Below are 111,263 nucleotides of genomic sequence, written 5' to 3'. Positions count from 1 at the left end.
ACTGGTGGCCCCGCTGCTCCTTGCGGCCACGGTCGCGACCGCACTGAGACGGCCGGCCGGCGGCGTCTTCGTGACGGAGACCAGAGCCGGCCTCGGCGGCCACCCCTTCACGCTCCGCCACCTCCGCACGCGCCGCTTCGGGCTGCACGTGCTGTCCCGGCTGCCCCACGTCGTACGCGGCGAGATGTCGCTCGTCGGCCCGGCGCCCCTGCCGCCCGGCGACCCGGCCGCCCACGCCCCGTGGCGCCGCAGCGTCAGGCCGGGACTGACCGGCCTGGCCCAGGTCCGGCGCGCTTCCACGCTCCCCTGGGACGAGCCGCTGCTGCTCGACCAGCACTACGTGGAGCACCGGTGGATCGGCCTGGACCTCGCACTCCTGCTACGGACGTTGCCCAGGCCGTGGAGGGTGGCGGGTCAGGCTCACCTGAGCGACGCAGATCACCGCGTGCGCGGCTACAGTGCGGCGGAATAAGTGGGTACGCTCAGCACGAACTGAATAAGTTACCGCTTAGTAGTAGTGCCCACGTTCTCCCACCCTCGCAGGCCCGAGGAGCCTCCATGCAACTCGCCGCGATCATTGTGTCGCTGACCCTGACCGTGGTCGGCGTTGCGCTGCTCGCCCGCGCCATCGGCCAGTTCGTCCGCCACTTCAAGCTGGGCCAGCCGGTCCCCGCCGGCACCCGGACCGACAACCCCTACCAGCGCAGTGTCACGCTGGTCCGGGAGTTCCTCGGTCACACGCGGATGAACCGATGGGGCATCGTCGGCATCGCCCACTGGTTCGTGGCGGTCGGCTTCCTGACGCTGCCGCCGACCCTCGCCCAGGCGTACGGCCAGCTCTTCCAGGCCGACTGGGTGCTGCCGGTCATCGGCGGCTTCCTGCCGTTCGAGCTGTACATCGAGTTCATCGGCGTGATGACCGTCCTGGGCATCGCCGTCCTGATGGTGATCCGCCTGCTGAGCCTGCCCTCCCGGGCCGGCCGCAAGTCCCGCTTCGCGGGCTCCAAGGCGTGGCAGGCGTACTTCGTCGAGTACGTGATCCTCACCATCGGCCTGGCGATCTACGTGCTGCGCGGCCTGGAGGGTGCCCTGCACCACGTGGACCACTACGAGGCCGCCTACTTCGCGTCGTACCCGCTGGTCCTGGCCTTCGAGGGCCTGTCGGTCGGCGCACTGCAGAACCTGGTCTACCTCGTCGCGATGATCAAGATCGGCGTATCGCTGATCTGGATGATCACGGTCTCGCTCAACACCAACATGGGTGTGGCCTGGCACCGCTTCCTGGCGTTCCCCAACATCTGGTTCAAGCGCAACGCAGACGGCTCGACCGCGCTCGGCGCGCTCCAGCCCATGACCTCCGGCGGGAAGCCGATCGACTTCGAGGACCCGGGCGACGACGACGTCTACGGCGTCTCCCAGGTCGAGCACTTCTCCTGGAAGGGCCTGCTCGACTTCTCCACCTGCACCGAGTGCGGCCGCTGCCAGTCGCAGTGCCCCGCCTGGAACACGGGCAAGCCGCTCTCCCCGAAGCTGCTCATCATGTCGCTGCGCGACCACGCGCACGCCAAGGCGCCGTACCTGCTGGCGGGCGGCGGCAAGACGATGGAGGGCGAGGAGAAGGCGTCCGAGGAGGCCCTCAAGGACGTCCCCGCCTCCGCCCTCGCCGAGGCCGAGCGGCCGCTGATCGGCACGCTGGAGGAGAACGGCGTCATCGACCCGGACGTGCTGTGGTCCTGCACCACCTGCGGTGCGTGCGTGGAGCAGTGCCCGGTCGACATCGAGCACGTCGACCACATCGTCGACATGCGCCGCTACCAGGTGATGATCGAGTCCGCCTTCCCGTCCGAGGCGGGCACGATGCTCAAGAACCTGGAGAAGAAGGGCAACCCCTGGGGCCTGGCCAAGAAGCAGCGCGTGGAGTGGACCAAGGAGGTCGACTTCGAGGTCCCGATCGTCGGCAAGGACATCGAGGACCTGTCCGAGGTCGACTACCTGTACTGGGTCGGCTGCGCGGGCGCCCTGGAGGACCGGGCCAAGAAGACCACCAAGGCCTTCGCGGAGCTGCTGCACATGGCGGGCGTCAAGTTCGCGATCATGGGCGGCGACGAGAAGTGCACGGGTGACTCCGCCCGCCGCCTGGGCAACGAGCCGCTGTTCCAGCAGCTCGGCCAGGAGAACGTGGCGATGCTGAACATGGCGTTCGGCGAGGACGACGAGGACGAGTCGACCAAGAAGCCCAAGTCGGCGAAGAAGATCGTCGCGACCTGCCCGCACTGCTTCAACACGATCGCGAACGAGTACCCGCAGTTGGGCGGCGAGTTCGAGGTCATCCACCACACGCAGTTGCTCCAGCACCTCATCGACGAGGGCAAGCTGATCCCGGTCACGCCGGTCGACGGCCTGATCACGTACCACGACCCGTGCTACCTGGGCCGCCACAACAAGGTCTACACGCCGCCGCGCGAGATCATGTCGGCCGTCCCGGGCCTGCGCCAGCAGGAGATGCACCGCCACAAGGAGCGCGGCTTCTGCTGCGGCGCCGGTGGCGCGCGGATGTGGATGGAGGAGCGGATCGGCAAGCGCATCAACACCGAGCGCGTCGACGAGGCCCTGTCCCTGAACCCGGACATCGTCTCCACCGCCTGCCCCTTCTGCCTCGTGATGCTCACGGACTCCGTGAACGGCAAGAAGAACGACGGCAAGGCGAAGGAGAACCTCCAGGTCGTGGACGTGGCCCAGCTCCTGCTGGAGTCCGTCAAGAAGCCGCTGGAGGAGTCCCCGGCGGAGGACACGGACGCGGACACGGAGCCGGAGCCGGTGAAGTAGCCCGCCGTACGAGTGTGAACGGCCGGACCTGCCCGGAGGGGCGGGTCCGGCCGGTTCTCATTTCTGGACGCTGTACCGCTCGATCAGTTGGCCCTGGAAGCTGTAGACCCAGCTACTGCCGCCGTGCCTGCCGTCGATGACGACGAACTTGTAGCGCCCCTTGAAGCCCTTGCCACCGTTGACGATCTTGTAGGTCCAGCCGTCGTTGAGGGCGGAGGGGTGCTTGAGGGTGAGCGTGCCGAGGCGGTTGCCGTTGGGCATGGAGATGTCGGCACGGGGCCCGTGCTTGCTCTCGCCGAGCGCGGCGATGCGTCCGTCGGGCATGTGGACGCGTACGGGCTTGTTCTGCCGCTGCTGCTTCGTACCGCTCTCCACCCAAGAAGTGACGGACCCGTCGGGCTGAAGGACGACATGGAGGCCGTTGTTCTGCCCATACGCCGGGGCGCCGGTGGTGCGGAGGGTGTCGAGCCTGTCGCCGCCGGCCCATATCTCGGCCTCGTAGTGGTTCTCGCCGAGCTGGTAGACCCGGGCGGTGGACCCGTCGGCGAGCCGGACGGACTTCACGAGGTCCCGCACGACACTGACCTGCTCCTGGCTGACCTGCTCCTGACTGACCTGCTCCTGACTGACCTGCCCCTGCTCCGGTCCCGGTACGTCGTCGGCGGCGAAGGCAGCCGTGGCCGGGAGGGTGAGGGCGGCGACCAGGCCGGTCGCGATGGCGGCGGTACGGAGGGTGGTGCTACGCATGGGCATCCTTCGTCATTCGTGCGAAAACCGACACCCACGAAGCTAGAGGCCCCTCGTGTGACCTACGCCTCAGTACGGTAACGAACAGCCATAGCCATCAGCACAACCTCATGAATAGGTCAATCCTGGACGAATCCAACCCCTAGGGGATGTCACAGCTCAGCAGCAAACGACCCCCCGTTCCCGGGCCCGTCCACCCGACACGGCCGGACCGGGTACGTTCGGTGACGTGGCTGGATTCAGGATCGGACGCGGCCGGGACAACCGCACCCCGCAACAACAACCGCAGCAGGCGCCGTACGGCAGCGCGGCAGCGCCGCCCCCGTACACGGGCCCGCAGCAGCAGTGGCCCCAGGGGCAGCAGCAGTACGGCGAGCCGGAGTACTTCGGCGACCCGTACCAGCAGCAGCCCCCCGCCGCCCCGCACGACCCGTACGCGGCGAACAACCCGGGCCACACCCGGGCGTTCAGCATCCACGACGAGGCGTACGCCGCCGGGCCCGACACGTACGGCGACGGCGCCACGTACCAGGCCGGCGCCGCCCCCGCCCCGGCAGGCCCGCGCCTGCACTGGAAGCAGTTGCTCAGCGGCATCGTGCTGCGCCCGGGCCCGACGTTCTGGCAGATGCGCGACCACGCCGTGTGGGGCCCCGCGCTGGTCGTGACGTTCCTCTACGGCCTGCTGGCCCTCTTCGGGTTCGACCAGGCCCGCGAGGAGGCGATCAACGCCACGCTGTCGACGGCGATCCCGTACGTCCTCGTCACCGGCGTCATGTTCGTCGTCGGCGGTCTGATCATGGGTGCCGTCACCCACACCCTGGCGCGCCAGCTCGGCGGCGACGGCGCCTGGCAGCCGACGGTCGGCCTCTCGATGCTGATCATGGCGATGACGGACGCGCCGCGCCTGCTGTTCGCCCTGTTCCTGGGCGGCGAGAACACCCTCGTACAGGTCGTGGGCTGGCTGTCCTGGCTGGCGGCGGGAGCGCTGTTCACGTCGATGGTGAGCAAGTCGCACGACCTGCCGTGGCCGAAGGCGCTGGGCGCGTCGGCGATCCAGCTCGTGGCGCTGCTGTCGCTGATCAAGCTGGGCACGATCTGAGCGGCGTACGTACGACGAAGGCCCCCGCCAAGGCGGGGGCCTTTCACGTACCGGTGTCCGTCAGGCGTCGAGGACCTGGCCCTCACGCTTCACGACGGGCGGCTCGACGCTCCACGGGAAGTTGATCCACTCGTCGGTCTTCTTCCACACGTACTCGCACTTCACGAGGGAGTGCGACTTCTCGTAGATGACCGCGCTGCGCACCTCGGCGACCGCGCCGAGGCAGAAGTCGTGGACGAGCTTCAGCGTCTTGCCGGTGTCGGCGACGTCGTCGGCGATCAGCACCTTCTTGTCGCTGAAGTCGATCACGTTGGGCACCGGCGCGAGCATCACCGGCATCTCCAAGGTCGTCCCGACCCCGGTGTAGAACTCCACATTGACCAGGTGGATGTTCTTGCAGTCCAGGGCGTACGCGAGCCCACCGGCGACGAAGACGCCGCCGCGGGCGATGCTCAGCACGATGTCGGGCTCGTACCCGTCGTCCGCGATGCTCTGCGCCAGCTCGCGGATCGCGGTCCCGAACTTCTCGTAGGTCAGGTTCTCCCGTACGTCACTCATGCTCACACCTGCGTCCGATGGAAGTTCTGGAAGGACCGCGAGGCGGTCGGCCCCCGCTGCCCCTGGTACCGCGACCCGTAGCGCTCACTGCCGTACGGGAACTCCGCCGGCGAGCTGAGGCGGAACATGCAGAGCTGCCCGATCTTCATGCCCGGCCAGAGCTTGATCGGCAGCGTGGCGAGGTTCGACAGCTCGAGCGTCACGTGCCCGGAGAAGCCGGGGTCGATGAACCCGGCGGTCGAGTGGGTCACCAGCCCGAGCCGCCCGAGTGAACTCTTCCCTTCGAGCCGCGAAGCGAGATCATCAGGCAGGCTGATCACCTCGTACGTCGACGCGAGCACGAACTCGCCCGGGTGCAGGATGAACGCCTCGTCCCCCTCCGGCTCGACCAGCCGCGTGAGGTCCGCCTGCTCGACGGCCGGATCGATGTGGGGGTAGCGGTGGTTCTCGAACACCCGGAAGTAGCGGTCCAGCCGCACGTCGATGCTCGAGGGCTGCACCATGGAGTCGTCGTACGGGTCGATACGTACCCGCCCGGCGTCGATCTCGGCCCGGATGTCCTTGTCTGAGAGAAGCACTCCCCGAGGATACGCAGAGCGCGCGGGCCCGCCCCAATCGGACGGCCCCCGCGCGCTCACCACCACTTCCGGCTACTCCCCGCTACCGCCGCTCCAGCTCCACGGGCACGGCCTGCCGCAACCGCGCACACCGCGGACACCGCAACAACCGCCCGGGCCCGATCCGGCCGGCACCGAGCTGCTGCATCGGGAACGAAGCGGTACTGAACACATGCCCTTCGGCACAGCGGACGACGGTGCGCTCCATGGAGTCCATCAAGTCCCTTCCCCAACCAAAGCGTGGACGAGAAAGCCACATTAGGGGATCAACAGGACACCACTCCAGGCGGCACTCCGCCCCCACACCGTACGCCTCAACTCCCGCCCCCCGCACACGGATCCATCCCCCACACAGCACAAAGACCCCGCGGCGCGATACACCGGGGGCCTGCCAATGAGGTACAGTGAGCGACGGTACGACACCGGCCCTCCGGTGCCTACTTACGCGGGTGTAGTTTAATGGTAGAACATGAGCTTCCCAAGCTCAGAGCGCGGGTTCGATTCCCGTCACCCGCTCCACGCAGAAGGCCCAGGTCGACGACCCGGGCCTTTCTTGTTGTCTGGACCAGGTCACCGGCCCCGTGCCCGTTGCGTGCCCGATGCCTTCTCGCGCTCGGTCTGGACGAGCCGGTCGAGGCCCGCAGCGACCTCCCTTTGGCGCTCCTGGTCGGAGTGCTGGTAGATCAGCGCGGCTTTCTCCGTGGACTGGCCCGCCCGGACCATCGTGTCCTTGAGCGTGGCGCCCGAGCGCGTAGCGAGGGTGTGCCCGGTGTGACGAAGATCGTAAAAGCGGAAGCCCTCGGGCAGGCCGACAGCGGTCCGGGCTTTGCGCCACTTCCGCCCGAAGGTGGAACGGCGGAACGGCTTGCCCTTCTCCCCCACGAACAGCAGTCCGTCAGGTGCCTTCTCCGCGTACCAGTCCAGGTGCCGGCGGAGGTCCGTCGCCATGAAGGCGGGCAGGACCATGAAGCGCCGTCCGGCCTCCGACTTGGTGTCGCCCTGGACGCGTCGACCAGTGGTCAGCTCAGGCTCGGCCTTGCGGACCCAGACGCCGGGGGTGTCGATGTCGACGTCCGGACGCCGCATGGCCGCCTGTTCCTCGGGGCGGGCGGGACCATACGCGGCGAGGTAGACCATCAGCCGCCAGCGCGGGCCCATCGCGTCGGCGAGCGCGTCGACCTGGGCGACGGTGGCGACGGGCCGCTCGGGGGCTGATTCCTTGCCCGCGCCCTTGATCCGGCAGGGGTTGCGACGGATGGCCTCATCGTCGACGGCCGTTTGGAGGATGGCCTTCAGGAGCCGGTACGACTTGGCCACGGTGGTCGCGCCGGTTGCCTTGCGCCGCTCGGCTCGCCAGGCGCGGACGGCGGGCGGAGTGATCTCGTCGAGGTCCACGCCGCCGAAGGTGGGCAGGATGTGGAGCCGCAGCAGGCGCCGGTACAGCTCATCGGTGGTCGCGGCCAGGTCGCGCTCGTCGACCCACCGGGTGGCGTACTTCTCGAAGTTGATCGCGCCCGCGTCAGGGTCGGTCCAGTCGCCGCGCCGGAGGGCGGTCTGCTGCTCGGCCAGCCAGTCGTCAGCGTCCCGAGCGGTCTCGAAGGTGTGCGGGGCGGGCCGGTCAATGCCGTCCGGGCCGAGGTACCGAGCCTGGTACCGGCCGGAGGGAAGCTTGCGGACACGCCCGAACCGCCGCTTCTTGCCTGCCATCAAGCAGCCCTCCCGTACCGGCTGCGGCGACGGCGGACCGGCTGCACGGTGTTGGCCTCGATGTACGCGTCGAGGACTCCCTCAGGGATGCGGACGTGGCGGCCGACCTTGACGAAGGCGATCCGGCGTTCGGCGATCAGTCGCCGGGGGAAGCGGTCGGTGGTGCCGAGGCGTTCGGCGGCCTGGTCGACGGTCAGCAGGCGGTCACTCACGTCGGGTCTCCTTCCAGGGCTGCAAGTTCTTGGCGGGCGGTTTCGCGGTTGAGCTGAAGGTCCCGGGCGATGGAGGCCGCCAGCACGGATTCGCCGGGGGTGTGGCCGTGTCCGGCGTACTGCCAGTCGGCGAGGACGAGGACGGTGTCGTCCTGGTCGTGTTCGAGGTCGGGCAGGCCGAGGGCCTCGCGCTGCTGGGCGGCGCGGTAGTCGGCGCGGATCTGGCGCAGGGCGCCGAGAGTGGTGGAGTAGCGGCGGGACTTGGTGGAGAAGTGGCCGCGGAAGCCGAGCATGTGAGCCCAGGCCCACAGACGCCGGTCGGGGTAGACGGGGTCGAGTTCCTTGCATGCCCGGATGAGGCGCTGGGCGTGCTCGGGGACCCGGTGGCGGTCGAGTTCGGCGAGTTCGCCGATGCGGCGGTCCAGGGTGCCGGTCGTTTCGGCGGCTTTGGTGGCGTACTTGGCGACGTAGGAGGCGACGGCCTGTTCGGTGATGTCGGTGCCGGCCTCGAAGGCGCGGATGGTCCGGATGTCGAGCTGGGTGCCCCAGCGCAGAGTGCGGGCGGGTTGGTCGGCGGCGGCCGGGACGGTGACGGTCGTGTACGAGTGGGCGACGGCGGCGCGGATGGCGTCGGTGAGCAGCTGCACGGTGGCCCAGGCGGGCGGCGGGTCCTCGGGGCCGTCCGGTCCGTCGAGGCGTATGACGGCGTGGAAGTGGACGGCGCCGCGCTTCTGGAACTCGGCGACCTTGCCGTAGGAGACGCGGGCGGCTTCCTTCAGCTCGCGTTGGGTGAGGCCGGCGCGGGCGGCGATCTCGCGGCGGAGCCGGTTCGTGAACCGCTGCCAGAGGTGTCCGGCATGGTTGTTGAACAGGACGGCGGCGGCGTAGTCGTAGTTGTCGGGGTTGAGCGGGGTGCCGAGTGTGTCGTCGTCGGCCTGGTGCTGGGCGCCGCAGCGGCAGCGGCCGGTGTTGGGGCGGTTGTGGACCGGGCCGAAGCTGGGTGCGGTGAGGGTGGCGAAGACGCGGGGGTGTTCGCGGACGGTGGTGGGGACGTCCTTGTCCTGGTCGCCCGCGAGTCCGGCGCGGATCAGGTGGTAGGTGTCGGCGGCGTACACGTAGGCGCAGGCGGGGCAGCGGGAGGCGCGGCGGTTGCCGCAGGCGAGGCGGAGTCGTCCGCCGGGCTCGTCCTTGGTGGAGTAGCTGTGGAGCGTCTCGCCGGTGACCTTGTCCTTTGTGATGGTCCAGCCGGTGAGGTGAATCGGGTTGGCGCAGCCTCCGGTTCGGCGGATCTGGTCTTGCCAACGGTCGAAGCCGGGGGACCCGGCCACCCGCAGCAGATCGCTGAAGGTGACCGGGTCCAGGCCCGCCATGGTGGCGGTGTGGGTCAAAGCGATCACCGGCCCCAACGTCGACGCGTCTGCGGCGTGCTGGCGTCGCTGCTGGACGGGCCCGACACGTCGTCGCCCGAACAATTCCGGCTGGGCCACTTCTGGCCCCTGGGCTCGTCGTGCGTGTCGTGGGCCTTGATGGTCTTCTTCAGGCAGTCGTATTCGCCGTCGATGTCCTCGTAGTGGAGGCGGTCGACGCCAAGGCTCCAGCGGCGGGGCATCAGACGTTCACCTCCTGCCGGCGCACGGCGGGGGCGGTGCCGGTGCCCATGCAGCGGCGGCAGGTGATGTGGAGGGTGGCGCGGGTGCCGTCGGGGAGGCGGGTGCCGGTGTCGATGGCGACGACGGGGAAGCCGTCGCAGTCGGGGCAGACCCGCATTCGGGCGGGGCTGTGCTGGGACATGATGGAGCTTCCTTTCGATTGCGGTTGGAAGGGGCCGGACCGTCCGGGCGGCGGCGATGCTTGGCGGCTTGTGCGCCGCCCGGAGGCCGGTCGATGCGTGGCCGTGCTCAGTGCGCGGCGGTGCGCGAGCCTCGGCGGCCGGGCTTGCCCTTGATCTCGTACATGTGGGCGTCGGCGGCGGAGAGCGCGTCGGAGAGGCTGGCGACCGGGAGATCTGCCAGGCGGCAGGCGCCGACGGACACGTACACCGGGATGCGCTTGCCGGCGTGGGTCAGCGGTTCGTGCAGCAGGTCGACGAGCTGGTCGATGTCGGCGGCGTCGGCGGAGCGGATGACGGCGACGAACTCGTCTCCGCCGAGGCGGCCCGCGATGCCGTGTCGTCCGCACCAGTCGGCGAGGCGGGCGGCGGTGGCGGTGAGCGCGGCGTCCCCCGCGGCGTGGCCGTAGGTGTCGTTAAGGGTCTTGAAGTCGTCGACGTCCAGGAGGAGGACCAGGGCGTCGGGGTGCCGGCGGATGAGCCGTTCGGCCCGAGCGGTCCACCCGGCACGGGTGCGGAGGCGGGTGAGCGGGTCGCGGCGGGCGGTGGCCAGCCGGTGAGCGAGGTACCCGGAGTGGGCGGCCCAGCCGAGCAGTGGCAGGGATAAGGCGAGCGCTTGCGAGTCCACGGTTCTCCCTCGGTTGCGGTTGGAAGGGGCGTCGTGTGGCCGTCCGGGGCGGTGGCGATGCTTGGCGGCTTGTGGCACCGCCCGGAGGCCGGTCAGCGGTTGAGTTCCTGGCGGAGCAGGCGGACCAGGAGCAGGAGCACCACCCCGCTGACGGAGAGGGCGAGCGCGGTGATGGCCACGGCCAGGAGCGTGGAGACGAGCACGGTTCCGACCGCGACGACGCCGACGACGGCGGCCGTGGGGTCGGCGCGCGTCTTGTCCAGGAAGCCGGTGCGGGGCGCGGGCGCCCGCGGGGTGGGCGTCTGGACCGGCGCGGGGGCGGTGCGGATCGGGGTCGGCGTGTAGGTGTCGGGGGTCGGGTACTTGGGCTTGAACACGGCCGTTCTCCTTACTTGGCGAGCGGGTCGATGGCCGGGGCCAGGAAGCTGTCGGCGAGGAGGTAGCCGCCCAGGAGGAGCACGGCCACGAGCCACCAGGGCGGACGGATGAGCTTGACGCCAAGGGCGCCGATGACGATCAGGGCGAGCCAGAGCGGGACGTCCATGACGCGATCTCCTGTGGGTCAGCGCGGGTTGCAGCGGTGGGTGCGGGCGGCGAGTTCGGCGGCGGCGCGGCTGAGGTAGTCGGCCGACCAGTCGCAGCCGGGCGCGGTGCAGGCGGCGGCATGCGCCTCGCGGCCGTGGCGGTCGTGGTGGGTGCCGATCTGGACGGGGCCGATGCGGTCGACGTCCCAGAAGCGGTTGCGGGCCATGGGGTCACCTCCTCTCAGGCGAGCTGGGCGGCGATGGCGTCGGCCATCGGGGCGGGGACGCCGAGGCGGGCGCGCAGGATGTCCGGGCCCATGGGCTGGCCGGTCGATGCCCGGTGGGCGTCGGCGAGCTTGCGGGCATGGGCGATCAGGGCGGGCGGAACGTGGGGAGCGGGCGGGGCGGGCGGCAGGGCCGGGGCCGGTTCCGGCTCGCTGATCTGCTCGCGTACCGGCTCAGGGTCGGTGGGCTCTGTGGCGGGCTCCTCCTCGGGAGCCGGGGTGTGGACCAGGAGGGTGCCGCCGAGGAAGGCGAGGGCCGGCCACCCGGCGACGAGGATGCGCAGCCAGTCCGGCACGTCGTTCAGGTCGAGCAGTCCGGCCGTGGCGACGTTCGCCCCGAGGGAGGCGGCGAGCGCGACCGCGAACCAGGACCATGCGGCGTTGCGTGAGGCTCCGGTGTCGCGCAGAGACCGCAGCCGACGCCAGGCGGCGACCAGCAGCAGGTCGACAGAGACCGGGTAGGCCCATGCCTTCCAGCCGTGCTGCCCGGCGGCTTGGGCGAGGTCATGCAGGTGGGAGAAGGACAGGGCACCGGCGATGACGGCCTGGACGAGGACGGCGTCGACGCGCAGCGAGGGACGCATGGCGATCAGTCCTTGTCATCGGCGGAGATGTCGGCGGCGACCAGCGCGAGGCCGGTGGCGGCCGGTATGGGGCGGAAGGCGGTGAGGCCGGGGACGTCCGGGGTCAGGTGGGCGTGCTCGGCGCAGGTGGCGACGGCGTCGGCCAGCTCCGTAAACGGGCTGCGGACCAGTGACCAGCCGCCCGAGGAGTCCCCGGCGACGGCGACCCCACGCTGTTCCGGCGCTATGGCGGTGGCGGCGAGTACGGCGGACGGGCTGATGTCCCCCAGCGCCATCTTGGCCGTGGTCTCGTCGTTGACCCGGTGCGAGATGCGGCCGGTGAGCTGAGCGCGAAGCGCCGTGGCGCCCTTGCCCAGTTCGGCGCCGAAGCGCTGGCCGCACACTTCCAGGTAGATGCCGGCGGCCCGGCCGAGCTGAGCTATGCGGATGAGCTGGGTGACCATCTGGTCGCGGCGCTTCTCGTCGGCCGACGACGCGGCGAGGAACAGTTCCGCCACCTCGTCGACCACCACGACGATCGGCACCGGTCGCAGCTCGTCGGGGAGCCCCCAGATGTCCGAGGTGATGGACTCCACCGGTACGGAACCGAGGCCCTGGACGCCACGGATCAGCTCGTACCGCTGCGTCATCTCCTCGACCAGGACGTCGAGGAGGTCGGCCGCCTCTTCCGGGGCGCACGCGAGAGCGGACAGCCGCGGGGCGAACGGTGCCAGCTCGACTCCCCACTTGCAGTCGATCCCGACGAGTGCGACGGGCTGCGGAGCGAGACCGGTCACCAGGCCGCGCAGGTACACAGACTTGCCCGACAGGGTCGCGCCCATGACCAGTTCGTGAGGCACGGTGCGGAAGTCCCGGAAGTGGACCGAGCCGTCCGACCGCAGGGCGACCGGGACGCGGAGCAGCTCGGGCGGCGGCGCCTTGGGCATGACCACCCGACGCAGCACGTCGTAGCCCACGACCTTGATCTGAAGCCACCCCGGAGTGAGGGCCGCGACATGCACCGCGTACGCACGCCAGGAGTGCCGCAGCCGCTCGGTCGCGGTCTCGAAGTCGCGTACCTCCTGACCGGGCTCCATCCGGATCCGCAGGACGAGCCCGCTCGCGGTGAACCGGAGCCGGGTCAGCCGGGGCACCCGGCGGGGGGCGGTGCGGTTGGTGGTGGCAGCGAGGGCCATCCGTAAGCGGGACGGCGGTTCGGTGAGCCCGCAGGCCTCCATGACCGGGCGGTACGTGACCAGGATCCGAGCGAGCTTGGCCGGCGCCCCGACCGCGTACCAGAACCAGACCGGGCGCCGGTGCCGCAGCACGAGGACTCCGGCGACCACCAGCGCCAGACCGACCCAGGCGAGTAACTGTCCCCTGGACACGGTCAGTTCACCAGCGCCGTGACAGCGGCGGCGCGGAACGAGATGCCGTGCCGCTTCTGCCCGTTGAACTCGTTCTCCCACGGCCGGGCGACGAGCCCGGACAGGGCGACCGGGGTGCCCGTGGTCAGCTCACCGGAGATGTCCGCCTCCGTCACGGTCACGGTGATGACCTCGGCGTTGCCGTTGGCGACGAACAGGACGTCGACGGTCATCAGGGAGCCCCCGGTCTCGGGGTCGACGGCCACGACACCGTTCTTCTTGTCGCGCATCTTGAGCTGGGGCGGCTGGGCGACCATCACGGTCGTGCCGGACAGGTCGACGGGGATCACACGCACGAGATCACTCCTCTAGAGGTGCTTGACTCCACCACTCATGTACATGAGTGACATGAAGAAGAGTGCAGCACTCCTGTACATGAGTCAACCCGCCGCGAAGAAGAAATCGCGGCGGGCCGTGGGGAGTTGAGCGGGCGTCAGTCGGCGGCTGGGATCCGGTACTCCCATACGAACTGGTCAGCGGCCATGAGCGTGTCGCAGACCTCCACGACTCGGCCCTCCGTGGTGACCGCGTTCCGCACCAGGTGCACGACCGGCGCGCCGGGGCTCAGCGCCAGCTCGGAGGACTCCGCCTTGGTGGCCAGCCGGGGGACGAGTGTCTCCACGAACTCGGCGAACTCGTGCCCGTGGTCCTCCAGCCGGGCGTAGATGCCGCCGGGTCCCGGGTTGTCGTTGTGCAGCTCGGGGATCTCCTTGGCCACGTCCCAGGGGATGTAGGAGGTTGCCGTCTCGACCGGGGTGCCGTTGCGGAAGTAGAGCCGCCGCCGGGCTAGCACCTGCGTGCCGGCATCGACCCCGAGCCGTTCGGCGATCTCGGCGGGAGCCTCCGCGGCGCCCCGGTAAAGCATCCGCACCTCGGAAGTGGCCCCAGCCTGGTCGGTCTCGGCGAGGTACGCCGCTTTGCCGCCACGGCGGTGGGAGCGCCGGAAGCGGTCGGACGAGCGCAGCCGTACCGGCGGCCGGTCCTTCACCATCGAACCCTTGCCGTGCCGGGTGTCCACCAGGCCGCTCGCGCGGACCTCCACCATGGCCTTGCGGATCGTTCCGCCGGACACCCCATACCGGTCGATCAGCTCGGACTCGCTCGGCACCATGTCACCAGGCTTCAGGACGCCTGCCCGGATCTGCTGAACGATCTCGTCAGCGATCTGTAGGTATCGAGGTACGGCCTTGCCACCTCCTACCAAAGTTCCCATAGTCCTTCTCTTCCTCCTATGCTCCTGTACATGAGTACGGGTTCCCAGCAACACAAGTCAACGCCGCTGCACTCCGTGTCCGTGGCGGGAGCGGTGGTGCGGGAGGACGGCCGGCTCCTGGCGATCCGGCGTGCGGACAACGGGACTTGGGAACTGCCGGGCGGAGTGCTCGAACTGGCGGAGTCACCGGAAGAGGGCGTAGCCCGCGAGGTCTGGGAAGAGACCGGCATCCGCGTCGACGTCGACGAGCTGACCGGCGTCTACAAGAACACGGCTCGGGGCATCGTCGCCCTGGTGTTCCGCTGCAAGCCCTCCGGAGGCACCGAACGCACTTCGGCAGAGTCGCTGGCAGTCGACTGGCTCACGCCCGAAGAGATCACCGAGCGGATGTCCGAGGTCTACGCAGTCCGGCTACTGGACGCCCTGGACGGGGATGGCCCTCATGTCCGGAGCCACGACGGACGCCACCTGCTTCCAGCGCGGTAAGACTTTCCCTACTTCATCAAGGCACCCGCCGCGCACAGCGCGGCGCGCGCGGCCCGTCGTCCGGGCCGACGCTCCTGTCTACGCCCCGCTCCGGCCCGGCCGCCGGCCGCACGCCTGGCAGCTCGGGTTGATGGTGGGAGAGACCCGCTGTGGCTGGGGCGGTCGGCTCCGCGGCTTTAGCCACCTCCCCCGTCCGGGTCCCGCGCCGAGCAAGACCAGGGGGCCACTCGTGCTCATTACGGGCAGGTCCAAAGCCTGCCCGAGTTGCCAACCAGCGTACGGCCCCCTGATCATGCTCGGCCCCAGACCGGGCAGGCCACCGGCCAAACCCGCTCCGCCGACCTGTACGCAGCCATCCCCCCTCCCTCACGCAGGGTATGCACCCAAGAACGCATTGGGTACGCTCTGGCTATGTCGGGAGAGCTTCTGCATAGCAAGGGCGAAGAGGGGGCCCGGCGAGCCAAGCATTGGCTCGACGCCACAACCCGCGCGAATGCCCGATGGGTCAATCCGAACCCCACGGCGATCCCGAAACTTACGTTCGATTGGGCGGACGGATCGACTTTCTCTTATGACCTTGGCGGCCTGCTTATTGGCGGACAGTTCGAAGGTCAGGAATTCCTGGTTGAGTCGAAGTTCTATGAAACGCCAGGCCATCAAGGCAGCATGTATGTCGAGTACCTGGCTAAATGCTACCGCGCCTATAAAACAAGGCCCGATCGATGTGATAATTTCATGTGGATAACCTGGCATCCATTTTCGCTTAACAGATGGTCAAAGCTCTGCACGGCTGCCGAGGTTCGAGCAGCAACCCTCGCTCATCATCACAAGTGCCTAGGGTGCGACGACCCTGAGCAAGCCGAAGAATTGGTCGACGAGGAAGCATGTAAAGAGGTCGCCGACCGCCTCTGGCTAATCCTCCTCAGTAAACGCCAGGAAGAACTCGTGATCAGCAAAAAGCATCTCGGCTGGATACGGGATCGCGAGACGACGGAGGAGGTTTAGCGATGAAGTCCGATTACGCTGAAGCCTTGCGTGATGCCCTTTTCGACCCGAACCCGAACTCCAGCGCTCGGCGCACTAAAGAATTGGTCATCCGCGAGCTCCGTGACGTGGACCCTCGCATCAACATCAAGAGCACCGAGTATTTTAACCATACTTTTTCACCGGATCTCGTCCTTACTTGGCCGGGGAGCAATAAGCGCGAGAAGCGCTATGTCTTCTTGCGACTACCTGACAGTCCCGAGTATTTCGCCGAAGACGTCGAGACCGTAAGCGAAATGCAGCCGATTGTATACGGCCTTAACGGCGGTTCGGACCTCTCCGAGTCGTTGAATGCAGTGGCCGAATTGAGCCACGAGAATAACGTCCTGGTGACGGACGTCCATGGCATGGACCGCCTTGCTCGGAATAGAAAGGATCACAACATTGCCAACCTGGTCTCCACCGCACTAATTCGCGGCGGCCGGGGGCTCATGGACTCGGGTGGTGCAGATGCCATCTCAGCAAGTGTGAATCGCGGGTTTGAGGGCGCGCGCGTTGCTCAGGTCGAGCTCACCGGGAACGCAGTACGTGCCCTTGAGCGGTATCTTGCTCCGGCGCAATCCAGGCAGATGACGCAGTTTCTTCAAGCAGTCTGGATTTCCTCTCAGGGGCGAATCGATGGATTCCCAGGGCCCAAGGAATTGTCGGGAGAAATCGGTGACGAATCACTGGAGTACCTTCTTCATTTCGATCCAATCGATGACCCCGACTTTTGGCGAGCCTTAGGAGCCTCTGTTTCCGTCGAGCAATTGTCCAGGCTCCAAATCACGGATGCCCCTGCGAATCTCCAGCATCTCATTCGAGAGAATTTGGACCGCCTGTGGTCTAGGCAGATGCGAGTAATTGGGGGCGAACTCGCACTGAGTGAATCCGTTGAGCCCTCCTGGACTGTCACTCGTCAGTCTTTGTGTTTGCGGGGGGAGGATTACGCGGCTTACTTTGCACAGAACGCAAGCAACCTGCGCCACATTAGGCCCGACGCGGCATACGGACTTTCCATTGAGGATATCCACCGCCGCTCTCGAAATATCCACCTAAGCGAACTCACGGTGCGAAAGGGTTCAGAAAGTTTCACCGTAGAAGCCCAGGGGATCCGCAGCGTGTTGCAGGCCGAAAGCCTGTCCGCCCTGCCTGCCAGTTATCTCGAGAAAGCGCGCGTGATTCGCGCTACCGCGAAGTCGCCAGGAGGGCAAGAAATACACTGCGATTTCCTCGAGCGGGATGCAACAGCAGTGACCAGCGCCCGCGTCTGCCTCGAGGATTGGCTAGGCTCTGCACTCCCCTTGCTCTGGGACGTTTCGGTGAACTTCTCACGACATGACGGGACGGAGACTGCTTGATCGCATGGCACTTCAGTGAGGGATCCAGCGCAGACGCGCCCCTCGGTCGGTGCCGGCTCCCGGGCAGCATGTAGAGACATCACAGAAACTTCGGCTGCCTGCCCCGATGCCTGGCTGGAGGGGCAAAGTTAGCGTTTAAGCACGCCTCCAGGGTAAGCCGTGCATCCTGGTCCGAAACCGTCTGGAGGAGCGTGCATTGAAGCGCAGCAAAGGGACTGACGACGAGGAAGCACGGATGCCGATCTTCCCCGTGCCCAACCACAGTTACTTCCCGGGCGTCATCGTGACTTTCCTGGTGGTCGCCCTCATGGCCCACGTGCTCATGCGCGGACTGGACCAGCCCGGGTGGATGGCCTGGCCCATCGCCAGTCTCTACCTTGCAGACTCCCTGCGCCGAGCCAGGCTCGCACATTTGCGCCTAGCAGCAAGATGGAACGAGTTGCTTGATGACTGGATCGATCACGAACAGCGGCTACACAAGCAGCAACTTGAAGATCTGCGCAAGAAGCACCAACCGGATCAATTGTCTCCAGAGTAATCGTGCCCGATGCATGCCCGATGAGACGGTGCACAACGGTCAACCACGGCTAGCCACACTGGCCCAGCCGTCAGGTGCGATTGGTTCTCAGCAGGCCGCAGGCCCCGCCAAGCCCTCATGTCCTGTGATTCCCAAGCTCAGAGCGCGGGTTCGATTCCCGTCACCCGCTCCATGCAGAAGGCCCAGGTCACAGACCCGGGCCTTTCTTGTTGTCTGGACCACGCAGGAGCTGGTCGAGCCTGCTAACTCCTTTCGCAGCCGATGCCGTCACCGTCGGCGTCGAGGTTGTGGGGGTCGCCGTCGCTGACGTCGACGGGGCCGTCCAAGTCGGAGCAGTCGACGTCAGGAACGCCTGCGGGCGGTCCCGGGGGATAGGGCCGGCCGGGCTGCGGCGTCGGGATGTCCACACGTCGTATATCGGCATCGACGATGACCCCGTTCCTGACCGTGTAGGTGCCTGCGAAGGAGCGCACGGACCCGTCCGTTTGCAGGGCGTCGAGCGTGACCGTCACGACGCTGCCGCGGACGTCGATGATCTGGACGGTGTCATGAACGGTGTCCGCGAATCCTGCCGCGAAGGACGCGTAGGAACGGTCGAGGTTCTTGCCTCCCAGTTCCCATGCCCGTCGGTAGTCCCCGTCGTTGATGGCCGCGAAATACCTCTGGACGGTGGTGGCGGCATCAGCGGTAGGCGCAGGCCGAGGCGGCGGTTTGGGCGCCGGGGGCGTCCTGGGTGCCGGGGGCTCCACGGGCTTCGGGGGTGTCTTCGGCACGGTGGGAGGGGGCGTCGGTTCCACAGTGACGGTCTCGGTCCTGGTGACGGTCGGAGCCGGCCTGGCCGGCCCCTCCTCGCCGGCCCCGCCACAAGCGGCGGCCCCGGCCACAGCCATGGCGCCCGCCAGAAGGGCAACAGCGCTCTTGGAGAAGACCCGCATCATGTCGGCATCACCTCGCGGGGTTGTGCATTTACTTAAGTGTGCGCCACAACGAAGCCGGGACGTGGTTTCCGACGTGATCGCCCAGCCCTGCCTGGGCCGTGCCACGCGAGCGGTGCGCGAGAAGGTCCACGTGCTGGAGCGCGGCGGCGACGACGGTGGAGACGGTGCGGTTCGCCCGCCCCGGCCGGGTCGGCTGCCGGCTGGTGCGCGGACCGGTACCGGGCGTCGTCGAATACGCGGCTTGCGTACGAGGGTGAGCTGGGCACCGATCTGTGGGCGGTCGGCCGGTGACGGGGGCGACCGGGTCGCCCCGCGCTGGGGGCGGCGCTCCGTGGCACGGCGCGTTGCGGGCCGCGCGTCGCGAACGTCGGCGATCCTTGTGCGGCCATGTGGATGCTGCTCTTGGCCGTCGTGGTACTCGCGGCCGCGAACGTGCTCAACGACCTGCTCACGCCCGGTTGGTACGTACCGGTCTGTGCGGTCACGGCCGTGCTGCTTGTGTTGATCGCCCGCCGTTCCGGCCTCACTTGGGACGATCTGGGGCTCGGCAGGGCCGCGGCCCGCCGCGGTATGCGCTGGGGCCTGGTCCTGGCCGGAGCCGTTCTCGTGGTCTATCTGCTGGGCCTGGCCCTGCCCTTCACCCGGGAGGCATTCCAGGACGAGCGGGCCGCGGGCTTGTCTCCCGAAGAACTGGTGTACCGCGTGCTGGTCCGCGTACCGCTCGGCACGGTGCTGCTTGAGGAGATCGCATTCCGCGGCGTGCTGTGGGCCATGGTTCGGCGACGATGGGGGCCTGTATGGGCCACCGTCGTTTCCTCAGTGCTCTTCGGCCTCTGGCACGTACAGCCGTCACGCGGGCTCACGCGCGCGAACGCGGCGGCCCAAGCGGTCTTCGGCGCCGGTCAGGCCGGCGTCGCCCTGTCCGTGACAGCGGCGGTCGCCGGCACCGCCCTCGCCGGTGTGCTCTTCTGCGAGCTCCGCCGCCGCTCCGGCAGCCTCATCCCACCCGTGGCGCTGCACTGCGCCCTCAACAGTGCGGGCTACGCGCTCGCATGGGCGGCGAGTCGCTGGTGGGCCTGATGGGCGCACGCCGGTGTCGTCAACGGCGCACCGGCGCTCGTGGGAATGCGAGGGCTGCGTGATGTCCGCTCCGGTCCGGCAGAAGGGCTTGGTGGCTGTGCCAGTCACGGCTGGAGCACCGCAACGGACCACCGCGACGGCGGACGGCTGAGACAGGCACAGCGGCCCCGGGCAGGACCACCACGCTGGTCTCAGCTCCGCCGCGCCCGGTTCGCCCGGCGTCTTCCGGCCGAGCTGCCGAAGTTCGCCGGCCCGGCCCAGGGGACCGTGCGCCTGCGCCTGCACATGGCGTGGTCCGGACGGACCGAGTCCGATCTTGACCAGCCATGACTGCGGACCAGCCCGCGACCTGATCGACGACATCGAGTTCGCCGCTTATGGACTCGACGCACGGATGGCGGTCCCGGTGGGCGCACGGGTTCAAGCCAGCTTGTCGCGCGCCCGCGTGAGGACGGACCAATCCGGGCACGGACTCAACCGTCTGCCGCCCGCCAGGAAGGGTTCCACGAGTGCTCCGCATCCCCTCCCCCGGCATCGGGGCGCGCGAGCGGTTCGGTGACAGCGGATACGTGCCGCTGCACGGCCTGCTCGACCCATCATTGCTGTCCTTGTTACGCCAGGAAGCCCTGCGGCTGGAGAAGGCAGGCAGGCGGCGGGACTTCACCATGGAGTGCATGGACGGATCACCCCGCCACCTGACCACACTCGGCGGTCAGGTGATCGCTCGGCAGTCGGCTCTCATCCCCAGGCTCTACGCCGACGACGCCATGGTCCGCCTGGTCAGCCGGCTCACCGGCGAGAACATCGTGACCGTCGCCGACCCTGTCGAGAGACACGTCCTCAACATCCTGCACCGACAGGGCGACACCCACGGCGCCCACACCGACGACTACCCCTACGCCCTGGTCCTCTTCCTGGAAGCCCCGGCGTCGACGGCGGACGGCGGGCTGCTGGAGTACGTGCCCGGCACACGGCACCTGGACGACCTCCGTACGCCGACGGCCCGGAGCGTCCATCACCGGCCAGGAGACGCCTACCTCCTGCGCAGCGACACCACAGCACACCGCGTCACCCCGCTCACCCGCGCCGGCCTGCGCCGTACCGTGCTGAACTTCGCCTACACCACACCGGACTTCAGGCCGCGGGACACCGGCTCCGCACGAGAGCTGTACACCTGACGACCTCGGCTGACAGCCATGTCCGCAGGACCCCGGGCAAGCCGCTCCGGCTCTACCGGGCCGTCCATGGTTTGCATTCGACGCGGTGCCGGTTCAATGACGCCGTTTCAGAGCAACTCGTACGATTTCCTCGTGCACCAGGCGGCCGACGAGCGCTCCGCCGAAGACGACGACGCCCACACCGATCAGCCAGGACTGGACGACCAGGACGGTGCCGAACGGGCCGTAGCTGACAGTGTTGGAGGCGATCAGGGGCGAGAAGACAAGCTGGGAGAAGACCCTGAGGCCCAGCAGCCCGAGCACCGTCGCCACCGCGCCGGGCAACAGGGCACGCCAGCGGACTCGCCCACCGAGCAGCATCCGCTGTGACCACCAGAAGAAGAGGACGGCGCTCACCACCGCGATGAGCGCGCCCGTCGGGGTGTGGCTCCGCAACGTCGTGGCCGAGGCGAAGAGGTAGCCGGTGAGCACGGCGAGCCACACCACATGCCGCCACCTGGCCCACCAACGGGCCGAGGGCAGACCCCAGACCTTCTCGAAGCCCGACTGCACAGCCGCGGAGAAACTCAGCCCGAAAGCGGCGAGGGCTGCGATGCCGAACGCGGTCGTCGTCCTCAGAGCCTGGCCGGCGGGCGCGAACAGCCGCTCGACATGTCCCCTGGAGGCCGCCGAAACGCCAAGCCCTTCGCTCAGCCACTGCGCGAAGCCCCGGCCGTGCTGCGGATCAGCGGAGGAGACGATGAGCAGCAGTGGCACCAGCGTGAGGAAGCCAAGCGCCGCGAAGCCCAGCGCACGCTGGAACAGTTCCAGATCGGTGCCCCGTCTCCACCCGCGCCCCGCCGGCGAACGGCGGATCACGCGGCGCAGCCGCATGTACAGGGAGACATGGTCCGGGGCACCGGAAGGCATTGGCATGCCTGTCGACTACCACGGACGCCGGCGATGTCGCGCGAGGACGCGGCGCGTGGTGGCGCCGGCTTCCGCGGGTGAACCGAGGCGGGCTGACGGGATGCCACCACACGCCGCACAGTGCCGCCCAACGGCTTCCTCTACCTTTCGCGGCGCTCCTGGCCTGGCCGCGGCTCTTCGACAGGAATCGCGCGTCTTCGGTGCGTTCCGGTGTCGATGAGGATCTGTGCTGCCTCGGTGACATTGTCGGCCCGTACGGCTCTGGCCATCGCGGCGCGTGCCGCGTCGGGCGTCGCGTGCGGCGGGACCACGAGCAGGGAGAAGTGGTCCCGGTCACCGCGCGTGATGAGGACGGTGTCGTCACCGACGGGGAAGGAGTCGATGTGCACGATGTGGTCGTCGACGATCAGACGGGTCGGCAACTTCTCCCAGGCGCCGGTGTCCAGGCCGACCCGCGTGACCGGGCCGAGATGCTCGGTCAATGCGCCGACCAGGCCCGGAAGCTCGGTGCCGATGTCACGCGAACGCGGCCACCACGCGCCGTCGAGGATTCCCTCGCGGGCGTGTGTCGTCTCCAGCCTCAATAGCACCGTTCCGGGCCTCACGGCCTGGTGAATCGCGTCCGGCAGCAGATGGGAGACGCGGGGGTCGTCGGAGTCGGCCATGGGGTGCCCGCCCGTCTGCGGAGGTTCGGCGCTTCCGCCGAACGATGTGACCTCGTCTTCTCACGGTACTCCGACCGGCTGCCCGCAAGGCCCCGCTCCCCAGGAAAAGTGCCTGGTCATACGCCCATCCACCGACCGTCGTCCGGAGTAGAGTGGAGGCACCGGGAGTACTTCGCACGCCGGCTCCGACGCCGGCGCCGTTCTCGGCGAGCAACAACACCGGGACGTCGAAGACGAGCCCGGAGGCAGGTCCGCGTGATGACCGCGACCATCGAACGTACAACCATCAGTGAGCGGCCCGTGCCCTCGTCACCGGTTCGTCTGTCACTGGTTCCGGCGGGCTCGGTTCCAGGTCTCCTGGACGGTGCCTGGTGGCCCCGCTCCCGCGACCTCTCCGGTGAACTCCCCGCCCTCACGGACGCGCTGGACGCACCTTGGGGCCGGGTCACTCGTGTCACGGTGAACCCCTCCCACTGGCCCGTGATCCCGCGCAAGGTGCCCGTGACCGGGCACACCGTGCACGTGGGCTGGTTCGCCGACGAGCAGGACCCGCACAAGCTGATCCTCCTCTCCTACGCCAGAGGCCGCATGGACCTGCTGGTGATCCCGCCGGAGGCCGATGCCGCCACAGCCACCCGGCTCATGTCCGCCGCTGCCGCTCCGGGGAGCCTGCTCACCGCAAGCGAGCTCCTGGCCGACGAGGACTCGGCCCGCGAGGGGACGGAGGCCCGAAGCCGGGAGGAAGACTGGGAAACCGACGGCGGCGCGAGCTCGGCAGGCGGGAGCCCGATCGGGCTCCTCGACGCCGCCCGAGGGAGGTGAGGACGTGGGAACCATCATCACCGTGGCTCTGATCATCGCCGTGATCGGCGCGGGAATGATCCTCATCCACCGGCTCAACGCACAGCACGAGGCAAGGATCGCGGCCTTCCGCTACAGCGAGGCCCTGCCGGGAATCGGCCGGCCGCGCGGCAGGAACCGACGACCGGAAGAACCCGCCCGACCGGAAGAACCCGCCGGATCGCCCACTGCCGACGACCGCGATCAAGGTGCCGGGGGCCGCGGATGACACCGGCACTCCCCGACCGGACGCGGTGGGTGTGGCGCGACGTCGTCACACCCACCCCACCAGGCCTTCCCGATGAACGAGGTCCCCATGAAGTCACCGGAACTGCCCGCTCACGGGCACGCCGACGTGCGCATCGTCGCCTCGTCCCCCGAGACCGCCCGGCAGGTCGCGGAGGTCCTCCGTCGCTGCTTCGCCGCCACCGAACAGCGCAGCTACCCCGTCGACACCGTGCCCGGCGGAACCCGCCTCCACCTCACCGTGGACACCACCCACGCGGCAGAGCCCGCGCGATCCTGGCTGGCCACCAGTCGGTCGTCCGAGGACGACCGTACGCGGACGGACGAGATGTGAAGCGCTGCACCCGTGGCGACCTTGCGCGAGCGGACCCTGGGGGCGCATCGGCGCCGGGCCGGTAGCGCCCGAAGCGGCACAAGATCGGCGTCCTCGAAGCGGTCTGCGTCGACACCACCAACGACGAGCCGGCATCGCCGGACTTGGCCGCGACTTGGCCGGTTCCGCCGCCCCGTGAGTTCCGGTCCACGTAATCCGCCACCAGTTGGGCCTGGATACGTCGTGTAACGCCGACTCACCATGGGCACGATCAAGGCTCCCGAGCAGGGCTCCTCCGCTCGCCTACGCCCAAGGACCGCCGATGCTTCCCGAGTTCCGCTCCCACGCATCCGCCCCCCTCGCACATCAACTGGAACATGGATTGGGCCTGACTCCACACCTCGAGGCGAGCCGTCTCGACGTGGAGCGGGTCGCCGATATCGCGGTGATCGCAGCGGCCCACTCCGACGGCTACGCCGCCACCGCGCACCTCCTCGGCCTGCTGGCCGCGCTCCCCGCCCCCACCGAGGCAGGCGAACACTTCTGGTCCGACCTGTGGAGGTCCTCGGGCACCGCCTACCTGCTGCCTGCCAACATCAAGGCGCTGGTCCTGCGTTCGCTGGCCGGGGAGGGGGCCGGTCTGGCCCGGCAGATCCTCTCGGCCGTGGACGAGATGACCCCGCCCCAGCGCATGGCGGCCGGGGAGGTGATCGGACAGGCACTCGCCGAGTCCGACCATCTGCCCGACCTCAAGACACAGGTCATCGGTGAACTATGGCTCCGCGACCTCGAACTCACCGCCTGGCGCATCGTGCACGCCGACCACAAATCTGCCAGTACCGATGGGCGCAAAGCCTTCCTCGACGCCTGGACAAACGTCTGAGCGCCAGTCTCAAACCTAGGCGAAGGCGAAGACGAGGACGAGCAGGACAACGAGAAGGGCGAACGCCTCCCACCGGGTCGCGCGCCTGAGCGTACGCAGCGACACGGGCCTTCCGGACCGCGAGGGCGTTGATCGGCCGGGGGCGTCATCCGACGTGTCGTCGCTCATCCGCCCATGCTAACCACGTCGCTTCCAGCACCCCCGTCCACGATCACCAGGGCACCCGCTGAGCACCGCGGTGATCCGGCCGCCCTCTCCGGGTGCCCGTGACGGAGTGAGTGCCGCGCGGCACCGCGTGGTCCAGGGGGACGGTGGGTCGCTACCGGTCGGCCGGCGCGGCGGAATCGGGCTTGGCCCAGATCGAGCGGACGTGGCCGAGGTGCTTGGCCATGCACTCCTCCGCCGCCTTCGCGTCGCCCGCGAGCATCAGGTCCAGCAGTTCCAGGTGCTCCTCGGCGGAGGGCAGCAGCCGATCGCGCTCGTCCAGGGCCGTCAGGCCGTACAGGCGGGTGCGCTTGCGCAGGTCGCCGACGACTTCGACCAGCCGGTCGTTGCCCGCCAGGGCGAGCAGGGACAGGTGGAAGCGGCGGTCCGCCTCCAGGTAGCCGATCAGGTCGTGTTCACGGGCGGCGCGCACGATCTCCTCGGCGACCGGGCGCAGCGCCTCCAGGTCGGCGCGGGGGGCGGTGCGGGCCACCCGGCCGACCGTGGGCACCTCGATCAGGGACCGGATCTCGGTGTACTGGTCCAGGTCGCGGTCGTCGACCTCGGTGACCCGGAAGCCCTTGTTGCGGACCGGCTCGACCAGGCCCTCGCGGGCGAGGTCGAGCATCGCCTCGCGCACCGGCGTCGCCGAGATGCCGAAGTCCTCGGCGAGCGCGGGTGCCGAATAGACCTGCCCCGGCCGCAGTTCGCCGGAGATCAGGGCGGCGCGCAGGGCGTGGGCCACCTGGTCGCGCAGCCGCTCACGGGTGGCGCCGAGGTCGCGGTGGATCAGATGGCCCATGGGGTCCCCCGGCGTTCTCTCCGTACCCGAACAGGACCGCCAGAATACAATGTCACATTGTTCCTGCTGGTGACAGGGTGTACGTGCGGCTGGAGGTGTAGAACTCCAGAGCGGCGCGGCCCTGCTCTCGGGGGCCGTGGCTGGACGCCTTGGTGCCACCGAAGGGCAGGTGGAAGTCGACGCCGCTGGACGGCGCGTTGATCCGGATCATGCCGGTGTCCAGCCGGTCGAGACCGGTCAGGGCCGTGTTCAGATCGGCGGTGTGGACGGAGGTGACCAGGCCGTACGGGACGGAGTTGGTGATCCGCACCGCATGGGCGAGGTCATCGGCCGGCAGCAGGGCGGCGATGGGGCCGAAGACCTCCTCGCGCAGCAGCCGGTGTCCGGGCGGTACCTCCTCGACCAACGTCGGCGGCGCGTACCAGCCGGGGCCGTGCGGAACGGTCCCTCCGACGAGCGTGCGCAGGCCGTGCGAGGCGTCCAGGACCTGGGCACGGGCGTGCTCGCTGATCAGTGGCCCGCACACGGTCGCGGCATCGGCCGGATCACCCACCGGGACGGCCCGCAGCGCCTCGGCCAGCGCCTCGCGCAGCGGGTCGAGCGCGGTGCCGACCGCGATGACGCGGCTGGTGGCGGTGCATTTCTGGCCCGCGTATCCGGCGATCGCGGCGGCGATGTGGGCCGCCGCCTGCCCGATGTCGGCGTCCGGAAGGACGATCGCGGCGTTGAGGCCGCCCATCTCGGCCTGGGCCGGGACGCCCCGGCCGGTGGCGGCGCGCACGACCGCCTGACCGACGGCGGTCGAGCCGGTGAAGGAGATGACGTCGGCGGCGGAGATGATCGCGTTGCCTTCGACGGCACCGCCCGGGACGACGGTGAACACGCCGGCGGGCAGCGCCCGCTGGACGATCTCCGCGAGGCGCTGGGCACAGGCGGTCGCCTCGGGCGCGGGCTTGAGGACGACCGCGTTGCCGGCCGCGAGGGCCGGTGCGGCCTTCCAACCGGGGATGGCGAACGGGAAGTTCCACGGGGTGATCAGCCCGGCGACCCCGTGCGGGCGGCGCCGGCTCAGCAGCAGTCCGGCTCCGGCGGCCGCTTCGTGGACGGCGCCGGTCGGCTCGTAGGGCGCCTGGGCGTAGTACCGCCAGATCGCGGCGGTACGGGCGACCTCGGCGCGGGCCTCGGTGAGCGGCTTGCCCACCTCGCGTACGGCGAGCGCGGCCAGTTCGCCGGCGGCGGCCTCGACGGCGTCGGCGACCGCGGTGAGCGCCGCCGAGCGGGTGGCCGCCCCGCACGCCTGCCAGTCCGGCTGTGCGGCCCGTGCCCGGTCCACGGCGTCCACCGCGGCGAAGGCCCCGGGAGCCGGGATCCGCACGAGGACGTCGGAGGGGTCGGCCGGGCTGCGGGAGGTGAGGGTGTCCAGGTGGGTGGTCACAGGAGGAAGCCTCCGGGGAAGGGGTCGTCGGGGTCCAGGAAGTACTGGGCGGTGCCCGTGATCCAGGCGCGACCGGTGATGGCGGGTACGACGGCGGGCACCCCGCCGACCTCCGTCTGCGCGACGAGCCGGCCGGTGAACTCCGTGCCGATGAACGACTCGTTGACGAAGTCCCGCTCCAGCGGGAGTTCGCCGCGGGCGTGCAACTGCGCCATCCGGGCCGAGGTGCCCGTACCGCACGGCGAGCGGTCGAACCAGCCCGGGTGGATGGCCATCGCGTGCCGTGAGCGGCGGGCGTCCGATCCGGGCGCGGCGAGGTAGACGTGCTTGACGCCCGCGATCTCCGGGCGCTCGGGGTGGACCGGCCGGTTCGGCGACCGGTTGATCGCGTCCATGATCGCGAGCCCGGCGGCCAGCAGGTCGTCCTTGCGGGCCCGGTCGAACGGCAGCCCCAGCGCGTCGAGTCCGACGAACGCGTAGAAGTTCCCGCCGAACGCCAGGTCGTAGCCGACCGACCCGTACCCCGGGACCTCGGCCTTGAGCCCGAGCCCCGCGCAGAACGCCGGCACGTTGGTCAGGGTGACCGACTTCGCCGCGCCGTCCTCGACGTGTACGTCCACACTCACCAGGCCCGCGGGCGTGTCCAGGCGCACGGTGGTCACCGGTTCGGCGACCGGGACCATCCCGGTCTCGACCAGCACGGTGGCCACCCCGATGGTGCCGTGTCCGCACATCGGCAGGAGCCCGGAGACCTCGATGAAGAGCACGCCGTAGTCGGCGTCGGGGCGGGTGGGGGGCTGGAGGATCGCGCCGCTCATCGCCGCGTGCCCGCGCGGCTCGTACATCAGCAGCGTACGGAAGTGGTCCAGGTGCTCGATGAAGTGCAGCCGCCGCTCGGCCATGGTGGCGCCGGGGATCACCCCGACACCACCGGTGATCACGCGGGTGGGCATCCCCTCGGTGTGCGAGTCGACGGCGTGGAATACGTGGCGGGTGCGCATGACGGCTCCTTCGCGGCGTGTCAGTGGTGGCCGTGGGCGAGGGCCTTCTCGGTCGCCTCGCGTACCGCGGCCTCGGCCGGGCCCGTCAGCGCGGCGCGCGGCGGGCGGACCGGGCCGCCGTGGCGCCCGGCGATGTCCATGGACAGCTTGATGGACTGGACGAACTCGGTCCTGGAGTCCCAGCGCAGCAGCGGGTGCAGCGACTTGTACAGCGGGACGGCCGTCTCCAGGTCGCCGGAGACGGCGGCGTGGTAGAGGGCGGCGCAGGTGGTCGGGAAGGCGTTGGGGTAGCCCGCGATCCAGCCCACGGCGCCGGCGAGGGCGAGTTCGAGAAGCACATCGTCGGCACCGATCAGCAGGTCGAGGTCCGGGGCGAGCTCGGCGATCTCGTACGCCCTGCGCACATCGCCGGTGAACTCCTTGACCGCGACGATGGTCCCGTCCTGGTGGAGCCGTGCGAGCAGACCGGGCGTGAGGTCGACCTTGGTGTCGATGGGGTTGTTGTACGCGACGACCGGGACACCGGCCTTGGCGACCTCGGCGTAGTGGGCGCGTACGGCCTCCTCGTCGGCGCGGTAGGCGTTGGGCGGCAGGAGCAGCACGGAGCCGCATCCCGCCTCGGCGGCCTGCTCGGCCCAGCGGCGCGATTCGGCGCTGCCGTACGCGGCGACGCCGGGCATCACCCGTGCGCCGTCGCCGGCGGCCTCGACGGCGGTACGCACCACGCGGGTGCGCTCCTCGTCGGTCAGCGTCTGGTACTCGCCGAGCGAGCCGTTGGGGACGACGCCGTCGCAGCCGTTCTCGATCAGCCAGGCGACGTGCTCGGCGTACGCGTCGTAGTCGACGGACAGGTCCGCGCACAGGGGCAGGGCGGTGGCGACCATGATGCCGCGCCAGGGGTGGGCGGAGTTCCAGGTGGTGGCGGTCATGTCGGTGAACCTTTCTATGGCGTGTGACATTTCACTGGTGGGGCGAAGGCTGCCCCCGGCCGGGGCACGCCGGGTCAGTCGTCGTCCGCTTCCGTGTCCGCGCCCGTGTCCTCGTCCGCGTACGTGTCCGGCGCCGCGTCCGTGTCGGAGGGAACGGTGGCCGGGTCCAGCCCGGCGAGCGCGCCGAGCGGGACGGGGACGGCGAACGGGCGCCGTTCGGCGGGCGGCGGCACCTCGCCTCCGCCCGCCGCGAGGCAGGCCACGGCCGCCCCGCACATCCGGCCCTGGCACCACCCCATACCCGCCCTGGTCAGCAGTTTGACGGTCCGGGCGTCGCGGGCACCGAGCTCGGTGACCGCCTCACGGACGCGCCCGGCGGTGACCTCCTCGCAGCGGCACACGTCCGTGTCGTCGGGAAGCCACTGCGGCCAGCCCGCTCCGGGCGCGTGACAGGCGGCCAGCGCGTCGGCGAAGGCGCGCAGACGGTCGCGCCGGCGGCGCAGCCTCTCCGCGCGCCTCCCCTGGCTCGGCCCACTCCGCCCGGTCAGCCGGGCGGCGATCGCGAGCGCAGCCAGTTCCCCCTCGACGATGGCCAGTCGGGAGCCGCCGACGCCGCCGGTCTCGCCCGCCGACCACACACCGGGCACCGTCGTCTCCTGAAGTCCGTCCAGGACGAGGGCGGCTGTGGCGTCCGGGGTGCGGCGGGTGGCGCAGCCGAGTGCCGTGGCGAGTTCGATCTGGGGGGCCAGGCCGTGTCCCACGGCGAGGGCGTCGCACGCGATGCGCCGCTCCGAGCCGGGCACGGGCCGCCAGTCGCGGTCGAGCCGGGCGACGGTCACCGCCTCCACCCGCTCGGTACCGTGCACGTGCGTGACGGCACTGCGCAGCAGTGGGCGCACCCGGTGCCGCAGCATCGCTGCCCCGTGCACCACCGCCTCGGCCAGCTTGTGCGGGTTGGCGGCGAGCGCGCGGGGATGGCGGGCGTACCGCAGATAGCCGGACGCCTCCACCACGGCGGGGACACGGGCCCCGGCCGCGGCGAGCGAGACGGCGACGGCGAGGAGCAGCGGTCCGCTCCCCGCGACGACGACCCTTCCCCGAGCTCTCGGCTTCGCTCGAAGAGAGGATGCCGCAATGCCGGGCAGCGCCAGCCCGGACTTGAGCATCGCCTGCGCGCCTCCGGCCCCCACCACACCGGGAAGGGTCCAGCCGGGGAAGGGGAGTTGACGTTCGTACGCCCCCGTCGTCAGCAGCAGCGCCCGGGCACGCACGCGTACGGGCCGCTCCTCGTCGCCGTCCGCCCCGGTCACGGCGTGCACCGCCCAGCGGCCTTCCTCCCCGGTCACCGACCAGACGTGGTGCCCGGCCAGGCGGCTGACGCCGCTCGGTTCGAGCCTGCGGCGCAGATCGGCGAAGACCGGCCAGTCGTGGTGCAGGGCCTCGGGGCGTACGGCTCCGAGAGCGGCGGCGGGGTGCCGGTAGAACTGTCCGCCCATGTGGGCGGAGGCGTCCAGCAGAGCGACCGACAGGCCGGATTCGGCGGCGGTGACGGCCGCGGACAGCCCGGCCGGTCCGGCGCCGATGACCGCGAGGTCGTACGGTTCAGACGCTGAGCCCGGCACGGCCGTGTCCCTCCTGGGTGGTGATCGCGTCGCCCGGACGGGCCGGGACCAGGCAGGCCCTGCGGTTGGGCGTGCCGTTGACGGTGGCGAGGCAGTCGTAGCACTGCCCGATGCCGCAGAAGGCGCCGCGTGGCCGGCCGCCCACGCGCGTGGTGCGCCAGGCGAGGATGCCCGCCGACCACAGCGCGGCGGCGACGGACTGCCCGGGCAGCGCGGGTACCGGCCGGCCGTCCAGGGTGATCTCGAAGGGCGGGCCGGGCTGCGCGCCGACCAGCTCGGCGGGGGTACGGGCCACGGCGGGCCTCCTCTCTTCCAGCGGGTGTCGTCTTGTACGGGTCTGGACCGCGGGTCTCGCACACAGGGGACCCGGGCGGGGGGGTCAGCCGGCTCGGGGCGCCGGCCCGAACCGGGCCGGGTCGAACGGGGCGATGCCGACCGGTGGTTCGCCGCCGGTCAGGCACCGTGCGATCACGAGGCCGGTGGCCGGGGCGAGCCCGATGCCCGCGCCCTCGTGGCCGCAGGCGTGCAGCAGCCCGGGTACGCGCGGGTCGGGGCCGATCGCGGGGAGGTGGTCCGGCAGGTACGGCCGGAAACCCGCGTACGTCCGCATCACCCGCACGCCGGCCAGCACCGGGAACAGGGCCGTGGCCCCGAGCGCCAGGCGCCGCAGCACCTCGGTGGACAGCGAGCGGTCGAACCCCACCCGCTCGCGGCTGGCACCGACCAGGACCGGGCCGGCCGGGGTCCCCTCCACCACGGCGGAGGTCTGCAACGCCGCCGAGCCACTGGCGACGTCCGCGACGTAGTCGGCGGCGTACACCTTGTGCCGCACCACGCGCGGCAGTGGCTCGGTGACCAGGACGAAGCCCCGCCGGGGCAGGACGGGCAGCTCCACCCCGGCGAGCCGGGCGAGGTCGCCACCCCAGGTACCGGCGGCGTTGACCACGTACGGGGCATGAACCTCGCCCTTCGCGGTGCGGACGCCGCGGACCTCGCCCGCCGCCCCGGTGAGCAGGCCGGTGACCTCCTCGCCCAGCCGCACCCGCACCCGCTCCCCCGCCGCCCGCAGCAGATGGGCGGCGGCCAGCGCGGGCTGCACCTGGGCGTCCTGCGGATAGTGGAAGCCGCCCGCCGGACCGGGGGCGAGGTGGGGCTCCAACTCGCCCAGCCCGTCCGCCGGGACCTCCTCGGCCACGACGCCCGCCGCACGCTGCCCGGCCGCGAAGGCGCGCAGCGCCGCCATGCCGGACTCGGCGGAGGCGACCACGAGTCCCCCCTTCGCCTCGTACTCGACGGCGGACGCGATCGCCTCGCCCAGCTCTCGCCACAACCGGGTGGAGAGCAGGGCGAGTTCGAGTTCGGGGCCGGGCTCCTTGTCGGAGACCAGGAGGTTCCCCTCACCCGCGCCCGTGGTGCCGCCCGCGACGGGGCCCCGGTCGATCACGGTGACGGTGAGCCCGGCCCGAGCCGCGTAGTAGGCGCATGCAGCGCCGACCACGCCCGCTCCGACGACGATGACGTCCGACGTGTTTCCCTTGAGCACGGCAGTAACATTTCACATTGCACTGGCGTTGCCAAGACCCCTCGACCGATCGCACCGGCGCGGCACACCGCCTCGGACACGGGTCGCCAACGGAGGGCCGGTGAGCCGGTGTTGGCCAAGGCCCGCGCCGTCACTGCCGCCGGTTCAGGGCCGCCGGCGCACTCCGGCCGTCATCCGGCCAAGACCTCCAGCTCCGCGATGACGGCCTCGCCAAGCACCCGGGCCTCACCGGGGCGCATGTTGCAGACCACCGTCAGGGCGAGGGCGTCCCCGGTCTTCACCGCGGCGAAACTCGCGTTGCCCGGGCGGTGCAGGGGCGGCAGCACGATGCCCTGGCGGAAGTCCCGTCCGTAGAAGGTGCTGGGGGCGTCATGCCATCTGAGGACGGTGGTGGACGTGGCCATGTACGAGGGCCGGTACCCGCGCCCGGTGGCCAGCCTGGTCGCCCAGGGGCACATCCTGCGCACCGCGCTCGTCAGCGAGAACATCACGGCGTGCGCGGCGGCCCGGGCGGGCACGTCCTCCAGCATGAGCTGCGACTGCCTCAGCCGGGCCTCGGGCGAGGCCGCGTCGACCGGCACCCGGACGCGGACAGCGGTGACGATGTTGCCCAGTTCGCGGAGATTCTCCTGCGTGCGGAGATCGCAGGGAACCGCCGAGTAGACCGCACCGCCCTCCCCCGGCCACTGCCCGGGCGGGCCGAACGTGCCGCGCAGGGCACCGGCCACCGCGCTCAGCAGCAGCTCGTTCAGACTGGCACGGCGGCCGTCGGCTCGCGGCCGGCGTGCGGCGGTCACCAGGTGCGAGGGGAGGCCGAGCACCGCCACGGACGGGCATGCCCCGGTCGGCTCGTCCATGGGAAGCGCCCGACCGGGAGCGGTCAGGGCGCGGATCTCCCCGCACACGTCACGCAGCCCTGCCCGCGGCAGGCGAGTTGGCCGGCCGGACAACTGAGCCGGCGCGGTGCCGTCCATCAACGTGCACAGCAGTGTCTGCAAGGAGCGGCCGTCGATGAGGGTGTGCTGGGCGATGAGGGACAGGGCGAAGCCCCCGCCCGGCACGCCCGGCACGAGGTAGAGGCGCCACGGGGGCAGTCCCGCCGGAAGCGGCCGGTCGGTGCTGTGCCCCCACAGGTCTTCCAGTTTGGCCGGAGAGTCCAGCACGTGGACGTCCGGATCGAATGGGCCGGTCACCGTCCATCGCGGGGTTCCGCGCAGCCCCCGGCGCGCGTCCGGGGCGTCGGCGCGGGGATGTTCGAGCACCTGGTGCATGCGCTTGAGCACACCCCACCGCTCGGCGACCCGATCCCGTACGTCGGACAGGTCGGGCGGGTCTCCCGCGAAGACCGCCGCCATGCCGACCACGCCTGGACAGCCGTTGCGGAGCAGTACCTCGTCGGCGAAGGACAGCTTCTCGGGGTGGGGCGCCATGGTCGTTCCTCGGCGTGCTTCCGCGGGGTCGGTGCGAGGCGCGACCACCGGACGGCGGTGCGCAGCCTGAGGAACTCCCTGCGTCAGCCGAGGTTACGGCTTGCGCGGGCGCATGCCCGGAACCGGATGTGCGCGCCCGGTACGCGCCCGGTGCGCTCCGCCGAGCGAATGCCGGGGCGACACCCATGGTGGAAACAGCGTGTCCTCAACAGGCGTTCGCCGTTGACCATGTTGGCGCTGACCTGCTGATTCAGCCGGCGGTGCGATGGCCCGTACCCCTGTTTCAGAAGGAGAGCGCAGGAGCATGCCCACGGTCGCGGAGAAGCTGGCCGACATCCTGACGCACACGCTCGGAGTGGAGCCGGAGGAGCTCCGGCCCGACGTCACCATGGCCGGCCTGGAGCTCGACTCCCTGGCCCTGGCCGAGCTGGGTGCGGCCGTGCACGACGAGTTCGGGGTCAAGGTCGCGGGTGAGCAGGTGGGCAAGGGGTCCACCTTCGCCGAGGTCGTCGCGGTCGTCGAAGGACGCATGGCCACGGTCGCAGGCGGGAACTGAGCGTGGCGGAGATCGCCGTCACCGGTCTGGGGCTGCTCACCCCGGCGGGGGCGGGCGTGGACGCGACCTGGCGGAGGGTGTGCGAAGGCGGGTCCACCGTGGCGGCCACCCGGGCGGACCTGGCCGGGTGCCCTGTGGACTTCTGCTGCGCGATCCCGGAGCCGGACACCAGCGGCCTGGGGCGCCGCACCACGTACCGCTTGGACCGCTTCACCCGGCTGGCCGTGCTTGCCGCGCGGGAGGCCCTGGCCGACTCGGGTCTGGACACCGCCTCCTGGGACGGTGCGCGCGTCGGCGTCGTCATGGGCTGCGGCCTGGGCGGAGCGGCCACATGGGAGAAGCAGCACGCCAGGCTGCTGGAGCGCGGTCCGGACGCCGTGTCCCCGCTGCTGCTGCCGATGATGCTGCCCAACATGGTCGCCGGGGAGGTCGCGCTGGCCTGCGGGGCACGAGGGCCGGGCTGCGTGACCTCCACCGCGTGCGCCTCGGGCGCCACGGCGATCTCCGTCGCACGCGATCTGCTCACCTCGCACCAGTGCGACGTCGTGATCGCGGGCGGCACCGAGTCGGTGAACACCCCGTTGATCGTGACCGGTTTCGCCAATCTGGGCACCCTGTCGACCCGCTGCGACGACCCGGCCGGGGCCTCGCGGCCCTTCGACGCCGACCGGGACGGCTTCGTCATGGCCGAGGCCGCCGGGATCCTCGTACTGGAACGCGCCGCCGATGCCGCGGCACGCCGCCGGCGCCCGCGGGCGCTGCTCGTCGGCTGCGGCGGGGCCAACGACGCCCATCACCCCACCGCGTCCCATCCCGAGGCACGGGGCGCCCGCGAGGCGCTGCACGCGGCTCTGGACGACGCCGGATTCGCCGCCGGGGACGTGGACCACGTCAACGCCCACGGCACGGCCACGCCCCTGAACGACACCATGGAGGCGAAGGCGATCAGCACCGTGCTGCCCGACGGGCCGCCCGTCACGTCCACCAAGGGCGTCCTGGGGCATTCCCTCGGTGCCACCGGGGCCGTGGAGGCCGCGCTGACGGTGCTGACGATCGAGCGGTCCACCATCCCGCCCACCGCCAACCTCGACTCTCCCGACCCCGCCGTGGACCTCAACCTCGTCACCAAGACCGCACTGCACCAGCCGGTGCGGGCCGCGTTGTCGAACTCGTTCGGATTCGGCGGGCACAACGTCGTCCTCGCCTTCCGCGCCGTATGACCGTCTCGTCCCCGTCGAGGGCCCCCATGACCACCACCGCGTCGCGACCCGCCGCACCGCCGGCGCCCCGCGGGATCATCAGCCGGCTCAACTCCCGTCGGGGCCGCGAGAACCCGTTTCCCCTCCTGGAGGAGTTGCGCCGCGCCGGACCGGTCGTCGCACACGGCCCGTACGCCCTGCTGGTGACGGGTTACTCCCTGTGCGAGCACATCCTCACCAGCCGTACCTGGATCGCCCCCGACCAGCAGTGGCGTTCCCGGCGCAACATCGCCCCCGACCCTCCCGGGTTCTCGATGTCGGCGACCGTCCTGCGCGTCAACGACCCTCAGCACGGCCGGCTGCGGGAGCTGACCCGCGGCCCCTTCACCCCCCGGGGGCTGCGTGCCCTGCGCCCCGTCGTCCGGCGGCTCGTGGCCGAGTGTCTCGACGCGCTCGAGGACCGGATCGACCGTGACGGCACGGCGGACTTCGTCGACACCGTCGCCCGTGCCCTGCCCGCCGCCGTCATGTGCGACGTCCTGGGGCTGCCCGTCCGGGAGCGCGCCCGTGCCGCCCGCTTCAGCGCGCTCAGCGGCCCGCTGACCGAGCCCTTCGCCGATGCCGACGACATCGCCACCGCCGAGGCGGTGGCCGCCGACTTCCACACGTTCGTACGGGCCGCCCTCGACGCGCCCGGCACCGGTCTGCTGTCGGAGTGGGTCGCGCACGAGCACGTGGCCGACGGCAGCATCTCCCTGGACGACCTCGCCTCCAACATCGTCTTCCTCGTGGCGGCGGGCTCCGAGACCACCTCCGCGCTGCTGGCCACCAGCCTGCTGGCCCTGGAAAGCCACCCCGAGCAGGCCGACTGGCTCCGCGAAAACCCAGAGGCCCTCCCGGCTGCGGTCGAGGAGATCACGCGCTGGGACCCTGCCGTGCAGATGGTCATCCGCGTTCCGGTCGACGACACCGAACTTGCCGGGGTCGAGGTGCCCGCCGGGACCCTCGTGTACGTCCTGACCGCGGCCGCCAACCGCGATCCCGACCGGTTCCCGCACCCGCACACCCTGGACTTCCGGCGGGTGCCACAGCGCGACCTCAGCTTCGGCGCGGGCGCCCACTACTGCCTCGGTGCGGGCCTGGCCCGGCTGGAGGCCGTCGAGTTCCTGCCCGAGTTGTTCCGGCGGTTCCCCACGCTGCGCACGGCCGGACCGCCCGTGCGGGCGCCCGGGATGAGCCTGCGCACCTTCCAGGCCCTGCCGGTCACCCGTGCCCCAGGAGCGGAAAGGAGTCGAGGCCGTATGGACGTCGAGGAGCGGGAGGTCTGGGACCGTCTGGTTCCGTTGTGCGCGCGGGTGATGTCCGTCGCGCCGGAGGCCGTGGTCCCGGAGGCCCGGCTGGTCGCCGACCTGGAGGCCGACAGCCTGGACATCGCGGAGTTGACGGCGGCGCTGGAGGAGCGGTTCGGGGTGTCCCTGAAGGGTGTCGACACCACAGGGGTGGCGACCGTACGCGATGTGGCCCGCCTTGTCGTGCGGCTCCGCCCCGTGGGGAATCCGGGCCGGGCCGCCGGATGACCCGCGACAACGTCGCAGCGGTCACCGGACTGGGGGTGCGCTGTGCGGCCGGCTCGACACCGCAGGACCTGTGGGACAGCCTGCTCCGGGCCCGCTCCGTGGTGGTACCGCACGCCTTCGACGACGAGGGCGGGGTCGTGTACCCCGCCTGCCCGGTGCCCGGCTTCGACGCCGGCGGGTATCTGACACGCAAGGAGCGGCTACGGGCGGACCGGTCGGTGCAGTTGGCGGTGTGCGCGGCGCTGGACGCGGTGGAGGACGCGGGTGGCGTCCACGTCCCGGCCGCACGGCGGGCGGTGGTCACCGGCACCGGGTTCGGGGGTGGCATCAGCCTGGAGCGCGGCATCGGGCAGCCCGACGTGCTCTGGCCGAACCGGGCGATGTACAACGCCGGCGCCCATTGGATCAGCGCCAGGCTCGGCGTCACCGGGCCGAGCCTCACCGTGTCGACGACGTGTGCCTCGGGCGCCCACGCGGTGGGCGAGGGGCTCCAGTTGATCCGCACCGGCGCCGCCGACGTCGTGGTGGCCGGAGGGCATGACAGCCCCCTCACCCCGACCATCGCGCTGGCCTCCGCACGGTCCGGGGTCATGGTCACCGACTGCGGTGACCCGCACGCCGGCTGCCGTCCGTTCGACGCCGACCGCCAGGGCTTCGTACTCGCCGAGGGCGCGGCCTTCCTGGTGCTGGAGCGCCTGGACGCGGCCCGCTCCCGCGGGGCCCGCGTCCACGCCGTCCTGACCGGATACGGCCGTACCACCGACGCCCACCACCTCACGGCCCCGCGGCCCGACGGCTCCGGGGCCCGGGCGTGCGTCGAACAGGCGCTGGCCGACGCCGGGACGACCGCGGACGCCGTCGTCCACGTCAATGCCCACGGCACGGGCACCGAACTGAACGACCTGGCCGAGGGCCGGGCGATCGCCGCCGTGTTCGGGCCCGCCGGGGTGCCGGTCACCGCGCCCAAGTCGGTGACCGGGAACGGGTTCGGCGCGACGGGAGCGCTGGAGGCCGTGACCGCCGTGCTGTCCGTGAGCCGGGGCCTGGCGCCGCCCACCGCCCGCCTCACCCGGCTCGATCCCCGCCTCGCGCTCGACGTGGTCACCCTGGAAGCCCGCAAGCTCCCGAGCGGCCCCGTGCTCAGCAACAGCTTCGCCGTGGGCGGGCAGAACGCCTGTCTCGTCCTCGACGCACCCGAGCGGGAGCCGTGCTGATGCGGACCAGGCTGTCCGTCCTGGATGAGGGGCACGTACGGACCGGGCTGCCGGAGACGATCGGCCTGGCCGCGCTGTTCTCCGGACCACCGCCGTCCCCTGCCGAGATGCGGTCCCGGGTCGCCGATCGGTGGAGCGGTCTCGACCGCATGAACCTGGTCCTGAGACCACCGGCCGGGCCGGGCGCGCTGACGGGACACCGCTGGGAGCACCTCCGCGCCTTCGACCCGACCGCGCACGTCACCGCCGACGACCAGGCACTGGAACCCCTCCTGGCCACCGCCGTCGGACAACGGCTCCCCGCCGGCCGGCCCCTGTGGCGTCTGGTCGTGGCGCCGAACGCCGTGCCCGGAGGCGAACACGCCGTCGTCCTGCTCGCCCACCACGCCCTGCTGGACGGCAGGTCCCTCGAAGGCGTCTTCCGCCTGCTCATGGACGATCCACCACCACGACGCCGACCGGCGACCACTCCGACGCGGCCCGCCGTCCCTCCCGCCGCCCTGTGGCGGGAACTGCGCGGTAGCTGCGCCCGGGCACAGTCCCTGCCACCGGGCGCGCCCGGCGAGGTCGCGCCCTCCCTCGCCGTGCTCGGGATCGACCCGCAGGTGATGCGCGCGGCACGCCGCCGGCTCGCAGAAGGCCGCGGTGCGACGCTCAACGAACTGCTCGTGAGCTCCTTCGCCGGAGCCCTGCGCGCTTGTTACGGCCCTCTTCGCGCCTGGCCCGCAGGTCCCGTCCGCTTCCACGCCACCGTCCCGGTCGACCTCCGTGACGGGCACACCGCACACCGGCTCGGCAACGCCGCCACCACCGTCCGCGTACCGCTGCCCGTCGACACCGAGTGCCCGGACGACCGCCTGCGCACCGTCCAGGGCCTGATGGCAGCCCTGCCGCGCCGCGCCGACGTCCACCGGGCCGCACTTCCCGTGCTGGAGAGCGCCGGCCGTCTCCTGCCCTGGCTGACGCACGCCATGGCCCGGCACGGCGTACGCGCCGACGTCACCGCGAGCGGATGCACCGCCTTCAAGTGGCGCGACGTGACGGCGTCGCTGTACGGCCGCCGGCTGACGCGGATCATCGCGGTACCGAAGCTGTCTCCCCCGGGCACGGCCAACCTCTGTCTCGTCCAGACCGGCGACGCCTACGCCCTCACTGTCGTCGGTCACCTGCGTCCGAACGCCGCCACCGCCCTGGCCCGGGCCACGGCCCGCGATCTGGCGGAGCCCGCGGCGGCGACGGTCGGGTAGCGCGGCCGCCGGCCTCGTCGACGCCCACGTCGGCAACCGGGCCGCCCGGTGGCCCGCGCGGCCGGTGTGGCTGGCACAATCCCGCCCATCGAGAGGAGCACGCACGATGGCAGGCACACGAGCACGGCCGGAGAGACGGCCGCACGCCAGGTCGATGTCACCGTGGGCGGTCGGCGTGGCCGCGGGTGTGACGGTCGCCGTGGCGGTGGGCACGGCGGCGTTCGCCGTCAGCGGCCGTGCGGCCGACGGGCGCGGCGTCGTCAGGGACGACGGCACGGTCGTGGAGCGCGCGGTGACCGAGGAGGAGAGCCGTAAGCAGCAGGGCTACTGGACCGAGGAGCGGGTGCGCGAGGCGGTGCGCGAGTCCAAGCCGCTCGGGCCTCTCGGGGTCGAGGGCGGCTGAGGGCGGCGACGGCCGAGAACGGACGGCGGGCGCTCACCGGGATGGTGGGCGCCCGCCGCTGTCATGCGCGTTGCGTCAGCCGTTGATCTTGTAGATCAGCGACCTCGCTTCGGAGGCGTGCTCGGAGGAGAACAGGTAGTTGTTCGACCAGTTGCCGTTGCTGTCGACGTTGCGGTGGCTGTTGACGCCCACGATCCGGATGTTGCCGCCGGCCACGCCCGTGACCATGGGGCCGCCGCTGGAGCCGTGGCCCATGTCGCAGTTCATCCGCAGCCGCTCGTCGAGCGGGTCCCAGTTGCCGCCGTCCACGGTGTTGCCGCGGCAGTACATCATGTACTCGCCGCCGTTGAAGTCGGAGTCGGGACGGTTGTAGCCGTCGAACGGGTAGCCGAAGGAGTGCACATCGGTGTGCTCGGGCCCGTCGCTGAAGTTGTATCCGTAACCGCCGACGAAGTCCTGGAGATTGCCGAGCGCGAGGTCCTTCTTGACGATGATGGCCCCCAGGTCCGAGGAGTAGTGGTCGCTGTAGTCGACCCACTTCGTCGGGACCATGACCCGGTCCTGGACCCACCAGTGGTACTGAGTGACTCCGTTGTAGCCGGGCAGGAACAGGAAGTTCTTGTAGAAGGCGCCACCCTTGCCACCGTGGAGGCAGTGGGCAGCCGTCCACACCGCGTTCTTGGTGTTGGACACGATCACCGAGGCGCTGCAGTTGTACGTGCCCTTGGGCGTCTCGAAGATCAGCTTTCCGGTGGCGCGGTACGGCCACGCCAGCTCGTTCGAGACACGGACGGAGCGGGACACCGTCGGCGCGGCGGCCGTTGTGGCGATGCTCTCCGCTCCGGGGTCTCCCGTGCTCGTGTCCCTCGGCGGCACCGCGTCCGCCGATACCGCCTGGGCCTCGGGTGCGGACGTCGGGCTGCTCTCCGTGGAGGCCGGGGCGGGGGCCGGCCCGGTTGCCGGATCGGCCACCGGGGCCGGGAGCGGGTTGGCGAGGGCCTCTCGGACACGCTCCGGCGTCCAGAACTCGCGTATCTCCTCCGGAGTGCTCGTGGCCTCCTGGGTCACCACCGAGGAGGGCTCCGAGCCGGAGCCGGAGGTGTTCGCCGCGGCGGGCGGTGCCGCGAACAGGCCGAGGCCGAGCGTGGCGGTGGCGAGCGCCGCCGCTGTGCCGTGCTGGAGTCGGCGCAGGCGTCGAGACGCCATGGTCGTGCTCCTCTCGCTGTGAGGAAAGTCGGACTGACGACCCCTCTACGCGGTCAGGGCAGCCGACCCGCGCCACAGTTGAGTGATCTGGAGCACAGTTCCGGGATGCCGGGCAGGCCGGGCGACAGGTCGGCGGCAGGAGGAGGCGACACGGCCGGTACGGCCGGCGGTTCCGGGAGCCGCGCTTCCGGCAGTCCCGGGACCGGGACCACCGGGACCGGGACAGGGGCTGCGGGCAGCGGCAACGGCTCCGGGGAGGCGGCGGTCATCCGCGTCGGCCCGCTGTCCGTACGCCGATGGGACGCAGGCTGCGTCGGCGGCCGGGACGGGGCGTGCGGCGTGTCCGCCTCGACGGATGGGGCGGCGGGCTCGTTCGGCAGGGATGGGCCGCGCGAGTCGTCGTACGGAGCGGGGTGGGCGACCGAGCCGGACATGGGCGGTGCCGGGGGCGGCGCCGAGGCCGCTCCGTCGCCCACGAAGGGCGACACCAGAGCCAGCCCCGTGATCACCAGTGTCGCCGCCGCGGAGGCCAAGGCAGCGGCCGGCGCACCGCCTTCGACGCGTGGACGCCCACGCCACAGGCCCACGGCGAGGGCCAGCGTCCCGGCCAGCACCGCTCGCAGGGTCCGCCGGGCCCGGCCGAGCAGCGACTCGACGGCCTTGTACGTCAGGCCCATCCGTTGGGCGACCTGCTCGACGTCGAGGTTCTGCGCCCTGAGCCGCAGCGCCTCCGCCTGGCGGCCCGGCAGCTCCGTGCTCTTGAGGGCGAGCCACTTCGCCTCGGCCAGCTCGCACACGGTCTCCTCGGGAGACCCCGCCCAGGGGCCGGCCGGTATCGGGTGACGCAAGGCCACACGGGCGTCCCGGCTCATCTGCCGGTACCGGTCGACGCACAGCCGGATGGTGACCGACGTCAGCCAGGCACCCAGTCGCTCCGCGTCCAGGTGCGGGCGCTCCGCCGCGCGGACCATCGCCTCGTGCACCGCGTCCTCGGCGTCCTCGATGCTGACGGACCGCTTCCGTGCCACTCTCAGCAACTGCTCGCGGTGGCTCCACATGTTCTGCCACGGGTCCGCCGCTCCCGTACCGGACGTACCAGGTGCAACGGGTCTACCGGGTCGGTCGGAGCTCCCGGGGTGGCTCGTGGGCAAGCGCATGCCTCTCTCGTCGCCGCGGTCGAAACCGGCGCCTTCGGACGCCCCTTGACCGGACTCGTGTGTGCGCGCGCAGTATACGAACGCGCCGACGCGGAACCGGGGCCGCCGGCACCGGTGGCCGGCGCTGGGAGGGGAGCCGGCCGCCAGCGGCGCACTGACGGCCGGTTACCGCGGCCTCGGGGCGGTCAGTCGACAGGCGTACCGCCTGGGACCATCACTTCGGAACCACTTGGTGCCGAATCGCCTCTTCGAATTCCCCGACGACGCGCTTGCCTTGCTCGGGGCTGGTGATCACGACATTGGCGTACCCGGGCGCGACGATCGAGAGCCAGCCCTTGCGGGGGTCCCGCTTGGTCGTGAAGAGGTAGGTCTTTCCGGGCTCCAGGAGAGGGTCGCCCTCCATGAGCATCGTGCTCTTGTCCTCCGGGTCGTAGCCGCCCTCCTGATTGACGACCACCTCGCCTCCGACCTCGCCCTTGAGCGCCCGCAGCACCTCGACACGGAACTGCGTCTGCGGCATGACGGTCCCCGGGTTCGTCGTGCCCTTGCCCTCCGATCCCGCCTTTTCCACAACGCGACCCAGGAACACGTGCTCGGCAAACCCGGTCAGTTTCCTCTTGTCTCGCACATCGAATGCGAAGAACGCCTCCGCACTGTACGTTCCGCCTTCCCTCTCCTCATCCGTGCCTCCGAGCACCAAGGCGCCGGCCCCGATGGTGAACGCTGCTGCCAGGGCGGCGGCCACCGCAATCCTCAGTCTTCCCATGATGGAATGTCCCCTTCTTCCGGCCTGCATCCGGCCCTCAGCCCCACAGCTCGTAGTAGTCGGCCCTGTCGTGACTCTGCGGTGTGTTGACGCCGTTACAGCAGTACGCGGACATGAGCTCGGTGCTGTACGAGTGGCCGAGACCCAACGCGTGCCCCAGTTCATGGGCTCCCGTGGTGCGCTTGTTGAAGCTCGAGAGCTTATCCATCTGGTAGCGATTGAAGTTGATCAGATCCGAGAGAAGGCGCGGCTGCCAGTATCCAATGGTCGCCGTCGAGGAATCGTAGTAGTCGCCGTATTCCAGGTCCGTGGTGCTCACCGCGTCGTCAGCCGCGATGTTGACCTTTCCGAGCTTGTTCCATTCACTGACGCCCCAGTTCTTGGCGTCGTCGTACTGTGTGTAGTCCTCGTATTTGATCTCGTAGTTCCATGTGGCGTCCACGGAGTCGTCTCCGGTGAAGTGAGCCTGTGCCGCAGTGGCTGAGACGAGGACCAAGGACAGGGCACTGACGAGTGCCAAGGCCGGCTTGGCTGCCCCCTTGCGCAGTGATCGCATGATCGATCCCATCAACTCTCCGCTTACGCCGCCCCTCGTGGTGGAGCGGCGCTGTCACCTCTCTACGGAGCTGGACAGCGGGTCCCTCGCGGAGGAGGAAGATTTTTCGCGCCGGGGGCCGTCAGGCAGAGCCCCGGGCCGGTGGCCCGGGGCTCCGGGGTCGGGGCAGGACCGTACGTAGTGCCGTCGCGTCAGCGGAAGCGGGCTCGGGTGGTTGCCCGTGCCGTCTCGGTGCCGTGTTGGAGGAGGCGGACGACGATGGTGCGGTGGCCGGTGCCGTAGGAGGACGTGGTCAGGGGGAACGACCAGTTGGTGAGGCCGTCGGCGGGGCGCCAGGCGGACGGGTCCGCCGGGGCGTTGCGGGGGACGACCTGCCATTCGACGCGGGCGTCCGGGGTGACGCGGAAGTGCGTTCGGGCGGCTTGGGACGGGGTGCCGTCGCGGACCGCGCGGGCGTACAGGACGTGGTCACCCACGGGGAGGCGGCCGGCCTCGGCGTGCCAGGTTCCGGTGGCCTCGTCGAGGCGGGCGGAGATGGGGGCGGCGAAGCCGGGGTCGTCGAGGGAGAGCTGTACCCGGCGGGTCTCCGGGCGGCCACCGACGCCCTCCGGGTCGGTGCCCGCGTCGGGGAAGGCGAACCGGCCGCCGGCTACGACGGTTTCGCCCTCGGTGACCTCCGTTCCGTCCGCGGGCGAGCTGATGGTGGCGCCGAACTCGAGGCCGGTCGGGGGCAGCGGCGCGGGGTCCAGCGACAGGCTCGTGGCGTGGTCGCCCTCGTAGCCGGCCACCAGCAGCGCGGTGGTGTCGGACAGCAGTTGGACGGTCAGTTGCTCGCCGGTGAAGGCGTGCCGGGCGGTCTCGAAGTCGATGGTGAGCTTCGTCCAGGACCCCGTGACCGGCTGGGCGGTGGCCTTGCCGCGGCCGATCTCCCTGTCGGTGGCGAGGAGGACGACGCTGGGGGCCACCAGGGCGGCCGGGGCGCGGGTCTTCACGTACAGCTCGGCCCGTACCTTCGATCCGGAGGCGAGCGGCTCGCCCAGGGTGTCGGTGGCCGGGTGGGCCGCCGTCGGCAGGTACGGCGCGGCGGAGGACAGGGTGTCCCCGACGGCGCAGCCGTCGGCGTCGCCCGCCCGGTCGGTGCGGTCCATGGTCCGCTCGGCCGAGCAGTCCGCCGGCTGGTGGAGGTAGTAGGTGAAGGACTGGGGGGACAGCGGACGCTGGGGCTGCTCCTGGGACCGGGCCGTGAGGGTTCTGCGGAGTACGTCGAGCGCGCCGGCGGGCGTCGCCACGTCGTCCAGGCCCGCCGACATCCCGGTGGGCAGCGGCGCCGGGTCGTCCGTACCGTCGCCGTCCCGGTCGTAGCCGCCCCAGATGCTGTCCCTGATGGCGCGGTCGGCGGCGAAGAAGTCGTCCTCGGCCGGCCGTTCCGGGAGGAGGGACCGGCCGAGCAGGACGTCCACGGCGCGGCGCGCGGTCTCGGGGGTGGCGGCCCCGTATCCCTCGAACAGGACGTTGCCCGCCGTGTGCGGGGAGGCGAGCGGCCAGCTCGCGGAGGGGAGGTTGTCCGCGCCCAGGGGGAAGGCGTTCTTCAGGACGGCTTCGCGGAGTTCCGCCCGCGTGAGCCGGCCGTCGTGCAGGTATGCGCTCTCGGGGACGGCCGTGCCCTCGGCGACGGCCTGGCCGCCCTTCTGCCCCGCCCGCTCGTCGCCGATGGCATCGCGTACCCGCTGGAGCGTCGTACCGAAGACGCCCGCCGTGTACGGGGTGGCCGCCGACGTGCCGCTGAACTGGTCCTGGCAGTGGACACCCGTGTGGCAGGCCGAGGGCAGGCTGCCGATGCCCCACGAGGACAGGTGTACGGGCATGCCGTCACCCACCACGGCCCGCTGGTCGTCGCGGCGCAGCGCGCCGATGGTGATGTTCCAGTCGGGTCCTGTCTGGTCGGAGTGCCAGGTGCTCACGGGTACGTCGAAGGCGTTGCCGACGCCGTTGCCGGCGGCGAACAGGACGGTCTGGCCGCGCTCGGCGGCCTCCTTGGTCACCTCCTCGCCGCTGACGACCGGGCCGACGGGTGCGCCCCCGACGTAACCGAAGGAGTGCGAGGTGATGTCCACCCAGGGGTAGGTGGTGGCGACGGTCTCGTCGAGGCCCTCGACCACGACGAGGAGGCAGGTGGGGCAGTAGCCGTAACGGTTGCCGGCCGAGACGGAGGCGGAGCCGGTGCCGTGGCCGTGGTCGTCGAGGACCGGGTGGGTGCCGTCGAGGCTCGCCGAGTACGCCCCGATGATCTTCGTGCCGGGGATCCAGTGCAGCGTGCCGCCGGGCACCCGCGCGCTCGTCCACAACTCCTTGTCCTCGGCGGGGAGGTGGCCCTTGTCGAGGGTGACGGGGATCGCGGGGGCGGAGGCCGGGTAGCCCGGGATGTACTCCGAGGGGTGGCGGGTGAAGTTCCTGGTCAGCGCCAGTACATCGGGGTCGGGGTAGGTACGGGCGGAGAACTCCAGGTGGTAGGGGTTGATCCCGGTGTCGGCGACGCCGATGACGGTGACCGGCGGGGCGGCGGCGAGCCGGCCGGCGGCGCCCACGAGCACCGAGGTCGTCTCACGGCGCTCCAGGCCGGAGGCGTCGGTCGCCTTGAGGGTGACCAGGTGCCGGCCGTCGGGCAGGTGGGGCGTGACGGTGGTGTCCGTACCGTCGTCGAAGTGTCCGTCGGCGTCGAGGTCCCAGGCGGTGGCGACGGGCGCGGTGCCGCCGCTGACCGTGCCGCTGAGCCGCTGTTCGGTACCGGTCTCGAAGGTGTACGGGCCTCCGGCGTCGACGGCCGGCCGCGGGTCGGCGGTACGCGTGCTGGCGACGACCCGCGCGGTGACGTCGGCGGTCACGGTCGCCCATTTGACGGCGACGACCTTCCAGGTGCCGGCCGCCGGTGCGGAGACGGACGTCTTCTCCGGGTGCCCGGACGACTCCGACTGCGCGACGACCTTGCCGGACGGGTCGGCGACCCGCAGGTCGTAGTCCTGTGCCGTCGTCGTCCAGGAAAGGCTGACGTCCAGGGTGCGGACCCCGGAGGGGACCTCGAAGGGGAACTCCACGGTCTGGCCCGTGGGGAAGGCGCCGGGGGTCGCGTCCGTCCGCGTCTCGTCGAGCAGTTCGGTGCTCGTCTCCTCACCCACGACGATCTTCACGGTGTCGGTGGCGGCGGCACCGACGGCGTCGGTGACGGTGAGCCTCACCTCGTACGCGCCCGGGGCCAGGCCCGTCGTGTCGAGCGCGGCGCTCGCGGCGTCCCGGCCGTTGATCGTGCCGTGCTCGGTGGTCCAGGACCAGGTGTAGGGCGCGGTGCCGCCGTAGGCACTGCCGAGCACGACGGCCTTCTCGCCCGCGGTGACGAAGGCGCTGTCGCCCGCGTCCGCGTGCAGCGGCGCGGGCTGGGCGGGGGCTTGGGGCGCGCCGGTGCGGGCGGTCCCGGTCACGTCGACCGTGCCGCTGACGGGCTGCTTCACCTCGCCGTCGACGACCGGTCGGCCACCGACCGTGGTGACGGTGACGCCGGGGTCGTCAGCCGCGACGGCGGCAGGGGTGAGGGCCGGGGTGAGGGAGACGGCGAGCATGAGGGAGGTGGCGGCGGCGAGACGTATCGATGGTGTGCGTGCCGGCCATGTGCGCCTCGACCAGGCGCGTGTCGACCATGTGCGTACCGACCATGTGGGCATCGGCCATGCGCGTACCGAGCACGCGCGTACCGACCATGTCCGTATCGACCATGCGCGTTTCATCAGCCCGTGCTCCACTTCTTCGCGCAGGTCTTGAGGTCGGCCTTGACGTGCCCGCCCCGGTCCACGACGACGGGCACCTGCTCCAGGACCCGGCCGTTCTTCTCGCAGGACAGCGTCCAGTTCTCGATGAGGCCGCCCACATGCTGGTCGGTGGCGTCGTGGAGGGAGGCGGTGAGCGTCCAGGACGGCGTGGCCGAGGCCCAGTTCTCGACGCGCAGGACGTAGGTGCCCTGGACGGGGTCTTCGAGGAGCACCCGTTCCTTCTCGCCGACGGAGCCGGTCGACCGGCCGGCCTCGGTGAGCGAGCCGTCGGCGTTCCTGCGCAGCACGTACAGGTCGAGGTCGTCGGGTGTCGGCCAGTCGAGCGTCACCTGGAGGAGGTCGGCCGCCCGGTCGACGGTGAACTCCTGCTCGGTGGGCTGGGCGGGCAGGGTGGTGCCGGTGTACGTCTGGCGCTTCAGCGGCTCGGCGGAGATGACGCGGATCTGGCGGGCCTTGACGACGGGGCGGGTGGAGGGGTTGACGTGCCAGGTGTAGGCGCCGCCCGCGCCGACGGTCAAGGTGGTGTTGAGCGTGTCGCTGATGCTGCCGGACCAGGTGGGGGTGTCGAAGCGCTTCTTCAGCCGCAGGGTGGCACCGGCGGGCGCCTTGCCGCTGATGACGGCGTGCGCCTGCGCGTCGGCGGCGCTCTCCAGTGCCAGCAGGAACGCCTCGCGGTTGCCCTTCCCCGCGTACGGGCCCGCGCCCACGTACTCGTCGACGACTTCGGGGAACGGCGGGTGGAACTCGTCGGGCCCGATCTCGAAGGTGTAGCCGTAGCCGCCGGTCGCGTTGTACGACCAGTCCTCGGTGGTGCCGGTCGTGTCGTACAGCTCCCAACTGTGCTGACTGGTGTAGCCGTTCTGATCGGCCATCCGGTCGCCGAGCTCCTTCATCGCCGCCTCGTCGGGCGGGTTGCCGATGGGCAGGCCGTCGGGGCCGACGGTGTCGGGGGCGACGCCGTTGGGGCGCAGGACGAGGTTGGAGAAGGTGTGGTTGGTGATCAGTCCGGTGACCTGCCGGCCGCTGACGAGTTCACGGATGTTCCGCGTCTCGGGCTCGGAGAAGGGCGCGGCGCCGCGGTAGGTGGCCTGCACGGGCTCGGCCGCCGCGCCGGGACCGCCCCAGAAGCCACCGTAGTTGCGGTTGAGGTCGACGCCCGCGCCGAAACCGCCGGGGCTGCTCGCGAGGCCGCATTCGCCGGCGAGCGGCGCGAGGCCGTCGACGATCCGGCAGTTCTTGCGTTTGTACGCGTTGCCGGGCGTGGCCAGGATCGAACCGGTGCCGCCCTCGTCGACGGTGCGCAGGTCGATCAGGTGCCCGTCGTCGACGGACTTCTCGAAGCCGTCGACGTTGACGACGGGGACGACGATCACGCGGGCCTTCTTCAGCAGCGTGGTGATGCGGTCGTCGGTCCCGTGGTTGCGGGCGAGGTCGAAGGCGAACTCGATGGCGTGCTCGCCGGAGGGCCATTCGCGGGCGTGGTGGAGACCCAGCATGAGGAAGACGGGCCGGCCGTCGTCGGCCGCGTCCACTTGGTGGGTGATCTCGACCCCGTACACCTGCTTGCCCTCAAGGCTGCGGTGGGGCAGGGCGAACTTCCTTACGAGCCCCGGGTGTTCGGTGGCGAGGCGGTCGAGGTCGGCGTTGTAGTCGGCGAGCCGGCGGTACGTGTCGCGTCCCGACGGCAGCGGTGAGGCCGTGGTGGCGGCGGCGTAGGCGCGGTTCGCGGCGTTCACCTCCGACTCGCGCCGGACCAGGTCGGGTATGCGGACCTGCCAGTCCAGCCCCGCGGCACGCAGCGCCAGGGCATCGCCCGCGTGGTGCAGGACGACCTCGACGTAGTCGTGTCCGGCGTGCTCGGTCAGGTCCAGGCCGAGCGCGACGAGCCTGTCCTTGTCGGCGCGGGTGGGGGTGCTCACCGTCACCAACTGCGGGCGGAACTCCGCCGCCGCCGCGGGCACCGCACTCCCGGGAAGCAATCCGCCACCGGCCGCCGCGACGGCGGCCGCGGCCACGGCGCAAGCGATCGCCCTGAATCTACGAGATCGTCGGGATGAAGCGACCACATGAACTCCTGTCAAAAGGAGCTCCGCCAGGTGCGCCCGGCATGCCTGTAGGCCGCCGGTTCACCGGGCGTTGCCCGATCCATGGGGGGAGGCGCACGGAACATACCTCAGGGCATGGCATGTACACGAGTACCTGGGAGGTGATCCGGAGGTCTGTCTTCCGGGTCCTCCGGCAGGCCGGACGGTCACCCGGTGAAGGGTGCGCCGACACCGCTCCGGATGGTGATCTCGTGACCCTCACCGGCCCAGTGAGCTGCGACCTGACCCGCCGGCTGCCGAGCCTGAGGGGCGGCAGCCGCCCGTCACCGGGGTGGGGCTATGCTCCCCCGCATGGTTGCGGCCCGGCTGACCCCCAGCATGTGGTCCCGCTCTCGTGCGGCGGGGCCATTGCGTACGTGGGTGCTGGCCGCACTGCTCCTCGCGCTGGCGTACACGCACGGGGTCAGCGGGGAGAGCGCCGCCGGCCATGCGCACCCCCGGGCGTCCAGCGCGGTGACCCTCGCTGCCGACGGAACCGCCCCGGCAGGTCACACCCACGACCACACCGTCCCGGACCACGGTGAACGGAACGCCGACCATCACGACGCCCCGTCGCCCGATCACGCGGCACACCATTGCGTCTCCGGCCAGCCCGAGCAGGGACCAGCACTCCCCGCCCCGTGCGAGGCTCCGCTGACCGTCGGCGAGCGATTCCCGCGCATGTCCGTGCTGATCGCCACCCGGCCTGACGCCGTCGCCTGGCCTCCCGCGCCGCCGGATTCAACGGTCCTGCGGATCTAGCCCTCTCCTCGGCGCACCTTCACGTCCTCCACTCCGCCACCCGCCGGTGGGCGGCAGCTCAGCCATGCGTTGCTGCGCCGCTGTGCCCACCGCCGTGGTGAGGAGCGGCGTGAGGCGCTCGGCCGTACCCGCGACTCGGTTTTCCGCCCCATTTCCGCGTCCCGACGTCCCGACGTCCCGACGTCCCGCACCGGGCGTCGCGCCCCCATTCCCCCGTCCCCCCATCACCCCTGCCCGTGAAAGGCCGGCTCTTGCCCTCGTCATCCACTCTCACCGCGCCCCCAGCCCCGAGCCACGGCCCGTCCCCCAGGAGTCGGGAAGGCGCCTCGTTGCCGTGGCGCTTCCTCGGCTACGTCGGCTACTACGTGGGCGCCGGGCTCATCAGCGGTGCGGTCGTCCACCACCCCATGGACCCGACCCGCTACTCGTTGATCGCGGCCGCCGGTGTTCTGGTCTTCCTGGTCGCCACCTTCCTCAACGAGGTCGTCCTCGCGTCCGAGAAGCCCGCCCTGGCGAAGACGCTGCGGGTGCTCGGCGCCTCCACGATGTTGTCGTTCGGCCTCGGCATGCTCAGCGGCGGCATGCAGCATTTCGCCGACCTGCCGTACCGCTGCGCCGTTCTCATCCCCGTGGGCCTCGTCCTCGCCTTCGTCGCCTACTTCCTGAAGGAGGACAAGAAGCCCTGGCGACGCGTCTTCGGCCTCATGGGGCTCGCAGTCCTCGTCGTCGCGGCTCTCACCTTCGCGGGCCTGCGCCATTACGCCCCCACCATGGGCGAGGCCGGAGGCGGTCACAGCCACGGCAACGCCGTGACCGAGAAGACTGACGACGGAGGACACGGCACCAACCGCAACGCGCCTCCCGGTAACGCACCCACCACTCCCGCCCCCAACCCCACGGCACCCGCAGAAACCCACCCCGACGAGGAATCCGGCCACGACGACGGCCACCACCACTGAGCCCCGCCCGCCGCCCCCGCGTCACCGACTCGGCGGTGACGCGGGCCTCATTGCCGGCCAGAACGGTGCGCCCGTCGGCGATTGACGTCGCCGACGAGCGCACCGCCCGCTCTGTCCGCCGTGTTGATCCCGGCACCCGAGACCTTGCCCTTGCGAACGGCCCTCCGGCTAGGCAACGCGCACAGGGCCCGCACCTTGGCCGAGCCCACCCGTGCCCTTCGACGGTCCGGTGCGAGCTCCTGCGGAATAATCGTGACATGGCATCCACGCCCAGCGTCTCCGAGCTCCGCCGCGCCAAGTTTGCCCGGCGGCTCCCCACCAAGCTGTCGATGCTCACCGGCCCGACCCACGGGACTGTGCGGCTGCCATTGCATCTGGCCTGGTCCGGCCTGACCCAGTTCGATCTCGACCAGCCACGGCTGCGGATGAGCTACTACCGCATCGTCCTGGCCGAGGGCATGCACGACGACTTGGTGCACCACCTCAACCGTGACTTGCTCGTCAGCATGTGGCCCGTGCTGCGCACGCTGATCAGCCGCGACCTCCGTGCCGTCTGGGAAGACGCCTTCCCCGAGCTGGCCTCGACCGCGCGGACCGCTGCGTGAACCTGACGGAACTGCACCGCCGCCTCCTTGCCGACGTACTGAGCGTGGGCGACGCCTACCCTCTGGCACTCACCGGCGGATACGCCGTCCAGGCCCACGGCCTGGTCAACCGGCTCAGCCAGGACCTCGACGTCGCCACCGAGAACCCCGACCGTATGGAGAACATCGTCACAACCGTGCGTGCCGGGCTGGAGGACCGTGGTTGGCAGGTGCAGGCGCTGGAGACCGATCCACTCTCCGCCCGGCTGATCGTCACCGACCCCGCCAGCGGCGAGGAGTGCGAGGTCGACATCCTCAAGGAAGCACTGTGGCGGCCTCCCGTTCGGATGGAGCACGGGTTGGTCCTCTCCCTCGAGGACGTCATCGGTACGAAAGTCCGCGCGCTGGCCGACCGCGGCCTCGCCCGCGACCTGATCGACGTACGCGCCGCCGCAGACCGCTGGAGCCACACCGAACTCGAAGAACTCGGCCGCCGCCACGCCCGCGACACCTTCGACATCACCGACCTCCAAGCCCGACTCGCCGGAGCCGACTGGATCGACGACACCGAGTTCGCCGCCTACCGACTCGACGAAGACGCCATCGCGGAACTGCGCCGGTGGGCACAGGAATGGGCCGACGACATCGCGGAACGGCTTCAGGAATTGGAGCCCCCACAGGAGGACTGAGACGCCCAGGAGCGGCTCCAGCTCGGGTTGTTGGTGGGAGAAACCGCTGTGGCTGGGGTGGTCGGCTCCACGGCTTTAGCCACCTCCCCGGCCCAGGTCCCGCGCCGAGCAAGACCAGGGGCCACTCGTGCCTACGGCGTCCCCGTCGCGTCCGCCTGAGGCGCGTGGTTGGCGCGGCGGGCTCCGAGGAGGAGCAGGGTGTTGGCGAGCAGGAAGAGTGGCCAGGGGGTGGTGATGAGGATGACGGCGTCCACCAGGCCCCAGATGCCCAGCGTCCAGGCGATGAAGGGTGGTGGTGTGATGCCGCGGCGGTTCAGCCACAGGACGATGAGGCCGACCACGACGAGCGGTGGGCCGAAGCTTTCCAGGGAGAGCCAGAGGGCGCTGTTGGCCGGGCTCATGTGGGAGAAGTCTGCGCCCCACAGTGCCCCGCTGAACCACTCGCCGGCGTGGCGGGCTGCTCCCTCCAGGGTCAGGGCGAGGAGCGTGTGTGCGGCTCCGAGGAGGACGAGGAGCCAGCCGGCGCATTTGATCATCTGATGCGTCCCATCTGTTGCGGCAGTTATGGAACCGGTGGTTTCGATACTCTTGGTTTCGTATGATGCAGCCATGTCTGCGCGAACGCAAGCCCGTAACCAGGGGGGCCGCCCCCGGGACAGCCGGGTCGATGACGCCATCGCCTCCGCCGTGCGGGAGCTGCTGCAAGAGGTGGGGTACATGCGGCTCACGATGGCCGAGGTGGCCGCGCGAGCGGGTGTGGGGAAGGCGGCGATCTACCGGCGCCACGCCACCAAGCAGGAGATGATCTTTGACGTTCTCCTGCCGGATCGGTTCCTGGCCGTGGCGCCCGACCGCGGATCACTCCGGGCCGACCTGGCCGCCGTGCTCGCCGAGATCGCGGACAGCATGGCCGCGCCGCCGCCGGGGACGATCCCGGGGCTGCTGGCCGACATCCACGCCGACCCCGCGCTGCGTGAGCGGTTCGACGAGAAGTACCTCGGAGCCCAGCGCCAGACCCTCACGGAGATCCTGGACCGCGCGGTCGCGCGCGGCGAAATCACCAGCCGCCCCGACCCGGCCGCCCTCAACGCCCTGCTGGTCGGTCCCGTCTTCGCCTGGCTGTTCCTGCTGTCCGAATCCCCCGGCCGGCTCCCCGCCCTGACCTCCGCCCTGCTCGACGCGACGCTCGCCCTCACCCGGCAGTGAGACGTGACGTGCGGGGACGGGCGCTCGGGCAGCGGAGGGCCAGGGCCGCGATGTCGTCGTCGAGGCGGCCGCCGCTGTAGTGGAGGAGGTCGCGGTGGAGGCGGTCGAGGAGGTCGTGGGGTGGCAACAGGGGCTGTTGGGCCAGCCAGTCGGGGAGGGGGAAGAACTCGCCCGCGCGGTCGCGGGTCTCCGTCACGCCGTCGGTGTAGAGGAGTAGTTGGTCGCCCGGGGCGAAGGGGACGGTGTCGACGTAGTAGGTGTCGCCGATGAGGGTGGCGAGGTTGAGGGGCGGCGAGGGGGTGGAGGGGTCCAGGACGCGGGTCCGGCCGTGGTGGACGAGCAGGGGTGGGGGGTGGCCGCAGTTGAGGATTTTGAGCTCGCCGCCGCCGCGGGTGACCTCCGCGATGAGGACGGTGGCGAAGCGCTCCGGGACGTCGGGGCCGGGGAACGCGGCGATGTAGCGGGTGATGCTGGTTTCCAGGCGCCGGGCGATGCCCCGCAGGTCGGGTTCCTCGTACGCGGTTTCCCGGAAGGAGCTGATCACCGCCGAGGCCGCTCCCACGGCGGACAGGCCCTTGCCGCGTACGTCACCGATGAGCAGGCGTACCCCGTACGGGGTGTCGGCGGCCTCGTAGAAGTCGCCGCCGATGCGGGCCTGCTCCTGGGCCGCGAGGTAGAGGGATTCGATCTCGATGTCGCTGATGCGGTACGGCAGGGGGCGCAGCAGCACCTTCTGGGCCGCGTCGGCGACGAGCCGGACGTGGAAGAGCGTCTCCTCCCGCTGGAGGCGGAGGTGGCTCGCGTACGCGGCGGCCAGGGTGACCGCGACGATCGCGGCCCCCGTGTACGGCGTCCCCAGATCGGTGTGGAAGAAGCTGAGGGTGACCATGACCAGCAGGCAGAACGTCCCCAGCAGGATCGTGGGGAGCACGGGCCACATCGCGGCGGCCAGGGCGGGCGCGGCGGGCAGCAGGCGGCTGAAGGCGATCTCCCGTGGAGTGGAGAACGCCAGGCCGGCGATGAGAACCGTGAGGATCACGGGGGACAGCAGTGCTGCTTGCCATGTGCCGCCGCGGGGAACGCGGCGGCGGCGCAGGCGCCCGAACGTGATCATAAAAGCCATCATATCGGGACATAAAGGTCGTCGATCAACGACGCTCGTTCAGTGGCGGGTGAGCAGGGTCTCGGAGGCGATGCGGGACAGCTTCTCCGGGTTGCGGACGTAGTAGAGGCCGGTGATACGGGCGTCCTCGACGCGGACCGCCAGGATGCCGTCGAACACGCCGTTCAGGTGGACGAGGAGTGCCGGGTTGCCGTTGACCGCGGTCGGAGCAAGGGAGAACGTGCGGTCGGCCTTGCGCCAACTGCCGAGGAACATGCGGACGACCTTGTCCGCGCCGGCGACCGGCCGCAGCGCGGCCTTCTTCACGCCACCGCCGTCGCCGACGAGGACGACCTCGGGGGCGAGCACGTCGAGGAGGCCCTGCGGGTCGCCGGTTTCGACCGCGCGGCGGAACGACTCCAGGGCCGCCCGGGTCTCGCGGGAGGAGACCGCCTGGCGGGGGCGGCGGGCATCGACGTGCTTGCGGGCGCGGTGGGCTATCTGGCGGACGGCGTCGGGGCTCTTGTCGACGGCGGCGGCGATGTCGTCGTACGGCAGGTCGAACACCTCGCGGAGGACGAAGACCGCGCGTTCGGTGGGTGAGAGCGTCTCCAGGACCAGCAGCATCGCCATGGAGACGCTGTCGGCGAGCTCCACTTCCTCGGCCACGTCCGGGGCGGTGAGCAGCGGCTCGGGCAGCCAGGGGCCGACGTACGCCTCCCGGCGGCGCTTCATGGCGCGCAGCCGGTTGAGGGACTGCCGGGTCGTGATCCGGACCAGGTAGGCGCGCCGGTCGCGCACCTGGCCCGGGTCCACCCCGACCCAGCGCAGCCAGGTCTCCTGGAGGACGTCCTCCGCGTCGGCGGCCGATCCGAGCATCTCGTAGGCGACGGTGAAGAGCAGATTGCGGTGGGCGACGAACGCCTCGGTCGCGGGGTCGTTGGCAGGGGCCGTGGTGTGGTCGTCGCTCATCATCTCTCCGCATTTCTCCTTCGCTGGGCCGCTACGCGCCGAGCCGGGCCTGAAGCAGCTCCCGGCGCTCGTCGTCCTTGAACCACAGGTCGCGCGAACCGGGCTTGCGTGCCTCGTACGCCAACTGCTTGACGGTGTGTTCGACGACGAACTCCTTGAGCTTCGCGCCAGGACGGCCGCTGAGCCAGAGCCCGACCGCGCTGTCGTTGCGGCGGGCGTACTGGAAGAAGCCGGCACGGCGCCCCAGGCTGATGCACTGGCCGGCGAACCCCACCTCGACGGGCGCGGGCCGCTCACCCGCGATCCGGCTGAGCACGGTCTCGGCGGCCTGCGGGCCGAGCTGCACCGCGGACTGGCAGCCCATCCGGAACGGCAGGTCCGAGGGTGCCGCCGAGTCCCCGGCCGCGACGATACGTACGTCGTCCACGCTGGTCAGCGTCTCGTCCGTGAGCAGGCGGCCCAGGGCGTCGGTACGCAGCCCACTGCGCGCGGCCAGCTCCGGCACGCCGAACCCGGCGCTCCAGATGGTCACGTCGCCCGGCACCGTGCGGCCGTCACCGAGCCGCACGGCGTCCTCCGTCACGGCCGTCACCTCCGTACCGGGGCCGTCGAGCACGGTCACACCGAGCCCGGCCAGGTACTTGGCGACCGAGCGCCGCCCCCGCGGGTGCAGGTACGGGCCGAGCACGCCGCCGCAGACGAGGGTGACGGTGCGGCCCGCCTCCGCCAGCTCGGCGGCGGTCTCGATGCCGGTCGGACCGGCGCCGACGACGGTCACCGCGGCCGTGGCGGGCGCGGCGTCGACGACCGCCCGCAACCGCTGCGCCTCCTCCAGGGTGGCGATGGGGTGGGCGAACTCCGCCGCCCCGGGCACCCGGGGGCCGGCGCTGCCGCTGCCCACCGCGTAGATCACGTAGTCGTAGCCGACCGTGCCGCCCGACGCCAGCGTCACGCCGCGCCCGGCCGCGTCGATCCGGGTCGCGGTGTCGACCACCAGCCGTACGCGCTCGCTCAGGACTTCCCGGTAGTCGACGACCGCGTCCTCGGAACCGCCCACCAGTTGGTGCAGGCGGAGCCGCTCGACGAAGGTCCGGCGCGGGTTGACCAGCGTCACGGTCACGTCGGCGCGCCGCGTCAGGCGGTTGGCCGCCATGACGCCGGCGTATCCGCCACCGATCACGACGACCTCGGTGTTCCCAGCCATGGTGTCTCCTCCGTCTCCAGGGATCCGGTACCAGGGGTCCGTTTCCAGGGGTCCGTTCCGGTCCGTTCCCGGGGGTCCGTTCCCGCGTCCGTTCCAGCGGTTCGGCCTCAAGACACCGCGTCGCGGGCCGCTGTGACGGCGTGTGTCGCGGATCACCATGAGTGGCCGGATCGAGGACGGGCCCCCAGCGCCAGGGCGGCCGCGAGCAGCGAGGTCAGGGCGAGGACGCCGAACATGCCCGGGTAGCTGCCCAGCCCGTGGGCGAGGGTGGTGCTCGCCCAGGGCGCGATGGCCGCCGCGACCGTGACGGGCGCGGCGAGGAGACCCGACAGGCGGCCATAGGCACCGGTGCCCCAGCGGTCGGCGACGGCCGTGGCCTGGAGCAGGGTGAGGTTGCCGCGCACCATGCCCGCGGCGATCGCGAGGGCGGTCAGCAGGGCGATGGGCCCGGGGACGAGCGCGAGGGCCAGGGTGGTGGCGCCGCCCGCCGCGATGAGGGCGGTCGTACGGGCCGTGGCGGTGGTACGGCGGGCGAACGCCGCGTACAGCGTGCGGCCGAGGGTCTGGCCGGCTCCGCCGAGCCCGAGGGCCCAGGCCGCCGCGGTGGCGGACGCACCGCGTTCCAGCAGCAGCGGGACGAGGCCGATGACGACCGCGTACATGGCGAAGCCGGAGAGGGCGAAGGCCGCGGACAGGAGGACGAAGGGGCGGGTGCCGGCTGTCGGCCGCTGGGCGGCGGGCAGTTGGGGGCTTGCTGCCGGGGCCGGTGGCCAGGGGGCGCGGAGCGCCAGGGCGTGGGCGGGGATCGTGACGGCGGCCAGGATCGCGGCGAGTACGGCGTAGGTGGCGCGCCAGCTCAGGTGTTCGGCGAGGGTCGCGGTCAGCGGGGCGAAGACGGTGCTCGCGAGGCCTCCGGCGAGGGTGACGATCGTGAGGGCGCGTACGCGGTCGGGGCCCCACCAGCGGGTGACGGCGGCGAAGGCGGGGTGGTAGAAGGTGGCCGCCATCGCGGCGCCGGCTGCCGCCCAGGCGATGAAGAAGACGGCCGGGTTGGGGGCCGCCGCGATGGCGAGCAGGGCCAGGGCGGCGAGGACGGAGCCCGCGGTCATCACGGCGTGGGGTCCACGGCGGTCGATGACCCGGCCCACGGGTATGCCGACGACGGCCGAGACAAGCAGGGCCAGGGAGAACGCGCCGGTGGTGGTGGCGGGGGACCAGCCGGTGCCGGCGGTGATGCGCGGCAGCAGGACCGGGAAGGCGTAGTAGACGATTCCCCAGCTTGTGATCTGGGTGGCGCACAGGGCCGGCAGGACGGCGCGGGGCCGCGACCGGTCCCCCGTGCCGGTCGCGGCCCCGTGCGCGCCGAGGTGCGGCATGGGCGCGCGTCAGCAGCCGCCGGAGGAGGAGGCGCCGGCGCCGATCCGGAGCGTGGCCGGGGCCCCGCAGCAGCCGCCCGCGCCGGACTCGGCCGTTTCCGGCTCGTCGAAGAGGCCCGCGCCGCCGCACACTCCCGTTTCCGGGAGGGTGAGTTCGACGCGCTCGGCGGCCTCGCGGTCGCCCGCGAGGGCCGCGGCGATGGAGCGGACCTGCTCGTATCCGGTCATGGCGAGGAACGTCGGGGCGCGGCCGTAGGACTTCATGCCGACCAGGTAGACGTCCTTCTCCGGGTGGGCGAGCTCGTTGACACCGTGGGGGTAGACCGTGCCGCAGGAGTGGACGTTCGGGTCGATGAGGGGCGCGAGGGCGGTGGGGGCCTGGAGGCGCTCGTCGAGACCGAGGCGCAGTTCGGCGAGGTGGGACAGGTCCGGGCGGAGGCCCGTCAGGACGACGACCTCGTCGACGGGGTCGAGGCGGCGGCCGTCCTCGCCGACCAGGACGAGTCCCTCGTCGGTGCGCTCCACCGCCTGGGCGCGGAAACCGGTGACCGCCGAGGCGTGCCCGGCCTCGACGGCCGCCTTGGCCCGCAGGCCCAGCGCACCGCGTGCGGGAAGCTGGTCGGCCTCGCCGCCCCCGTAGGTCGCCTCGCTCAGTCCGCGGCGCAGGATCCAGACGGCGTGGGTGCCCGGCTCGTCCCCGGCCAGGTCGGCGAGGTGCGCGAGGGCGGTGAAGGCCGAGGCGCCGGAGCCGACGACAGCGGTGCGCCGGCCCGCGTAACGGGCCCGCACGGCGGGGTCCCTCAGGTCCGGGACGCGGTAGGCGATGCGGTCGGCGGCCGCGCGCTCGCCGAGGGCGGGCAGGCCGTTGCCGCCGAGCGGGCCGGGGGTGGACCAGGTGCCGGAGGCGTCGATCACGGCGCGGGCGGTGAGACGCTCCTCGCGGCCGTCCGGGCCCAGGAGGTGGACCGTGAACGGCTGCTCGTCGCGCCCGGAGTCGACGACCCTGTCGCGGCCCGCCCGGGAGACGCCGGTGACCCGCGCGCCGTACCGGACGCGGTCGCCGAGGGCCTCCGCCAGCGGCTGGAGGTACCGGTCGGCCCAGTCGCCGCCGGTCGGGTACGTGGCACCGTCGGGCTTCACCCAGCCGGTGGGGGCCAGAAGCTTCTCGGCGGCCGGGTCGACGAGCTCGGCCCACCGGGAGAACAGCCGCACGTGCGACCACTCCCGTACGGCGGAACCGGCGGTCGGGCCCGCTTCCAGGACCAGCGGTTCGAGGCCCCGCTCGACGAGGTGGGCAGCGGCGGCCAGACCGATCGGGCCGGCGCCGATCACGACGACGGGCGGCTCCGGTGTGGTGGGCGCGTTCACGGCGACTCCCTTTGGTTCGACGTTTGTCGATGCCTTGCACGATCAGCATGGCACCTGCTTCGACGCCCGTCAACATAGACAGATTTCAAAACAAACACCGAGGCCCCCCGCCTTTGATTCGACATGTGTCAACATAGAGGCATGTCGATTGCGAAGGCGCTACCGCTGCTGGAGTCGGACGTCGAGCCGTGCTGCCCGCCGCTGAACGAACGCCCGCTGACGGCCGAGGAGGCGGTACGTACCGCCGCGATGTTCAAGGCGCTCGGCGATCCGGTGCGCCTGCGGCTGTTCTCCGCCGTCGCCTCCCACGAGGGCGGCGAGGCGTGCGTGTGCGACATCTCCGACGTCGGCGTCTCGCAGCCGACCGTCTCCCACCACCTGAAGAAGCTCAAGGAAGCCGGACTGCTCACCTCCGAGCGGCGCGGGACGTGGGTCTTCTACCGGGTGGAGCCGTCCGTCATGGCGGCCATGGGACGGATGCTCACCAGCAAGGCGTGACCCGCCCCGGCAGGGACGAGCCGAAGTCCACGCCGAGCCGGCGCGGGTGGTGACCGGCGGCGAGCCCCGCTTGGCCGCCGCCGATCACCACCACGTCGGTGCCTGGCCTCAGGCGGTGGCGAACTTCCGCCGCCAGGCCAGGGACACGTACACCAGCGCCACCAGCACCGGAACCTCGATCAGCGGGCCGACGACGCCCGAGAGCGCCTGGCCGGAGGTCACGCCGAAGGTGGCGATGGCGACCGCGATGGCCAGTTCGAAGTTGTTGCCGGCCGCCGTGAAAGCGAGCGTGGCGGTGCGGTCGTACGCGAGGCCGATCGCCTTGCCGAGGGCGAAGGTGCCGAACCACATCACGGCGAAGTACACCAGCAGCGGGATCGCGATCCGGGCCACGTCCAGCGGCTGGGAGGTGATCGTCTTCCCCTGGAGGGCGAAGAGGATCACGATCGTGAAGAGCAGGCCGTACAGCGCCCACGGGCCGATCTTCGGCAGGAACTTCGACTCGTAGGACTCCCGGCCGAGCTTCTTCTCGCCGATCCGGCGGGTGAGGAAGCCCGCGAGCAGAGGCACGCCGAGGAAGATGACGACGTTGAACGCGATCTCCCACATGGAGATGTCCAGCGACTCGCCGTTGCCCAGGCCCAGCCAGCCGGGCAGCAGGTCCAGGTAGAACCAGCCGAGCAGGCCGAAGGCGAGGACCTGGAAGACCGAGTTGAGGGCGACGAGCACGGCGGCCGCCTCGCGGTCGCCGCAGGCCAGGTCGTTCCAGATGATGACCATCGCGATGCAGCGGGCGAGGCCCACGATGATCAACCCGGTGCGGTACTCGGGCAGGTCCGGCAGGAAGATCCACGCCAGCGCGAACATCACGGCCGGGCCGAGGACCCAGTTGATGACGAGCGAGGAGATCATCAGCTTCCGGTCGCCGGTGACGGCGTCGAGCTTGTCGTACCGGACCTTCGCCAGGACCGGATACATCATGATCAGCAGGCCGACGGCGATGGGCAGCGAGATCCCGCCGATCTCGACCTTCGCCAGGGCGTCGTTCAGGCCGGGGACGAGGCGCCCGAGGCCGAGCCCGAGGGCCATGGCGAGCAGGATCCATACGGCGAGGAAGCGGTCGAGGGTCGACAGCTTGGCGACGACCGAGGATTCCTCGGTCGTCGCGGTGGCGGGTGCTTCGGTGCGGGTCACGGGCAGGCCCTCTTGTTGTCGGCAGCGGTACGAGCGGTGGCGGCCAGCTCGGCGAATTGGTCAGCGAGTTGTGCGATGACGTCGGGGCGCAGCTTGTAGTACGTGAAGCGGCCGCACGGCTCGGTCTCCACGACCCCCGCTTCCCGGAGCACTCTCAGGTGGTTGGAGAGGTTCGTCTGCCGGGCGCCGGTCTCCTCCACGAGGTGGGTGGTGCAGAGGGTCTCGCGGGCGAGCAGGGTCACGATCCGGAGCCGCAGCGGGTCCGCCAGAACCCGGATCAGTTCAGTGTCGACTGACGTCATCATGGGCTGATACTGTCACATCACTGGTGGCTGACACCATCGGATACTGATGCGAATCGGTCCGGCCCCTCACCCCGAGCAAGAGAGACCTCGATGTCCGACAAGCCCTCCGTGCTGTTCGTCTGCGTCCACAACGCCGGCCGGTCCCAGATGGCCGCCGCATGGCTCACCCACCTGGCCGGAGACCGCGTCGAGGTCCGCTCGGCCGGCTCCGCCCCCGCCGACCGGGTCAACCCGGCCGCCATCGAAGCCATGCGCGAGGTCGGCATCGACATGTCCGCCGAGACCCCGAAGATCCTCACCGTCGACGCGGTCAGGGCGTCCGACGTCTGCATCACCATGGGCTGCGGCGACACCTGCCCGGTCTTCCCCGGCAAGCGCTACCTGGACTGGCAACTGGACGACCCGGCCGGCCAGGGCGTCGAGGCCGTACGCCCCATCCGCGACGAGATCAAGAAGCTCGTCGAGGGACTCATCGAGGAGATCGCCCCGGCGGCTGCGGAGTAACCGCCTGCGGTACGTGCGGGCGCGGTCCTGCGCACACACTGGGAGGTGAGAGGGAGGACGTCATGGACCCCATGGATCACATGGACCACACGGACCACACCGATCACCTCGATCACCAGGGGCACGGTGCCGGGGGCGCCTCCTGGGGTACGGCGGCGAAGGCGACGGCGCACTGCCTGACCGGCTGCGCGCTGGGCGAGATCCTGGGCATGGTGATCGGCACCGCGCTGCTCTGGAGCAACGTCCCGACCATGGTCCTGGCGATCGCCCTGGCGTTCCTCTTCGGCTACTCCTTCACCCTGTACGCCGTGCTCAAGGCGGGCCTGAGCCTGAAGGCCGCGATCCGCGTCGCCCTCGCCGCCGACACCGTGTCCATCGCCATCATGGAACTGGTGGACAACCTCATCATCGCGCTCACCCCCGGCGCCCTGGACGCCCACCTCTCGGACGGGCTGTTCTGGTCGGCGCTGCTGGGCGGCTTCGCCGTCGCCTTCCTCATCACGACGCCGGTGAACAAGTGGATGATCGGCCGCGGCAAGGGCCACGCGGTCGTCCACGCCTACCACTGACACACGGGCGGCGCCCCCGGCCGTCAGGTGCTCGGCTCGCGCCACATGGCGTGGAGCGTGGGGCCGTTGGGGAGGGGGAGGTCGCGGGTGGAGTGGAAGCCGTGGCGGGCGTAGAGGGACTGGTTGCGGGTGCTGGTGGCCTCCAGGTAGGCGGGCAGCCCCTCGCGGTCGCATTGGTCCAGCACCGTGTCGAGGAGTGCCGCGCCGATGCCGTGGCCCTGGCGGTCCGGGCGGGTGCCCATGATGGGCAGGTAGTAGTGGGGCTCGTGCGGGTGGTGGTCGTCGAGGAGGGTGAGCAACTCCAGGACGGCGGGGGCGAATTCGCGGGACGCCCGTTCGACGTCGGCGGCGAAGGCGTCGGCCCTGTCGTCGAACGCCTGCTGTACGTGCGGCGGCATCCACAGGGCGGCGCCGGCGAGGTCGGGGGTCGTGTAGACCTCGTCGTGTTCCATGCAGCCGGCGACCCAGAGCTCGAAGAAGTCCGGGAGGATCCGCCGGCGCCTTTCGGCGTCCGTCCAGGCCCAGCCGATCACCGGGTCGTCGAAGAACGCCGACGCGAGCGTCCGGGCGATGGGCCCGGTTTCGTCCGGCGTGGCCTTGCGGGGGTGGATGCCGGGCCGGAGTGACTCCATCAGTGACATGACCCGCCTCCTTCAGGCCGCCGCGCGGAAGTGGACGGCCACGTCGGTGGGGCGCTGGAGCGCCAGGTAGATGGGGCAGCGTTCCCGCCAGACGCGGGCGACTTCGGCGACGGCCTCCTCGCCGTCCGGGCAGTCGACCGTGATGTCCACGGCCAGCTCCCGCAGATCGGGCTCCGCACCGTCCATGCCCAGCAGGCCACGCGCGTCCGCGGCGCAGCGCGCGGTCGCCTCCACGCCGTCGATCCGCACGCCGAGCTGGGGGCCGAGCGTGTCGTACACGAAGGCGACGGCACAGCCGGCGAGCGCGCTGAGCAGCAGCGCGGTCGGGCTGGGCGCCTGGTTGGTGCCGCCGAGCGGTGCGGGCAGGTCGGCGCGGAGGGTGAAGGGGCCGGTCTGTATCGCGGCCTGGCCGTCCTCCACGCGCGCGGTTGCGGCCGGGGCGCTCCGTGCCCGGTCCGGCTCGCGCTTCCACATCGCGGTGGTGTCTTCGATGGTCGTCGTCCTGGTCTCCATGTTCCTCACTCCTCCTGGTCAGGCACCGAATCCTGGTCACGCACCGAATCTATGGAGGAGGCCGTGCGGCAGGAACGGCAGAATTGCCGTATTCGCGGGGCCGGTCCGGTGCGCTCAGGCCACGGTGGTGAGGACGGCCAGTTCCTCGGCTCTCCGCACCGCTTCCGTACGGGTGTGGCAGCCCAGCTTCGCCAGCAGGTTGCGGACGTGCATGTCGACGGTCCGGGTGCTGAGGAAGAGCCGGCCGGCGATCTCGGCGTTGGTGAGCCCGGCCGCGACGAGGCGCAGGACCTCGCCCTCACGCCGCGTGAGCCGGGCGGTGTCACTGCGCCGGTGGCGTACGCGTACGTCCTCGCCGAGCGCCTCCAGCTCCCGGACCGCCGTGGTGGCCAGCGGACGGGCGCCGAGGGCCCGTGCCGTGTGGTACGCGCCGACGAGGCGCTCGACCGCCTTCGTCCGGTCACCGGCGGCGGCCAGGGCGACCCCGGCCCTCGCTTGCGTCTCGGCGGTTTCGGGCGGCAGCGCGACAGCGCCCAGGAAGCCGAGCGCGCGCTCGAACAGGTCGGCGGCCCGGCGGGCGTCGCCCTCCAGCAGGGCCGCCTCCGCCAGGGCGTGCGCCAGGGCGGCGGTCGCCTCGGCGGTGCCCGTGGCGGCGGCGATACGGGCCAGGGCGTCCGTGCACGCGCCGAGGTCGCCGGGGTGCTCGTGGCGGGCGAAGTACGTCGAGGCCCAGCGCAGCGCGGCCACGGAGTAGTGGCGCTCGTCGCGGGCCAGGCAGCGGGCGGCGAGTTCCCGCAGCCGTGCGGTGGCGCTGGTGTCGTCGTGGTCCAGCGCGTCGGCCCTGGCCAGGCCCCAGTCGGTGTCGATCTCCAGCCCGAACAGCTCGTGGACCCGCGCGTACGCCCCGGCGCGGGCGAGATGGCGGCGTGCCGATGCCGTCGTTCCCCGGTTCGCGAGGATCAGCCCGATCTCGCCGGCGGCCACCATGCGCGCCACTTCGGGGGCGTCGTCCCGGGCGAGCACCTCATGAGCGGCCTGGAGCGCGCGGTCCCACTGGCCGGTGTGGCGCAGCGCGGGGGTCAGGCAGGCCAGGCAGACGTGGGCGTCGGCGTCCAGGCCCCGGGTGCGGCAGAAGGTGAGCGCGTCGGTCCAGGCGTCCAGGGCGGCCGGATAGTCGGCGCGCTGTTCGAGGGCGTCGGCGTACAGGTAGTAGATGTCGGCGGTGAGGGAGTCCAGGCCACGGCTCAGGGCGAGGTCGAGAGCCTTGCGGGTCAGCTCGGTGCCGGCCGCTCCCTCGCCGAGCTTGGTCCTGATCAGGCCCTCCACGCCCATCGCGCGGGCGCGCAGCCCGGCCGCCACGTCGGGTGCCGCCGCGTCGGGTGCCTTGGTGTCGCGCGCCGCCGCGTCGATGTCCGTCCACGCCTCGCGTACGAGCCGCATCGCCCCGGTGAGGTCGCCGGCGGAGTGCAGGTGGGAGGCCGCCGCCAGCCGCTCCGCCGCGGCGTCGGCCCGCCGGCCGGTGCGGGTGTACTCCTCGACGGCCGCGTACCGGGCCGCGAGGGCCCGCGGCCAGTCGTCCGCCAGCTCGTACACGCCCGCCAGGCACCGGCTGACCCGGGCCAGCCCGGCGTGGTCCCCCATGGCCCGGTACGCGGCCGCCACCTCCTCCCAGGCCCGGGCCGCCCCGGCGGTGTCGCCGCAGCGCTCGGCGCACTCGGCCAGCCGGTCCAGGGCCCGCAGCCGGGCCGCGCCGTCCGCGCCCGGGGGCCACAGGGCGAGCGCCCGGCCGAGCGCGTCCTTGGCGTCGCGGTAGGCGTGCACCCTGCACGCGGCCTCGGCGGCGGCCTGCAGGAACGGCCGGGCCCGCCCCGGCTCGTGGGCCCTCTCCCAGTGAGCGGCCACCAGGGCGGGCGGCTCACCGCGTGCTTCCAGGGCCTGGGCCAGCGCGGCATGGAGCCGACGCCGACGCGCCCAGGGAGTCGCCGCGTACAGCGCCTCCCCCATCAGGGCGTGGCGGAAGACGGCCTGCTGCTCCCCGCCCGCACCGGCGGCGGTGGCGTCGCCCGGATGCTCCACCAGCACACCGGCGTCGAACAGCTCCTCGACCGCCGTCTCCTCCGCACCGAGCCCGGCCAGTACGTCGAGCGGTACCGCCCCGCCCACGGCCACCACCTGCGCGACCGCGCGCGCCGGCTCCGACGTCCTGGCCACGCGCTGCACCACCGCGTCGCTGACCGACTCGGGCACCACCTCGGCGCTCCCGGATTCGGCGACCGCCGCCGCGAGCTCCTCCAGGTAGAACGGCACACCGCGGGCGCGGCGCACCACGGTGTCCACGACGTCCCGCGCGGCCGCCTCCCCCAGCACGCGCCGCACCAGCGCAGCGCTGTCCTCCGGTCCCAGGGGCCCCAGCCGCACCTGCCGGTCCCTGCCTCCCGGGGCCCGCCGCAGCGTGGACCGCAGGTCGCGCACGGGGTGGCCGCGCGGCAGTTCGTCACTGCGGTACGCCCCGATCACCAGCAGCGGCAGCCCGGCCCGCGGCGCCGCCCAGGCGCCCAGCACGGCCGGCGTCGCGGCGTCCGCCCACTGGAGGTCGTCGAGGAACACCACCGTGGGACGGTCCCGCGCCAGGCGCTCGAACGCCTCCCTCACGGCCGCCGGTACGTCGCGCCCGGCCCCCTCCGCTCCCGGCACATGACCGCCGAACGCGGTCCCGAGCGGCCCGTACGGCACCCCACTGCCCGGCCCGCCACCCCGCATCACCCGCCATGCCGACGGGAGGGCGGAGAGCACGGACTCGACCAGCGTCGTCTTGCCGGCCCCCGCGTCCCCCTCGACGAGCCACAGCCCGCCGTCACCGCCCGGTACCCGGGCGAGGGCCTCGCGCAAACGCCCCTGTTCACGCTCCCGCCCCAGAAGTCGCCGCGTCATTCGGAACACCCTGACCGCTCGGGACGATCGCCTCATCCCATGCTAGGCAGCCGGGCGGCCCGCTGCCCGTCGATCCTTGGGCGTTCATCCGAGGACCTCGCATCTGCCATGGAGGAAGCCTCAGACAATTGCATCTGCGAGCCGAACAGCCCTAGCGTGGCGCACATGCAGTCCTACACAATTGGTCAGGCGGCGCGGCTGCTGGGCGTCAGTCCCGACACCGCGCGCCGCTGGGCGGACGCCGGACGGATCGCGACCCATCGCGACGAGGCGGGGCGCCGCCTCATCGACGGCCGGGACCTGGCCGCGTTCTCCATCGAGGTCGCCCAGGGAACCCCGGGTGACGACGACGGCCCCTACACCACGGCCCGCAACGCCTTCCCCGGCATCGTCACCGCCGTCAAGCTCGGCGACGTCGCCGCCCAGGTCGAGATCCAGGCCGGGCCGCACCGGCTCGTCTCCCTGCTCACCCGGGAGGCTGTCGAGGAACTGGGGCTGGAGGTCGGCATGCAGGCCACCGCCCGCGTGAAGTCCACCAACGTGCACATCGACCGCCCCTGACAGCGACCGCCCCCGACACCGACCAGGAGCCAACCGCCATGCCCCAGCCCCTCGCCCGGCGCCGTGCCGCCGCCGCGGTCCTCACCGCCGCGCTCCTCGTACCGCTGGCCGCCTGCGGTGGCGGCGGCGGTACGGACGACGGCACCGACGCGGCCTCCAAGGGCGCCGGCTCCGCGCCGAAGGCCGAGCTGACCGTGCTGGCCGCCGCGTCGCTCACCGACGCCTTCCGGGTCGCGGGCGCCGCGTACGAGAAGTCCCACCCCGGCACGCGCATCACGTTCTCCTTCGCCGGCTCCCAGGAGCTGGTCTCCCAGGTCAGGCAGGGCGCACCCGCCGACGTGCTGGTCACCGCGGACACCAGGAGCATGGACGGCGTGAAGGGCGAGACCGGCACACCGGCCGTCATCGCGAAGAACCGCCTCGTCATCGTCACCGGCGAGGGCAACCCGAAGAAGGTCGACGCCCTGGATGACCTCGGCGACCCCAAGCTGAAGGTCGTGCTGGCCGCGCCCGAGGTACCGGCCGGCAAGTACAGCGAGAAGATCCTCGACGCGCGGAAGATCACGGTGAAGCCGGTCTCCCAGGAGCCGAGCGTCCGCGCCGTTCTCAGCAAGGTCGAGCTGGGCGAGGCCGACGCCGGTCTCGTCTACCGGACGGACGCCGCAAGCACCCCGGACAAGGTCGACGCCGTCACCATCCCCGACGCCCAGAACGCCATCGCCGAGTACCCGGCCGCCACGCTGAAGGACTCCCGCCACGCCGAGGCGGCCGCCGCGTTCGTGTCGTGGCTGTCCGGTCCCGAGGGTCAGAAGATCCTCCGGGACGCGGGCTTCCAGAAGCCGTAACGCCGGACAGCAGGAGTCACCGATGAAACGCTTCCGCCCGCACCGCCGCACGCCCGTCGCCCTGGCGCTGCCCGCGCTGCTGGCGGTCGCGTTCCTGCTGCTGCCCCTGATCGGCATCCTGGCCCGTACGTCGTGGGGCGACCTGGGCGAGCACCTGGGCACCGAGCAGTCCCTCGAAGCGCTCCGGCTGTCCCTCGTCGTGTCCTTCTGGGCGCTCGGGCTGTCCGTGCTGCTGGGCGTGCCCCTCGCGTGGCTGCTGGCACGGGTCTCCTTCCCCGGCAAGGCGCTCGTCCGGTCGCTGGTGCTGCTGCCGATGGTGCTGCCGCCCACCGTGGGCGGCGTCGCGCTGCTCCTCGGGTTCGGCCGCCGGGGGCTGCTGGGGCCGTGGCTGGAGGACTGGTTCGGCATCACGCTGCCGTTCCACACCTCCGGCGCGGTCGTCGCGGCCACCTTCGTCGCCATGCCGTTCCTGGTCATCAGCCTGGAAGGGGCGCTCGCCGGGCTGAGCGAGCGGTACGAGGAGACCGCGGCCTCCCTGGGCGCCTCGCCGTTCCGGGTGTTCCGCACGGTGACGCTGCCGATGGTGGCGCCCGGGCTGGCGGCGGGTGCCGCGCTGACGTGGGCGCGGGCGCTCGGCGAGTTCGGCGCCACCATCACCTTCGCGGGCAACCTGCCGGGCACCACCCAGACGCTCCCCCTCCAGGTCTACCTGCTGCTCCAGGAGCAGCCGGAGGCGGCCACCTCCGTCTCCCTGCTGCTGCTCGTCATCGCCATGGCCGTACTCGTCGCGCTGCGCGGCCGTTTCACCACGGCGCCCGGAGGCGCGGCGCCCACGGCCGAGGAGCCCCCGCCGGACCGGGACGGCACCGCACGGGACCGGGACGGCACCCGCCCGGACCGGGACGGCACCGCACCGGACCGGGACGGCACCGCGCCGCCCCTCGCCGCCGCACCCGCACCCGCACCCGACGCCGAGGTCCACCGCTGGGCCCTGCACGCCGAGGTCACCGGCTTCAACGACCTGGTCCTCGACGCCGACCCGGGCACCACCATCGCCGTCGTCGGGCCCAACGGCGCCGGCAAGACCACCCTCCTGCGCGCCCTGCTCGCCCTCACCGACCGCGCCCACGCCCGCCTCCGGCTCGGCGACACCGACGTCACCGCCCTGCCGCCCCACCGGCGCGGTGTCGCCTGGGTCCCGCAGGACGGCGCCCTGTTCCCGCACCTGACCGCCCTCGCCAACACCGCGTACGGGCTGCGCACCCAGGGCGTGCCCCGCGCCGAGGCACGGGCCGCCGCCCAGCGGTGGCTCGACCGCCTCGGCGTCGGCCACCTCGCCCACCGGCGCCCCGCCCAGCTCTCGGGCGGCCAGGCCCAGCGCGTCGCCCTGGCACGCGCGCTCGCCGCCCGCCCCCGGCTGCTGCTCCTCGACGAGCCGCTCGCGGCGCTCGACCAGTCCACCCGCGCCCACGTCCGCCACACCCTGCGCCGCCACCTCGACGGCTTCGGCGGCGTCTGCCTGATCGTCACCCACGACCCGGTGGAAGCCGTCTCGCTCGCCGACCGGGTGCTCGTCCTCGAAGCGGGCCGCGCCGTCCAGGACGCCGTCCCGGCCGAGGTCACCCGGCACCCCCGCTCCCCCTGGGTCGCCCGCATGCTCGGCCGCAACGCCTGGCCGGGCACCGCCACCGCCGACGGGCTCGCCCTCGCCGGGGGCACCGCCGTCATCGCCGCCGACCCCGTCCCGCCCGGCACGGAGGCGCTCGCGGTGATCGCCCCCGAGGCCGTCTCGCTCCACCGCGACAGGCCCACCGGCAGCCCCCGCAACACCTGGCCCGGCACCGTACGCGAACTCACCGCCGTCGGCAGCCGGATGCGGGTCCTCGTCACCTCCGACCACGCCCCCGACCTCGTCGCCGAGATCACCCCGGCGGCCGCGGCGGACCTGGGCCTCACCGACGGCACACCGGTCTTCACCAGCGTCAAGGCCACCGAAGTCACGCTGGTGACGCGCTAGCGGGTCACCCCGTGGTGGCCGTCCGCTCCCGCCACCAGTCCACCGTCGCCTTGACCTGCTCCTCGACGGGGGTGGCCCGTACCCCGAATTCGGCCTCGTACGCGCTGGAGTCGACCACGAAGGGGCGGTCGAACTGGTGGCGGATCTCGGCCAGTTCGCGAATCAGCGGAGAGAACAGCGACACCACCCGCAGCACGGCAGGCGACAGCCTTCGCACCCGGACCGGCCCCGTCCCGGCCTCGGCGGCGAGGCGGCCGACCATCTCGCGTACGGACAGCGGGGGTTCGGTCGGGACGTGCCAGGCCCGCCCCCAGGCGCGTTCCGTGCCCGCGGCCTCGACCAGGGCCCTGGCCACATCGGGGAGGTAGCTCCAACTGTGCGGCGCGTCGGGGTCACCGAGCGTGGAGACGGGCTTGCCGCGCAGCAGTTGTGGCACGACGCGCGCGGCCAGGTGCCCGCCGTCGGTGACACCGGGGCCGAAGAAGTCCGAGGCCCGTACCTCGACCGCCTTGATACGGCCCTGCTCGTGGAGCTCCAGCGCCTGCTCCCACGCGGCGGCGCGCACCCGCCCCTTGGTGCCGGTCGCCGCGAGCGGCAGCTCCTCGGTCATGGGTCCGTCCACCGGGCCGTAGCCGTAGAGGTTGCCCAGCATGACCAGGACCGCGCCGGTCGCCTCGGCCGTGGCGCGGAGCGACGAGGCCAGCGGTGGCAAGCCGCTCGCCCAGCGGTGGTAGGGCGGTGCGGCACAGCCGTAGATCGCGGCCGCGCCGCGTGCCGCCTCGGTGAGCCGCTCGCTGTCCGTCGCGTCCAGCGCGAGGTGCTCGATGCCCGGCTCCGGGCTCCGGCCGGACGTGGTGACGACCCGTACCTCATGGCCCTTCTCGACCAACTGCCGCGCGGTCGCCGCTCCGGCGGGCCCGAATCCTATGACCACATGAAGGCTCATACGCGCAGCCTAGCGAGCACCCCTCATGGATCTGGCAATCATTGTCATTTAGCATCTCCCACCGAGGGAATCCGAGGCCAACGGGAGGTCGGAGATGGCGGATGCGGCGAGGGCGCGGGTGGGCACGCGCTCGACGCAGAAGCGTGCCGACGTCCTGGAAGCCCTCGACGCGTGCCAGGACTTCGTCTCGGCACAGCAGTTGCACGCCCGGATGGCCGGTGCCGGCCTCCAAGTCGGCCTGAGCACCGTGTACCGCACCCTCCAGGCGCTCGACCGCGACGGCCGGCTCGACACGGTGCGGGACGCGGACGGCGAGCGGCTGTACCGGTGGCGGCCGACGGCCGGCCACCGGCACTACCTCATCTGCCGTCGGTGCGGCCGCAGTCAGGCCGTCGACACCGATGTCGTCGAGCAGTGGGCCGAACGCCTCGCCGAGACGTCCGGGTTCGACGGGGTGGAGCACACCCTCGAACTCAGCGGCGTCTGCCCCCGCTGCCGTCCGCCGCGTACGTCGTGCACGGCGTAGGCCGTGCACGACGTAGAGCGCCACCCCGCGACGGCGTGCGGTCAGTACAGGCCGCGGTAGTTCTGCCAGCCCGTGGAAATGGTGACCGTCGCTCCGAACGAGCCCTTTCCGTTGCCCTTGTTGCGCAGCAGCTTGCCGCTGGTGTCACGCGACAGCAGGTCCGGAAGAGCGTCGCCGTTGACGTCGCCGACGCCGATGATGTCGGTGCGTCCGGCGCCCCAGTCGCGGAACACCAGGGCCCGGGGCTTGAAGGTGCCCTTCCCGGTGCCGCTGTAGCGCCACAGCTCGCCCGAGCTGTCGCGGGCCAGCAGGTCGCCGTTCCCGTCGCCGTCGATGTCACCCGCGCCGATCAGGCGGTAGCCCTTCCAGCCCGTGCCGACGCGGACGGCGGCGTCCAGGCCGCCGGACGCGTTCGACCGGTAGAGGAACAGGTAACCGGTGGTGGTCTGGCGGGCCAGCAGGTCCGGCCGGCCGTCGCCCGTCATGTCGCCGGGCGTGGTGATGGCGTCGAACGAGTTCCAGCCCTTGCCGATCTGCACGTGCGGGGTGGCGTAGTCGACCGGAGTGTAGTGGCCGTCACAGCTTCCGGCGGCCCGCCACAGCAGGCCGTCGGTGCTCTTCAGCAGCATGTCGTCGCAGCCGTCGCCGTCGATGTCGCCGAACGGGACGAACCGAGTCGCCGGGTCCCATCCCTGGTGCACGTACGTTCCCGTGTTCGTGCCGAGGTAGTGCACGGAGAGCTTGCCGCCACTGGTCATGGCGTAGTACTCGCCGAGCCCGTCGCCGTCGGCGTCGCGGTGCACGGACCGGCCGCCCACCACCATCGTGGTGCCCTTGCTGACGTACTGGTGCGGGGTGCCGTCGCCCGGGTCGACGATCAGGTCCCACCGGTGCTGCCTGCCCGGCGCGAGCCTGCCGTCGTCGGTGCGGCCGTCCCACGTGGCGCGGATCGCGGCACCGTCCCGCCCCGTACCGGTGAGCTTCCGCGACACGTTGCCGTGGCTGTCCCGGAAGATCAGCGTCCAGGAGGCCGCCGGGCGGCTCAGCCGCCACTGGCCGCTCCACACCGTCTTCGCCCCGGGACGCAGGTCCAGCGTGGTGTCCGTGCGCGTGTCGAGGGCGGTGACCGGCGAGCGCGGCACGTCCACCGGCACGATCCGGATGCGGTTCTCCTCGTCGACGTACGCCACGTGGCCGCCGTACTTGTCGACCGTCCACTGGGAGATCGACGGCCGCTGCGCCAGCACCCGCTCGGACGGCGTCTCACCGGCGCCCCGGTGGAAGTCCAGCAGCCGCAGCTCACCGTCGCCGGACTGTCCGACCAGGAAGCCGTCACCGATCTGCTCCCAGGTCTTCGCCGCCACCGGGATGCCGCTCGCCTTCCGGTGGTCCCAGACCCCGGCCCGGCCCTCTTCGAAGCAGTGCCAGTACAGCCAGCGCCCGACCGCCTGCAACGAGTCGGGCACGCAGTCCGATCCGGGGTCGACGTCGATGTCGGGCGTGGTGGTCTTCGTCCGCAGGTTGTACGAGTTGACGGTGCCCGCCGCCGTGCCCGGCTGCCACAGGCTGTCGCCCCAGACGGAGGACGCCGTGATGGGCCGGGAGTGCACCAGGCTCCCCTCGCCCGCGTCGGCCTTGTCGAACGAGCCGATGAGCTGCTGGCGCTTCTCCGAGTTGTTGACGATGACGTACTGCCCGGCCGCGCCGGCCACGAAGTCGCCGCCCGCGGGGTGCCAGTAGCCGAGCCCGAGGCTGCTGTACGGCACCTGTCCGCCCGAGGCGTACTGGCCGCCGAAGTCCGGCGCGTGGTAGCCGACGCGCCCGTCGCCGAGGGCCCAGAGGCGGGAGTCGAACTCGCTGCAGAACTGGTCGGAGTTGCCGCCGTCGCAGGGGTAGTTCATCCAGAAGTTGCGCTCGGCGAGCCGCCGGGGGCCGGGCTGGACGCTGCCGTGGGCGGGCAGGTCGTACTCGTACAGGGCGCGCCCCGTCTCGGGCTCCGGCCAGCCGGTCACCGTGAGCCGGCCACCGCCCAGGGCGATCTGCTCCGGCTTCGCATTGCGGCCGTTGTAGGTGCCGAGCGTGATGACGGCCTCACCCGTCGGCGACGGTTCCGCCGCCGCCGCGGACGGGACCGGTGCGAGTCCGGTCACCGCGAGCGCGGTGACGGCGGACCCGAGTATCCATCCCGTACGTCTCTTCCTGCGGGCGGTCATGTCTATGTCAGCTCCCTGTCGAACTTCTGATCGCTCTGACGCTATGACCGCCCACCCGCCGTGGAGGTTGTACGACGATCCGGCCGAACATCCACGGGTACGGCCGGTGATCCCGGCGCAGTGGTGGCGGTGCCGGGCCGGCGTCCGGTAGCTTAGGCAAGGCTTACCTAAGTGAGGAGTGATGATGAGCGGTGTCCCCGATGCCCGCACACCCGAGCCGACGGACGCGGAACGGGTCCGCTCCGTGCTCTCCGCCGCGCGGTCGCTGACGGTGATCACGCACGGGTACCGCTGCGACCTGGCCGGTGTCCACCGCCTCGACGAGCGGGGCCGGCTGACGCTGCGTCTGCCGGCCGACGGGCACCTCGCCGCGGCGGTGGCCGGCGCGCCCGGGGGCGACCTGGCCGCCATGCTCCAGTTCACCGATGTGGCACCGACCGCCGTCCGGGACCGGGTACGGGCCCGGGTGACGCTCTCCGGGTGGCTGACCCGGGCCCGGCGCGGGGCGGAGGCCCGGGCGGAGGCCGGCCGGGGCGGCGTCGCGCTGCGCCTGGACCCCGTGCGCGTCACCCTCCACACGGGTGACGACGTCGTCTTCGTGGGCCTTGACGAACTCGTCCTCGCCGCACCGGATCCGCTGGCGGGTCACGAGGCGGCACTGCTCCTCCACCTGACCGACGACCACCCCGACGCGGTGGCCCGCCTGGCCCGGCTGGTGGAGCCGCGCCACCTGCACGGCGTCCGGCGCGTGGTCCCGCTGGCCCTCGACCGGTACGGGGTCACGCTCCGGCTCGAACACGCCCGCGCCCACCACGACGTACGTCTCCCCTTCACCCCGGCGCTGCGCGAGGCCGCCGAGTTCGGCGACCGCGTGCAGGCGCTGCTCGCGGCCGCGCACGCCTGCCCCCGCCGCCGCCTGCGTACGCGGCCGTGACAGACGACCAGGTCGCGGCCATCATCCGTGCCGCGCCACGCGCCGCCGCGCTCTACACGCCGCCGGCGCGCGAACCCAGCCGTACGGGCAGCGAACCGTGCCCGTTGGAGATGAAGGAGTCCACCGGCCGCAGCTCCTCCGGCGGCACGGCCAACACCATGTCCGGGAACCGCTCGAAGAGCGCCGGCAGCGCGATGCGTGCCTCCATGCGGCCCAGCGGGGCACCCAGGCAGTAGTGGACCCCGTGGCCGAAGGCCAGGTGCTCCTTGTCGGCCCGGGTGACGTCGAAACGGTCGGCGTCCTTCCCGTACCGCTCGGGATCACGCCCGGCGGCGGCGTACGCGGCCAGGATGGCGTCGCCCTGGCGGATGACCAGTCCGTCCAGCTCGATGTCCTCGACCGCGTACCGCAGCGGCAGGCTGGCGACCGGCGCGTCGGAGCGCAGCGTCTCCTCGATCACGTCGTCCCAGGAGGCGCGGCCCTCCCGGACGAGGGCGAGCTGTTCGGGGTGGGTGAGCAGGGCGTGGATGGCGTTGTCGATGAGGTTGACCGTGGTCTCGTGACCGGCGCCGATCATGAGCACCAGGGTGTCGAGCAGTTCCTGCTCGCTGAGCCGGGTGTCGCCCTCGTCGTCACGCGCCGCGATCAGGGCGCTGGTCATGTCGTCGGCGGGCGACCGGCGCTTGGCGGCGACGAGTTCGCCCATGACGGCGTAGAGCCGGGTGTAGGTGCCGGTGACCTCCTCGGGGTCGGCGGAGGTGTGGAAGAGGCTGTCGACGATGGACCGCAGCTCCTCCCCCTTCTCCTCGGGAAGGCCGAACAGCTCGCTGATCACCTGGATGGGCAGCGGGTACGCGTACGCCTCCCGCAGGTCCACGACCGAGTCCCGCCAGCCCGCCTCGGCGATACGGTCGAGCAGGCCCGCGGCGATCTCCTCCACGCGCGGCCGCAGAGCGGCGGTCCGGCGCGCGGTGAACGCCTTGGCGACCAGCGTGCGCAGCCGCTTGTGCTCGCTCCCGTACGCGGTGAACATGTTCCGCACCGCGACCCAGGTGTACAGGGGCCACTCCGGCGAGATCCCGCCGTTGATCCAGGTCGGCCAGTGCCGGTGCGGGTCCTTGGAGACCCGCGGATCGGTGAGCAGCCGCTTCAGCACCCCGGGACCGCTGACCGCCCACGCCTCCACCCCACCGGGCAGCACGACCCGCGCCACGGGCCCCCGCTCACGTAACCGCGCGGCCTCCCCGTGTATGTCGCTGCCGGTCGGGTCTATCACCACAGGCTCCTGATCACGCATCAGCGCCGCCTCCCGCGGAGTCGCGTCCAATCGAACGCCCCACGCTACGCGCGCCCCACCCCCGGAACGAGACGGCACCGCCCGCGCCGGGGCGGGAGTGACAAAACCAGCCGGTAACAACATCAACATATGTTGTACTTCCTCCGCGTGAACGCACGGTTCACCTTGGGGAGGGCTTGTGAAGGTTCGTTTCGCTGTCTCGGCCGCCGTCGTGGCCACCGCCGTCGCCGGTGGTCTGCTGACCGCCGCTCCCGCCCAGGCGGCGGGCGGGGTGAGCATCTACCGCGTGTACTACAACTCGCCGGGCACCGACGACCGCTCCAACACGTCGCTGAACGCCGAGTGGGTGCAGCTCTACAACTCCAGCTCGTCCGCGATTTCCATCAGCAACTGGAAGCTGAAGGACCGGGCCGGCTGGACGTACACCTTCAGCGGCACGATCGGCGCCAAGCGGTACGTGACGGTCCACACCGGCCGGGGCAGCAACACCGCGGGGCACCGCTACTGGGGCCGGGCGGCGTACGTGTGGAACAACGACGGTGACACCGCCTACCTGCGCAAGGCGTCGGGCACCCTCGTCGACTCGTGCTCGTGGAACGCCACCGGCTCGTCGAAGTACTGCTGAGGATCCGCCCGCCCGCAGGCCCCCGCTCCGGTGGGGGCCTGCGGCGTGCCGTGCCGCACACCACGCGTTCGACCCCCGGGGCGGGCACGGGGGCGCGGGTAGAGTTGACGGGCCCGGTGGGAGGGGTGGGGTTCCGGACCCGGCGGGGTCGGGGGCCCGTACCGCCCGTACCACCCCGCACCGATCCCGCGCGCCCGGTGGCATCCCGTCCCGGCCGCTTCCCGCACGAAGACGTGCGGCACCCCCGGCCCGGGCTTCGCCATCGCCCCGTACGACAGGTTCTGCTTCCGTGTCCTCCTCCGCTGTGTCCCCCGCCGCCCGGCTGCGTGCCCTGCGTCCCGACTGGCTCGCCGATCCGAAGGTGTGGCGCACCGAGGTGCTGGCCGGGCTGGTGGTCGCGCTCGCGCTGATCCCCGAGGCGATCTCGTTCTCGATCATCGCCGGTGTCGACCCGGCGATCGGCCTGTTCGCGTCGTTCACCATGGCCGTGACCATCGCGGTCGTCGGCGGACGGCGCGCGATGATCTCCGCCGCGACCGGCGCCGTCGCGCTGGTGATCGCGCCGCTGAACCGTGAGCACGGCTTCGGGTACCTGGTCGCCGCCGTCGTCCTCGCGGGCGTCTTCCAAATCGTGCTCGGGGCGCTGGGCGTGGCGAGGCTGATGCGGTTCATCCCGCGCTCGGTGATGGTCGGGTTCGTCAACTCCCTCGCGATCCTGATCTTCATGGCCCAGGTGCCGGAGATGCGGAACGTGCCGTGGGCGGTGTACCCGCTGATCGCGGCGGGCCTGGCCCTGATGGTGTTCTTCCCGAAGGTCACCACCGTCGTCCCGGCACCGCTCGTCTCGATCGTCGTGCTCACCGTGATCACGGTCGGCGCGGCCATCGCGGTGCCGACCGTGGGCGACAAGGGCGCCCTGCCGTCCTCGCTGCCGGTGCCGGGCCTGCCGGACGTGCCGTTCACGATGGACACCCTGACGACGATCGCGCCGTACGCCTTCGCCATGGCGCTGGTCGGCCTGATGGAGTCGCTGATGACCGCCCAACTGGTCGACGACATCACCGACACCCACTCCAACAAGACCCGCGAGTCCATCGGCCAGGGCATCGCCAACATCGTCACCGGCTTCTTCGGCGGCATGGGCGGCTGCGCCATGATCGGCCAGACCATGATCAACGTGAAGGTGTCCGGCGCCCGCACCCGCGTCTCGACCTTCGTGGCCGGCGCCTTCCTGATGGTGCTGTGCATCGTCTTCGGCCCGGTGGTCTCCGACATCCCGATGGCCGCCCTCGTCGCCGTCATGATCATGGTGACGTTCGCGACCTTCGACTGGCACTCCGTCGCCCCGAAGACGCTGAGGCGCATGCCCGCCGGGGAGATCACCGTCATGGTCGTCACCGTCGCGTGCGTCGTGGCCACGCACAACCTCGCCATCGGCGTCGTCGTGGGCTCGGTCACCGCCATGGTCATCTTCGCCAAGCGCGTCGCCCGCCTCGCGGAGGTCACCGCCGTGACCGACCCGGACGGCACGACCGTCGTCTACCGGGTCACCGGTGAGCTGTTCTTCGCCTCCTCCAACGACCTGGTCGGACAGTTCGACTACGCCGGCGACCCCGACAAGGTCGTCATCGACCTCGCCGCGGCGCACATCTGGGACGCCTCCTCCGTCGCCGCGCTCGACGCCATCGAGACCAAGTACGCCCAGCGCGGCAAGACCGTCGAGATCACCGGCCTCAACGCGCCCAGTGCCCACCTGCACGGCAAGCTCACGGGAGAGCTCAGCGGAGCGCACTGACGCGGCGGCCGACTGTGGCCGCCGATACGGTGCCTCCATGGCCGACGTCTACGAAATCTCCATCGCCATGGACCTCCGGGACGACCTCTCCGACGGTGAACTCGGCGAGTTGCGCCGGCACCTCGGCCTGGACCCTTCGCCTGGAACGGTGGAGACCGGCTCGCTCCTCGGGCACCACGGCGAGGCATGGAAGGTGGGCGGCGCGCTCACCTCCGTGCTCGCCCCGCGCCGCGCCGGGGGCTGGGCGCTCACCGTCCGCCAGGAGATCCACCCCGACCAGTACGACGAGGTCGGCGACCTCATCGCCTGGCTGGCGGCCAGGGCCACCGACCGCCACACCCGGTTCGACGGCTCCGTCCACGTGGGGTGGATCCGGTTCTACGACTGTGAGCAGCCGGACTCGCTGGTGGTCCGCGACGGGCGGACGGTGTGGCCGTCCTAGGCGGTGTGCAGGCGCCGCATGATGGCCATCAGCTCGTCGGGCGGCTCGACCGAGAAGGAACGCGTCGCCTCGTCGATGTGCGTGAGGCAGGTGATGGCGCCCTCATGCCACCAGTACAGCCGCGGCGACAGCGGGCCCGGGTTGTCGTTGTGGGCGCCGAGGCCGAAGGCGGCCAGGTCGTTGACGGCGCCGACCACCTGCCGGTCCTCCAGCGGGTGGAAGGCGAGGTAGTGCCGGCTCGGCACGGTGAACAACGCTCCCTCGGCCGGTAGTTCACGCCCGGTCACGGCACGCGCGAGCTCGCCGAGGACCAGCGCCTTGCTGGCGACGAACATCGACTCGCCCGACACGACATGCAGGGTCGCGCCGCTCTCCGTGCGGACGGTGTCGTACTCGACGGGCTCCTCGACCAGGTTGGCGCGTCCGGCGGTCCGCAACGCCTCCAGCCCGGTGCGCGCCACGTCCTTGTCGTCCAGGACGCGTACGGTCTCCGGGAGGTCCAGCGCCAACGTCTCCAGCAGCCCGGGCGCGATCTTCCGCGCGTAACGGAACGAGGACGCGACCTCCGGCGGGAAGGCGTCGTCCGGTACGAGACGGAGGTAGGCGTTCTCCAGCACCCGCTCGGGCGCGTCCGGCTTCGCGTGCGTGGCACGCTCCAGAGCGCTGAGGTGCCGGTCCACCAGCTCGGGCCACGCCCGGGGGTCGGCCCGCCGGCAGTACTCGGCGAGGTTGTGCAGGCTCTGGGTGCCCTGCGCGGCACGGACGGTGGCCCCGGTGACGGTGACGGGCGTGCCACGATCGGCGTGGTGCCGGCGCACCAGGTCGCGCAGGTAGTCGGCCTGACGGGTCGTCAGGGCGGGCAGGCCGGGGTCGTGGGCGACCGCGCCCGTGTCGTACTCGCCCACCCAACTGCGCTGGAGCAGGTGCCTGGGCAGGTACTCGGACTCGACCTCGACCGGCATACCCGCGTCGTACGCCATGCAGGCCACGGCCAGCGGCCCGAGCGCCACCAGGCCGTCGCCGCTGAGTGCCCGTGCCTCGTTCGCGGTCCAGTACTCCTTGTGCCAGGTCAGGGCGTCGGCCAGCGCCTTGTTGAACTCCTCGGCCTGCTCGCGCTGGTAACGGTGGAAGAGCTCGATGGGCGGATAGAGGATCTTCAGCATCAGCTCCCGGCTCGCCACCCGGACGCCTTCGGGATCGGTGCCGTCCACCGCCGCCACCAGGGTGTCCCACATCTCCGGCCGCTGGAACCCGGCGTGCTGGAGCGTCTCCACCCAGGGGTACACGTACTCGTCGAACTCGGCACCCGACGCCCGGAGGAAGGAGACGGGCACCTGGGCCAGCCGGTGGGCGCGTTCGTTCTCGCGGCAGATCACCGCGAGGTAGTACGCGGTGAGCCAGTTCCCCGCGTGCAGGTACTCCCGCGGCCCGGTCGCGGGGAGGTGCCTCACCTCCCCCATGCTCCCGATCCGGCACGGCACGCGCCCCTCGGCCGCCATCCCGGCGTCGAACAGCGCCGCCCCGGTCTGCATGGCCGTGACCCACGCCTCCCAGGCCGGGAACTCCGCCACCCCAGGGTCGGTCAGGCACCGCCACTTGGCGGCCGCCAGCGTCCGCTCCAGCGCGTCGAAACGGTCGGACTCCGACGTCTCGACCCGCTGGAGCACGTCCTGGGCGCCCTTGATGACCGGGGCCATGAGTTCGGCCGCGTTGTCCGTGCGGAACTCATGACGCCGTATGCGCGTGACCACGCTGGCCACTCCTTGACTTGGGGGGTCGGCTCACCGACGCGCGGTCACGCGAGCGCACGGCTCACAAAGGGCTCAGCGAGGGCTCACGAAGAGCCGAGGATTCTCGCCGTGGCCGATTCGATGAACGCGGCGGCCTCGATCTCGGTGATCTTGACGTGGTCCACCTCGTTGTGACCGAGGTCGTACAGCCTCAGGTACTCGGTCGGCTCCCAGCGCAGGTTCCTGGTGAAGGCCTCGTCATACGTCTGGTCCTCGTCGATGCGACGCCGGACGATGCCGCGCGGCTTGTGCCGGGGGTGGTCCTCGCTCACCTTCGCGTAGTAGGTGATCTGCCCCTCGGCGTCCAGTGCGTCGAGCGTGGCCGGGGCGAGGGTCAGGAACGGCGTGGCGGAGGCGTTGCTCTCCACGGTGCCGAGCCGGATCATCGCGCCGTTGAGGTCGAGGTACTCCTCGAGGTAGTACCCACCGCCCCGCTCGTAGAAGAGCAGGAGGGGCTCGAAGGGGTCCGGCAGCTCAGCGGGCAGGTCGTCACGGGCGTCACGCAGCGCCGCCCAGCGGACGGCCGCTCGGCAGGTCCGCTTGAGCGAGGCGGGTGCCAGCCCGGACAGGGCTTCTTCGAGCTCGGCCGCGACATCGGCCGGGGTCGGGACCTCCGCGTCGACACGCTCCGCGATGTCGAAGAACGGCCAGGCCTCCTCCGCCCCGTAGGCACGGGCCCACAGGGCCGCCCGGCGCAGGTATTCACGCATGAGCAGGGCGCGGGAGTTGGCGTGGTCGGACGCGGCGAGGTCATCCGCCCAGTCCACGGCACGCAGCCGTTCCAGCACCTGGCGTGAAGGGCTCTCGGTCACTTCACGTTCACCCCCTTGGCTCGCAGCTCCTGCACAATATCCTTCACGAAGTCATCGATGTTGGACAAATCGTCGGCGAGAACGGTCTTCGGGTGCTTGAGGCCGAGCTTCTGCCACTGCGTACCGAATCCACCCCGCACCGGGTTGGGGGCCAGGTCGTGCGCACCGGCCGCGGAAAGGCTCTTCGGTGACCTCCGGCCCTGGAAGTCGCCGTCCTCGCCGTACCGCCACAGGCCCGTCTGGTCGTGCAGGTACGGAAGGCCGCCCTTCATCAGCCGGCTCTCCACGTACTCGTGTGTCATCAGGTTCCTGAATTCCCTGATCTGGTCCGCGTCCAGCGTGCCCTTGCGGGCGCCGTCCCACAGGGCCGCGATGTCGTCGCGAGGCGTGAACAGACCGCGCTTCCACTCGCCGGGCCGGACGACCACGTCGTGCAACTGCCGCATCATGTGCGTCTTCACCTGGCGGATGACGGACTCGTTGAGGCCGGTGTTGCGGGCCATCACGGGCACGTCCACGTGGTTGGGGGTGCCCCGGAGCGAGTCGTACACGCTCGCCGCGTACGCCGAGGGCTCCTCCACCCAGCCCGCGCCGCCCCAGCCCCCGTCGGGGCCGTTGGTGTACGGGCTGGTGGCGTCGTCCGCGCCGTCGGCCGCGTCGTCACCCGTGCGGGCGGCATCGTCGGCGGCGCCGGCCGCTTCGTCACCCAGGTCACCCACGTCGTCCGCCACGGACGCGATGTCGTCCGCCGCCCCGTCGAGGTCCTTGCCGAGCGCGGACACCGCGTCGTCGGCGGCGCGTGAGCCGAGGCCGATGGCACCGGCGTCGTGCGGCACGGGCACCTTGCCGAAGAGCTCCGACTGCTCGGCCCTGATCGCCGCGAGCTCGTCGGCGCTGACTCCGGGCAGGCGCTCCTTCTCGTACAGGGCGTGGCCGTCCATCTTGGCCGCGAAGCTTTCCGGCGTGTGGAACTGCAGCTCGAAGACCTGGCCGCTGACGGGGTCCCGCCACGTGGAGTTGATGCCCTTGTAGCCGGCGGAGTCCCAGGTGTTCTTGAACGTGACGTTCTCGAAGCCCCTGGCCTGGAGATCGTCGATCGCCTGCTGCACCCCACGGCCGTAGCCGCGGCTCGGGACCTCCATCGTGTAGCGGATGGAGTCCTTGATGCCGTCGAGCACCCGGGTGTGGTCCATGCCGATGTCTTCGAGCATGTCCGTGGCGATCTTGCGCTTGAGGGAGTCCTCGCCCTTGAGGCGGTACTCGAGCCCGATCAGCCGGCCGTCGTCCACCCGGCCGGCGATGGCCTGCATCGACTCGGTGATGCGGGGTTCCGCCTCGGCGGACCGGCGCATGAAGTCGTCCGCGGCGGCGTTGGCGGTCCGGTCCAGGGTCAGGCCGTTCTCGCCCGCCCAGGAGCCGTCGGGGAGGTTGCCGCGCGGGGCGTCCGGCACCGTCGGCTCCGCTCCGCCGAAACCGCCGTCGTGCGGCGGAGGCGGGACGTCGGAGCCGGAGCCCGGGACGTGGTCGCCGCCGGTTCCGCCCTGGCCGGCGCCCGGCCCCTCGTGGCCACCGGTGGCGGGGCCGTCGCCGTGGCCGCCGGGCACGTGGTCACCACCGCCCGTACCCGGCGTGTTGTCCACGCTGTTGGTGGGCAGGTGGTCGCCCGCGCCGCCGCCCGGGAGGTGGTCGGCGCCGCCGCCCGGGAGGTTGTTGCCGGCCTGGCCCGTGGGCAGGTTGTCGGCGAGGCCGCCGGGGGTGTTGTCGGCGAGGCCGCCCGGGGTGTCCGGGACGCGGGCGGGTACGTCGTCGCCGACGCGGCCCACGTCGCCGAGGTTGGTGTCCAGGCTGTTGCCGAGGTGGACGGCGGTGTTGTCGCCCGCGTGGACGGCGGCGCCCGCCATGGCCGGAACCTTGGCAGGGGTGTCCACGCGGGGGTTGTCCGCGCCGGCGGCCGGCCGGTCGACGGTGTCCGTCGGGGCGTCCTTGACGTCGCTGACGACCTTGCCGTTCTCGTCCAGGACGTTGCCCTGGCCGTCGAGGTAGCGCGCCGGGGCGCCCTCGTCGACGGGAAGGGGCGTGGCGTCCGCGGGGACGGCCGGGGTGTCCTTGGGGAGGGCGACCGTGCCCTCCTGGAGCGGCACCGAGCCCGCCGGGGCCGGAACGTCGTCGGGGAGCTTGACCACGCCGTCGCCGAGGTCGACCGCGCCCGTGGGGACCGGGGTGCCCTCGGGGAGGCGGACCGCGCCGGAGGGGACCTCGATGGCGCCCGCGGGCACGGGGGCACCGTCGGGGAGGTTGATCGTGCCGTCGGGGCGCATGAGCGAGCCCTCGGGGAGGACGACCGTGCCCTCGGGGATGGGCGGCATGTTGATGTTGCCCATGCCCTTGAGGCCGTTCATCACGTCGCCGATCTTCGTGATGCCCGCGCCCGCGCCCTTGAAGAGGTACGTCGTCGGGTCGATCGCCCGGCCGGCCTTGCCCGCGAAGGAGATCGCCTTGGCGACCGCGCCCGCCTTGCCCGCGCCCGCCGCCGCGCCGCCCGCGCCGCCCGTGAAGACCGTGGTGAGCACGTTGAAGGTGACCGCGCCGGCGGCCCGGGCCGGGTTGGAGCCCCACTGGTCCCAGGCGACCAGCGCCTTGCCGGTCTCCTTCATCGCCGTACGGGAGTCCCTGATCCAGCCGGGCAGGTCCTTGTCGTCGGCCATCCAGAACGCCGCGCCCAGCGGGCTGGCGGTGATGACCAGGCCGGTGGCGAGCTGGCCCAGGCCCTTCCAGGCCTGACCGGCCGCGTCCCAGCCCTGGAAGCCGACCAGGGTGCCCAGGCCCTTGATGGTGCCCCACACGCCGTCGACGATGATGCCCTTGCCGAAGTCGTAGGCGTGCTCCCACACCTGCCACCACGGGGTCGACTCCTCCACCGCGTCGCCCCACGGCAGGCTCTTGGCCTGCTTGAGGGCCTCGGCGTCGTAGCCGTACATGTCCTTGCCGTTGGAGCCGTCGTTGACCTTCAGCGCCTTGCCGCCGACCAGGGCGACGATCTTGGCGTGGGCGGCGCGCTCGGCGGCCTGGAACTGGGTCCAGACCTCGGCGATCTCGTTGCGGCGGTCGTTGTTCTCCTCGACCAGGTCGCCGTCCTCGCGCCACTTGTCGTCGTCGGCGATCTTCTCGCGGAAGGCGACGGCGTCCCGGCGCAGGTCGTCCAGCTTCTGCTTCAGGGGGCGGATGTCACTGGCGTACGTGCCCAGCGCGCCCGCGATCGTGCACATGTCCGAGCTGATGTCGAGCGCCTTGTCCTTCACCGGCTGGGTGGTGGCGAACAACTGCTCCGCCTCGGGCGCCTTGTAGAAGGAGCGGAGGCCGCCGAAGGACGTGTGGACGTCCCCGGCGGCGGTCGCGATCTTGCCACCGGCGCCGGACAGCGCCTTCACCTTCTCGTCGAGCAGTTCGAGATTGCCGGTGAAGACCGGGATTTCGGCCGGGTTGACCGGTGTGTTCTCGCTCACTTCTTCCCCCCGAGCTCCTTCAGCAGGTCCAGCCGCACCTGCCGCGCCGCGTCCTGGGCCTGCTTGGCCTGGTCCAGGTCACCCTCGACGTACTCGTTGGTCGCCGTGGCCGCGCCGATGACGGCCGCCTGGATGCGCTTCGCCATGGGTTCGAAGTGCGTCTTCTGACGCCCCGTCATGTATTCGGCCAGCGCCGCCCCGACCGGGCCGGTCGCCTTCTGCGTCAGCGGCTTGCCGGAAGCCGTCGGCCCCTGCAACGGAATCTCGGCGGCCGAACCCGGCACGGCCGTACCCGCCGCCTGCGCGGCCTGCTGCATGTCCGTGACCAGCGCGTTGAGGGCCTTCTCCAGATTCCCGGCATGCGTGCCGACGACCTTGAGCTGGCCCTGCACCCCCTGGGGCTGGATGTCCCACGACGTCATGAACGCTCCCCCTGCGAACCCCTGCTAACCCTGCTGCCCTGCTTGCCTCAGCGCCCGCGCACGCGACGCGTCAGCCGATGTTGTCGACCGCGGCCTTCGCCCGCTGGAGGGTCTGCTGCGCCGTCGCGTCGTTCTTCTCCAGCGTGGTCTTGAGCAGTTGGATGATGTTGCGGACCTCCTGCGAAGCCGCGTTCCAGCGCAGCTCCTTGCCGTGGTACTCGTCCGCCACGCCGTCGGCCGCGAAGTCCGTCATCGCCGCCTTCACCTGCGCATCACGCGCGGTGATCACCTGCTCCAGGCGCGCGATCACGGCCTGGATGTTCATCTGCGCCTCGGACGACGCACCCGTGTCGTACGAACGACGGTCGCTACCAGCAGCCATCAACAATCACTCCCCGTCCGGTTCGGTCTAGCGGCCCGAGAAACGCGCCGCGTCGAAGTTCGCCGACGACATCTGCGTCCGCGCGTTGTCGCCCTGCTCCTGGTCACCGGAGCCGAAGGCCGACTCCATGCCCGACTGGCCGCCCAGGATGGCCGCCAGCGAGCCGTTCAGCGCCGCCGTGATCTCGTCCGAGCGCGACTTGAAGGAGTCGAACGCCACCTTGCCCGCGCCGTTGAACTTGCCCTCCAAGGGCGCCGCCGCCTGGACGAGCTGACGGATCAACAGACCCAGGTCATTGCTCGAACCCTGCGACTGAGACATCAGGGTCGACAGAACCTGCGCCCCCATATCGAACTTCATCGGGCTCTCCCCCCGCTGCGATGGACGATCGTATGGATCGAATGTACGACATGCCTATCAACTCATGCGTCGCTCTTGCAATCAGCAATCACACACCTGGGACGGTCTGTGACGAACACATGACATCGGACTGGGTCATTCGCCCTTCAGGTGCCGCACCAGCCGCTCGAAGTCCTGCCACCCCGACAGGTCCGAGGGGTCGCCGGGCAGCGGGTAGTACAGCGCCGGACGGGTTTTGGGGCCCAGTGACACCGGCGCCTCGGCCAGCGGCGTCTTGCGGGCACGGTCACCGGGCATCGCGCGGACCTCGTCCGCGCCGAGCACGAAGGCCACCGGAACGCCCGGCCCCTCGAAGCGCGGCGGCACCGCCAGGTCACGCCGTGCTTTGCGGAGTTGTACGAGCATCGACTGGAGGTGGTGACGGGTGGCGAGCACCTCCGCCGCCCGCGGCACCGCGTCCACCGGCGGCTCCTCGCCGGCCCCGTACCCGAAGGCGAGCGTGACCTCCTCCTCCACGCCCGCCTTCGTACGGCTGACGCGCACGGTGGCGAGGCCGGGCCGCTCCGGGCTGCCGACCACCACGACCCACGTCGGCTCGGGGGCCCGCTCGTGGGCGACGTCGGTCAGCCGGCGCAGCGACCACGGCAGGTTGGCGGGCTCCGCCGTGCCCCACCCGGCGGGCGCCTCGCCCGTCAGCTCACGCCACACCGCCTCCAGGGCGCCGCCCAGCACCAGCCGGTCGTCCGCCGGGTGCACCGTGCGGAACGTCACCGCCAACTGCCGCTCACCGCTGTCCTCGACGCCCTCCTGGTACGAGGCCGCCACCCGGGCGCGCGGCTCCTCGTCCGTGGAGTCGGGCGCCGCGACGGGGGCGAACATGCCGTCCTGCCACGCCAGCACCGCGCCGGACAGCCCGTCGTAGTAGCCGTCCCGCTCGTCCTGCACGACCCACCGCGACGGCCAGCCGGGCAGGCTCCCCCGTACCGCCGGGGAGAGCGTCGTACCGGCCGGGCTGACGATCTGGAGCCCCAGCCCGCCCTCGGCCGCCGCCCGGAACGCGTCCGCCAGCCACGCCGTCATGGCCACGACCGGGCGGTCCTGGATGACGACGGCGACCTTGTCGGTGAGGACGTCCACGGCGGGCGTCCCGGCCTCCGCCGGAGGCGCCACGCCCACGCCCTCCGACGCCACCACGGCCAGCGACCGGGCGGCCTCCGGCGGCCACGCCGAGCCACCCGTCAGCGAGGTCAGCCGGGCGGCGAACGTGCCCGCCAGCCGCTCCGCCTCCGCCACCCCGGTCGTCGCGCGGGCCTCGGTCCACCAGAACGGCACCGGCGGCGGCGTCGCCCCCAGCAGCCGCTCGGCCTCGCCCGCGACCTGCACCAGCAGCGGCGCCTCGACGGAGACGAGCGGCCGGCCCTCCTCGTCGCAGAGCTGGACGACGGCGTCCTCGCCGGCGGTGTTCACCAGCTTGTCGGGGCCGCCGGAGAGCAGGCCCGCGAGCACGCTCCACGGGTCGGGCATGCGCTCGGTGAGGGCTATGACGTCCTTGGTCATGGGTCCGTCCGGTCCTTACGTCTCAGTGGTCGGGTGTGTACACCGTCTGGATCAGGCGGTTCGACTGGCCCCTGCGGATCAGGACGCCCCGGCCCGGCGGCTGCTGCGAGGCGTACACGCCCGGGAACAACTGGCCCTCGCTGCGGTCGCCCGCCATGAGGATCGCCGACGCCCCCGACTCGCGCAGCCCCTGCACCAGCGGCTCGTACATGCCGCGCGACGCGCCCGCGACCCGGCGCGTCAGCACGAAGTGGAGGCCGATGTCGACCGCCGAGGGGATGTACGGCAGGAACGGCGCGAGCGGCGCCTGCCCGGCCGTGGTGAGGACGTCGTAGTCGTCGACGAGGACCACGATCCGCGGACCGCTGCCCCAACTGCCCGGCTCCAGGTCCTCCAGACGGGCGGTCTCGTCGGGCAGCCGCTTCTCCAGCTCGGTGGCGATACCGGCGGCCAGGCCCCCGCACAGCTTGGCGTTGTACGCGTACCCGCCGAGGAACTCCTCCGGCACGACGCCCCGCAGGCCCCGCCGCGGGTCCATGACGGCGAGGACCAGTTCGTCCTCCCCGTACCGGTCGATCAGCCCGCCCGCGATGGTCTTCAGCAGGTTCGTCTTGCCGCACTCGCTGTCGCCCATCACCAGCAGGTGCTGGTCGTGCTCGAACAGGTCGAGCAGCACCGGCGCGAGCGCCGTCTGGTCCAGGCCGATCGGCACCCGCTTGGGCTCGGTGACCGGCCCCGGCAGCAGGTGCGGCTCCAGGACGTGCGGCAGGACCCGCACCGGCTGGGCGACCTCGCCGCTCCAGGCGGCGCGGACCTGGCGGGCGGTGCGCTCCAGGACGGTGCCCAGCTCGGTGGCGTCGGACAGCCCGTCCGTACGCGGCAGGGCGGCCTGCGCGAACAGTTGGCCGTCGGTGAGGACGCGGCCGGGCTCGTCGGGCGACAGGGTCTCGGCGAGCTTGCGGTCGATGCTGGTCTCGGTGGCGTCGTTGAGGCGCAGCTCGACGCGGGTGCCGAAGTACGACTGGGTGGCGATGCGCACGTCGTTCCAGCGGAGCATGCCGGCCACGACGTGGATGCCGTACCCGCCGCCGCGCTTGAGGATGTCGACGACGGCGTCGTCGAGCTCGTCGAAGTCGTCGCGCAGCGCGCCGAAGCCGTCGATGACGAGCACGATCTCGGCGGAGGCGAGCTGCGGCAGCCGGCCCGCCGCGTGCAGGGTGCGCAGTTGCTCGACGGAGTCGATGTTGTGCTCGCGGAAAAGGTCCTCGCGGGCGGCGAGCATGTTCCGCACCTCTTCGACGGTGCGGGCGGCGCGCTCGCGGTCGGCGCGGCTCGCGATGCCGCCGACGTGCGGCAGCCCGGACAGCGCCTGGAGGCCGCCGCCGACCAGGTCGAGGCCGTAGACGCCGACCTCCTGCGGGGTGTGCGTCAGGGCGAGGGAGAGGACGAGCGTGCGCAGCAGGGTGGTCTTGCCGGACTGGGGGCCGCCGATGACGGCGGCGTGGCCGCCCGCGACCGTGAGGTCCAGGTACCACTGGCCCTGCCACTGCTTGGTCGGGTCGTCCAGCAGGCCGAGCGGCACCTGGAGCGGGCCGCGGCGGCCGGCGAGCTGCATGCCGCGCGGGCCGGCCTGGAGGGGGCCGGCGACCTGGTCGAGGGCGACCGCGGCGGGCAGCGGCGGCAGCCAGATGCGGCGCACCGGGTCGGTGGGCGCGTTCTCCAACTGCTCGACCATGACGCCCAGTTCGGTGGGCCCGGTCTCGCGGCGCCGTACGGTGGCCGCCTCCTGGGGGCCGGACTCCTCCGCCTGGCCGAGGGTGTTGTACGCCTCGTACTCCAGGGCCAGCGGCCCGGTGTCCTCGTCCTCCGCGCGCCGCACGGGGCCGCGGTAGGCACCGGAGACGTAGCTCGCCTTGAACCGCTCGTAGTGGCTGGTGTCCACCTTCAGGTAGCCGAAGCCGGGCAGCGGCGGCAGGTGGAAGGCGTCGGTGGTGTCGAGGACCGTGCGGGACTCGTCGGCGGAGAAGGTACGCAGACCGAGGCGGTAGGACAGGTAGGTGTCCAGGCCCTTGAGCTTGCCGCCCTCGATGCGCTGGCTGGACAGCAGCAGGTGCACGCCGATGGAGCGGCCGATACGGCCGATGGACAGGAACAGGTCGATGAAGTCCGGCTTGGCGGTCAGCAGCTCGCCGAACTCGTCGATGACGATGAACAGGTGCGGCAGCGGGTCCAGGTCGGGCCGCTTCTCGGCGCGCAGCGCCGCGTAGTCGCCGATGTCGGCGACGTTGCCCGCGTCCTTGAGGACCTGCTGGCGGCGCTTGACCTCACCAGCGAGCGAGGCGTGGACGCGTTCGACGAGACCGGCCTGGTTCTCCAGGTTGGTGATGACGCCGGCGACGTGCGGCAGGTCCGCGAAGGGGGCGAAGGTCGCGCCGCCCTTGTAGTCGACGAGGACCAGGGCGAGGTCCTCCGGCGGGTGAGTGGCCACCAGGGCCAGGACGAGGGTGCGCAGCAGCTCCGACTTGCCGGAGCCGGTCGCGCCGACGCACAGGCCGTGCGGGCCCATGCCCAGCTCGGAGGACTCCTTCAGGTCGAGCAGCACCGGCTCGCGGGAGTCGCTGATGCCGATCGGTACGCGGAGGAAGGCGCGCTCGCCGCGCGGCGCCCACAGCGTCGCCAGGTCCAGGCGTGCCACGTCGTCGATGCCGAGCAGATCGGCGAAGTCGACGGGCCCGGACAGCGGCGCGTCGACGAGCGACTCGGCCGACAGCCGCAGCGGCGCCAGCATGCGGGCCAGGCCCTCGGCGAACGGGACGGACACCTCGTCGACCGTGCCGTGCGCGCTGACCGGCTCCTGCTCGCGCAGGTCCTCGATGAGCACCTGGTCGCCGTCGACGGTGATGCGTACGCCGACGTGGCCCGGCTCCTGGACGCGCTGTTCGACCAGGTGCAGGACGGTGACGCCCATCTCCCGCAGTCCCACCGCGTCGTCGGGGCGCGGCAGGTCGACGGCGTCCTCGCCGTGCCCGTCGGTGACCACGAGCAGCCGGGACGACATCGACAGGGCGTCCTTGCCGGACAGGCCGCGGCGGACCTCGGCGGCGTAGGAGGCGCGGCGGCGCAGCTCGGGGCCGAGCTGCCGGGCGAGCTGCGGTGCGGAGGGGGCGATGCGGCGGGCCGCGACGGGGCCGTCGAACTGCTCGGTGTCGAGCAGGTGCGGCATCCACTTGGCCCACTCCCAGTCGGCCAGCCGCTCGCCGGGCACCGCGAGCGCGATGGCCACGTCGTCGGGGGCGTGCATGGCGGCGGCCTGCACGAGGAGGGCACGGGCGACGCGGAGGCAGTCCTCGCGGGGACCGACGACGCTGATGTTGCCGACGCGGTCCAGCGGGACGGTCAGCGGGAGTTCGGTGCCGGTGCGGAAGCGGTCCATCAGCGCCGACGCCTCGTTGAGCATGAAGCGGTCGGGCGGGGTGAGGACGGACGAGCCGCCCTGGTCGCCGATCTTCAGGTCGCGTACGGGCATCTCGCCGGTGCCCACGCGGACGCGGAGGAAGTCCGCGTCGAGCCGGCGGCGCTCCCAGAGCCGGGCGGGGTCGCGGACGATGTCGTACAGCGCGTGCGGCGGCGGGTTGAGGACGTCGGCGCGCTCGCGCCGCTCACGCTCCTCGGCGGACAGCTCCTCGCGCAGGTCCTCCAGGTAGGCGAGGTACGCCTCGCGCTGGGTGCGGCGGGTGCGCTGGGCCTTGCCGCGCTGCGAGAAGACGAGCACGAGCGAGCCGATGATGGTGATGACGAGGATCAGCGCGCCCAGGGCGGCGAACTGGCTGTTCCGTACGACGGTCATCATCACGACGGACGACATGACACCGGCGACGGGCAGCAGCGACATCGCGATGTTGCCGCCCTTGCCCTCGGGGAGGTTGGGCGGCGCCTCGATGGTGCGCGCCTCGGAGGCGGCCGCGGGCCGGGTGGTCCTGGCGGGGCGGTGTATCAGCCGTGTGCTCATCGTGTCCCTGGGTCCCTGGGTCCCTCGCCTCAGTGGCGCTTCTGGGAGAGGTGGAAGACGTCGGCGGCCAGGCGGGTGGCGGCCTGCCGGGTGGGCCGGGCGAGCAGCTCGGTACGGATCGGGCCGCCGGCGGCCAGGTGCCGGTCGTAGGGCAGTACCTGGACGCTCGCCCCGGTGGAGGCGAGCTTCTCGGCGGCCTTGTCGAGGTCGAGCCCGGTGTGCGGCACGAGTTCGGTGAGGACGACGACGGTGCCGGCGATGACGTGGCGGGGCAGGCCCTGCATCCACTGGAGCACCGCGTACGTGCTGGTGATGCCCTCCAGCGTGGCGGGCGCCGTCAGGACGCGGGCCTGGGCGGCGGACAGCGCGACGCGGGCGACCTCGGCGGGCAGGGTCTCGCAGTCGACGACGGTCACGCCGAAGTAGCGGCGCAGCGCCACCATGACCCGCTCGTACGCCCGGGTGTCCAGCATGGCGCCGATCTGACCCTGGCTGCCGGGCAGGAGCCAGGCGTTGTCGGGCAGTTGGACGAGGTAGCCGGTGACGTCGAGCAGCGACATCTGCGGCTCGACGATGCCGGCGACGTCGCCGGTGGTCCACCGCAGCGTCTCGGCGCCGAGCCGCAGCGGCAGCGACCCGAGCGCCGGGTCGGCCTCCACGAGGAGGACGGGGTCCTGGCGGTAGTGCGCGTACGTGAGCCCGAGCAGCGCGGCGACCGTCGACTTGCCGGCCCCGCCCCGGATGGACGTGACGGCGATCTGCCGTCCGGTCGTCACCGGCTGCTGGAGCGTCTCGGCGGTACGGGTGGTCTCGGCGACCTCGCGGGCGGCGGACGACGACACGGTACGGCGGACGGCCCGCACGGCCCGGGTGGCGAACCCCTCCCCGTGACGCGGCTTGCGCCCTGCGGCGGCCAGCCCCTTGTCGACGACCGGCCGGGAGTCGGGAGTGGTGGGCGCGGTCCGGTGCTGGGCGTACGCCCCGGGGACGGGTGCCTGGTGCGGGTGCGCCTGGGGGTGCGGTGCCTGAGGGGCGGGCGGCTGGGGGTGCCGGGGCGGCGGGTACGCGGCCGGGGCGGGTGCCTGGTGGGCGTACCCGGCCGGGGGCTGGGCTGCCGGGGGCTGGGCCTGGGGGACCGCCTGGTGCGGCACGGGGGCGGCGACGGCGGGGTCGGTGCCCTGCGCCGGGGCGACGGGCGCCGCTCCCGGGCCCGGGGTCACCGGAGTGCCGGGCGTACCGGCCGCGTCGGGCGTTCCCTGCGCGACGGGCGTACCGGCCGCGTCGGGGGCCTGGCCCTGGGCGTCCTCCCGCGGCGTGGCCTGCCGGGCCGCACCCGCGCGCAGGTCGCGCAGGACGTCGCCCTGCCAGTTGTCTCCGTTCGGCATGTCTGCCCTTCTTCTCCCGCCCTGCCGCTGAACTCAGAACTTGTTGAGCAACTGCCCGTACACGCCGAACACACCGACCGCGAGCGGGAACAGCCCCACCATGCCGATGGACTCGACCAGGTCGGCCATGCGCCGCAGCCGCACCCGCACGTGCTCCGGCGGCTGGACCGCGAGGACGACCAGCGGCAGCACCGCGGCGGCGCAGAGCACGGTGAGCGGTCCGGCGCCCCCGGCGTGGTCCATCCACAGCATCACCAGGCGCACGACGAGGAACGCCGCCGCGGTGAACAGCGCCACGACCTCCGCGACCAGCGGGAAGGCCCGCGCCCTGGACAGGAGCACCACGGCGACGACCGACGGCAGCACGACCGTCCAGACGGTGGGCCGGCCCGCGAGGGTGAGCAGCCAGCCGCCGGCCGCCGCCGACAGGGCGGTGACGATCGTGGCGAGGGCGAGGCCCCGGTGCGTGGCCGCGAGGGCGTTGCCCACCTGGTGGCGGCTGACGGACACGCCGCCCGAGCGGCGGTCGTCCAGCGCGGTGAGCCCGGACGCCATCAGGGCGAGCCGGGGCAGCAGGCCGAGCAGGACCACGGAGAAGACCGCCATGACGGCGCCGAGCCGGGCCAGGTCGTCCTGGACGGCGGCGACGGCCTCCCAGACGAGGGCGATCCCGGCGGTGGCGCCGGCGCCGATGAGCCCGCCCCGGCCGAGCGGCGAGAAGTACCCGAGCATCGCCAGCGTCACGACCAGCGCGCCCGCGACGGCCGCGAGCCGCACGGCGCCGGACCAGGCGTTCGCGTCGGCGGCGGTCCAGGCGGTGAGGACGCCGAGGCTGCCGGAGGCGAGCAGGAGCGCGGTCGCCAGGCCCCGGTTGCCCTTGCCGATCCGGGCGACGAGCGCACCGGCCGCCAGGAGCAGGAACGTCACGGCGGCGAGGGCGCCGGCCAGGGCGTCGAGCGCGAACTCCCGGCGGGCCAGCAGCGCGGCGGTCACCGCGAAGGCGACCGTCGCCACGCCGGCGCCGGCCCGGCGGGCGGCGGGGCGCCAGCGCCAGGCCTGGAGGTCGAGGTCGTCGGCCACCTGGTCGGTGACGTCGTGGACCACGGGCGCGGGCGGCGCGGAGTGCGCCCGGACGAGCCGGAGGACGGCGCCGTCGGCGATCTCGGCCGACGCCAGCGTGCTGTCGTGCGGCAGCGCGGAGCCGTCGGACGTGATCAACTGCCGGGTCATCGGGCGGGCGGCGGCCCGGTCGTCCAGCAACTGGAGGATGTCCGGGAGCAGTTGACCGATCGGTGTGTCGGAGGGCAGGACGATGTCGGCCCGGCGTCGCTCGCCGACCAGGGTCACCCGGCTCAGTTGCGCCCGGGAAGTCGTTGCTGTGCTCACCACTTACGGGAACCTATCATCGCGGCGTCGGGAACATTCGGGCCATTTCCACCGGACTCGATGTCTGCACTGCCAGCGTTTCCCCCATTCCCTTTACGGAAGTTACTGCGAACTCTTGCCGGATTCGCCGGACTCCTCCGGCTTTTCGGTCTTCGCCGGCTTCGCCGGCTGCTCGTACCGCTGTTCCTGCTTCCGCTGCTCGGCCTTCTGCTTGGCGAGCGTGTGCTGGAGGAAGGACCACCCGACGCACCCCGCGCACAGGACGGCCGCGATGGCGATGCCCGCGAAGACCTTCCCGAGCCGTTCGTCCGCCGTGCGCCGCGCCCGCTGGGCGCCGAACAGCAGCGCGTCCCGCATTCTGCGCCGGCGTACGGCCACCGACTCCAGCAGTTGGCTGTCGTAATCCCGTGCCATGCGTCGTCCGTCCCCCTTGCTTTGCCTCCGCAACATAAGGCATGTGGGAGCGGGCAGTACACCCCAGGGCGGTACCGGCGGCCCGTGCGGTGGCGCCGTCCGGCGTGCGGGCGGAGGCTGGACTGCGAGGACGCGAGCAACGACCCGTACGGACCCGCTCAGAGGGCAGAACGCATGATCCAGTCAGCAGATATCCGCGAGTGGCGCAACCACGATGTCGTCGACCCCAAGGGTCACAAGATCGGCGTGCTGGAAGCCATCTATGTGGACACCATCACCGACGAACCGGCCATGGCGACCGTCAAGACGGGGCTGCCCACCCGGCAGCGGCTGGTGTTCGTCCCGCTCGACGGGGCGATCGTCGGACCGGGCTACCTGAAGGTGTCGCACCCCAAGGGTGAGGTCCGCAAGTCGCCGTCCATCGGCACGGACGACGTTCTGCCCGCCGAGAGCGAAGTCGCGATCTTCCAGCACTACGGCATGTCCTACGAGCCCGGCGCCAACGGCGAACGGAAGCTCGCGCGCCGCTGACCCGGCCGCCCATCCCGAGGAGGTGTTCGCCCCATGGCGTTGTTCCTGTTCCTGATCATCGTCGCCATCATTCTCGGGCTCATCGGTGTCGTCGCCGAGGGCCTGATGTACCTGCTGATCATCGGCATCGTCGTGCTGGTCATCGACGTGATCTTCTTCGCCGTCCGCTGGTCCCGCCGCTCCCGCAACCGCCCGCTCCGGTAGGCGCGTCAGGCCGGCCCGCCCAGCAGCGGACCGAATACGGCCCGGCCCAGCGCCTCCGCCAGGTCCCGGCCGAGGACCACGACGTCCGCCTCCGGGTGGCGGTCCGCCCAGCGCCGGGCGGAGCCGGGCCCGGCGAAGAAGTTCAGGTCCGGGCAGCAGGCGTCCACCGCCGGGCCGGCGCACCGGCCGGTCCGGGCGAGCACCACCGCCGAGCGCGGCTCCCACACCGCCGTACCGCCGCGGAAGGCGACCGTGACGGCCTGGCCCGTCACCGGGTCGGCCGAACGGATCTCGACGTCGCGCCCGAGCATCGGCGCCACGCCCAGGGCGTCGACCGCGCACATGGCCCACACCTCGGGCCCGCCCGCGATCCGGACGCGGTGCGCGGTGGGGACGGGCGAGAAGGGGTAGGCCGCCCGGATCCGGCCGTGGTCGTCGAGGCTGACGTAGTCGGCGGCCGACAGCTCGGCGAGCACCCGGCGCGCCGGGACCCCGTACGGCGCTGCCGCCGCCGCCAGTTCCTCCTCCGTCGGCGGCCGGCCGTGCGTGGCGAAGGCGCGCAGCACCGCCCGCTGCACCGCGCGCTGCCCGCCCTCCTCGGGCGCGAGTCGCCCCCGGCCGCCCCGGACCACCGCGAGGACGGCCCGCAGCCGGTCCACCGACGGCACGGCGCTCCCGCCGGGGTCCACCCGGCACGACAGGCTCGGCGCCTCCCCCTCCCGTACGAACGGGTCGGCGCCGTTCACCAGCAGGGTCGGGGAGCCGTGCATGCCCAGCCGTACGGCTTCGGCCTCGTCCCGCACCTCCCGCCACTCCACCCGGACGTCGTCGTCCTGCCCGGCCATCGCCTCGGCCAGCCGCTCCCGAAGCACGTCGGCCTTCGGGCACCCGGGCACCATCAGCACGGTCAATGCCATCGTCTCCATGCCCGCGACGCTAGACCTTCCAGTGCGGTGGAAGGTCAAGTCGTACGGTGGAGACATGCGTATCGGAGCCCTCGCCACCACGGCCGGGATCAGCACCAAGGCCGTCCGCTTCTACGAGCAGGCCGGGCTGCTGCCCGAGCCGCCCCGCACCCCCTCGGGCTACCGCGACTACCCGCCCCGGGCGGCCGACCGGCTGGCCTTCATCCGCAACGCCCAGGCCGCCGGGCTCACCCTCGCCGAGATCCGCGAGGTCCTCGCCATCCGCGACAGCGGCGAGGCCCCGTGCGGCCACGTCGGCGTGCTCGTCGCCCGGCACCTCCGGCAGGTCGAGGAGCGGATCGCCGAGCTGACCCGGGCGCGGACCGCCCTCCTCGACCTCAAGGAGAAGGCCGCCGCCACCGACCCGGCCACCTGCCCCGAAGGCCCCGTCTGCCGCATCCTCGGCGTCACCTGACGGACGCTGCCGCGCGGGAGGCCGCCCGGTGGGTGGTGACCGTCACCGGGGTGGCCTGATCACGCCACCCGCGGGCGATGGTGTCGGCCTGCTGGACCACGGGGTAGACGGCGTTGATGCTCGGTACGCGGGGCGACGAGGTGACGCCCACGGTCCAGATGCGTTCCGGCACCGGACCGGCGGGGAAGCGGACGCGCAGGTCCTCGCCGATGTGGGGTGCCGTTCCGGGTCCACGGTGCCGGGCGGGGGCGTCGAGGTGGAGGTGGTCGCCCGACGTGTGGAGCGGCGGGTCGCCGTAGCCCGCGGCGGTGACGACGGCGTCGAACCGCTCGGCCGCTCCCCCGGCCCACACCGCCCGCCAGGGCGGACCGGGTGCGACCTCCACCGGGACGCCCCGCCGGACCGCCAGCCGCCCGGACTCCATGTGTCCGAGGAGGGTCCGGGCCGTGCCGAGCGGAAAGGCGCCGAGGTAGCGGAGCAGCGGCGCGCACCGCCGCAGCACAGCCGCCCGCGTCGGGACGTCCAGGGCCGGCAGCACCTGGTTCGCCGCGTCGACCATCGCGCACAGGATGTCCTGCCAGTGGGTGTGGCCGTTCTCGGCGAGCCGGATCTCCCGGCGCAGCCGCTCCACCGTATCGACGGACGTGGTCACCTGGTCGCGGAGCCGCTGGGCACCGACGGTGGACGTCGCCCTGGCGACGAGCGCGACGAGCTGCCGTTCGAGCCGGGGGCCGGAGAAGTCCAGTGCGGCGAAGTCCGCGGTCAGCGGCGGGCCCGGGCGTGATCCGGTACGGGCGCGTACGGCGGGCAGCTCACCCGAGGGGGACGCCATGACGACGCGATGACCGGCCCCGCACAGCAGCAGCGCGGCGTCGATCGCGGACAGCCTGCTGCCCAGCACCAGGACGCGGGAGGCGGTCCGGGGCATGGCCGTGAGCAGGGCGCCCTCGGGGTACGGGCCGAGGAACAGCCCCTCCCTGCCGAGATGGGGCCGCAGTGTCCCCGGTACGACGGGGCCGGCGTAGCCCTGGCAGAGCAGGACGTCGGTGGCATCGACGCGGCGGCCGTCGTCGAGCACGACCTCGTACCCGCCACCGGGGAGACGGCGCACGGCGCTCGCCCGTCCGCGCACGTGCCCGCCGGCCCCGCCACCCCGCCTGTGCAGCACGCCGTACGTCACGTAGCGGTCCCGGACGTACCGGGAGAAGTGGTGGCGGGGGACGAAGGCATGCCGGTCGGCGGGGACCCCGCGCGCCAGCAGATGGTCCAGGAAGTCGTCCGGGTAGCCCGGCACCAGGGACATGATGCCCACGGAGGTGTTGCACAGCAGCGCCGGCGACGTCGTCGCGAACGCCCTGCCCGTCCCCACCGGCAACGGATCGACGATGTCGATGCGTGCCGCGACCCGGTGCCGGACCAGCGCGACGAACGCGGCGACCCCCGTGGCGCCCCCTCCGACGATGACCACGTGCCGCCCCACCCGTCAGCTCACCTGCCCGCACGTCGCGCCGAAACGTGCCTGATGGGCGGCGAGTTGGCGAGCGTCGTCCAGCAGGAACGGCAGGTCGGAGCGGACCATGGCCCGAATGGCCAGCAGGGGCACGGGGCTGCGCAGCGGGCGGAAGTCACGGTTCCACAGACCTGGGGCGGCGGGCGGACCGTCGTGGAACTCCCCGACCATCAGGCCCTGTTCGACGAACTCCGTCTTCAGCGCGCGCTGCGCGCCCTCGATCGACCAGGCGAGGTCCTTCCGGGTGAGCGCCGGGAAGAGCACCAGGAGGGCCGCCCTTCGCCGGTCGGCCGCCGGCGACGACCGCCCACCGCCCTCGGTGAACCCGCCGGGCCCGCCCAACCCGCCGCGCCCGGTGAACCAGTCCCGGTACGCCCGCATCACCGTGATCACCTCTCCCACTCCCGACGGCCGGTCCGGCCACACCGCGGCCCGCAGGCCTCGATGGGCCAGCGCGCCGGGCACGTACGGGCAGACAGGGCCGGGCCGCCCGAGTTCGCCGTGCGGGCGGGCCAGGTACTCCCGCACCCACTCCACCACCGTGCGGCAGGCTCCCGGGTGCGCCACCCCCGGCGGCACCGCGTCGAGCGGCCACGGGGCCGGCAGCACTGCCGCCCCATGGCCGTCGCCCGCGCGCCACCGACCTGTCCGATCCGGTGTCGCCGGTCCGGTGAGCATGCTCAGCGCGCCACCGCGAAGTCGGCGATCGGCTCGTCCGTGGCGTAGAAGCGGACAGCGGTCTCCAGCACTTCGTCCACCGAGACCCGTCCGTCACCGTCGATGTCGAGCTGCACCGCCTTGACCCGCGCCCGCTCGGGCGTCGCCCTCATCGCCCGGAGCATGCGCTCCCACTCCTGGACCGTCACCTCGCCGTCGCCGTCGGTGTCCGCGACGTCGATCACGGCGAGGGCCCACGGGCGCACCATGCCCGTGAACCCGCTGCGGTTGTCCAGCAGGTGGTCGCAGGCGGCTTCCACGAACTCGTCCTCGGTGATCCGCCCGTCGCCGTCCGTGTCCGCGATGTCGGCGAAGGACCGCCAGAGGTGCTGCGCGCCCTGGATCAGCGCCTTGCCCTTGGGCGTGGCGGGCGATTCACCGAACTCGGCGAGGATCGACTGGGCGAGCTGCCGGAAGTCCGCCTCGGTCACCACACCGTCCCCGTCACGGTCGAATGTGCCGAAGCGCGAGGCGATCTTCTGTCGGTAGTCGTTGATGCTCACGGGAGATGTCTCCTTCTGCGTTCCGCGTCGCGCGTTGCACTTCCGCGTTCCGCGTTCCGCGTCGACGGGCCGGTCCGGCCGGACCGGCCGAGACAAGCTGTAGCGACGGGCATCCGGAGCGACCACCGGACACGGTCTGCCGAACGTGCCGCCGATTGCAGCAAAACGGCAGGTCAAACCGCCGCCTCCGTTCACCTGGAACACCGGGCCGAACGGTTGAGGCCGTCCCGCGAACGTGCCGTGAGCGTGCCGTGAGCGCCCTGCCGGCGCGGCTCCGCGTCCACCCTCGGATACGACTGCGTCCACGCTGCACATGGACCAAGATTCAATTGTTGAATCTGGTTCTGAAAACGATTGTCATTGTGTTACGGTCCCTTCCGCCCCCCGCTGCTCGTCCCGCCCGGAAGGGTTCCCGTGCGCCTGCCCGCCCGCCTCCTCCACGCCGCCGCCCTGGCCTCCGCGTCCGCCCTGCTCACCGGCTGCTTCACCGCCTCCGAAACGGCCTCCGGCGGGGGCGGCAAGCGCATACGCGTGGCGATGATGAACCCGCCGCGCTCCGGGCTCTCGCCGCTCTCCGACGACGCCTTCAAGCTGTCCCGCTGGTCCACCGCCGAGACCCTCGTCACCCTCGACGCCAACGGCGACCCACGGCCCGCCCTGGCCACCGCCTGGCGGCAGAGCGGCCGGGCCTGGACCTTCACCGTCCGCGACGGCGTCACCTTCCACGACGGCACCCCGCTCACCGCCCAGGCCGTCGCGCACTCCCTCACCAAGGCCGCCACCGCCTCGCCCAAGCCCCGCATCCTCGACGGCGTCACGCTCGGCGTGAAGGCGTCCGGGAAGACCGTCACCGTCACCACCGCCGTCCCCGACCCGCTCGTCCCCCAGCGGCTCAGCTCGCCCCAGTTGTCGATCCTGTCGGCCAAGGCGTACCGCGGGAAGACCGTCAGCCCCGTCGGCACCGGCACCGGCGCCTTCCGGCTCACCCGGGTCAACGGCACCTCGACCGCCGCCCTCGACCGGTACGACGGCTACTGGGGCACGAAGGCCAAGGCGCCCGGCATCGACGTCACCTTCGTCCCGGACGGCACCGCCCGCGCGGCCGCGCTGCGCAGCGGGGAGGCCGACATCGTCGAGGCCGTCCCGGTCTCGCAGGCCGCCCTCCTCGACCAGCAACTGATCACCGAGGTGCCGATGCCTCGCACCAACACCCTCTACCTCAACACCGCCAAGGGCCCCTTCAAGGACGCCGGGCTGCGCGCCGCCGCCCGCGAGGCCATCGACGCCACGGCGATCGTCGAGGGCGTGTACGAGGGGCGGGCCGACGTCGCCAAGGGGCTGCTCGGCCCGGCCCTCCCCTGGGCGGCGGGCCTGCGCTCCGAGCCCAAGCGCGCCAAGGCCGCCGCCCCGGACGACGTGGCCATCACCATCGGCACCTTCACCGACCGTGCCGAACTGCCCGAGGTCGCCCAGGCCCTCCAGCAGCAGCTCCAGAAGGCCGGGTTCAAGGTCAAGCTGGAGGTGCGCGAGTACGCCAACATCGAATCCGACGCGCTGGCGGGCGAGTTCGACGCGTTCATCCTGTCCCGCGCCACCGTCCTCGACTCCGGGGACCCCGCCGCGTACCTCTACAGCGACTTCGCCGCCAAGGGCTCGTTCAACATCTCCCAGCTCGCCGACCCCACCGTCGACAAGGCCCTGGACAAGGCCGCCGCGACGAAGGCCGGTGACGCGCGCCGCCGGGCCGTGATGGCCGCCGAGGCCGCCGTACTGGCCACCGACGCCGCGATCCCGATGCTGCACGAGCGGGTCGTCCAGGGCGACGCGGCCGGTGTCGTGGGCGCCGAGCACGACCCGCGCGAGCGACTGCTCGTCACGCCTGCCACGTACGTCAAGTGAAGGCGGGTGTGAGGCGCGGCGCCGGGCTGGGCGGTGCGCTCGCCGCCGTCCTCGCGGTGGTCGGGCTGCTGCCCTGGCTGTCCGGACGGGACCCGGCGCTCACCGTGCTGCGCGCCCGGTCCGCCGAGCAGGAGGCCACGCCCGAGGCGCTGGACGCCATCCGCGCCGACCTCGGGCTGGACGCCGGGCCCCTGTCGCTGCTGGGCGGTTGGGCCGCCGGGCTGGTCCGGGGCGACCTCGGCACCTCGTGGGTGTCGGGCACCGACGTCCTGCCGTCCGTCGTCGCGGGGCTCCAGGTCTCGCTGGGTCTGATGGGGGCCGCGCTCGCCGTCGCCCTGCTGGTCGCGGTCGCCCTCGCCGCGCCGGTCCTGGTGCGCGGCCGGGGCACCTCCGGGGCGTTCGCGGCGATGCTCGCCGCCATGCCCGAATTCCTGCTGGCCACCGTGGCGCTGATCGTCGCCGGGGTGTGGCTGGGCCGGCTGCCCACGTCCGGCTGGCAGGGGCCCGCGCACCTGGTCCTGCCCGCCGTCGCGCTGGGCGTTCCGGCGGGAGGGCTGCTGGGGCGGCTGGTCGCCGACGCGCTGCCCGGCGTGTACGACGAGCGCTGGGTGGAGCTGTGGCGCGGGGCGGGTGTCTCGCGCGCACGGGTCGCCCTGGCCGCGCTCCGGCGGGTACTGCCGCCGCTGGTGCCGCAGTTCGGCATGGTCGCGGTGGGCCTCACGGGCGGGGCGGTCGCCGTCGAGACGGTGTTCGCGGTGCCCGGCATCGGACGTACGTCGCTGGGCGCGGCCAAGTCCCAGGACCTGCCGCTGCTCCAGGGTTCCGTGCTGGCGCTGCTCGTGCTCGGGCTGGCCGTCGGCGCGCTCGCCGCCCTGGTACGGCGGCGGCTGCTCGGCCCCGGGCTGCGGGACGCGGGCCTGACGCTGCCCGCCGCCCGGCCGGTCCGGGTCGCGCCCGCCCTGCCGGTGCTCCTCGGTGTCGTCCTGGTGGCCGTCATCGGCTGGGGGCTGCTGCGTGACCCGTACACCGTCGACACCGCCGCCCGGCTCGCCCCGCCGTCGCTCGCGCACCCGCTCGGCGCGGACGGCCTCGGGCGTGACGTCCTGGCCCGGCTCGGGCACGGGGCGGCCGCGACGGTCGGCACGGCGGCCGCCGTGTGCGCGCTCAGTTGGGTGCTGGCCGTCGCCCTCGGCTTCGTACCGAACGTGACGTCCGGCCTCTCCGACATCGCCAACGCCCTGCCCCCGATGATCGCCGGCATCCTCGTCGCCGCCGTCCTCGGGCCGGGGACGGGCGGCGCCGCGCTCGCCGTGGCCCTGATCTCCTGGCCGCCGCTCGCCGCCCACGCCGCCGCCCTGGTCCAGGAGGTGCGGGCGTCGGGCTTCCTGCTCGCGCAGAAGGCCATCGGCGCGACGCCCGGCTGGATCCTGTGGCGGCACGTCCTGCCGTCGGTCGCCGCCCCGGTCGCCCGCCACGCGGTGCTGCGCCTGCCGGGCATGGCCCTCGCCCTGGCGTCGCTGGGCTTCCTCGGCCTGGGCGCCCAGCCGCCCGCCCCCGAGTGGGGACTGCTGCTGGACGAGTCCCGCGCCTATGTCGAGCGGGCGCCGTGGGCCGCGCTGGCGCCCGCACTGGCGCTGGCGCTGCTGGCGGGCCTCGCGGTGTCGCTGTCGGCGTACACGAGCCGTACCAGGAGGGTGCCCGTCCATGGCCGCTGAACCACCGCCGCCACTGCTGTCCGTCCGCGACCTGCGCGTCTCCTTCGGGCCCGCCGAGCGGCCCGTCGAGGCGGTGCGCGGGCTGTCCTTCGACGTGTACGACGGTGACGTCCTCGCCCTCGTCGGCGAGTCCGGCGCCGGCAAGTCCCTGACCGCGCGGGCGCTGCTCGGCATGCCGCCGCGCGGGGCGGTGGTGAGCGGCAGCGTCCGGTTGCGCACGGCGGACGGCGGCACCGAGCCGGTAGGCGCGCGCCCCCAGGACCTCTGGGGGCGGCGGGTGGCGCTCGTGCCGCAGGACGCGCTGTCCGCACTGTCGCCCGTGCACCCGGTCGGCGACCAACTGGCCGCCGCCGTGCGCTCCGTGACGGGCATGTCCCGCAAGGACGCCCGCACCAGGGCCGCTGGCGCCCTGGAGCGCGTCGGCATCCCGTCGGCCAGGTCCCGCGCGTACCCGCACGAGCTGTCCGGCGGGATGCGGCAGCGTGCCGTGATCGCCATGGCGATGGTCAACGAGCCGGACCTCGTCGTCGCCGACGAACCGACCACCGCCCTCGACCCCGACCTGCGCGAACAGGTCCTCCACGCCCTCACCGAGCAGCGCGAGGCGACCGGCGCGGCGCTCGTCCTCGTCACCCACGACCTCGACGCGGTCCGCGCCCACGCCGACCGGGTGCTGGTGATGTACGCCGGTGGGCACACCGAATCCGGCCCAGTGGACCGGGTGTTCGCCCGGCCCCGTGCCCCCTACACCGCCGGGCTGCTCGCCGCGCTCACCCCCGTGGAGCGCGGCCGCCGCCTGCCCGCCATCGCCGGTACGCCGCCCACACCCGGAGCGCTGACGCCCGGCTGCGCCTTCGCCCCGCGCTGCCCGCTGGCCGAGGACCGCTGCCGCACCGAACGCCCGCGGCCCCAGCCGGTGGACGGCCGGGAGGGCGTCCACGAGGTCTCCTGCCACCGCTGGGACGACGTACCCGAGTCCGCCGCCGGCCTGTTCGCCATGGAGCACGTATGAGCGACACCCCGGACGCCCCGGAGACCCCGGGCGCCCTGCTGGACGTCCGCGACCTGGTCGTACGGTACGGACCGACGGTCGCCGTCGACCACGTCTCGTTCAATCTGCGCGCCGGGGAGACCCTGGCCCTCGTCGGTCCGTCGGGCTGCGGCAAGTCCTCCACCGCCACGGCCGTGCTCCAGTTGCGGCGCCCGTCCGCCGGTGAGGTGTGGTTCGACGGGCGCGAGCTGACCCGGTTGGCCGAGCGCGAGCTGCGGCCGCTGCGCCCGGCGATGCAGCCGGTGTTCCAGGACCCGTACGGCTCGCTCAGCCCGCGCCGCACCATCCGCGACGCCGTCGCCGAGCCGCTGCGCGTCCAGGGCCGCTGGGACGCCACCACCGGGCCGGCCCGGGTCGCCGAACTGCTCGCCCTCGTCGGCCTCGACGACACCGCGCACGGCGGCCGGCTGCCGCACGAGCTGTCCGGCGGCCAGTGCCAGCGCGCCGGCATCGCCCGCGCCCTGGCGAGCGAGCCGCAACTGCTCGTCCTCGACGAACCGGTCTCCGCACTCGACCCGTCCGTCCGCGCCGGGATCCTCAACCTCCTCTCCGACCTCCAGGAACGCCTCCGGCTCGGCTACCTCTTCATCTGCCACGACATGGCGCTGGTACGGCACTTCGCCGACCGGACCGCCGAGATGCGTGCGGGCCGGATCGAACGGATCACCACCCCATGAGCCCCCTCGCCCGCCTGCTCATCGGCAGCCAGTTCGCGTTCAACGTCGGTTTCTTCGCCGTCCTTCCGTATCTCGCCGGGCACTTGAGCGGCTCCCTCGAGCTGGGTGGCTGGCTGGTCGGCCTGGTGCTGGGCCTGCGCACCTTCAGCCAGCAGGGTCTGTTCGTGGTCGGAGGCGCCCTCACCGACCGGTTCGGCCCGCGCCCGGTGGTCCTGGCCGGGTGTGCGCTGCGCGTGGCCGGGTTCCTCTGGCTGGCGGTCGCGGGGTCGGTGTGGACGGTGACCGGTGCGGTGCTGCTCGTGGGTTTCGCCGCCGCGCTGTTCTCGCCCGCCGTGGAGTCGGAGATCGCGCGGGAGGCGGTACGCCACGAGGCGGCGACCGGGACCCCGCGCACCCGCCTGCTCGCCCGCTTCGCGGCCGGCGGCCAGGCGGGCGCGCTGATCGGCCCGGTACTGGGCGTCCTGCTGCTGTACGGGGGGTTCGGCGCGGCCTGCGTGGCGGGGGCGGCGGTCTTCGCCCTCGTCCTGGCGGGCCACTGGCGGCTGATGCCGCGCCGCGAGCCGGCCGGCGCGGCCCACCGGTCCGCCTCGGTGAAGCCCGCCGTACGGGAACTGCTCCGCCACCGCCGCTTCCTCGCCCTCACTTTCGCGTACTCCTCCTATCTGCTGGCCTACAACCAGCTCTATCTGGCGCTGCCCGCCGAGCTGGAGCGGGCGACGGGGTCGCAGGCCGCGCTCGGCTGGCTGTTCGCGCTGTCGTCGGTGCTCGTGGTGGCGGGCCAGTTGCCGCTGGAACGGTGGGCGGCGGCCCGACTGTCGTGGGGCGCCTCGGTCCGTACGGGACTGCTGCTGATCGCCGTCTCGTTCGGGGCGGCCGGGGCGCTGCTTCCCGTGGGCGGCCTGTGGCCGTCGTCGGCGTTCGTGGTGCTGCTGACGGCCGGCCAGATGCTGGTGGTGCCAGCCACGCGTGCGTGGCTGCCGGATCTGGTGGACGAGCGGCGACTCGGCCTGTACACCGGCGCGTTGTCGTCCCTGTCGGGTGTGGTGGTGCTGGCGGGCGGCGCCCCGGCAGGGGCCCTGGTGGAGGCGGGCGGAGGCTGGGCCTGGGCGGCCCTGGCTGCGGTGCCGCTGGCGGGGCTCGCGCTGGTGCCGCGCCGGCCGCGCGGTGCGGGGGCCGTCAGGTCCCGGGCTGCCTGGGCCGAGAGCGGTGATGGCCCCCGCCGGGCAGAGCCCCGCGGCCTGACGGGCGGCGGTGGTGGCCGGCCCGGCCGGCGGTCGGGCGTCCAGCAGCCGGACCCGGCCGTCCTCATCGTCCTGGTCGAACACGTCCGGGGCGGTCAGGGCGCACATACCGGAGCCGATGCAGTGTTCCCGGTCGACGCGCAGTCTCAGCACGGCTGGGCCTCCTGGTCCCAGGTGACGGGCAGCCGGTGCACGCCGTAGATGTTCATGCTCGTGCGCAGCGGCACTTCCTCGGGCGGCACGGCCAGCCGCAGCGTCGGGAACCGGGTGAACAGCGCCGGGAAGGCGACCCGCATTTCGACGCGGGCCAGTTGCTGGCCCAGGCACTGGTGGATGCCGTGGCCGAAGGCCAGGTGTCCGGTGGCCTTCCGGTGCAGGTCGAGGGTGTCGGGGTCGGGAAACCGGGCCGGGTCGCGGTTGGCGGCCTGGAGGGAGACGGTGACCGTTTCCCCGGCCTTGATCAGCTCGCCGTCCAGTTCGACGTCCTCCAGCGCCACCCGTGCGCCGGTGTGGGCGATGGTCAGGTAGCGGAGCAGCTCCTCGACCGCCTGGTCGGCGAGGCCCGGGTCGGCGCGCAGGGCGGCGGCCTGGTCGGGGTTGCTCAGCAGGGCGAAGGTGCCGAGCCCGATCATGTTGGCCGTGGTGTCGAGCCCGGCGGCGAGGAGGAAGCTGCCGACACCGGCCAGTTCGGCGTCGGTGAGGTCGCTGCCGGTCAGGTCGCTGAGCAGGTCGTCCGTCGGGTGGGCCCGCTTGGCCAGGGCCAGTTCGTGGACGAACTCCCCGAGCCCGGTCATGGCGGCGATCTGTTCCTCCAGGCTCGCCTCCGGGTCGGACATCGAGGCGGCGCGGCTCTTGAAGACCTCACGGTCGGCCTCCGGTACGCCGAGCAGGTCGCAGATCATCAGGGCGGGGACGGGGTGGGCGTAGGCCTCCACCAGGTCCACGGCCGGTCCGTGGCGCTCCATGGCGTCGAGGTGCTCGGCGGTGATCTGCTCGACGCGGGCGGTCAGTTCGCGCATCCGGCGTACGGTGAACTTGCCGGCGAGCAGCCGCCGGTAGCGGGTGTGCTCGGGGGCGTCCATGCCGGTCATGTCGCCGACCGGGGCCGGTGGCAGGGGGCCCTCGGGGCCGCCGGGGAAGGGGTAGTGCATCAGCTCCAGCCGCGAGCTGAAGCGGGGGTCGGCCGCTATCGCACGGGCCGTGGCGTGGCCGGTGGCCAGCCAGCCGATGTGACCGTCCGGGTAGCTCAGGCGGGTCAGCGGCTTCTGTTCGCGCAGCCGGGCGAGGCCGGTGGGCGGGTCGAAGGGGCAGCCTTCGGGCCGGTCGACCGGTAAGCGGGTGGGTTCCTGGTGCATGGTGTGTCCTCCGGTGTCGGGTGGGAGTGTCGGTGGGTGGCGGGTGACCGGATGTGTGCTCAGCGGACGGTGCCGCGGTTGAAGACGGACCGCGCCCACAGGTAGCCGACCAGGCCGAGGCCGACGCACCAGGCGAGGGCGACGAGCCCGCTGTTGCCTATCCCGGTGCCCATGAGCAGGCCCCGGAGCGTCTCGATGACCGGGGTGAAGGGCTGGTACTCGGCGAACCAGCGCAGCCCGGTGGGCATGGAGTCCGGCGGGACGATGGCGCTGCCGAGGAAGGGCAGGAACGTCATCGGCAGCGGGATGTTGCTGGCCGTCTCGGGCGTCTTGGTGACCAGGCCGATGCCGGCGGACAGCCAGGTCAGCGCGAGGACGAGCAGGGTGAGGACACCGGCGGCGGCGACCCACTCGACCGGGGTCGCGTTCGGCCGGAAGCCCATGAGCAGGGCGGCGCCGACGACGAGGGTGATGCTGATCAGCGTCTGGATGACGCTTCCGACGACATGTCCGGTGAGGAACGACGCGCGGGAGATCGCCATCGTCCGGAAGCGGTTGACGATGCCCTCCGTCATGTCGACGCACACGGCGACCGCGGTGGCCACGGCCCCGGAGGTCGCCGCCATCAGGATGATGCCGGGGGCGACGTAGTCGATGTAGTCGGTGCTGCCGGCGGCGGTGGGGCCGATGCCCGTGCCCAGGGCGCCGCCGAACACGTAGTTGAAGAGCAGCAGCATCAGGACGGGCATCGCGACGACCGAGACGGTCATGGAGGGGTAGCGCAGCGCGTGCTTGAGATTGCGCCGCAGCATGGTCCTGGCGTCGCGGGCGGCATAGGACAGGGTGGTCATCGGGCGCTCCCGGTGAGGGTGAGGAAGACGTCGTCGAGGTCGGGTGTGTGCACGGTGAGCGCGTCGGCCTCGATCGACGCGCCGTCGAGGACGTCGAGGACGGCGCGGATCGTGGGCACGCCGCCGTCGCCCGGGATGTGCAGGGTCAGTGCCTCGTCGTCGCGCTTGGTGGCGGGGAACAGGGCGGCGGCCGACGTGAGCCGGTCGGCGTCGGCGAACCGGAGGCGGATGTGGCCGCCCGGGATGCGGCGCTTCAGCTCTTCCGCCGTGCCCTCGGCGACGATGTGCCCGCCGTCCAGGACGGCGATGCGGTCGGCGAGCTGGTCGGCCTCCTCCAGGTACTGCGTCGTCAGGAAGATGGTGACGCCCTCGTCGGCGACCAGGCCGCGGATGATGTCCCACATGGTGCGGCGGCTGCGCGGATCGAGCCCGGTGGTCGGCTCGTCGAGGAAGATGACGCGCGGATCGCCGACCAGGGTCATGGCGAGGTCGAGCTTGCGCCGCATGCCGCCCGAGAAGGTGACGACGGGTTTGGCGGCCGCCTCGCTCAGCTCGAACCGCCGCAGCAGTTCGGCGGCGCGGCGACGGCCTTCGCGGCGGGGCAGGTGGTGCAGGTCGGCCATGAGGAGCAGGTTCTCCTCGGCGGTGAGCAGGTTGTCGACGGCCGAGAACTGGCCGGTGACGCCGATCGCCCGGCGTACGGCGTCCGCCTCGCGGACCAGGTCGTGGCCCGCGACCCGGACCTGGCCGGCATCGGCGGGGATGAGCGTGGAGAGGATCTGCACGGTGGTGGTCTTGCCGGCGCCGTTGGGCCCGAGGAGCGCGAAGACCGTGCCTTCGGGGATACGGAGGCCGATGCCGTCGAGCACCACCTTGTCGCCGTAGGACTTGGCCAGCCCCTCGGCGGCGATCGCCGCCCGGGGAGCGGTCGCGGTGGGCCCGGCCGTGTGCGCGGACGCGGACCCGGAAGTGGTGGATCCGGATGTGGACATGGTCATGACGTCCCTGTCTCGTGGTGGGTGGGCGTCGGGGCGGTCAGGGGCGGCGGATGATGATCTCGCCGACCCCGGCGCGGGCGCGCACCTCGACGGTGTCGGTGGCGTCGCCGGGGCCTTCGGCCGGTCCGAGGGCGTTGTGCACGCTGCCGAAACGGGTGCTGACGTCGAGCCAGGCCGCGGTGGACTCGGGGATGCCGACCTCCAGGTCACCGGTGGCGGCCTGGAGCACGACCTGTCCGCGCGCCACCTGGCCGATCCGGATGCCGCCGTTGGCCGACTTGGCCTCGACGCCGGCGTGCGCGACGCCCACGGAGATACGGCCGTTGGAGGAGTTGGCCCGCAGGTCACCGGTGACCTCACCGACCACGGTCTCGCCGTTCCCGTTCCGTACCGTCGCCGTGCCCGCGACCTCGCCGATGTCGACCCGACCCGCCCCGGCGACCTCGGCGTTGCCGGCCGCGCGGTCCAGGCGGATGTCGCCGTGGCCGGTCTTCAGGTTCACCGCCGCTGCCTCCGCCACCTGGATGTCGCCGTAGGAGGTCTTGAGCCGGCAGTCGCCGAGGCGGCCCTCGCAGGTGAAGTCCGCCATCGGCGCGGTGCCCTCGACGTCGGAGCCGGCCGGCAGTTCGACGCGCACGTCGACCGACCCGCTCTTGCCGAACAGGGAGCGCTTCTTGGGCCCCTTGATCACCAACGTGCCGTTGGAGTACGTCACCTTGGTCTGCTCCGCCGCCCGTACGTCGGCTTCCTCGGAACCGTTGGTCGGCAGCACCTCGACGACCGTGTCCGTGCGCTTGCCCGCCGTGATCCGGGCGAGGCCGATGTCGAACTCAAGGGTGACGGAGATCGGTTCGGGCGTGTCGAAAAAAGGCATGGCTGTCCCGTCCTCGTGACTGTGGTGGGTGTTCTCGCTGGTGAAACGCCCGGAGCGGATTGGAGCGGCCGGCCCGGACTGGAGCCGCCGGAGCGGATGCGGGAGGGCTAGCGGACCCAGCCCGTGAAGCCCTGCTGGCCCCGGTGACGGCTGCGGCCGGCGCCGCGATCGGACGCGCCGGGTTCCAGGGCGGAGGCGACGGCCCGTACCAGCCAGGCGTTGACCGACAGGCCCTCCTGGCCGGCGGCGTCCTCGACCCGGGACTTGAGGTGGGCCGGCAGCCGGAAGTTGATCCGTGCCGTCCCGCCCTCGGCGCCCTCCGCCGGGACCGCGCCCACCGGCGGCTCGGCCGGCGGAACGGTGGCGGACGGGACCGTGACGGGCGGGCCGTGGTGCCCCGGGGCGTCCTCGTACGAGACCTGCACCGGGGGCGGCGTCACCACGAACTCGGGGTCCAGGCCGCGCAGCCGTACGTCGACCGAGCCCGGCGCGAGGTCCTGGGTGACCTCGTCCATGGCGGCGGACAGGGCGTTCAGCAGGGCGAGCCTGGCGGCCGATTCCAGGGGCGCGGTGAGCCGCTCGGCCAGGGCACGGGCGTCGTCGCCACCCGCGTCCGCGGCGACCGCGAGCTCGTGCCGGAGATGTTCGACGTAGGGCGTGAGGTCCATAACGCCATAGTGGCACCACGATGGCGCCACCGCAACCCTTGATGGCACA

110 protein-coding genes, 1 tRNA gene and 2 pseudogenes (1 of these 113 running past the window's edge) are annotated in these 111,263 nt (G+C 72.1%); 44 read left to right on the top strand and 69 right to left on the bottom strand.

Annotation, left to right across the window (positions count from 1 at the left end):
• Positions 1 to 472, top strand: partial view of a sugar transferase gene (locus AB0J57_RS13805; RefSeq protein ID WP_366128286.1) — the 3' portion only. 122 nt of this gene lie to the left of the window's left edge; the window shows 472 of its 594 coding nt (coding positions 123–594); the start codon falls outside the window, past its left edge; it ends in the stop codon at positions 470 to 472.
• A gap of 86 nt (positions 473 to 558) precedes the next feature.
• Positions 559 to 2,826 carry a (Fe-S)-binding protein gene (locus tag AB0J57_RS13800; RefSeq protein WP_366128285.1) on the top strand — a complete coding sequence of 756 codons (2,268 nt, stop codon included), beginning with the start codon at positions 559 to 561 and terminating at the stop codon, positions 2,824 to 2,826.
• A gap of 57 nt (positions 2,827 to 2,883) precedes the next feature.
• Here the strand turns inward: AB0J57_RS13800 and AB0J57_RS13795 are convergent, their stop codons facing one another.
• A complete protein-coding gene (locus AB0J57_RS13795) occupies positions 2,884 to 3,573 on the bottom strand; it encodes a hypothetical protein (RefSeq protein ID WP_366128284.1) in 690 nt (229 codons plus the stop codon).
• 229 nt (positions 3,574 to 3,802) lie between these two features.
• Between AB0J57_RS13795 and AB0J57_RS13790 the strand changes: the two genes are divergently transcribed.
• Positions 3,803 to 4,672 carry a Yip1 family protein gene (locus AB0J57_RS13790; protein WP_366128283.1) on the top strand — a complete coding sequence of 290 codons (870 nt, stop codon included), beginning with the start codon at positions 3,803 to 3,805 and terminating at the stop codon, positions 4,670 to 4,672.
• A gap of 60 nt (positions 4,673 to 4,732) precedes the next feature.
• On the opposite strand, the gene AB0J57_RS13785 is transcribed toward AB0J57_RS13790, so the two are convergent.
• Positions 4,733 to 5,230 carry a phosphoribosyltransferase gene (locus AB0J57_RS13785; RefSeq protein ID WP_366128282.1) on the bottom strand — a complete coding sequence of 166 codons (498 nt, stop codon included), beginning with the start codon at positions 5,228 to 5,230 and terminating at the stop codon, positions 4,733 to 4,735.
• A gap of 2 nt (positions 5,231 to 5,232) precedes the next feature.
• Positions 5,233 to 5,808, bottom strand: a complete 576-nt coding sequence (dcd, locus tag AB0J57_RS13780) for a dCTP deaminase (RefSeq protein WP_064067207.1) — start codon at positions 5,806 to 5,808, stop codon at positions 5,233 to 5,235.
• Positions 5,809 to 6,292: 484 nt separating this feature from the next.
• On the opposite strand from dcd, the gene AB0J57_RS13775 reads away from it, so the two are divergent.
• A tRNA-Gly gene (locus AB0J57_RS13775) sits at positions 6,293 to 6,366 on the top strand.
• Positions 6,367 to 6,417: 51 nt separating this feature from the next.
• Here AB0J57_RS13775 and AB0J57_RS13770 read toward each other — a convergent pair.
• From AB0J57_RS13770 to AB0J57_RS13710, 13 genes are all read right to left on the bottom strand, one after another.
• Positions 6,418 to 7,554 (bottom strand): tyrosine-type recombinase/integrase, encoded by a 1,137-nt coding sequence (locus tag AB0J57_RS13770; RefSeq protein WP_366128281.1) that lies wholly within the window; start codon positions 7,552 to 7,554, stop codon positions 6,418 to 6,420.
• Positions 7,554 to 7,766 carry a helix-turn-helix domain-containing protein gene (locus tag AB0J57_RS13765; protein WP_360022336.1) on the bottom strand — a complete coding sequence of 71 codons (213 nt, stop codon included), beginning with the start codon at positions 7,764 to 7,766 and terminating at the stop codon, positions 7,554 to 7,556. The genes AB0J57_RS13770 and AB0J57_RS13765 overlap by 1 nt, the downstream gene beginning before the upstream one ends.
• Positions 7,763 to 9,136 (bottom strand): replication initiator protein RepSA, encoded by a 1,374-nt coding sequence (repSA, locus tag AB0J57_RS13760; protein WP_366128518.1) that lies wholly within the window; start codon positions 9,134 to 9,136, stop codon positions 7,763 to 7,765. The genes AB0J57_RS13765 and repSA overlap by 4 nt, the downstream gene beginning before the upstream one ends.
• A gap of 23 nt (positions 9,137 to 9,159) precedes the next feature.
• Positions 9,160 to 9,375: a hypothetical protein gene (locus AB0J57_RS13755; protein ID WP_366128280.1), complete on the bottom strand. Its 216-nt coding sequence runs from the start codon at positions 9,373 to 9,375 to the stop codon at positions 9,160 to 9,162.
• The gene (locus AB0J57_RS13750) at positions 9,375 to 9,557 is read right to left on the bottom strand and encodes a hypothetical protein (RefSeq protein ID WP_366128279.1); all 183 of its coding nucleotides are present in this window, start codon (positions 9,555 to 9,557) and stop codon (positions 9,375 to 9,377) included. Before AB0J57_RS13750 ends, AB0J57_RS13755 begins: the two co-directional genes overlap by 1 nt.
• A 107-nt stretch (positions 9,558 to 9,664) precedes the next feature.
• Positions 9,665 to 10,222 (bottom strand): GGDEF domain-containing protein, encoded by a 558-nt coding sequence (locus tag AB0J57_RS13745; RefSeq protein WP_366128278.1) that lies wholly within the window; start codon positions 10,220 to 10,222, stop codon positions 9,665 to 9,667.
• Between the two features lie 92 nt (positions 10,223 to 10,314).
• Positions 10,315 to 10,599 (bottom strand): SpdD protein, encoded by a 285-nt coding sequence (locus AB0J57_RS13740; protein WP_366128277.1) that lies wholly within the window; start codon positions 10,597 to 10,599, stop codon positions 10,315 to 10,317.
• A gap of 11 nt (positions 10,600 to 10,610) precedes the next feature.
• The gene (locus tag AB0J57_RS13735) at positions 10,611 to 10,766 is read right to left on the bottom strand and encodes a hypothetical protein (protein ID WP_359652155.1); all 156 of its coding nucleotides are present in this window, start codon (positions 10,764 to 10,766) and stop codon (positions 10,611 to 10,613) included.
• A gap of 18 nt (positions 10,767 to 10,784) precedes the next feature.
• Positions 10,785 to 10,973 carry a mobile element transfer protein gene (locus AB0J57_RS13730; protein ID WP_344357194.1) on the bottom strand — a complete coding sequence of 63 codons (189 nt, stop codon included), beginning with the start codon at positions 10,971 to 10,973 and terminating at the stop codon, positions 10,785 to 10,787.
• Positions 10,974 to 10,987: 14 nt separating this feature from the next.
• Complete coding sequence (locus AB0J57_RS13725; RefSeq protein WP_366128276.1) at positions 10,988 to 11,614, bottom strand: DUF2637 domain-containing protein; 627 nt, start codon at positions 11,612 to 11,614, stop codon at positions 10,988 to 10,990.
• 5 nt (positions 11,615 to 11,619) lie between these two features.
• Positions 11,620 to 12,918, bottom strand: coding sequence for an FtsK/SpoIIIE domain-containing protein (locus AB0J57_RS13720; RefSeq protein WP_366128517.1), 1,299 nt, complete (start codon positions 12,916 to 12,918; stop codon positions 11,620 to 11,622).
• A 65-nt stretch (positions 12,919 to 12,983) separates the two neighbouring features.
• Positions 12,984 to 13,316 carry a hypothetical protein gene (locus AB0J57_RS13715; protein WP_366128275.1) on the bottom strand — a complete coding sequence of 111 codons (333 nt, stop codon included), beginning with the start codon at positions 13,314 to 13,316 and terminating at the stop codon, positions 12,984 to 12,986.
• Positions 13,317 to 13,453: 137 nt separating this feature from the next.
• Entirely contained in the window at positions 13,454 to 14,233 is a 780-nt protein-coding gene (locus tag AB0J57_RS13710) for a GntR family transcriptional regulator (protein ID WP_366128274.1), read from the bottom strand.
• An 18-nt stretch (positions 14,234 to 14,251) separates the two neighbouring features.
• On the opposite strand from AB0J57_RS13710, the gene AB0J57_RS13705 reads away from it, so the two are divergent.
• The 4 genes from AB0J57_RS13705 (at position 14,252) to AB0J57_RS13690 (ending at position 17,641) form a co-directional block, all read left to right on the top strand.
• On the top strand, positions 14,252 to 14,719 hold the full coding sequence (locus AB0J57_RS13705) for an NUDIX domain-containing protein (protein ID WP_366128273.1): 468 nt from the start codon (positions 14,252 to 14,254) through the stop codon (positions 14,717 to 14,719).
• 411 nt (positions 14,720 to 15,130) lie between these two features.
• Entirely contained in the window at positions 15,131 to 15,724 is a 594-nt protein-coding gene (locus AB0J57_RS13700; protein WP_366128272.1) for a hypothetical protein, read from the top strand.
• Positions 15,725 to 15,726: 2 nt separating this feature from the next.
• Positions 15,727 to 17,103 (top strand): hypothetical protein, encoded by a 1,377-nt coding sequence (locus AB0J57_RS13695; protein ID WP_366128270.1) that lies wholly within the window; start codon positions 15,727 to 15,729, stop codon positions 17,101 to 17,103.
• Between the two features lie 196 nt (positions 17,104 to 17,299).
• Positions 17,300 to 17,641 (top strand): hypothetical protein, encoded by a 342-nt coding sequence (locus AB0J57_RS13690; RefSeq protein WP_366128269.1) that lies wholly within the window; start codon positions 17,300 to 17,302, stop codon positions 17,639 to 17,641.
• 242 nt (positions 17,642 to 17,883) lie between these two features.
• On the opposite strand, the gene AB0J57_RS13685 is transcribed toward AB0J57_RS13690, so the two are convergent.
• Entirely contained in the window at positions 17,884 to 18,579 is a 696-nt protein-coding gene (locus AB0J57_RS13685; RefSeq protein WP_366128268.1) for a hypothetical protein, read from the bottom strand.
• Between the two features lie 387 nt (positions 18,580 to 18,966).
• Between AB0J57_RS13685 and AB0J57_RS13680 the strand changes: the two genes are divergently transcribed.
• On the top strand, positions 18,967 to 19,659 hold the full coding sequence (locus AB0J57_RS13680; RefSeq protein ID WP_366128267.1) for a CPBP family intramembrane glutamic endopeptidase: 693 nt from the start codon (positions 18,967 to 18,969) through the stop codon (positions 19,657 to 19,659).
• A 509-nt stretch (positions 19,660 to 20,168) separates the two neighbouring features.
• Positions 20,169 to 20,837: a hypothetical protein gene (locus AB0J57_RS13675; RefSeq protein ID WP_366128266.1), complete on the top strand. Its 669-nt coding sequence runs from the start codon at positions 20,169 to 20,171 to the stop codon at positions 20,835 to 20,837.
• Positions 20,838 to 20,930: 93 nt separating this feature from the next.
• Here the strand turns inward: AB0J57_RS13675 and AB0J57_RS13670 are convergent, their stop codons facing one another.
• Complete coding sequence (locus AB0J57_RS13670) at positions 20,931 to 21,710, bottom strand: YhjD/YihY/BrkB family envelope integrity protein (RefSeq protein WP_366128264.1); 780 nt, start codon at positions 21,708 to 21,710, stop codon at positions 20,931 to 20,933.
• 176 nt (positions 21,711 to 21,886) lie between these two features.
• Positions 21,887 to 22,411, bottom strand: a complete 525-nt coding sequence (locus AB0J57_RS13665; RefSeq protein ID WP_366128263.1) for a DUF5994 family protein — start codon at positions 22,409 to 22,411, stop codon at positions 21,887 to 21,889.
• Between AB0J57_RS13665 and AB0J57_RS13660 the strand changes: the two genes are divergently transcribed.
• The 4 genes from AB0J57_RS13660 (at position 22,379) to AB0J57_RS13645 (ending at position 24,693) form a co-directional block, all read left to right on the top strand.
• Complete coding sequence (locus tag AB0J57_RS13660) at positions 22,379 to 23,233, top strand: DUF5994 family protein (protein ID WP_366128262.1); 855 nt, start codon at positions 22,379 to 22,381, stop codon at positions 23,231 to 23,233. The two genes, AB0J57_RS13665 and AB0J57_RS13660, sit on opposite strands and share 33 nt — an antisense overlap.
• 4 nt (positions 23,234 to 23,237) lie before the next feature.
• Entirely contained in the window at positions 23,238 to 23,480 is a 243-nt protein-coding gene (locus AB0J57_RS13655; RefSeq protein WP_366128261.1) for a hypothetical protein, read from the top strand.
• Between the two features lie 87 nt (positions 23,481 to 23,567).
• Positions 23,568 to 23,831, top strand: coding sequence for a hypothetical protein (locus AB0J57_RS13650; protein WP_366128259.1), 264 nt, complete (start codon positions 23,568 to 23,570; stop codon positions 23,829 to 23,831).
• 301 nt (positions 23,832 to 24,132) lie between these two features.
• The gene (locus tag AB0J57_RS13645; protein ID WP_366128258.1) at positions 24,133 to 24,693 is read left to right on the top strand and encodes a hypothetical protein; all 561 of its coding nucleotides are present in this window, start codon (positions 24,133 to 24,135) and stop codon (positions 24,691 to 24,693) included.
• Between the two features lie 15 nt (positions 24,694 to 24,708).
• Here AB0J57_RS13645 and AB0J57_RS13640 read toward each other — a convergent pair whose 3' ends face one another.
• The 9 genes from AB0J57_RS13640 to AB0J57_RS13600 all read right to left on the bottom strand — a co-directional run bounded on the left by AB0J57_RS13640 (position 24,709) and on the right by AB0J57_RS13600 (position 33,659).
• The gene (locus tag AB0J57_RS13640) at positions 24,709 to 24,861 is read right to left on the bottom strand and encodes a hypothetical protein (protein WP_366128257.1); all 153 of its coding nucleotides are present in this window, start codon (positions 24,859 to 24,861) and stop codon (positions 24,709 to 24,711) included.
• A gap of 151 nt (positions 24,862 to 25,012) precedes the next feature.
• Entirely contained in the window at positions 25,013 to 25,699 is a 687-nt protein-coding gene (locus tag AB0J57_RS13635; protein WP_366128256.1) for a GntR family transcriptional regulator, read from the bottom strand.
• 52 nt (positions 25,700 to 25,751) lie between these two features.
• Positions 25,752 to 27,134, bottom strand: coding sequence for an aldehyde dehydrogenase family protein (locus AB0J57_RS13630; RefSeq protein WP_366128255.1), 1,383 nt, complete (start codon positions 27,132 to 27,134; stop codon positions 25,752 to 25,754).
• Positions 27,131 to 28,135, bottom strand: a complete 1,005-nt coding sequence (locus AB0J57_RS13625; protein ID WP_366128254.1) for a proline racemase family protein — start codon at positions 28,133 to 28,135, stop codon at positions 27,131 to 27,133. Before AB0J57_RS13625 ends, AB0J57_RS13630 begins: the two co-directional genes overlap by 4 nt.
• Before the next feature lie 20 nt (positions 28,136 to 28,155).
• Entirely contained in the window at positions 28,156 to 29,064 is a 909-nt protein-coding gene (locus AB0J57_RS13620; RefSeq protein ID WP_366128252.1) for a dihydrodipicolinate synthase family protein, read from the bottom strand.
• Between the two features lie 74 nt (positions 29,065 to 29,138).
• Positions 29,139 to 30,686 carry an NAD(P)/FAD-dependent oxidoreductase gene (locus AB0J57_RS13615; RefSeq protein WP_366128251.1) on the bottom strand — a complete coding sequence of 516 codons (1,548 nt, stop codon included), beginning with the start codon at positions 30,684 to 30,686 and terminating at the stop codon, positions 29,139 to 29,141.
• On the bottom strand, positions 30,667 to 30,981 hold the full coding sequence (locus tag AB0J57_RS13610; RefSeq protein ID WP_366128250.1) for a (2Fe-2S)-binding protein: 315 nt from the start codon (positions 30,979 to 30,981) through the stop codon (positions 30,667 to 30,669). Before AB0J57_RS13610 ends, AB0J57_RS13615 begins: the two co-directional genes overlap by 20 nt.
• 84 nt (positions 30,982 to 31,065) lie before the next feature.
• The gene (locus AB0J57_RS13605) at positions 31,066 to 32,229 is read right to left on the bottom strand and encodes an FAD-dependent oxidoreductase (RefSeq protein WP_366128249.1); all 1,164 of its coding nucleotides are present in this window, start codon (positions 32,227 to 32,229) and stop codon (positions 31,066 to 31,068) included.
• 170 nt (positions 32,230 to 32,399) lie between these two features.
• On the bottom strand, positions 32,400 to 33,659 hold the full coding sequence (locus tag AB0J57_RS13600) for a wax ester/triacylglycerol synthase domain-containing protein (protein WP_366128248.1): 1,260 nt from the start codon (positions 33,657 to 33,659) through the stop codon (positions 32,400 to 32,402).
• Positions 33,660 to 33,963: 304 nt separating this feature from the next.
• Between AB0J57_RS13600 and AB0J57_RS13595 the strand changes: the two genes are divergently transcribed.
• The 6 genes from AB0J57_RS13595 (at position 33,964) to AB0J57_RS13570 (ending at position 39,855) form a co-directional block, all read left to right on the top strand.
• Positions 33,964 to 34,215, top strand: a complete 252-nt coding sequence (locus AB0J57_RS13595; protein ID WP_366128247.1) for an acyl carrier protein — start codon at positions 33,964 to 33,966, stop codon at positions 34,213 to 34,215.
• Positions 34,212 to 35,435, top strand: a complete 1,224-nt coding sequence (locus AB0J57_RS13590; protein WP_366128516.1) for a beta-ketoacyl-[acyl-carrier-protein] synthase family protein — start codon at positions 34,212 to 34,214, stop codon at positions 35,433 to 35,435. Before AB0J57_RS13595 ends, AB0J57_RS13590 begins: the two co-directional genes overlap by 4 nt.
• Positions 35,436 to 35,461: 26 nt before the next feature.
• On the top strand, positions 35,462 to 36,991 hold the full coding sequence (locus AB0J57_RS13585; RefSeq protein WP_366128246.1) for a cytochrome P450: 1,530 nt from the start codon (positions 35,462 to 35,464) through the stop codon (positions 36,989 to 36,991).
• Entirely contained in the window at positions 36,988 to 38,205 is a 1,218-nt protein-coding gene (locus tag AB0J57_RS13580; RefSeq protein ID WP_366128244.1) for a beta-ketoacyl-[acyl-carrier-protein] synthase family protein, read from the top strand. Before AB0J57_RS13585 ends, AB0J57_RS13580 begins: the two co-directional genes overlap by 4 nt.
• Positions 38,205 to 39,452, top strand: a complete 1,248-nt coding sequence (locus tag AB0J57_RS13575; RefSeq protein WP_366128242.1) for a wax ester/triacylglycerol synthase domain-containing protein — start codon at positions 38,205 to 38,207, stop codon at positions 39,450 to 39,452. The genes AB0J57_RS13580 and AB0J57_RS13575 overlap by 1 nt, the downstream gene beginning before the upstream one ends.
• Before the next feature lie 106 nt (positions 39,453 to 39,558).
• Positions 39,559 to 39,855, top strand: coding sequence for a hypothetical protein (locus AB0J57_RS13570; RefSeq protein ID WP_366128241.1), 297 nt, complete (start codon positions 39,559 to 39,561; stop codon positions 39,853 to 39,855).
• A 75-nt stretch (positions 39,856 to 39,930) separates the two neighbouring features.
• Here AB0J57_RS13570 and AB0J57_RS13565 read toward each other — a convergent pair whose 3' ends face one another.
• The 6 genes from AB0J57_RS13565 to AB0J57_RS13540 all read right to left on the bottom strand — a co-directional run bounded on the left by AB0J57_RS13565 (position 39,931) and on the right by AB0J57_RS13540 (position 49,373).
• Positions 39,931 to 41,061, bottom strand: coding sequence for a hypothetical protein (locus tag AB0J57_RS13565; RefSeq protein WP_366128240.1), 1,131 nt, complete (start codon positions 41,059 to 41,061; stop codon positions 39,931 to 39,933).
• Positions 41,062 to 41,114: 53 nt separating this feature from the next.
• Entirely contained in the window at positions 41,115 to 42,119 is a 1,005-nt protein-coding gene (locus AB0J57_RS13560; RefSeq protein WP_366128239.1) for a sigma-70 family RNA polymerase sigma factor, read from the bottom strand.
• Between the two features lie 313 nt (positions 42,120 to 42,432).
• Positions 42,433 to 42,984, bottom strand: a complete 552-nt coding sequence (locus tag AB0J57_RS13555; RefSeq protein WP_366128237.1) for a hypothetical protein — start codon at positions 42,982 to 42,984, stop codon at positions 42,433 to 42,435.
• Positions 42,985 to 43,021: 37 nt separating this feature from the next.
• On the bottom strand, positions 43,022 to 43,552 hold the full coding sequence (locus tag AB0J57_RS13550) for a matrixin family metalloprotease (protein ID WP_366128236.1): 531 nt from the start codon (positions 43,550 to 43,552) through the stop codon (positions 43,022 to 43,024).
• Between the two features lie 179 nt (positions 43,553 to 43,731).
• Positions 43,732 to 47,151 (bottom strand): S8 family serine peptidase, encoded by a 3,420-nt coding sequence (locus AB0J57_RS13545; protein ID WP_366128235.1) that lies wholly within the window; start codon positions 47,149 to 47,151, stop codon positions 43,732 to 43,734.
• A 164-nt stretch (positions 47,152 to 47,315) separates the two neighbouring features.
• The gene (locus AB0J57_RS13540) at positions 47,316 to 49,373 is read right to left on the bottom strand and encodes a M14 family zinc carboxypeptidase (RefSeq protein WP_366128234.1); all 2,058 of its coding nucleotides are present in this window, start codon (positions 49,371 to 49,373) and stop codon (positions 47,316 to 47,318) included.
• Between the two features lie 381 nt (positions 49,374 to 49,754).
• On the opposite strand from AB0J57_RS13540, the gene AB0J57_RS13535 reads away from it, so the two are divergent.
• The 4 genes from AB0J57_RS13535 (at position 49,755) to AB0J57_RS13520 (ending at position 52,436) form a co-directional block, all read left to right on the top strand.
• Complete coding sequence (locus AB0J57_RS13535) at positions 49,755 to 50,204, top strand: DUF6153 family protein (protein WP_366128233.1); 450 nt, start codon at positions 49,755 to 49,757, stop codon at positions 50,202 to 50,204.
• 329 nt (positions 50,205 to 50,533) lie between these two features.
• Complete coding sequence (locus AB0J57_RS13530; protein ID WP_366128232.1) at positions 50,534 to 51,163, top strand: hypothetical protein; 630 nt, start codon at positions 50,534 to 50,536, stop codon at positions 51,161 to 51,163.
• A 257-nt stretch (positions 51,164 to 51,420) separates the two neighbouring features.
• Entirely contained in the window at positions 51,421 to 51,768 is a 348-nt protein-coding gene (locus tag AB0J57_RS13525; protein ID WP_366128231.1) for a transcriptional regulator, read from the top strand.
• Positions 51,765 to 52,436, top strand: coding sequence for a nucleotidyl transferase AbiEii/AbiGii toxin family protein (locus AB0J57_RS13520; protein WP_366128230.1), 672 nt, complete (start codon positions 51,765 to 51,767; stop codon positions 52,434 to 52,436). Before AB0J57_RS13525 ends, AB0J57_RS13520 begins: the two co-directional genes overlap by 4 nt.
• A gap of 131 nt (positions 52,437 to 52,567) precedes the next feature.
• On the opposite strand, the gene AB0J57_RS13515 is transcribed toward AB0J57_RS13520, so the two are convergent.
• The gene (locus AB0J57_RS13515; RefSeq protein WP_366128228.1) at positions 52,568 to 52,972 is read right to left on the bottom strand and encodes a DUF6463 family protein; all 405 of its coding nucleotides are present in this window, start codon (positions 52,970 to 52,972) and stop codon (positions 52,568 to 52,570) included.
• A gap of 73 nt (positions 52,973 to 53,045) precedes the next feature.
• Here AB0J57_RS13515 and AB0J57_RS13510 point away from each other — a divergent pair, with 73 nt between their 5' ends.
• Positions 53,046 to 53,642 (top strand): TetR/AcrR family transcriptional regulator, encoded by a 597-nt coding sequence (locus AB0J57_RS13510; protein ID WP_366128226.1) that lies wholly within the window; start codon positions 53,046 to 53,048, stop codon positions 53,640 to 53,642.
• On the opposite strand, the gene AB0J57_RS13505 is transcribed toward AB0J57_RS13510, so the two are convergent.
• From AB0J57_RS13505 to AB0J57_RS13485, 5 genes are all read right to left on the bottom strand, one after another.
• Positions 53,629 to 54,756, bottom strand: a complete 1,128-nt coding sequence (locus AB0J57_RS13505) for a PP2C family protein-serine/threonine phosphatase (RefSeq protein ID WP_366128225.1) — start codon at positions 54,754 to 54,756, stop codon at positions 53,629 to 53,631. The two genes, AB0J57_RS13510 and AB0J57_RS13505, sit on opposite strands and share 14 nt — an antisense overlap.
• A gap of 48 nt (positions 54,757 to 54,804) precedes the next feature.
• Positions 54,805 to 55,716 (bottom strand): RNA polymerase sigma-70 factor, encoded by a 912-nt coding sequence (locus AB0J57_RS13500; RefSeq protein ID WP_366128224.1) that lies wholly within the window; start codon positions 55,714 to 55,716, stop codon positions 54,805 to 54,807.
• Between the two features lie 31 nt (positions 55,717 to 55,747).
• On the bottom strand, positions 55,748 to 56,920 hold the full coding sequence (locus AB0J57_RS13495; RefSeq protein ID WP_366128223.1) for an FAD-dependent oxidoreductase: 1,173 nt from the start codon (positions 56,918 to 56,920) through the stop codon (positions 55,748 to 55,750).
• 152 nt (positions 56,921 to 57,072) lie between these two features.
• Positions 57,073 to 58,296, bottom strand: a complete 1,224-nt coding sequence (locus AB0J57_RS13490; RefSeq protein ID WP_366128222.1) for an MFS transporter — start codon at positions 58,294 to 58,296, stop codon at positions 57,073 to 57,075.
• 9 nt (positions 58,297 to 58,305) lie between these two features.
• Positions 58,306 to 59,664, bottom strand: a complete 1,359-nt coding sequence (locus AB0J57_RS13485; RefSeq protein ID WP_366128220.1) for an FAD-dependent oxidoreductase — start codon at positions 59,662 to 59,664, stop codon at positions 58,306 to 58,308.
• Between the two features lie 141 nt (positions 59,665 to 59,805).
• On the opposite strand from AB0J57_RS13485, the gene AB0J57_RS13480 reads away from it, so the two are divergent.
• Positions 59,806 to 60,162, top strand: a complete 357-nt coding sequence (locus tag AB0J57_RS13480; RefSeq protein WP_366128218.1) for a metalloregulator ArsR/SmtB family transcription factor — start codon at positions 59,806 to 59,808, stop codon at positions 60,160 to 60,162.
• 108 nt (positions 60,163 to 60,270) lie between these two features.
• On the opposite strand, the gene arsB is transcribed toward AB0J57_RS13480, so the two are convergent.
• Together arsB and AB0J57_RS13470 are read right to left on the bottom strand one after the other, a co-directional pair.
• Entirely contained in the window at positions 60,271 to 61,356 is a 1,086-nt protein-coding gene (arsB, locus tag AB0J57_RS13475; RefSeq protein WP_366128216.1) for an ACR3 family arsenite efflux transporter, read from the bottom strand.
• Complete coding sequence (locus tag AB0J57_RS13470) at positions 61,353 to 61,661, bottom strand: metalloregulator ArsR/SmtB family transcription factor (protein ID WP_366128215.1); 309 nt, start codon at positions 61,659 to 61,661, stop codon at positions 61,353 to 61,355. The genes arsB and AB0J57_RS13470 overlap by 4 nt, the downstream gene beginning before the upstream one ends.
• A 90-nt stretch (positions 61,662 to 61,751) precedes the next feature.
• Here AB0J57_RS13470 and AB0J57_RS13465 point away from each other — a divergent pair, with 90 nt between their 5' ends.
• A complete protein-coding gene (locus AB0J57_RS13465; protein WP_366128214.1) occupies positions 61,752 to 62,165 on the top strand; it encodes an arsenate reductase ArsC in 414 nt (137 codons plus the stop codon).
• Positions 62,166 to 62,245: 80 nt separating this feature from the next.
• Positions 62,246 to 62,734, top strand: coding sequence for a DUF4396 domain-containing protein (locus tag AB0J57_RS13460; RefSeq protein WP_366128515.1), 489 nt, complete (start codon positions 62,246 to 62,248; stop codon positions 62,732 to 62,734).
• Positions 62,735 to 62,757: 23 nt separating this feature from the next.
• Here the strand turns inward: AB0J57_RS13460 and AB0J57_RS13455 are convergent, their stop codons facing one another.
• From AB0J57_RS13455 to AB0J57_RS13445, 3 genes are all read right to left on the bottom strand, one after another.
• Positions 62,758 to 63,375 (bottom strand): GNAT family N-acetyltransferase, encoded by a 618-nt coding sequence (locus tag AB0J57_RS13455; RefSeq protein ID WP_366128213.1) that lies wholly within the window; start codon positions 63,373 to 63,375, stop codon positions 62,758 to 62,760.
• A gap of 12 nt (positions 63,376 to 63,387) precedes the next feature.
• Entirely contained in the window at positions 63,388 to 63,888 is a 501-nt protein-coding gene (locus AB0J57_RS13450; protein ID WP_366128212.1) for an OsmC family protein, read from the bottom strand.
• A 114-nt stretch (positions 63,889 to 64,002) separates the two neighbouring features.
• Positions 64,003 to 66,819, bottom strand: a complete 2,817-nt coding sequence (locus tag AB0J57_RS13445; protein WP_366128211.1) for an AAA family ATPase — start codon at positions 66,817 to 66,819, stop codon at positions 64,003 to 64,005.
• A gap of 165 nt (positions 66,820 to 66,984) precedes the next feature.
• Between AB0J57_RS13445 and AB0J57_RS13440 the strand changes: the two genes are divergently transcribed.
• From AB0J57_RS13440 to AB0J57_RS13430, 3 genes are read left to right on the top strand one after another with little or no spacing between them, the layout of a single operon-like run.
• Positions 66,985 to 67,380, top strand: coding sequence for a helix-turn-helix transcriptional regulator (locus AB0J57_RS13440; protein WP_366128210.1), 396 nt, complete (start codon positions 66,985 to 66,987; stop codon positions 67,378 to 67,380).
• 38 nt (positions 67,381 to 67,418) lie between these two features.
• Positions 67,419 to 68,225, top strand: coding sequence for a molybdate ABC transporter substrate-binding protein (modA, locus tag AB0J57_RS13435; RefSeq protein ID WP_366128209.1), 807 nt, complete (start codon positions 67,419 to 67,421; stop codon positions 68,223 to 68,225).
• A gap of 22 nt (positions 68,226 to 68,247) precedes the next feature.
• Positions 68,248 to 70,242 carry an ABC transporter permease gene (locus AB0J57_RS13430; protein ID WP_366128208.1) on the top strand — a complete coding sequence of 665 codons (1,995 nt, stop codon included), beginning with the start codon at positions 68,248 to 68,250 and terminating at the stop codon, positions 70,240 to 70,242.
• A 4-nt stretch (positions 70,243 to 70,246) separates the two neighbouring features.
• Here the strand turns inward: AB0J57_RS13430 and AB0J57_RS13425 are convergent, their stop codons facing one another.
• A complete protein-coding gene (locus tag AB0J57_RS13425; protein ID WP_366128206.1) occupies positions 70,247 to 71,188 on the bottom strand; it encodes an NAD-dependent epimerase/dehydratase family protein in 942 nt (313 codons plus the stop codon).
• Between the two features lie 94 nt (positions 71,189 to 71,282).
• Between AB0J57_RS13425 and AB0J57_RS13420 the strand changes: the two genes are divergently transcribed.
• Entirely contained in the window at positions 71,283 to 71,714 is a 432-nt protein-coding gene (locus AB0J57_RS13420) for a transcriptional repressor (RefSeq protein ID WP_366128205.1), read from the top strand.
• A gap of 41 nt (positions 71,715 to 71,755) precedes the next feature.
• Here the strand turns inward: AB0J57_RS13420 and AB0J57_RS13415 are convergent, their stop codons facing one another.
• A complete protein-coding gene (locus tag AB0J57_RS13415) occupies positions 71,756 to 73,927 on the bottom strand; it encodes an FG-GAP-like repeat-containing protein (protein ID WP_366128204.1) in 2,172 nt (723 codons plus the stop codon).
• Between the two features lie 184 nt (positions 73,928 to 74,111).
• On the opposite strand from AB0J57_RS13415, the gene AB0J57_RS13410 reads away from it, so the two are divergent.
• On the top strand, positions 74,112 to 74,861 hold the full coding sequence (locus tag AB0J57_RS13410) for a DUF2470 domain-containing protein (RefSeq protein WP_366128202.1): 750 nt from the start codon (positions 74,112 to 74,114) through the stop codon (positions 74,859 to 74,861).
• A gap of 52 nt (positions 74,862 to 74,913) precedes the next feature.
• Here AB0J57_RS13410 and AB0J57_RS13405 read toward each other — a convergent pair whose 3' ends face one another.
• Positions 74,914 to 76,158, bottom strand: a complete 1,245-nt coding sequence (locus AB0J57_RS13405) for a cytochrome P450 (protein WP_366128200.1) — start codon at positions 76,156 to 76,158, stop codon at positions 74,914 to 74,916.
• Positions 76,159 to 76,336: 178 nt separating this feature from the next.
• Between AB0J57_RS13405 and AB0J57_RS13400 the strand changes: the two genes are divergently transcribed.
• From AB0J57_RS13400 to AB0J57_RS13390, 3 genes are all read left to right on the top strand, one after another.
• Entirely contained in the window at positions 76,337 to 76,783 is a 447-nt protein-coding gene (locus tag AB0J57_RS13400; protein WP_366128198.1) for a lamin tail domain-containing protein, read from the top strand.
• A 304-nt stretch (positions 76,784 to 77,087) separates the two neighbouring features.
• Positions 77,088 to 78,578, top strand: coding sequence for a SulP family inorganic anion transporter (locus AB0J57_RS13395; RefSeq protein ID WP_366128514.1), 1,491 nt, complete (start codon positions 77,088 to 77,090; stop codon positions 78,576 to 78,578).
• Positions 78,579 to 78,615: 37 nt separating this feature from the next.
• Entirely contained in the window at positions 78,616 to 79,020 is a 405-nt protein-coding gene (locus tag AB0J57_RS13390; RefSeq protein ID WP_366128197.1) for a hypothetical protein, read from the top strand.
• Here AB0J57_RS13390 and AB0J57_RS13385 read toward each other — a convergent pair.
• The 11 genes from AB0J57_RS13385 to AB0J57_RS13335 all read right to left on the bottom strand — a co-directional run bounded on the left by AB0J57_RS13385 (position 79,017) and on the right by AB0J57_RS13335 (position 95,040).
• Entirely contained in the window at positions 79,017 to 80,771 is a 1,755-nt protein-coding gene (locus AB0J57_RS13385; protein ID WP_366128196.1) for an immunity 49 family protein, read from the bottom strand. The two genes, AB0J57_RS13390 and AB0J57_RS13385, sit on opposite strands and share 4 nt — an antisense overlap.
• A gap of 83 nt (positions 80,772 to 80,854) precedes the next feature.
• Positions 80,855 to 81,622, bottom strand: coding sequence for a hypothetical protein (locus tag AB0J57_RS13380; RefSeq protein WP_366128195.1), 768 nt, complete (start codon positions 81,620 to 81,622; stop codon positions 80,855 to 80,857).
• Entirely contained in the window at positions 81,619 to 85,125 is a 3,507-nt protein-coding gene (locus tag AB0J57_RS13375) for a hypothetical protein (RefSeq protein ID WP_366128194.1), read from the bottom strand. Before AB0J57_RS13375 ends, AB0J57_RS13380 begins: the two co-directional genes overlap by 4 nt.
• Positions 85,122 to 85,547 carry a DUF6507 family protein gene (locus tag AB0J57_RS13370; protein ID WP_366128193.1) on the bottom strand — a complete coding sequence of 142 codons (426 nt, stop codon included), beginning with the start codon at positions 85,545 to 85,547 and terminating at the stop codon, positions 85,122 to 85,124. The genes AB0J57_RS13375 and AB0J57_RS13370 overlap by 4 nt, the downstream gene beginning before the upstream one ends.
• Positions 85,548 to 85,617: 70 nt before the next feature.
• Positions 85,618 to 85,929 carry a pore-forming ESAT-6 family protein gene (locus AB0J57_RS13365; protein WP_366128192.1) on the bottom strand — a complete coding sequence of 104 codons (312 nt, stop codon included), beginning with the start codon at positions 85,927 to 85,929 and terminating at the stop codon, positions 85,618 to 85,620.
• Positions 85,930 to 85,956: 27 nt separating this feature from the next.
• Positions 85,957 to 86,289, bottom strand: coding sequence for a hypothetical protein (locus tag AB0J57_RS13360; RefSeq protein WP_064067185.1), 333 nt, complete (start codon positions 86,287 to 86,289; stop codon positions 85,957 to 85,959).
• A gap of 135 nt (positions 86,290 to 86,424) precedes the next feature.
• Complete coding sequence (locus AB0J57_RS13355) at positions 86,425 to 87,846, bottom strand: DUF6177 family protein (protein WP_366128191.1); 1,422 nt, start codon at positions 87,844 to 87,846, stop codon at positions 86,425 to 86,427.
• A gap of 22 nt (positions 87,847 to 87,868) precedes the next feature.
• A complete protein-coding gene (eccCa, locus tag AB0J57_RS13350; protein WP_366128190.1) occupies positions 87,869 to 91,855 on the bottom strand; it encodes a type VII secretion protein EccCa in 3,987 nt (1,328 codons plus the stop codon).
• Positions 91,856 to 91,884: 29 nt separating this feature from the next.
• The gene (locus AB0J57_RS13345) at positions 91,885 to 93,240 is read right to left on the bottom strand and encodes a MinD/ParA family protein (protein WP_366128189.1); all 1,356 of its coding nucleotides are present in this window, start codon (positions 93,238 to 93,240) and stop codon (positions 91,885 to 91,887) included.
• Between the two features lie 33 nt (positions 93,241 to 93,273).
• On the bottom strand, positions 93,274 to 94,629 hold the full coding sequence (eccD, locus tag AB0J57_RS13340) for a type VII secretion integral membrane protein EccD (protein WP_366128188.1): 1,356 nt from the start codon (positions 94,627 to 94,629) through the stop codon (positions 93,274 to 93,276).
• Between the two features lie 99 nt (positions 94,630 to 94,728).
• On the bottom strand, positions 94,729 to 95,040 hold the full coding sequence (locus tag AB0J57_RS13335; protein WP_366128187.1) for a hypothetical protein: 312 nt from the start codon (positions 95,038 to 95,040) through the stop codon (positions 94,729 to 94,731).
• A gap of 174 nt (positions 95,041 to 95,214) precedes the next feature.
• Here AB0J57_RS13335 and AB0J57_RS13330 point away from each other — a divergent pair, with 174 nt between their 5' ends.
• A complete protein-coding gene (locus tag AB0J57_RS13330) occupies positions 95,215 to 95,571 on the top strand; it encodes a PRC-barrel domain-containing protein (protein ID WP_073756707.1) in 357 nt (118 codons plus the stop codon).
• Positions 95,572 to 95,604: 33 nt separating this feature from the next.
• A complete protein-coding gene (locus AB0J57_RS13325; protein ID WP_198944144.1) occupies positions 95,605 to 95,775 on the top strand; it encodes a hypothetical protein in 171 nt (56 codons plus the stop codon).
• 5 nt (positions 95,776 to 95,780) lie between these two features.
• Here AB0J57_RS13325 and merB read toward each other — a convergent pair whose 3' ends face one another.
• Complete coding sequence (gene merB / locus AB0J57_RS13320) at positions 95,781 to 96,701, bottom strand: organomercurial lyase (RefSeq protein ID WP_366128186.1); 921 nt, start codon at positions 96,699 to 96,701, stop codon at positions 95,781 to 95,783.
• Positions 96,702 to 96,756: 55 nt separating this feature from the next.
• On the opposite strand from merB, the gene AB0J57_RS13315 reads away from it, so the two are divergent.
• Entirely contained in the window at positions 96,757 to 97,155 is a 399-nt protein-coding gene (locus AB0J57_RS13315) for a heavy metal-responsive transcriptional regulator (RefSeq protein ID WP_366128185.1), read from the top strand.
• On the opposite strand, the gene AB0J57_RS13310 is transcribed toward AB0J57_RS13315, so the two are convergent.
• From AB0J57_RS13310 to AB0J57_RS13300, 3 genes are all read right to left on the bottom strand, one after another.
• Positions 97,148 to 98,623 carry an FAD/NAD(P)-binding protein gene (locus tag AB0J57_RS13310; RefSeq protein ID WP_366128184.1) on the bottom strand — a complete coding sequence of 492 codons (1,476 nt, stop codon included), beginning with the start codon at positions 98,621 to 98,623 and terminating at the stop codon, positions 97,148 to 97,150. The genes AB0J57_RS13315 and AB0J57_RS13310 overlap by 8 nt on opposite strands.
• A gap of 15 nt (positions 98,624 to 98,638) precedes the next feature.
• Entirely contained in the window at positions 98,639 to 99,274 is a 636-nt protein-coding gene (locus AB0J57_RS13305; RefSeq protein ID WP_366128183.1) for a DUF6875 domain-containing protein, read from the bottom strand.
• Between the two features lie 71 nt (positions 99,275 to 99,345).
• Positions 99,346 to 99,885 carry an EF-hand domain-containing protein gene (locus AB0J57_RS13300; RefSeq protein ID WP_366128182.1) on the bottom strand — a complete coding sequence of 180 codons (540 nt, stop codon included), beginning with the start codon at positions 99,883 to 99,885 and terminating at the stop codon, positions 99,346 to 99,348.
• A gap of 414 nt (positions 99,886 to 100,299) precedes the next feature.
• On the opposite strand from AB0J57_RS13300, the gene AB0J57_RS13295 reads away from it, so the two are divergent.
• From AB0J57_RS13295 to AB0J57_RS13275, 5 genes and pseudogenes are all read left to right on the top strand, one after another.
• The gene (locus AB0J57_RS13295) at positions 100,300 to 101,784 is read left to right on the top strand and encodes an ABC transporter substrate-binding protein (protein WP_366128181.1); all 1,485 of its coding nucleotides are present in this window, start codon (positions 100,300 to 100,302) and stop codon (positions 101,782 to 101,784) included.
• 8 nt (positions 101,785 to 101,792) lie between these two features.
• Positions 101,793 to 103,499, top strand: a complete 1,707-nt coding sequence (locus AB0J57_RS13290) for an ABC transporter permease subunit (RefSeq protein ID WP_366128180.1) — start codon at positions 101,793 to 101,795, stop codon at positions 103,497 to 103,499.
• A complete protein-coding gene (locus AB0J57_RS13285; protein ID WP_366128179.1) occupies positions 103,489 to 104,511 on the top strand; it encodes an ABC transporter ATP-binding protein in 1,023 nt (340 codons plus the stop codon). The genes AB0J57_RS13290 and AB0J57_RS13285 overlap by 11 nt, the downstream gene beginning before the upstream one ends.
• Positions 104,508 to 105,227 carry a dipeptide/oligopeptide/nickel ABC transporter ATP-binding protein gene (locus AB0J57_RS13280; protein WP_366128178.1) on the top strand — a complete coding sequence of 240 codons (720 nt, stop codon included), beginning with the start codon at positions 104,508 to 104,510 and terminating at the stop codon, positions 105,225 to 105,227. The genes AB0J57_RS13285 and AB0J57_RS13280 overlap by 4 nt, the downstream gene beginning before the upstream one ends.
• Positions 105,224 to 106,372: pseudogene (locus tag AB0J57_RS13275) on the top strand (MFS transporter); the annotation flags it as partial. The gene AB0J57_RS13280 and the pseudogene AB0J57_RS13275, both read left to right, overlap by 4 nt.
• 120 nt (positions 106,373 to 106,492) lie before the next feature.
• On the opposite strand, the pseudogene AB0J57_RS13270 reads toward AB0J57_RS13275, so the two are convergent.
• From AB0J57_RS13270 to AB0J57_RS13245, 6 genes and pseudogenes are all read right to left on the bottom strand, one after another.
• Positions 106,493 to 106,576, bottom strand: a pseudogene (locus AB0J57_RS13270) (ferredoxin); the annotation flags it as partial.
• A 38-nt stretch (positions 106,577 to 106,614) separates the two neighbouring features.
• Complete coding sequence (locus AB0J57_RS13265; RefSeq protein ID WP_366128176.1) at positions 106,615 to 107,823, bottom strand: cytochrome P450; 1,209 nt, start codon at positions 107,821 to 107,823, stop codon at positions 106,615 to 106,617.
• Positions 107,824 to 107,882: 59 nt separating this feature from the next.
• On the bottom strand, positions 107,883 to 108,674 hold the full coding sequence (locus AB0J57_RS13260; protein WP_366128175.1) for an ABC transporter permease: 792 nt from the start codon (positions 108,672 to 108,674) through the stop codon (positions 107,883 to 107,885).
• Positions 108,671 to 109,666 carry an ATP-binding cassette domain-containing protein gene (locus AB0J57_RS13255; protein ID WP_366128174.1) on the bottom strand — a complete coding sequence of 332 codons (996 nt, stop codon included), beginning with the start codon at positions 109,664 to 109,666 and terminating at the stop codon, positions 108,671 to 108,673. The genes AB0J57_RS13260 and AB0J57_RS13255 overlap by 4 nt, the downstream gene beginning before the upstream one ends.
• Positions 109,667 to 109,709: 43 nt before the next feature.
• Positions 109,710 to 110,546, bottom strand: coding sequence for a DUF4097 family beta strand repeat-containing protein (locus tag AB0J57_RS13250; protein WP_366128173.1), 837 nt, complete (start codon positions 110,544 to 110,546; stop codon positions 109,710 to 109,712).
• A gap of 107 nt (positions 110,547 to 110,653) precedes the next feature.
• Positions 110,654 to 111,214, bottom strand: coding sequence for a hypothetical protein (locus tag AB0J57_RS13245; protein ID WP_366128172.1), 561 nt, complete (start codon positions 111,212 to 111,214; stop codon positions 110,654 to 110,656).
• Positions 111,215 to 111,263: the final 49 nt, after the last annotated feature.

It is taken from the genome of Streptomyces sp. NPDC049837, assembly GCF_040674455.1.
Classification (GTDB): Bacteria; Actinomycetota; Actinomycetes; order Streptomycetales; family Streptomycetaceae; genus Streptomyces.
Note: the sequence above shows the minus strand (reverse complement) of the source record. Positions and strands in the feature narration are given on the sequence as shown.

Bases quoted from the DNA above. Each gene is read 5' to 3' on its own strand.
- AB0J57_RS13800 (WP_366128285.1), top strand. From the start codon at position 559: ATGCAACTCGCCGCGATCATTGTGTCGCTGACCCTGACCGTGGTCGGC.
- AB0J57_RS13795 (WP_366128284.1), bottom strand. From the start codon at position 3,573: ATGCGTAGCACCACCCTCCGTACCGCCGCCATCGCGACCGGCCTGGTC.
- AB0J57_RS13785 (WP_366128282.1), bottom strand. From the start codon at position 5,230: ATGAGTGACGTACGGGAGAACCTGACCTACGAGAAGTTCGGGACCGCG.
- AB0J57_RS13770 (WP_366128281.1), bottom strand. From the start codon at position 7,554: ATGGCAGGCAAGAAGCGGCGGTTCGGGCGTGTCCGCAAGCTTCCCTCC.
- repSA (WP_366128518.1), bottom strand. From the start codon at position 9,136: ATGGCGGGCCTGGACCCGGTCACCTTCAGCGATCTGCTGCGGGTGGCC.
- AB0J57_RS13755 (WP_366128280.1), bottom strand. From the start codon at position 9,375: ATGCCCCGCCGCTGGAGCCTTGGCGTCGACCGCCTCCACTACGAGGAC.
- AB0J57_RS13750 (WP_366128279.1), bottom strand. From the start codon at position 9,557: ATGTCCCAGCACAGCCCCGCCCGAATGCGGGTCTGCCCCGACTGCGAC.
- AB0J57_RS13735 (WP_359652155.1), bottom strand. From the start codon at position 10,766: ATGGACGTCCCGCTCTGGCTCGCCCTGATCGTCATCGGCGCCCTTGGC.
- AB0J57_RS13730 (WP_344357194.1), bottom strand. From the start codon at position 10,973: ATGGCCCGCAACCGCTTCTGGGACGTCGACCGCATCGGCCCCGTCCAG.
- AB0J57_RS13725 (WP_366128276.1), bottom strand. From the start codon at position 11,614: ATGCGTCCCTCGCTGCGCGTCGACGCCGTCCTCGTCCAGGCCGTCATC.
- AB0J57_RS13710 (WP_366128274.1), bottom strand. From the start codon at position 14,233: ATGGGAACTTTGGTAGGAGGTGGCAAGGCCGTACCTCGATACCTACAG.
- AB0J57_RS13705 (WP_366128273.1), top strand. From the start codon at position 14,252: ATGCTCCTGTACATGAGTACGGGTTCCCAGCAACACAAGTCAACGCCG.
- AB0J57_RS13700 (WP_366128272.1), top strand. From the start codon at position 15,131: ATGTCGGGAGAGCTTCTGCATAGCAAGGGCGAAGAGGGGGCCCGGCGA.
- AB0J57_RS13695 (WP_366128270.1), top strand. From the start codon at position 15,727: ATGAAGTCCGATTACGCTGAAGCCTTGCGTGATGCCCTTTTCGACCCG.
- AB0J57_RS13685 (WP_366128268.1), bottom strand. From the start codon at position 18,579: ATGATGCGGGTCTTCTCCAAGAGCGCTGTTGCCCTTCTGGCGGGCGCC.
- AB0J57_RS13680 (WP_366128267.1), top strand. From the start codon at position 18,967: ATGTGGATGCTGCTCTTGGCCGTCGTGGTACTCGCGGCCGCGAACGTG.
- AB0J57_RS13670 (WP_366128264.1), bottom strand. From the start codon at position 21,710: ATGCGGCTGCGCCGCGTGATCCGCCGTTCGCCGGCGGGGCGCGGGTGG.
- AB0J57_RS13660 (WP_366128262.1), top strand. From the start codon at position 22,379: ATGGGAGACGCGGGGGTCGTCGGAGTCGGCCATGGGGTGCCCGCCCGT.
- AB0J57_RS13665 (WP_366128263.1), bottom strand. From the start codon at position 22,411: ATGGCCGACTCCGACGACCCCCGCGTCTCCCATCTGCTGCCGGACGCG.
- AB0J57_RS13650 (WP_366128259.1), top strand. From the start codon at position 23,568: ATGAAGTCACCGGAACTGCCCGCTCACGGGCACGCCGACGTGCGCATC.
- AB0J57_RS13645 (WP_366128258.1), top strand. From the start codon at position 24,133: ATGCTTCCCGAGTTCCGCTCCCACGCATCCGCCCCCCTCGCACATCAA.
- AB0J57_RS13640 (WP_366128257.1), bottom strand. From the start codon at position 24,861: ATGAGCGACGACACGTCGGATGACGCCCCCGGCCGATCAACGCCCTCG.
- AB0J57_RS13635 (WP_366128256.1), bottom strand. From the start codon at position 25,699: ATGGGCCATCTGATCCACCGCGACCTCGGCGCCACCCGTGAGCGGCTG.
- AB0J57_RS13625 (WP_366128254.1), bottom strand. From the start codon at position 28,135: ATGCGCACCCGCCACGTATTCCACGCCGTCGACTCGCACACCGAGGGG.
- AB0J57_RS13620 (WP_366128252.1), bottom strand. From the start codon at position 29,064: ATGACCGCCACCACCTGGAACTCCGCCCACCCCTGGCGCGGCATCATG.
- AB0J57_RS13600 (WP_366128248.1), bottom strand. From the start codon at position 33,659: ATGGCGCCCCACCCCGAGAAGCTGTCCTTCGCCGACGAGGTACTGCTC.
- AB0J57_RS13595 (WP_366128247.1), top strand. From the start codon at position 33,964: ATGCCCACGGTCGCGGAGAAGCTGGCCGACATCCTGACGCACACGCTC.
- AB0J57_RS13585 (WP_366128246.1), top strand. From the start codon at position 35,462: ATGACCACCACCGCGTCGCGACCCGCCGCACCGCCGGCGCCCCGCGGG.
- AB0J57_RS13580 (WP_366128244.1), top strand. From the start codon at position 36,988: ATGACCCGCGACAACGTCGCAGCGGTCACCGGACTGGGGGTGCGCTGT.
- AB0J57_RS13575 (WP_366128242.1), top strand. From the start codon at position 38,205: ATGCGGACCAGGCTGTCCGTCCTGGATGAGGGGCACGTACGGACCGGG.
- AB0J57_RS13570 (WP_366128241.1), top strand. From the start codon at position 39,559: ATGGCAGGCACACGAGCACGGCCGGAGAGACGGCCGCACGCCAGGTCG.
- AB0J57_RS13565 (WP_366128240.1), bottom strand. From the start codon at position 41,061: ATGGCGTCTCGACGCCTGCGCCGACTCCAGCACGGCACAGCGGCGGCG.
- AB0J57_RS13560 (WP_366128239.1), bottom strand. From the start codon at position 42,119: ATGTGGAGCCACCGCGAGCAGTTGCTGAGAGTGGCACGGAAGCGGTCC.
- AB0J57_RS13555 (WP_366128237.1), bottom strand. From the start codon at position 42,984: ATGGGAAGACTGAGGATTGCGGTGGCCGCCGCCCTGGCAGCAGCGTTC.
- AB0J57_RS13550 (WP_366128236.1), bottom strand. From the start codon at position 43,552: ATGGGATCGATCATGCGATCACTGCGCAAGGGGGCAGCCAAGCCGGCC.
- AB0J57_RS13545 (WP_366128235.1), bottom strand. From the start codon at position 47,151: ATGCTCGCCGTCTCCCTCACCCCGGCCCTCACCCCTGCCGCCGTCGCG.
- AB0J57_RS13535 (WP_366128233.1), top strand. From the start codon at position 49,755: ATGGTTGCGGCCCGGCTGACCCCCAGCATGTGGTCCCGCTCTCGTGCG.
- AB0J57_RS13525 (WP_366128231.1), top strand. From the start codon at position 51,421: ATGGCATCCACGCCCAGCGTCTCCGAGCTCCGCCGCGCCAAGTTTGCC.
- AB0J57_RS13515 (WP_366128228.1), bottom strand. From the start codon at position 52,972: ATGATCAAATGCGCCGGCTGGCTCCTCGTCCTCCTCGGAGCCGCACAC.
- AB0J57_RS13510 (WP_366128226.1), top strand. From the start codon at position 53,046: ATGTCTGCGCGAACGCAAGCCCGTAACCAGGGGGGCCGCCCCCGGGAC.
- AB0J57_RS13505 (WP_366128225.1), bottom strand. From the start codon at position 54,756: ATGATCACGTTCGGGCGCCTGCGCCGCCGCCGCGTTCCCCGCGGCGGC.
- AB0J57_RS13500 (WP_366128224.1), bottom strand. From the start codon at position 55,716: ATGAGCGACGACCACACCACGGCCCCTGCCAACGACCCCGCGACCGAG.
- AB0J57_RS13495 (WP_366128223.1), bottom strand. From the start codon at position 56,920: ATGGCTGGGAACACCGAGGTCGTCGTGATCGGTGGCGGATACGCCGGC.
- AB0J57_RS13490 (WP_366128222.1), bottom strand. From the start codon at position 58,296: ATGCCGCACCTCGGCGCGCACGGGGCCGCGACCGGCACGGGGGACCGG.
- AB0J57_RS13480 (WP_366128218.1), top strand. From the start codon at position 59,806: ATGTCGATTGCGAAGGCGCTACCGCTGCTGGAGTCGGACGTCGAGCCG.
- AB0J57_RS13470 (WP_366128215.1), bottom strand. From the start codon at position 61,661: ATGATGACGTCAGTCGACACTGAACTGATCCGGGTTCTGGCGGACCCG.
- AB0J57_RS13465 (WP_366128214.1), top strand. From the start codon at position 61,752: ATGTCCGACAAGCCCTCCGTGCTGTTCGTCTGCGTCCACAACGCCGGC.
- AB0J57_RS13460 (WP_366128515.1), top strand. From the start codon at position 62,246: ATGGACCACACGGACCACACCGATCACCTCGATCACCAGGGGCACGGT.
- AB0J57_RS13455 (WP_366128213.1), bottom strand. From the start codon at position 63,375: ATGTCACTGATGGAGTCACTCCGGCCCGGCATCCACCCCCGCAAGGCC.
- AB0J57_RS13450 (WP_366128212.1), bottom strand. From the start codon at position 63,888: ATGGAGACCAGGACGACGACCATCGAAGACACCACCGCGATGTGGAAG.
- AB0J57_RS13445 (WP_366128211.1), bottom strand. From the start codon at position 66,819: ATGACGCGGCGACTTCTGGGGCGGGAGCGTGAACAGGGGCGTTTGCGC.
- AB0J57_RS13440 (WP_366128210.1), top strand. From the start codon at position 66,985: ATGCAGTCCTACACAATTGGTCAGGCGGCGCGGCTGCTGGGCGTCAGT.
- modA (WP_366128209.1), top strand. From the start codon at position 67,419: ATGCCCCAGCCCCTCGCCCGGCGCCGTGCCGCCGCCGCGGTCCTCACC.
- AB0J57_RS13430 (WP_366128208.1), top strand. From the start codon at position 68,248: ATGAAACGCTTCCGCCCGCACCGCCGCACGCCCGTCGCCCTGGCGCTG.
- AB0J57_RS13425 (WP_366128206.1), bottom strand. From the start codon at position 71,188: ATGAGCCTTCATGTGGTCATAGGATTCGGGCCCGCCGGAGCGGCGACC.
- AB0J57_RS13420 (WP_366128205.1), top strand. From the start codon at position 71,283: ATGGCGGATGCGGCGAGGGCGCGGGTGGGCACGCGCTCGACGCAGAAG.
- AB0J57_RS13415 (WP_366128204.1), bottom strand. From the start codon at position 73,927: ATGACCGCCCGCAGGAAGAGACGTACGGGATGGATACTCGGGTCCGCC.
- AB0J57_RS13410 (WP_366128202.1), top strand. From the start codon at position 74,112: ATGAGCGGTGTCCCCGATGCCCGCACACCCGAGCCGACGGACGCGGAA.
- AB0J57_RS13405 (WP_366128200.1), bottom strand. From the start codon at position 76,158: ATGCGTGATCAGGAGCCTGTGGTGATAGACCCGACCGGCAGCGACATA.
- AB0J57_RS13390 (WP_366128197.1), top strand. From the start codon at position 78,616: ATGGCCGACGTCTACGAAATCTCCATCGCCATGGACCTCCGGGACGAC.
- AB0J57_RS13370 (WP_366128193.1), bottom strand. From the start codon at position 85,547: ATGACGTCGTGGGACATCCAGCCCCAGGGGGTGCAGGGCCAGCTCAAG.
- AB0J57_RS13365 (WP_366128192.1), bottom strand. From the start codon at position 85,929: ATGGCTGCTGGTAGCGACCGTCGTTCGTACGACACGGGTGCGTCGTCC.
- AB0J57_RS13360 (WP_064067185.1), bottom strand. From the start codon at position 86,289: ATGAAGTTCGATATGGGGGCGCAGGTTCTGTCGACCCTGATGTCTCAG.
- AB0J57_RS13355 (WP_366128191.1), bottom strand. From the start codon at position 87,846: ATGACCAAGGACGTCATAGCCCTCACCGAGCGCATGCCCGACCCGTGG.
- eccCa (WP_366128190.1), bottom strand. From the start codon at position 91,855: ATGAGCACACGGCTGATACACCGCCCCGCCAGGACCACCCGGCCCGCG.
- AB0J57_RS13345 (WP_366128189.1), bottom strand. From the start codon at position 93,240: ATGCCGAACGGAGACAACTGGCAGGGCGACGTCCTGCGCGACCTGCGC.
- AB0J57_RS13335 (WP_366128187.1), bottom strand. From the start codon at position 95,040: ATGGCACGGGATTACGACAGCCAACTGCTGGAGTCGGTGGCCGTACGC.
- AB0J57_RS13330 (WP_073756707.1), top strand. From the start codon at position 95,215: ATGATCCAGTCAGCAGATATCCGCGAGTGGCGCAACCACGATGTCGTC.
- AB0J57_RS13325 (WP_198944144.1), top strand. From the start codon at position 95,605: ATGGCGTTGTTCCTGTTCCTGATCATCGTCGCCATCATTCTCGGGCTC.
- merB (WP_366128186.1), bottom strand. From the start codon at position 96,701: ATGGAGACGATGGCATTGACCGTGCTGATGGTGCCCGGGTGCCCGAAG.
- AB0J57_RS13315 (WP_366128185.1), top strand. From the start codon at position 96,757: ATGCGTATCGGAGCCCTCGCCACCACGGCCGGGATCAGCACCAAGGCC.
- AB0J57_RS13285 (WP_366128179.1), top strand. From the start codon at position 103,489: ATGGCCGCTGAACCACCGCCGCCACTGCTGTCCGTCCGCGACCTGCGC.
- AB0J57_RS13280 (WP_366128178.1), top strand. From the start codon at position 104,508: ATGAGCGACACCCCGGACGCCCCGGAGACCCCGGGCGCCCTGCTGGAC.
- AB0J57_RS13265 (WP_366128176.1), bottom strand. From the start codon at position 107,823: ATGCACCAGGAACCCACCCGCTTACCGGTCGACCGGCCCGAAGGCTGC.
- AB0J57_RS13260 (WP_366128175.1), bottom strand. From the start codon at position 108,674: ATGACCACCCTGTCCTATGCCGCCCGCGACGCCAGGACCATGCTGCGG.
- AB0J57_RS13255 (WP_366128174.1), bottom strand. From the start codon at position 109,666: ATGTCCACATCCGGATCCACCACTTCCGGGTCCGCGTCCGCGCACACG.
- AB0J57_RS13250 (WP_366128173.1), bottom strand. From the start codon at position 110,546: ATGCCTTTTTTCGACACGCCCGAACCGATCTCCGTCACCCTTGAGTTC.
- AB0J57_RS13245 (WP_366128172.1), bottom strand. From the start codon at position 111,214: ATGGACCTCACGCCCTACGTCGAACATCTCCGGCACGAGCTCGCGGTC.